This window comes from Allobosea sp. LjRoot90, from assembly GCF_964254315.1.
GTDB lineage: Bacteria > Pseudomonadota > Alphaproteobacteria > Rhizobiales > Beijerinckiaceae > Allobosea.
The window spans coordinates 277,726-385,875 of the sequence record NZ_CAXUTF020000003.1; the positions used below are offsets into that span (position 1 = coordinate 277,726).

Below are 108,150 nucleotides of genomic sequence, written 5' to 3' on the forward strand. Positions count from 1 at the left end.
CGACGCCGGCCATTCCGCCGATGACCCAGAGAAACTCGCGGCCGCGCTGGAGCGGGCTCGCCGCCGCCGCGACCACGGGTATGGTGGCGACGGCCGCGATCGCCAGCCAGGCGATGCCCCGCCGGCCTTTGTCAGCTCGACTTGCCGGCATTGCCCGCAGCGGGAGCGAGGACGAAGTCGACGGCCATGCTCTTGTCGTGGCGGCTGTTCAGCACCGGCCGCAGGAACAGGGTCGCAAAGCCGGGATCGTCATAGGCGATGTGGATGTGCGGTTGGCCGAACTGCGGAACGATCGGCGAGATGTCGAGCCGATAGCGGCCGTTCGCATCGGTCATGACGCTGCCGCGATTGCTCGGCTCGCGCTCGCCGCCACGGTCGGTCGCCGCCCAGATCTGGATGCGGACATTGCGCAGCGGCTCGCCGCTACCGGCTTTCCGGACGAGTCCGGAGGCGATGAAGCCGGTTCCGAGGTTTTCGACCAAAGGCGCGTTCGGGATGTAGTTGTTGGCGCCGCCGCGCATCGTCTCGGTCGGAGCGTGGCCACCGGTCTGCGCGCTCGCGGTCGCCAGATGGCGCGGCAGCAGGCCGACGACGCCGGCAGCCGCTGCGCCAAGGAGCAGGATCCTGCGGTTGGGATGGATGATCGTCACGGTCATGATCTGATCCTCGCCATTGCATCTGACATGAGGAAAGACTTTGGGCGGCTTGGCCCGGAGGCAACCACAGGCCCGCCCGACGCATCGTCTTGTCTGTCCCCATCTAAGGAGCGGCCAACGGCGAAGTCCATCGGCCGGGCCATCACCTTCCCGTCATGCCGGCGTGAGGTGGCCGCCGGCAGCGCATGAAAAACGCCGCCGCTCGATGGGAGCGGCGCTGTTATGAGCAGCGAGCTCTAACCATTGAGCTACCGGCCCGCCGCAGCCCTAGCATCCGTCCACCTCCGCGTGCAACGGCTTCGCAGTCACGCTCCACCGATCAGGATACCTGCCGCCAGCACCAGCGCGCCGCCGAGCACGACCTGGAAGGTCGCGCGGGCGAAGGGCGTTTCCATGTAGCGGTTCTGGATCCAGACGATCGCCCAGAGCTCGATGAAGACAACCACCAGCGCGATCGCCGTCGCGGTCCAGAAGGACGGGATCAGGTAGGGCAAGGCATGGCCGAGGCCGCCGAGCGCGGTCATCACGCCGGAGGCGAGCCCGCGTTTCCAGGGCGAGCCGCGGCCGGAGAGCTTGCCGTCATCATGCGCCGCCTCAGTGAAGCCCATCGAGATGCCGGCGCCGATCGAGGCGGAGAGGCCGACGAGGAAGGTCGTCCAGGGATTTTGCGTCGCGAAGGCGGTGGCGAAGATCGGCGCCAGCGTCGAGACCGAGCCGTCCATCAGCCCGGCGAGGCCCGGCTGCACCCAGGTCAGCAGGAATTGCCGGTGCGCAGCGGCATCCTCCGTCGAACCGGCCTCGCCCTTGAGATGGTCCTCGGCGAGTTCCTCCGCTTTGCTCTCGTGGCCGGCCTCCGCTCGCGCCAGGTCGCCGAGCAGTCTGCGCGTCTGCGCATCCGTGCTGCGGCCGGCGGCGGCGACATAGAAGTCGCGCGCCTGGCGCTCCATCGCTGCCGCCTCCTCGCGGATGCGCTCGAGCCCGAGCGTCTCGACCAGCCAGACCGGCCGGCGCTGGTAGAAATCGGCGACATGCTCGCGCCGGATCGGCACCACCACCTCGCCGAAACGGCGCCGATGATCCTCGAGCAGGCGACGGCGATGCTCGTCCTCCTCGCCCGCCATGCCGTCGAACACCGCCGCCGAAGCCGGATAGTCCTTGCGCAGCTTCTCGGCATATACGGCGTAGATACGGCCGTCCTCCTCTTCCGAGGCGATCGCCAGCGCCAGGATCTCGCGCTCGCTCAGGCTGTCGAAGCGACGCCGGCCACTGAGGCCGGCGGGCAGGAACGAGGATAGCATCGCGATTTCCTTTAGAATGATTCTAAAATAAAGGTCGCTCCACCCCACCGCAAGCCCTTCAAACGCAACGCCCCCCGCCTTGCGGCGGAGGGCGTCGAGATGTCGGGTCGTGGACTGCGCGCTGGCCGTCAGGCCGCCCGCGCCTGCTCGTGTTCGTGCTCGGCTGCCCCGCCCTCGCGGAAGCTGAAGCGCGAGATGTGCTCGGTGAGCGAGCGGGTCTGCTCATCGGTCAGCGCCAGCGCGGCGTTGGTCTCCTCGACCAGCGCGGCGTTCTGGTGCGCCATCGTGCCGATGCCGTCGATTTCCCGGTTGATCGTCGAGACATCGGTCGCCTGGCCACGGGCCGTCTGCGAGATGCCGTTCATCAGCGCCGAGAGATCGTTGACCGAGGTCACGATGCTGCTGAACACAGCCGAGCTCTGCTCGACCAGGCCGACGCCGACCTTGACGTCGCCATGGGCGGCCTCGACCAGTTTCTTGACGTCGTTCGAGGCGTCGGCAGAGCGCTTGGCGAGGCTGCGCACCTCGCTGGCGACGACGGCGAAGCCCTTGCCGGCGTCGCCGGCGCGAGCCGCCTCGACCGCGGCGTTGAGCGCCAACAGGTTGGTCTGGAAGGCGATCTCGTCGATCATCGAGATCACTTCCGAGATCTTGCTGGAGGAGACGCGGATGCGGTGCATCGCTTCCAGCGCCGATGCGACGACCTGCTCGCCCTGCTGGGCGCGCTCCTCGGCGCTCTGGGCCATGCCGACCGCCTGAGCAGCGTCCTTGGCGGTCTTCTGGACATTGCTGGCGAAGGCGCCGAGCTGGTTGGTCGCCACCGAGACGGCGTTGCTCTCCTCGCTGGTGCGCTCGGCGAGGTCGGTGACGCCGTCGAGGATCTCGCTGGTCGCGCTGCGCACGGCCGAGACGGTCTCCGACAGGCGCGCCAGCGTGCTTTCGAACTCGCCGGCGAGGCTGTTGGTGCCGTTCTTCAATTCGGCGAAAGCGCCCTGATAACGGCCCTCGACGCGGGCGACCAGACGGCCGTCGGACAGGTGGCCGAGGACTTCGCAGGTCTCGGACAGGCCGGTCTGGACGGTCTCGAGCAGCTCGTTCACCGAGCCTGCGAGCGCGTTGAGCTCGGCGTCGGCGAAGTTGGCGGCGACACGCCGGCTGAAATCGCCCTGAGCCGCCGCCGCGACGACCACGCCGAAGGCCTCGCCAAGCTCCGCCATCATCTGCTGGCGTTGCTCGCGGGCGCGCTCCTCGTCCTCGACCTTGGCGAGTTCGGCGGCGCGCAGCGCCACCGCATTGTCGCGGAAGAGCAGCACGCTCTTCGAGATGTCGGCGATCTCGTCATTGCCCTTCGTCTCGACCTGGGTATCGAGCTGACCATCGGCGATAGCACGGGTCGCGGCCCAGAGCCGGTTGAGGCGGCCGACGATCTGGCGCCGGACATAGAACAGCGCCAGCGCCAGCGCGACGATCAGAGAGCCGAGGCCGATCACGCCGAGCCAGAGCTTGCTCGTCTCGATCAGTGCCTGCGTCGAAACGACGGCGGCCTGCGCCTCGCCACGCGCGCCCTGCACCAGTGCATCGACCTCGCGGCGCAGTTGGGCGGCCGCCTGGTCGACCTCCTTCAGCCCGCGGGCGATGCCTTCGCGGGTAGTGATGTCACGGATGCGGATGTCGACCAGCCCATCGCTGCCCTCGCCGACCGCGATCAGGGCCTCGACCGTGCTGGCCCGCGCCTTGTTGCTGGTGATCTTCTCGGCGTCGGAGAGCAGCGTCCGCAGCCGGTAGGCGATGCCGTTGAAGCGCTCGCGGGCAAGACTGAGCTTCTCCTTGTCGTTGATCTGCGCGATCTCGCGGAGCACGCCGACCATCTCGTTGACATTGGCCTGCAGCGTCCGCGCCAGGTCGAAGATGGCAAAGTCGCGGTCCATCAGCGTCTTGACCGCGCCGGTCAGCGCTTCGCCGGAGAGCACGGCGAGATCGTCGAGCCCGAAGGTCACCGCGAACTTGGCCTGCTCGGCCTCGCCGCTCGCCGCCTTGACGAAGGCCTCGTAGGCCTTGCCGAGCTTCTCCAGCCCGGCTGCCGATTCCGAGGCGTTGCGCAGGCGCTCGCCGGTCAGGTCGTTGATGTCGTTGATCTGGCGCGAGAGGCCGTCGAGCGCGCTCTGGGCCTTCTTGTTGTCGACATTGCCCTGTTCGCCGATCTTGCGGACGAGGTCGAACTGGCGGGCCTCGACCTTGTCGAACTCACCGGTCAGGGCCGCGCGCTCGCGCACGGTCTGCACTTCCATGAAACGCGGCGCCAGCGCGGTCGAGGCGGTCGCCGCCTGCGACAGTTCGAGCGCCAGCTCGACCACCGGCATCTTGCGCTCGACCATGTCGGCGACCGTGCTGCCGACCCGGCCATAGGAGAACCATGCGACCAGCGAGGCTGCGATCGTCAACACCGTCAGGACGCCGAGCGCCGCATAGATGCGGGCGGCGATGCCGACACGCGACGCCTTCTGGCGCGCAGGCTTCTCAGTCTTCGACATTGACGCGGTACTCCTGAAGACAAGCCCGGCAGCGCGGCGCTGGCCGGTAGCGGATCACGGACGATAGGCGGCGGCCGACGATGGTCAGCCGTGAAATGGATGAGTTTGGAAAAATTCGGGGCAAAGGCTCGCCGGCTCGGTGCCGCCTGCAAGCGGCGGCGCGAGCCGGGCCACGCCGGCCGACATGCGACGGCGATCGATCATGCAGGACCTCCCAGCCCCAGGCCGACCGATCCCGATGGACCGATCGACGGCAGAATTGCGGAGGTTCGCTTAAAGAACGCTTAAGTTGCCGGATTCTTCTGAATCACTCGGCCTCTGGGCCGGTTCAGGTTCCGTTAGGATTTGGGGCGCCGGAATCAGCCCTCCGACGCCGGCGGCACCGGCCGCGGCCGGCCGTCATCGTCGATCGCGACGAAGGTGAAGCTCGCGTCGGTGACCTTCTCGTGGAGCGTGGTGCGGAAGCGCTTGGCCCAGGCCTCGACCTGGATCTTCATCGAGGTCCGGCCGACCGATTTGACCGAGGTGTAGACGCTGAGCACGTCGCCGACCTTGACCGGCCGGATGAAGGTCATCGCCTCGACCGCGACGGTGACCACGCGTCCCTGCGCCCGCTCGACGCCGGCGATGCCGCCGGCCTGGTCCATGCGCGACATCACCCAGCCGCCGAAGATGTCGCCATTGGCGTTGGTGTCCGCCGGCATGGCGATGGTGCGCACCGTCAGCGTGCCGCACGGCTCCTCGACAGGATCGACGCCAGGCTCAGTCATCGTTGCCCTTCCCTTCCTCGATATGGAAGGAGTGGAGCACACGATGCAGGATGGGCGCCAGCACGAAGCCGGTGGCGATCACCACAAACAGACCTGAGAAGAGTGCATAGGCTCCCGCGAAGAGCTTGCCGCCGGCGGTCTTGAGCTCGGCGACCGGCCCCATGCCCGACAGGATCATCGCCGCATTGACGAAGGCGTCGACCGCGCTCATGCCCTCGCTGGCGGCGTAGCCCGCCATGCCGATGGCGAGCCCGACCACGGTCAGCGCCAGCCAGAGCAGCACCGCCCGGCCCAGGCGCAGGGCGAAGCGCCGGATCGGAACCAGCCGTTCATGGCGGCGCTCGAACTGCATCAGGCGCGGCATCGTGATCCTTTCAGCCGCGGCCGAGCTCTCTGCGTACCAGGGCGGCTCCCGCCGCAAGCGCCGCCAACTTGCCATAGGCGACATCGAAGGGCATCGGCGCCAGGCCGCAATTCGTGCAGGGGTAGAGCTTCTCGGGAGCGACGAAGGCGAGTGCTGCGCGGATCGTCGCCGCCACCTCTTCCGGGGTTTCGATGGCGTTGCTGGCGACGTCGATCGCACCGGCCAGCACATCCTTGCCGTCAAGCAGCCTGATCAGCTCGAGCGGCACCTTCGAATTGCGGCATTCGAGCGAGACCTGGTCGATCGAGCTCCTGGCGATCACCGGAAAGGTCTCCTCATAGTGACGCCATTGCTCGCCGAGGGTCGCCTTCCAGTCGATATTGGCCTTGATGCCGTAGCCATAGCAGATATGGACCGCCGTGGTGACGGACAGCCCCTGCGCCGCCCGCTCCAGGCAGGCGATGCCCCACTCGGCCACCGCGCCCATATAGACGTTGAAGGCCGGCTCATCGAACTGGATCACGTCGACGCCGATCCCCTGAAGCTCCTTCGCCTCCTCGTTCAGGGCCGCGGCGAAGGCCATGGCGAGGTCCTCGCGCCGGCCATAGTGCTCGTCGGCGATGGTGTCGACGATCGTCATCGGCCCCGGCAGCGTGAATTTGAGCTTGCGCTTCGTGTGCGCCCGCGCCGCTACCGCCTCCATCCGGTGGACCGCGCCCTTGCGCCGGATCGGCCCGGTGACCGTCGGCACCTCCGCCTCGTAGCGGTTGTTGCGGATGCCCATGATCGTCTTCTTGGCGAAGTCGATGCCGTCGAGATTGGCGAGGAAGCCGTGGACGAAATGCACCCGCGCCTGCTCGCCATCACCGACGATGTCGAGTCCGGCATCCTCCTGCAGCTTGACCGAGAGGATGGTGGCGTCGCGTTTGCCGGCTTCCAGCGCCTCTCCGTCCAGCTTCCAGGGCGCCCAGAGCCGCTCGGGCTCGGCCAGCCAGAGCGGCTTCGGCAGGCTGCCGGCGAGCGTGGTCAGAAGCATGGCGTTTCCTTTGCCGTTGAGCCGACATCCGATAGGGGCCACTATCAGCCGAACACCACGGGGCCGGCAATGCAGGCGGATTGGGAACTGGTGCGGGCGCCGCCGCGGCCCGATCTGGCGGGCGCCGTGCTCGGCTATACCGGCTATCGCGAGCACCGCGCCGAACCGATCCTGCGCCGCGAAGTGCCCGGGCTGATCCTGCCGCTGATCATCAACTTCGCCGCCCCCTTCACGCTGTCCGTCGCTGGCGGCGAAAGCACCGCGCCGCAAGGCTTCACAGCCGGCCTGATCGACCGCCCCGTCCTGGTTTCCTCCACCGGCCTCGCCGCCTGCGTGCAGGTCGATTTCACCCCGGCCGGCGCTTATGGCTTCTTCCAGCTCGACCAGCGCGACATGGCCGGCCGCATCGTCGACCTCGACGATCTCGGCGAATTGCGCCATCTCGGTCCGCGCCTGCGCGAGTGCCGGTCCTGGGCTGCGTGCTTCGCTTTGCTCGATCGCGTCATCGGCCAAAGGCTGGCGCGCGGGCGCAGCCTGTCGCCGGAGGTCGCTGCCGGCCTCGCCTGGCTGACGGCGCGGCGCGGCAGGGGCCGCATGCGCGAGCTCGCAGCCGCAGCCGGCTGGAGCGAGCGCCACCTGACCCGGCGTTTCGTCAGCGAGACCGGCGTCGGGCCGAAGACCATCGCCCGCATCCAGCGCTTCGAGCATGCGCGCGAACTGGCGGCGCGCGACCGTCCCGGTGGCTGGGCCGCGATCGCCCAGGCCGCCGGCTATGCCGATCAGGCCCATATGACCCGCGAATTCACCGCTCTGGGCGGCCTGCCGCCAGCCGCTCTCGCCCGCAACGACGCCGGCGAGCACGGCATCCTGGAACCCGGCTGAAGTCCGTTTCGTTCAAGACCACGCGCGCCCGATCGGCTTTGCTGGCGCGACACGCAACCGGAGACCCCGCAAATGCCGCAACCCGCCGCCATCTATTTCAGCCTGCGCTACCGCGATGCGGTCAAGATGGTCGACTGGCTCGTCGAGGCCTTCGGCTTCGAGAAGCACGCCGTCTTCCTCTCGGATGACGGCAGCAAGGTCGTGCATGCCGAGCTGCGCCTCGGCGAGGGCATCGTGATGTTCGGCTCGAGCGAAGGCACCGACTTCGCCAAGCTCGTCCAGACACCCGCCGAGCTCGGCGGCACCACCGCCTCGCCCTATATCGCGACGACCGATATCGACGCGCTCTGTGAGCGCGCCCGCAAGGCCGGCGCCGAGATCTGCATGGAGCCGACCGACCAGACCTATGGCAGCCGCGACTTCATCTGCAAGGACCCGGAGGGGCACATTTGGTGCTTCGGCACCTACCGGCCGGGGGCCGCCTCGGCCTGACCGAGAGCCGGAACAAGTGGAGCCCTCATCCTGAGGAGCCGCGCAGCGGCGTCTCGAAGGATGCTCCAGGAGCCTCTGGAACCAGCTGGAGCATCCTTCGAGACGCAGGCTGACGTCTGCTCCTCAGGATGAGGGCTGGGGGCGTCACGCCACCGCCAGCTTCGGCCGCGCCTTCAGCATCAGCCAGCAGACGATCGAGAGGTTGATCAGGTTCCAGGCGAGGCCGTTGAGGAAGGCGAGCCGGTAGGACGAGGTCGCGTCGAAGATCAGTCCCGAGACCCAGCCGCCGAAGGCCATGCCGAAGATCGTCGCCGACATCACCACGCCGATGCGCGCCCCCGCTTCGCGCGGCGGCATGTAATCGCGGATCGCCACCGCATACATCGGCACGATCCCGCCCTGGAACAGGCCGAAGATGCCGGTGACGATGAAGAGCGAGCTGAGCCCGTCGAACCAGAGATAGAGGAAGAGCGCCATGCCCTGCATCAGCGAGGACAGAGCGAGCGTCGCGGTGCCGCCGATCTTGTCGGCGACGAAGCCGGAGCCGATCCGGCTGACGATGCCGAGCGCCATCATCACTGTCAGCATCTCGGCGCCGCGCGCCACGCCATAGCCGAGGTCGCTGCAATAGGCGACGATATGGACCTGCGGCATCGACATCGCGACGCAGCAGCAGAAGCCCGCCACGACCAGCAGCAGCTGCAGCTGGTTCGGCGAGAGCCCGAGGCTGCCGCGTGCACCGGCGCTGGTCACCTCGGCCGCTGCCAGGGTCGCCGCGTTCGGACGGCGCCGGAACAGCGGCGCCAGCGGCATCATCACCGCGAACGCCGCGATGCCGAGCCACAGATGCGTCGTGCGCAGGCCATGCGTCTCGACGCCCCAGTTGATCAGCTGCGGCCAGAACATGCCGGCGAGATAGCTGCCGGACGCACCGAAGACGACGGCGAGGCCGCGATAGCGCTTGAACCAGTGCGACAGGTCGGCGATCAGCGGCGAGAAGCCTGTCGCGGCGCCGAGCCCGATCAGGAAGCCATGCGCCAGCGTGAACTGCCAGAGCGTGCCGGATACGGATGCCAGCGCATAGCCGGCGGCCAGCAAACATGCGCCCAGCACGATCGGCCACATGATGCCGAACCGGTCGACCAGGCGGCCCATGACGATATTGCCGATGCCGAAGCCGATCATGGCGAAGGTGTAGGGTAGCGTGGCATCGGCGCGCATGACGCCGAATTCCTGCTGCACCGCCGTCACTACCACGACAGCCGACCAGGAGCCGACGCAAGCCACCGTCCCGATCAGCAGGGCAAGCGCCAGCCTGAACCAGGCATAGGGCGAATCCGGCGCATAGCGCGCGTCCTGGGCGTCCATGTTTCCTCGCGAGCGCGACGGAGAACGATCTTCTCTCTGCCCGAGCATTAGGCAGCGTTGAACGCCGCCACAAGCGCGCGGGCGCCGGGGCGATGCAGCGCGGATGTGGGTGCATCATGCCACTCTACCCGCAGCGCTTGCCATTGAAGCGGCCGGCTCGGCATGCTGTGCGCCTTGTCCCCGGGAGCGTGATGGCCAGGATCTGCATCTACGGCGCCGGCTCGATCGGTTGCTATCTCGGTGGACGGCTCGCCGCCGGGGGCGCCGAGATCGGGTTCATTGGCCGCCCCGGCATCGGCGCAGAACTGCAGGCGCATGGCCTGACGCTGACGCATTATGATGGCGGTAGCTGGCGCGTACCACCGGAGGCGATCGCATTCGGGGCCGAACCGAGCGCAGCCGCAGCTGCCGATCTCGTTCTGGTCACGGTGAAATCAGGCGCCACTGCGCAAGCCGCGGCCGAGCTTGCCGGCGTGGTCTCGCCCCATGCGGTCGTGATCAGCTTCCAGAACGGCATCGGCAATGCCGATACGCTACGCGCCGCCCTGCCCGGCCGCACCGTGCTCGCCGGCATGGTGCCGTTCAATGTCGTCAGGCGCGGCCCCGGCGCCTTTCATCAGGGCTCCGAGGGCGAACCCGAGGTCGAGGAGGCGACCGTGCTGGCGCCTTTTCTTGCCGATTTCACCCGTGCCGGCTTCGTCTTGCGCCGGCACCGAGACATGCTGCCGGTGCAATGGGCCAAGCTGCTCTTCAACCTCAACAACGCCGTCAACGCCCTCTCCGGCCTGCCATTGCAGCAGGAGCTGGCGCTGCGCGACTATCGCCGTTGCCTTGCCCTCGCCCAGGCCGAGGCGCTCGACTTATTGGCACAAGCCGGGATCGCGCCCGCCCGGCTGACGCCGCTGCCGGCGCGCTGGATCCCGGCGCTGCTGCGCCTGCCTGACGCGCTCTTCGCGCGGCTCGCCCGCAAGATGCTGGCGATCGACCCGTTGGCCCGCTCTTCCATGGCCGACGACCTTGCCGCAGGCCGCCCGACCGAGGTCGACTGGATCAATGGCGAGGTCGTGCGTCTCGCGCAGCAGCGTGGCCAGCGGGCGCCGGCGAACGAACGCCTGGTTTCATTGATCAAGGCGGCCGAAAGTGAGAAAGCGCGCTGGAGCGGAGAAGCCCTGCTGGCCGAATTGCGGATAGCCGCCGAGCGCGGCTAGTTCAGCCCTTGCGCCCGGTCAGGTCGGCATATTGCTCGGCCGGGAGCGGGCGGCCCAGCATATAGCCCTGCATGTAGTTGCAGCCCTCGTCGATCAGGAAGTCGAGCTGCTCGCGCGTCTCGACGCCTTCCGCCACCACCTCGATGTCGAGCGCATGACCGAGCGCGATGACCGCGCGCGTGATCGCCGCCGCCTCCGAGGCGACGCCGAGATTGGCGACGAAGCTGCGATCGATCTTCAGCGTCGAGAGCGGGAACATGTGCAGATAGGAGAGCGAGGAATAGCCCGTGCCGAAATCGTCGAGCGCGATGCGCACGCCAAGCGCCTTGATCCGGTGCAGCACCAGCATGGTCCGGTCGAAATCGGTGATCATCACCCCTTCGGTGATCTCGAGCTCGAGCCGCTCGGGCTCGAGGCCCGTCTCGACCAGGATTTCGTCGATCAGCGCCGGCAGATCGCCGTGACGGAACTGCAACGGCGAGACGTTGACGGCGATGCGCAGCGGCTTCTCCCAGCTCGCCGCCTCGGTGCAGGCCTGGCACAACAGTTCCCGCGCCAGCGGCAGGATCAGCCCGCTTTCCTCCGCCGCCGGAATGAAGTCGGAGGGAGGGACCACGCCGCGCTCGGGATGCACCCAGCGCGCCAGAGCCTCGAAGCCGGTCAGAACCCCCGCCGCCGAGAAGACCGGTTGGTAGTGCAAATGCAGCTGCTTCTGCGCGATCGCGGCCTCGAGGTCTTCGGCGAGATCATGCCGCTCGCTCGCAACACCGGGACCGGGCTGCGGCCCCGACGCGACGTCGACGAGCACATTGACCGCGCCGGTGAGTTTACCCGCGGCATCGTAGAGCGGCGTCGGCAGCGGCATGATGCGCACGCGGCTGCCATCGGGCCGCTCGGCCAGCGCCTCGACGCCCCGCACTTCGCGTTCTTCGCGCAACGCGATCGCCATTGGACAATCTTCGAGCGGCAAGGGCGAACCGTCGGCCCGAAACAGCTTGTGGCTTATGCACCAGCGATCGCGGCCGAGCTCCGGCTCGCGTCCGACGAGTTGGGCAGCTGCCCGATTGAAATAGGTCACACGCCCGTCGGCATCGGTCGTGTAGAGCGCGATCGGCAATCGCGCCACGAGCTCGCGAAACCAGCTATCGCTGCCGCAGCCGGGCCCCATATCCTGGGATTTGTCCGGTTTCTGGCTACCGGGGGGCTTCGGAGGCATGCAAGCGGTCTCGATCCGACAGGCGACATGACGGTATCAAAGCCGGAAAAACCGAATAAAGTTTTAAATGGCAGGAGCGCCCAGCGGCAGCGCAGCCAAAATACTTAACCGGGTTATCGAGAAACGCCTCATCGAAATGGTATAATTCAAGTCAAATTCTTTGAATGTCCCAAGGGCACAGCGATATTCACTTGAATATAAAAACTTTAATCGATTTACACGGATGTCCACGCGAAACATTTCTCTGAATGCGACAGAGATGATCGTAAACCCTTATTTGAACAGGCGTTCGTCTTGCTCGTCGATCAACTGCCTGGCTTTGACGATGGCGAAATCCGCGGCCTCATCGGCCCCCGGAAACCGATCGGCCCGGATGAAGCGATGGCTCTTCACCTCGCCGTCGATTTCTTTCTCGATCACGCCAGCGAGCTGCTGCTGCCCGCCCTCGGGGAACGGCGTCGCATGGATGGTGAAGCCTTTGTACTCGGCACTCTTCAGCGGCGCGGCAGGGCCGGCCGGCTTGGCTTCCTTGCGACCGAACAGGGATTTGAGAAAGGACATGGCGGGCTCCGTCTGACCCGCGCTGTATAGCGCAGATCGGGGCTGCTTGGCCAAGGGGCCAAGAAGCCAAGAAGCCAAGCCATCCCTCGCGGATCTGCAGAATGGCAATGGCGACCCGCAGCACGAGCTTGCGCGTCTGCTGCGGTACGGGCCACTGGCGAAACGGCGTCAGCATCACCATGTTTCTTGAAGACAGGGCGGAATAGAGGCCCGTCCACCTTTCGCGCTTTTCTTGGCCCGCTCTGTCGCAGGAGCAGCCATGACGCGCTTCTTCAAATCTCTTCTGCCGTTCTTGCTGGCATTGCCACTTCTATCCGGCAACGCCCGCGCGCAGGCTCCCGCCGGTCTTGCCTGTGCCGATCGCAGCCTGGCGACGACGCAACTGCATGAACTCTATGGCGAGCGCCGGATCGGCTACGGCCTCGCCGCGAACGGCAACGTGATCGAGCTCTTCGCCGCTCCGAACGGCTCCTTCACCCTGTTCGCGACCTTGCCGCATGGCGTGAGCTGCCTGATCGCCACCGGGCAGTCCTGGGAGCCGTCGCCTGAGTACGAGCACTATGCTGGGCGGTGAGAGCTCGGCAGGTTGCGCTGACAGATGGCGCAACGCTCCCAGCGTGAGCGGGACAGCCACCCTTTTCCCCACATCACCTCCCCGCTGACGGGGCGGTTGCGTTTCCCGTCAGAATAATACCATACTGGATGGTACTATTTAGGAGATCAGCATGAACATCTGGCTCGCCCTTGCCGCCGCCCTAGCGGCTGCTACCACGCTGATCCACTTCATACTCGGTGGCAGGCACGTCGCCGCACCGCTGCTGGCGACCGAGCGGCTGCACGCCGTGCCAAAGTTCACGATGTACTATTGCTGGCATCTGGTGACGATTGTGCTCGCCGCGCTGGCGCTCGCCTTCGGCCTCGCGGCGACCGGTCAGGGCAGCCGCGACCTCGCCCTCTTCGCCACGGCCGGCGCCGCGCTGTTTTGCCTCTGGAGCCTCGCCATGGTCGCCCTGTTCCGCTTGCGGATCGCGCATTTCCCGCAATGGGCGCTGTTCGCCGCGACCGCCGTCAGCGGCGCGATCGGCCTGTGGCAGTGACATCCCCTCCCCCGCCTCGCTTCCGCCGGAGCGACTGGCTCGCGCTCGGCCTAACCGCGCTCGCTGAGCAAGGACCGGCCGGGCTGACGATCGAGGCGCTCTGCCGGCGCGCCGGCAAGACCAAGGGCTCGTTCTACGCGCATTTTCCGGCGATCGAGGCCTATCTCTCCGCGCTCGCCGGGCATTGGCGCGAGACCTACACGCTTCGCCTGATGCAGGAGGCCGACAAGAGCGAAGTGGCGCAGGATCGGCTGATCGCGCTCGACCGGATGGCTCTTTCCCTCGACATGCGTGTCGAGCAGGGCATGCGCCGCCTCGCCCAACTCGATGCCGGGGTCGCCTCGATTTGTGCGGAGGTCGACCGCGAGCGCATCGGCTATCTGGTCCGGCTCCATGGCGAGAGCGGGCGCTTCACGTCCGAGGAAGTGCTTGCCCTCGCCCGCGTCGAATACGCCGCCTTCATCGGCTTCCAGCAGCTCGATCTCGGCCTGTCGCCGGACGAGCTGCACGAATGCTATCGCTCCTTCACGCGGCTGCTTGTCCGCTCCGCGAAGGACTGACGGCTCAGGCGAGATGCAGCACGACCTCGCGCCGATGCGGGCTGGTGCGGTGCTCGAACAGGTAGATCCCCTGCCAGGCGCCGAGCGCGAGCCGGCTGCCGCTCACCGGGATCGAGAGCGACACCGGCAGCACCGCCGCCTTGATATGGGCCGGCATGTCGTCCGGCCCCTCGGCGCGATGGGTCAGATAGGCCATCGACGGATCGTCCGCCGGCGGCACGAGCCGGGCGAAGAAAGCGGCAAGATCGCGCCTGACGTCCGGATCGGCATTCTCCTGGATCAGCAGCGAGCAGGAGGTATGACGCACGAACAGCGTCAGCAGGCCGGCATCGACCGCCGCCTCGCGCACGAAGCGGGCGACGGCGTCGGTGAATTCGTAAAGTCCCGCCCCACGCGTTTCGACGACGAGGCGGATCTGCTTGCCCGCCATCAGCGCTCGGTCAGGGCGAGCTTGGCGCCCAGCGCGACGAAGGCCGCCGCGAAGGTGCGCCTGAGCCAGGCCATGACCTTGGGCCGCGTCACCACCTTGTCGCGCATCGCTGCGGCGAACAGGCCGTAGAGCGCGAAGACGATGAAGGTCATCGCCATGAACACGCCCGAGAGCTCAAGCATGCGCGCCATCGGACTCGCCTCGTTGGCGGCGATGAACTGCGGCAGGAAGGCGACGAAGAAGATCGAGAGCTTGGGGTTCAGCACATTGATCGCGATGCCGTCGACCAGCACGCGCCAGGCCGAGCGCTTGTCGGCCTTGGTCTCGACGCTGAGCGCGCCCTGCTCCTTCAGCGTCTGCCAGGCCATCCAGAGCAGATAGGCGACACCCGCATATTTGACGATCTCGAAGGCGAGCGCGCTCGCATGCAGCAAGGCCGCGAGGCCCATCATCGCGGCGAGCAGATGCGGCACGATGCCGAGTGTGCAGGCGAAGGAGGCGAGCACGCTGGCCTTGGCCCCGCGTGTCAGCCCGGCGGCGATGGTGTAGATCGCGCCCGTCCCGGGCGAGGCGACGATGATTAGCGAGGTCAGCAGGAATTCGGGGGACATGCCTTGCTCCACTTCCTGCGAAGATGCCGGAGCCGCATCGATATCCCGGTCGCGGGCGCCTTGCTAGCCCAGCCCCTCGAAGATGCCCCCGATCACGGTGACGACCGCTTCGCCGGTCGCGACGACGACGGTGCCGACGCCTTCGACCACGGTCCCGACCGCAGCGCCGACCACCTCGCCGACACCCTCGAACATGACGTTGCCGGCGATGTCGGCGGCACTGCCGAGCGCATCGGCAACCGAACCCGACTGCTTCTGCGCTTCCTTCTCGACTTCCGCCTGCACCGCCACCTGGGCGGCTTCAATCTGGGCGGGATCAGGGATGCCGGTCATGCACGTTCCTCTCGAGCGAATATCACCATCCTCGCGGTGACCTTAGCAGAACTGTGGCGGACTGAGCAGATTCTGCTTGCCTCCGGCTTGCCGCCGACCTAGGTGAGCGCCGCGCGTCCCTTTGGGCGGCCGTAAGCGTCTCACGTCAGGCAACGCATCCACCCGGCTCAGCGCCGCCAGGATGCAATGTGGCCATGACGGCGCGGCCTGTTCTCACGGATGTTCCCATGACTCGTTCCCGCAAATTGCCCGCGCGCTATGGCGCGCTCGTCACCCCGTTGATCCTCTCCGGCCTGATGACCCTGATCGTCTCGGGCATCTCGACGCTGCGCGTGCTCGGGCCGACGCCAGCCTTCCTGCAGAGCTGGCCCGGTGCCTGGGGCCTGACCTGGCTGATCGCCTTCCCGGTGCTGCTGCTGGCGCTGCCGATGGCCCGCCGGCTCACCGCGATGCTCGTGGCGCCGGCAGGCTGAGCCGGGACGGAGCGAGCTCAACCCGTCCGCGCGATATCGTGGACCGCGGCGAGCAGGCGCTCGATGTCCTGCTCGTTCGTGAGATAGCTGACGGAGGCACGCACGATGCCGGCGAGCCCGCGTGCCTCCATGTCGAACGGTGTGTAGGCGGGCCCGTTCGCCCCGACCGAGATCCCGGCGCTCGCAAGCCGGTTCTTGACCGCGTTGACGTCGAGGTCATCGACGGTGAAGGAAACCAGCCCGGACCGTTGCTGCCCGAGATCACGGATGGCGACGCCGTCGATGGCGGCAAGCTCGGCCCGCAACTGCTTTGCGGTCAGGTCGATCTGGTCCCGGATCGCGGGCACGCCGAGCGCCAGCGCCTCATGGAGCGCGACGCCGAGCCCCAGCAGCAGGGCGACCGCGTGTTCGCTCGTCTCGAACATCCTCGCATCGCTGCGCGGCGCCGATCCCTCACCTGTCCAGGGCGCGGACAGGACGTCCGAGAACACAGGGTCGAGCCGCGCCTGGAAAGATCTGCGGACATAGAGGATCGCAGTCCCGCGCGGACCGCGCAGATGCTTGCGGCCCGCTCCCTTGAGCACGTCGCAGCCAATCGCTTCGACATCGACCGGAATCTGGCCGAGCGCCTGGCCGGCATCCACGAAATAGGGAATGCCCGCCGCACGCGTCACCCGGCCAATCGCCGCTGCATCGTTGATCAGGCCGCCATTGGCGGGCAGCCAGGTCAGCGCGACCAGGCGGACACGCTCGTCGATCATCGCTGCGAGCGCCTCCGGATCGACCGAACCATCGTCGCGGCAGGCGATGACGTCGATCTTCGCTCCGGCGCGAGCAGCCGCGCGCTGCATGGTGGCGAGATTGCCGCCCCATTCCTGCCGCCCGACCAGAATCCGATCACCAGCCTGCAGCGGCGGCAGAGCCGCAAAGGCGAGCCCCCAGCCGGCCGAGCCGCTCGAGGTGAAGGCAATTTCGCCAGCCGTGGCGTTCAGGAGCCGGGCCGCATCCGCCCGTGTCTGATCGAGCCTGCCCTGCACAGCGACGGCCGCCTCATGCGGGCCAAGCGTTGCCTCGCGCCGCAGTTGCTCGGTGATCGCAGCGAGCGTGGCAGCGGAGATCAGCGATGCGCCGGCGTGGTTGAAGTGGACACTGGTCGCGCAGCCCGGCGTCGCGGCACGCAGCATCTCGACATCGAGGCAACCCATCAGCCGATTTCCGTCGGCTGGGCGATCGCCCCGATCTCGAAGCTGGGGTCGCACAAGGACAGACAACCCCCTTCCCGCGTCGTAGACAGGTCGTTGGCAGCGGCAGGCGGAGTACGCCTCAGCATCCGCAGGCGTTCGGCGATCACCATGGTCGAAACCCTTTCGAGCTCGACGATGGCAGGGCTGCGTCCGCCCGACCAATTCGAACGGCGGCGCTCTGTGATCGATCTGGCTCATGAGTCTGGCTTCATGTAAGGCTTCGCATCCGATCGCTGGGGACCTCACGGCATGCGTTCCTCACCCGTCCTGCCACCGCTCCATGCGCTGCGCGCCTTCGAGGCTGTCGGCCGCCTCCTGAGCTTCCGTCGCGCCGGCGAGGAATTGCTGATCACGCAGAGTGCCGTCAGTCACCATATCCGGACGCTGGAAGAGGCTCTGGGAGCAGAGCTGTTCGAGCGCCGGGGCCGCAGCATCGCATTGACCGCAGCGGGCGCGCGCTATCTCGACAGCATCTCGCGGGCCTTCGCGCTGGTCGCCGACGGAACCCGCGACGTCCGCTCACAAGCGTCCCGCCAGACATTGAGGGTGAGCCTGCTACCATCCTTCGCCGCAAACTGGCTGGTCTCTCATCTCGCCCATTTCCGGGCCGCTTATCCGCAGATCGAGCTCGTCCTCGACCCCACGTTGAATCAGGCCAATCTCGCTGCGGGAGAGGCGGATATCGCCATTCGCTACGGCGTCGGCGAATGGCCGGGCCTGCGCTGCGAGCTGCTCGCCACCGAAAGGCTGATGCCGGTCTTGAGCCCGGAGCTGGCGGCGCGTCAGCCCCTCGCAAACCCAGCCGACATCCTCGGACATACCCTGCTCATCAGCCATCGCCCTACCGAATGGGAGGCCTGGTCCCGGCATGCCGCGCTCGACCTCGCCGCAGCCAGCCGGCTGCAGCTGACGGACTACAACATCGTCCTGCAGGCCGCCCTGGGCGGTCAGGGGGTTGCGATGGGCCGGAGCCTTCTGGTCGCCGATTATCTGCGTCGCGGTGCGCTGGTCGCGCCCTTGCCGGGTTTTGCGACCGCGCCAGGACTTGGCTACTGGGTGGTACTGCCGAACCGTGCCGAGATGAGTCTGGCAGCCATGGCGTTCACGGATTGGCTCAGGCAAGAAATCGCCGGACACTGAGAAGTCCGCAAGGCAGCGCTGCGATACCGGATTGCCGCAAACGGCCTCGGATCCCACCCCTATGCTTCGGAACGACGCGCATCCACGGCCAGCGACAGTGACCTGTCGCTAACGGCGGCGACGCCGATCCCGACAAGGTAAGCCGCGATATCGGCCCAGGCGAAGAAGCGGCCAAGGAGCAGAACGCCCAGGCGGGTTTGCCGAAATGCGTCCAGCCATGGCGCATGCCAGAGCTGGCTGGCCTCGACAGTCACCGCGACGCACGCTGCCAGCAATGCGATCCACGTCACGCGCCATTACGGACGCAGGAACGCAGCGAGGCAATAGACCATGGCGCCCCAGAGCGCGGAGCCGAGATACTTCGCGAGGATGGGCGGCCAACCCAGGCCCGGCAGGCGCGTCGTCAGGCCGATCGCGATGATGCCGATCGCAACGAGCGCAAGTACGACACGCCGCGATAGCCGGGTGTCCATCATGGCCGGTCGAGCGGTTGCGGGCGGTTGACCAGCGTCACCAGCGTGTAGCTGATGATCAGCAACAACGACCACGAGCCGAGCTTGGCGAACGAGACCATCGACCAGCCCTGCAATTGCGAGGGGTAGAGCCAGGTCCGTGTGAAGGTGCCGATGTTCTCCGAGAACCAGATGAACAGCGCGACAAGCAGCAGCCCGAGCAGGAGCGGCATCGAGCGATGCACGCGCCAGACCTTGAAATAGATTTTCGTCCGCGCAAACAGAACCCCGGCGAGCAGGAAGAGCCCGATACGGATATCGACCACATAGTGGTGCATGAAGAAATTGACATAGATCAGCACGCTGAGCGCGATCAGGGCCCAGCGCGGCGGATGGTTCGAGAAGCGGAAATCGAACAGCCGCCAGGCCCGACAGATATAGCTGCCGATGCACGCGTACATGAAGCCGGTGAACAGCGGCACGCCGCCGATCCGGAAGAAGCTCGGCTCCGGATAGATCCACGAGCCGACAGCCGTCTTGAAGATCTCCATCGCCGTGCCGACGACATGGTAGATCAGGATGACCTTGGCTTCCTCGGCCGTCTCGAGCCGCGTCAGGATCAGCCCGGCCTGGACCGCGACCATGCTGAGGAACAGGAAATCGTAGCGCGCCAACGCAGCGTCGCGCGGATAGACGAGATAGGTCGCGATCAGCAGGAAGACGACGATGCCGCCGAACAGGCAGGCCCAGGCCTGCTTCATGCCGAAGCGGATGAACTCGTAGAAGCCCGCCATGACCGGGCGGCCGGCCATGCGCTCGCCGAGGCGATCTTCGAGATCGATGAAACGAGCGAGCGGCGGCCAGATAGCGGCGGCGCTGGCCCCGGAGGCACGCATTCCGGGATTTTCCATGCGTGCCCCGAGGTCAAAAGCCGGGCGATCAGTTGTCCAGGAAGCTCCTGAGCTTCCGGCTGCGGCTCGGGTGCTTGAGCTTGCGCAGCGCCTTCGCCTCGATCTGCCGGATGCGCTCGCGGGTGACGCTGAACTGCTGGCCGACCTCTTCGAGGGTGTGGTCGGTGTTCATGCCGATGCCGAAGCGCATACGCAGCACGCGCTCCTCGCGCGGGGTGAGCGAGGCGAGCACGCGCGTGGTGGTCTCGCGCAGGTTCGACTGGATCGCCGCGTCGATCGGCAGGATCGCGTTCTTGTCCTCGATGAAGTCGCCGAGGTGCGAATCTTCCTCGTCGCCGATCGGGGTCTCCAGCGAGATCGGCTCCTTGGCGATCTTCAGGACCTTGCGGACCTTTTCCAGCGGCATGGCCAACTTCTCGGCCAGCTCCTCCGGGGTCGGCTCGCGGCCGATCTCGTGCAGCATCTGGCGCGAGGTCCGGACGATCTTGTTGATCGTCTCGATCATGTGCACCGGGATACGGATGGTGCGGGCCTGGTCGGCGATCGAGCGGGTGATCGCCTGCCGGATCCACCATGTCGCGTAGGTCGAGAACTTGTAGCCGCGGCGGTACTCGAACTTGTCGACCGCCTTCATCAGGCCGATGTTGCCTTCCTGGATCAGGTCGAGGAACTGCAGGCCGCGGTTCGTGTACTTCTTGGCGATCGAGATCACGAGACGCAGGTTCGCCTCGATCATCTCCTTCTTGGCCTGCCTGGCCTCGCGCTCGCCCTTCTGGACCATCAGCACGATCTTGCGGAACTCCTGGATCTCCAGGCCGGTCTCAGACGCCAGGGTATGGACGTCCTCGCGCAGCTCGCGGATGCGCTCCTTCTCCTGCGCGACGAATTCCTTCCAGCCGCGCGAGCCGAGCTTGGAGACGCGCAGCAGCCACTTCGGATCAAGCTCGGCGCCGATATGCTGCTTCAGGAAGTCCTCGCGGCCGACGCCATAGCTCTCGGCCAGGCGCAGCAGGCGGGTCTCGTGCGAGATCAAGCGCTTGTTGATGTCGTAGAGCTGCTCGACCAGCGCCTCGATGCGGTTGTTGTTGAGCGAGAGCGACTTCACCGCGGTGATGATGTCGTCCTTCAGCTTCTTGTATTTGCGGTCCTGCGACGGCGAGAGCTTGGTGTTCTCCAGCCGGTTGGCGATGTCCTGGTCCTGCAGGCGGCGCAGCTTGGTGTAGTTGCTGGCGATCGAGTCGAAGGTCTCGAGCACGCGCGGCTTCAGCTCGGCTTCCATGGCCGAGAGCGAGACATTGTTCTCGATGTCATCGTCGTCGCTATCCGGCGGCGGCTCGCCTTCGGCGCCGAAGGCAGGAGCCACTTCACCACCCTCGCCCTCTCCTTCGCCCTCACCCGGCAGCTGCTCCGGGTTCTTGCCGTCGGGGCCGGCATAGGTCGCTTCGAGGTCGATGATGTCGCGCAGGAGGACCTTGCCCTCCATCAATTCGTCGCGCCAGATGATGATCGCCTGGAAGGTCAGCGGGCTCTCGCAGAGCCCCGCGATCATCGCCTCGCGGCCGGCCTCGATGCGCTTGGCGATCGCGATTTCGCCCTCGCGCGAGAGCAGCTCGACCGAGCCCATCTCGCGCAGATACATCCGCACCGGATCGTCGGTGCGCTCGGTCGGCTCGAGATTGCGCTTGGTCTCGACCGGCAGCGCCGAGCGCTGGGTCTCGACGATGTCGCCGCCCTCGGGCTCGTCCTCTTCGCCTTCCTTGCCGCGGGCCGCCCGCTCCTCGCCGGCAGCTTCCGGGTCCTCGTTGTCGACGACGTTGATGCCCTGCTCGCTGAGCTGGCCGAGCACGTCCTCGATCTGCTCGGAGGAGAACTCCTCCGACGGCAGAACCTCGTTCAATTCGTCATAGGTGACATAGCCGCGCTTCTTGGCGAGCTTGATCATCCGCTTGACGGCCTGATCGGTGAGATCCAGCAGGGGGCTGTCCGTGCTCGGGGGCGCTTCGGGGGAACCCGCTTCGGACTTGTCCCGCTCGCTCACTTTGGTCGCCATAAATCAGCGCTCCGCCATCTTGCGCGTCGGATGCTGCCGCTCCGACGCAGAAAAGGGCGCCGCGGCTGCCGTTGCTGCCGCGCACCCCAACCTACTCATCCGTCACAGATAGCGCCGACCATCGTTGATGAATCGTGCACCATCTCGAAAGTCACCCCGGATCTGCCGACGAACGAGCAAAGCACCCAGCCTGGTCAGTCCTCGGGATTAGCCTCGGTCCCCTCGACTGCTTCGAGGCGGGCCTTGACGTCCTTCATCCAGGCGAAATTGGCTTCTGTTGGTTCGTCAGCCAATGCGCGTTCGGCTGCCTTCAGCTCGCTATGTAGCGTTCGTGCGCGATGATGCAAGACGAGAGCCTGACGAATCGAATCAAAAACCGATTCTAGATCAGCCGTTTGCAAGAGCTTCAGCCGCTCGGCCGGCTGGGTGACGGCGAGCAGCGCCGCCCTCGCCTCCGCCACCCGGGTCTGCTCCAACCTGCGCCCGAACGCCTCCTGGTCGAAGCTGCCGTCGAAGGCCGCTTCGAGCAGCGCCTGGCGGAAACGCTCGGCCGCCAACCCGTCGAGCGCGAGCTCGGCGATCTCGTCGACGCAGCGCATGACCAGATCCGCATGGCTCGCCAGCGCCAGCAGGATAAAGGCCTCGCGGGGATTTTCGCCATGCCGGCGCTGCATCAGCGGCGAGTTGGTGAGCTGCAGACTCGCGCGCACCTGCGACAGCGGCTGCCTCTCTGGGCCGCGCGGAAAACCGCGTCCGCCGCGCGCATTGCCGCCGAATCCGCCCTGCCGGCGCCCTTCGAAGCGCTCCTGCTGTGGTGGCGGGGCGAAGAGCTGACCGAGCCGCTCGTCGATCTCGCGGCGATAATGTCGGCGCGTCGCCTCGTCGCGGATCAGGCCGAGCGGCTCCTTCAGCCTGCGCTCGAAGGCGGCGCGCCGCTCGGGCGTATCGAGCTGGCTCGCCTCGAATTCGCGGGCCCAGAGCATGTCGACCAGCGGTTTCGCCGACCCGATCACCTCGGCGACCGCTGGCTTGCCGCCGGAGCGGGCGAGATCGTCGGGGTCCTGTCCCTCCGGCAGCAGCGCGAAGGAGAGCGAGCGTCCCGGCTCGAGCATTGGCAAGGCGAGGTCGATCGCCCGCCCCGCCGCCTTGCGGCCGGCCTTGTCGCCGTCGAGGCAGATCACCGGCTCGCCCGCCATGCGCCAGAGCAGCGCCAGCTGATCCTCGGTCAGCGCCGTGCCGAGCGGCGCCACCACCTGCGGGAAGCCGGCGAGCGTCATGGCGATGACGTCGACATAGCCCTCGACCACGATCACCTGGCCGGTGTCGTGCGCAGCTTTCCGGGCATTGTGATGATTGAACAGCAGCCCGCCCTTGTGGAAGAGCGGCGTCTCCGGCGAATTCAGATATTTCGCGGGGACATCGGCGCTCATCGCCCGGCCGCCGAAGGCGACGACGCGGCCGCGCGCATCGTGGATCGGGAACATGACCCGGTCGCGGAAGCGATCATAGGGCACAGCGATCTCCTCGCCATGCACCAGGAGCCCGGTCTCCATCATCGCATCCGCGCCGACGCCCTTGCCCGCGAGGTGGTCGCGCAGCGCGAATCGGTCGGGCGGCGCGTAGCCCATGCGGAAGAGCTGGCGCGCCGGCGCTTCCAGCCCGCGCCCCGACAGGTAGCGCCGCGCCAGCCCGCCGCGCTCGGATTGCAATTCGGCCTCGAAGAAGCGCGCCGCAAGCTCGACGACCTCGTGCAGCCCCTTGCGCTTCTCTTCCTGTACCTGCGCTTCGACGGAGACTTTCGGCAAGATAACGCCGGCTTCCGAAGCGAGCTTCTCGACCGCCTCCGGGAAGGAGAGCCCCTCGGTCTCCATCACGAACTTGAAGATGTCGCCGTTCTTGCCGGAGGAGAAATCGAAGAACGAGCCCTTCTGATCGTTGACGAAGAAGGACGGTGTCTTCTCGGCGTTGAAGGGCGAGAGCCCCTTCCATTCGCGGCCCGCCTTGGCGAGGCGCACACGTTTGCCCACGACCGCCGAGACTGGCAGCCGCGCCTTGATCTCCTCAAGGACGGAGGGCGGGAACTTCATGACTTCCTATCTGGCGATGCGGAGAGCTTGTGCCAATCGCCGATCGCAGCGCTCCCCCGATTATTGGCGCAATCCACAGCGCGTGATAGCCAGCCATGCTGGCGAAGCGAGGCAGGAGCGCGCCCGACTGTCGGAATGCGGCGGCAACGCCCAGGCTGCTCACGGACAGCGCAGCGGATCGTCCGCCAGGGCCGTCGCGACGCCCTCCGTCGGTAGCAGGACCGAGGCCTCGGCGGCGCGCAATTCAATCCGCTTCGCCTCGCGCAGGCTCGCCACCACCGGGCTCATCTGTGCGACACCAAAGCTGCCGTCAGGTGTCCAGGTCAGTTCGACCTCGTCGATGCCTGACTGGGCCTTGACCGGCACGCGCGTCGCCCTGCCGTCGGCTACGATCTCGATCGCCGACGGCAGGGCCTCCTTGAGCTGTGTCTTTGGCAGAACCGCCATCAGATAGGGGCCGCCGGCAATCGCCGGGTTGGCGCGAGCAGCCGCCGCATCCCCGCAATAGAAAGTGAGCCGCGTCCCGTCGGCGCCGCTCACCCCGGCATAGGACGTGCCCATCTGATAGCCGGTGCTCCAGCCCTGCGACTGAGCGAGGGCTGCCGGGCCTGGCAAGGCGAGGCCGAGCACCAGGACAACGATCACCTGTTTCGACATCGGAAGCCTCCTTTGCCGAAGCGCTGCCCCGTCGATATGGCGAAACTGCCGCCCGCTGGTCAGCCGCCCAGCAGCTGCTTTACCATAGGTGAGACCTTGGCGAAATCCATCTGACCGGCATAGGCGCCGCGGAGGGCGCCGATGACCTTGCCCATGTCCTTGACGGAAGCCGCGCCGGTTTCGGCAATGACCTCCTCGATCGCCCCCTTGATCTCCTCGTCGCTCATCTGCTTCGGCAGATAGGCGGAAATCACCGCGACCTCGGCGCGCTCGCCGTCGGCCAGTTCCGGCCGGCTGTTGGCGTCGTAGATCGCGATCGATTCCTGGCGCTGCTTGATCATCTTCTGCAGCAGCGCGAGAATCTCGTCCGGCGTCGCCTCGCCCTTGCCAGCCCCGCGCGCCTCGATGTCCTTGTCCTTCAGCGCCGCCTGGACCAGGCGGATGGTCGAGACCTTGCCCTTCTCGCCGGCCTTCATCGCGGTCTTCAGGTCGGCGGTGAACTGCTCACGCAGAGTGGACATGATGTTGCAAACCTTCTTCGTTCATTGACGGAGCGCGGGCGCCTGATTAAGGCTCGCGCTCCAGACCGGCAGCGCCGTTGCGCGCAGCCTTCACGCTTGCCGCAGCTTCCAGCGGCCTGGACGAGACATAGACATGACCGCTCATGAAGGAAACCCCGCCGCGCAAGGCTGGCAAGAGGGCTGGGTTGAACCGCGCGCGACCGCGGTGCTGGTGCTCGCCGACGGCACGGTGCTCGAAGGCTTCGGCCTCGGGGCCATCGCCCAGGCTCCCGGCGAGGTCTGCTTCAACACGGCGATGACCGGGTATCAGGAGATCCTGACCGACCCGTCCTATGCAGGGCAAATCATCACCTTCACCTTCCCGCATATCGGCAATGTCGGCGTCAACGAAGAGGACACCGAGACGGTCAATGCCGCCGCCTCCTCCGGCGTGCGCGGCATCGTGCTGCATGCCGAGGTGACGCAGCCCTCGAACTGGCGCGCGGCCAAGCATCTCGATGCCTGGCTCAAGGCCCGCAACATCGTCGGCATCTGCGGCGTCGACACCCGGGCACTGACCACGCTGATCCGCGAGAACGGCATGCCCAATGCGGTCATCGCCCATGACCCGGCCGGCAATTTCGAGATCGAGCGTCTGAAGAAAGAGGCCGCCGCCCTGCCCGACATGGCCGGGCTCGACCTCGTCCCGCTCGTCGCCGCGACCCAGCGCTATGACTGGGATGAGACGCCCTGGCAGTGGCCGCGCGGCTACGGCAAGCGCGAGAGCGCGGCGCATCGCGTCGTCGCCATCGACTACGGCGTCAAGCGCAACATCCTGCGTTTGCTGGCCAAGGCCGGCTGCGAGGTCGAGGTCGTGCCCTCGACCGCCAGCGCCAAGGACATCCTCGCGCTCAATCCCGACGGCGTCTTCCTGTCGAACGGCCCGGGCGACCCGGCCGCGACCGGCGAATACGCCGTGCCGGTGATCAGGGAGCTGCTGGACAGGAAGATCCCGACCTTCGGCATCTGCCTCGGCCATCAGATGCTGGCGCTCGCCATCGGCGGCCAGACCATGAAGATGAAGCAGGGCCATCACGGCGCCAATCATCCGGTCCAGGACAAGACTACCGGCAAGGTCGAGATCGTCTCGATGAACCACGGCTTCGCCGTCGACCCCGCCACGCTGCCGGCGAATGCGACCGAGACCCATGTCTCGCTCTTCGACGGTTCGAACTGCGGCATTGCGCTGACCGACCGACCGGCCTTCAGCGTCCAGCACCACCCGGAAGCCTCGCCCGGCCCGCAGGACAGCCACTACCTCTTCGCCCGCTTCGTCGAACTGATGGAAGCCGAGAAGGCGAAGAAGGCCGCCTGACAAAGGAGTTCGGCATGATCCACCAGTTGCGCATCAACGAAATCTTCGAGCGCAACAAGGCGGCGTTCCACGCCCGCTTCCGCGATCATGCCAGCCGGATCATGGCCCGCCACGGCTTCCGCATCCTGGCGATGTGGGAGACCAGGAGCGCCGGCCGCACCGAGTTCGCCTATCTCCTCGCCTGGCCCGACCTCGAGACCAAGACGGCGTGCTGGACGAGCTTCATGGCGGATCCGGAATGGCTCGAGATCAAGCGCATCAGCGTCATCGAGCATGGCGATCTCGTCGGCGCGATCGAGGATCGCGTGATGGTGCCGACCGACTATTCCCCGCCGCTGTGATTGACAGGCAGGCGCGCCAGCGCTCTAAGCGCGCCATGACTTTTGCCTGTCTGCTCGCCCGCAACTATTACGCGCCGTCCTCATAGAAGGCGGTCGCACTCCCATGCTCAACCGCCGCGCTGGCGGTTGAAATCAGGCAGTCACCCGGCATCGCGGCCCTCCCCGAGGACAACGCGATGCTTACCCCGAACAAGACCAATCCCTCCGTCGGCCTGATGGGCTTCGGCGCCTTCGGCCGCCTGATCGCCCGCCATCTCAGGCCGCATTGCCGCCTGCTCGCCTTCGACCCGGCGCTGCCCGCCGATACAGCCGCTGGCGGCATCATCGCCGCCGCACCGGCCGAGATCGCCGCCTGCGACATCGTCATTCTCGCCGTGCCGGTCGCGGCCCTCTCCGAGGCCATCGCGACATTAAGGCCGCATTTGCGCGCCGGGGCGATCGTCGTCGATGTCGGCTCGGTCAAGATCGGCCCGGCTGCGACCATGCTCGCCGAGTTGCCGGATCACGTCGAGATCGTCGGCACCCATCCGCTTTTCGGTCCCCAGAGCGGGCGCGACGGCATCGCCGGCCTCAAGATCGCGATCTGCCCGATCCGTGGCCCCAGCGCCTGGCGCATCGCCGCCTTCCTGCGCCGGACGCTCGGCCTCAAAGTCATCATAACGACACCGGAGGCGCATGATCGCGAGGCGGCGCTGGTCCAGGGCCTCACCCATCTCATCGCCAAGATCCTGGTCAGGATGGAGCCGCTGCCGCGGCGCATGACCACGGCGAGCTTCGACCTCCTGATGCGCGCCACCGAGATGGTGCGCCATGACAGTCCCGGCGTCTTCATGGCGATCGAACAAGCCAACCCGCATGCAAGGCCGGTGCGCGATCGCTTCTTCGCCCTGGCCGAGGAGATGCGGGCGCATCTCGACGACGACCGGCGGCAGGTGCGGGAGGAGGCGAGAAGCGAGGCGCTGCAGCCAGGCTAGAGCCTGCTGCTCAGCCGCGCCGCGCCGCCTCGATCGCGGCGACGTCGATCTTCGTCATGCCCATCATCGCCTCGAAGGCGCGCTTTGCCTCATTGCCGCCAGCCGCCAGCGCCTCGGTCAGCACGCGCGGCGTGATCTGCCAGGAGACGCCCCATTTGTCCTTGCACCAGCCGCACGCGCTCTCCTGGCCGCCATTGCCGACGATGGCGTTCCAGTAGCGGTCGGTCTCAGCCTGATCATCGGTGGCGATCTGGAACGAGAAGGCTTCGGTCTGCTTGAAGGCCGGACCGCCGTTGAGGCCGAGGCAAGCGACGCCGGCGACCGTGAAGTCGACCGTCAGCACGTCGCCCGCCTTGCCGGATGGATAGTCGCTGGGTGCGCGGTGGACGGCCGTCACCGCGCTGTCGGGAAAGATCTCGGCGTAGAAGCGGGCGGCAGCCTCCGCATCCTTGTCGTACCAGACGCAAATCGTGTTCTTTGCCATGGTTTTTCCCTTCGATCTTGAGCCGGATGCCAGTCCGATACCCCCAGCCATTGTCTGTCCATGTCAGGTAGCCGAGCGCATGTCCTCACCCGGGCCGACTCCCCTTCGCCCGCGGCGACGCGACTTCGGCGCGCCGGAGACCGATTTCAGCGCGCCTGGACTTCCCGAGCTTTGAGAAGAACCTGCCCTAAGCCGCCGCCTTGGCCTCCTGCCTGAGGAAGGTCGCGAGCTTGCCCACCGGCAGCTCGGCCTCCCCTGCAATGCGCGTCGCCAGCGCCACCGCCGCCGGGCGCGGCTGGCCCATCGGCCGGTCGAGCCAGTAGGAGACCGGGTTGAGCGCGGTACGGGCGTCGACCCTGGCGATCCGCCCGGCATCGACCTGCGCCTGCGCCAAGGGTGGACGTGCCAATGCGACGCCGAGTCCGGATGCGGCGGCGTCGAGCACGAGATTGTAGTCCTCGAAGCGCCGATCCTGCTGGCGCGGGCGGAAGTCGAGCCCCTGCGCATTGAACCAGGCGCGCCAGCCGGCAGCATCCGAATCATGGATCAGCGGCTGGTCGAGGAAGCGCTCAGGCTTGCCGTCGCCGATCGCCCTGGCCAGCTCCGGCGAGGCGATCGGGTAGCACCATTCCTCGAACAGCTGCACCGAGACCCGCCCCGGCGTGCCGCCGCGGCCGCAGCGAATGGCGAGGTCGATGCCCTCTTCTTCAAGGTCGACCTTGCGATGGTCGACCTGCAGCATGATCCGTACGGCGGGATCGCCGCTCTCGAGGCGCTGCCAGCGCGGCATCAGCCAGAGCGAGCAGACGGAAGGCGTCGCGCTGAAGCGCACCACCGCCGTCCCGCGCGGCTCGCTCCAGCGGTCGGATGAGTCGGCGAAGACGAGGAAGGCCTCCTGCGTGCGCTGGAACAGGCGCTGCCCCTCCGGCGTCAGCGCAACCCCGCGCGCCTGGCGCTCGAAGACGCGCAAGCCTAGCCAATGCTCCAGCTTGGCGACCTGCCGCGAGATCGCGCCATGGGTGAGGTTCAACGACTCGGCCGCGGCCGAGAAGCTGCCTGAGCGGGCAGCGGCCTCGAAGGCGCGCAGCGTGTCGAGCGGTGGAAGCGGCGAGCTGTGATCCATGCTCACAGCTCGCCATCGAATTACTCGTTTGTCAATCAGCTCCCCGGGGCGTCTATCGGGAGCGAACTGTCATTCGCCCCTGTGAGGCCACCATGACCACCGCCGCCCCCGCCGCGCCCACCCGGCCCGGCTCCACCCTCGATGCCATGCTGCTCTTCACCATCCCCTTCACCGTCATCGCCTGGGCCTCCTCCTTCCCAGCGATCCGGGCCGGCCTTGCCGGCTTCGGCGCGCTCGAACTCGCGGCACTGCGGTTCGCCATTGCCGGCGTGTTCGCAGCGCTCTTCCTGATCGTGATGCGTCCGAAGCTGCCCGAGCGCGCCGACATCTGGCGCTTCCTCACCGGCGGCATCGTCTTCATCGCGCTCTATGCGATTTTCCTCAATCTCGGCCAGCGCGTCGTCCCGGCGGGCGCCGCGAGCTTCATCATCAACACCAACCCGATCATGACGGCGGCGCTCGCCATGCTGGTCCTGAACGAGCGCTTCAGCCTGATCGCCTGGCTCGGCACAGCAATCGCCTTCGCCGGCATCGGCGTGATCGCGCTCGGCAACGGGCTCGACCTCAACATCGGCGTCAGCGTCCTGCTGATCCTCGGCGCTGCCCTGTGCAACTCGGTCTCGACCGTGGTGCAGAAGCCACTCTTCGCCCGTCACAAGCCGCTCACCGTCGCGGCCTGGAACATGGCGCTCGGCGGCCTCGCCCTCACGCCCTTCCTGCCCGCAGCGCTGGAGCAATTGCCGGCTGCTCCGGCACAGGCGATCTGGTCCGTGATCTGGCTTGCTTTGGTCTCGAGCGTCGTCGCCTACGGCACCTGGGCGATCACCCTCTCGCGCCTGCCGGCCGCCCGCGCCTCCAACTTCCAGTACTGCGTGCCGCCGGCCGCGATGCTGATCAGTTTCCTTTGGCTCGGCGAGATCCCAACGACGCTCGGCCTGATCGGCGGCGCGATGGCGCTGGCCGGCGTGGTGATCGTCAACCTGAAGCGCTGAGGCGCAAGCCCGCTCACCCGCTTTGCCGCACCCGGCTCTATGAAAAATAAAGAAGCAGACGATACTGCGAAACTTCACTGAACTCGGGTCTAAAATCTGGTCTTCATTCACTAAAAACCCGAGTTCAGACCCCGAATCCGACACGGTTGAAATGAAGAACAAGAGTGATGATTGACATCTCACCTCGAAAATCGTAGCGTGTTTTCGTCGATATTTGCTTGGACGGTCGGTTTTATTTTCGTGCTTCGGCGCGCTTCTGATGAACTCCCCCCTTTCGAAATCGTTCTGAATCCGCCGAGCAGTCGCATGGCGGACGACAGGTATTGCCAATAGGAGGGTTCTTCAATGGCCACCGGCACAGTGAAATGGTTCAATTCCACCAAGGGCTTCGGCTTCATTCAGCCTGACGACGGCAGCCAGGACGTCTTCGTCCACATCTCCGCTGTCGAGCGCGCTGGAATGCGCGATCTGCAGGAAGGCCAGAAGATCAGCTTCGAGGTCGCTCGCGACAACAAGTCGGGCAAGATGGCCGCCGAGCAGCTTCAGGCTGCGTGATCCGGACGTCATTCGTCGCGGTGACCATGGATGTACCGGCACCACTGACTGGAATGACTTCCAAGGGAAGGCCAAGCGTATGCTTGGCCTTTTTTTATGTGCCTGACCTGACCATCGAAACTAACGGGAGGCCATCTTGGCTGAACATTCAAAGCAGCGCACCAATGCCGACAACAATTTCCTGAAGGTCCAGACCCAGTCGCTCGCCCGCAACCGGATCATCTCCGAGGCTGACAGCATCGCCCAGGCCCGCGATGCGAACACCGCGAAGCTGCGGCAATTGCGGCTGCAGAAGGAAGCGCTGGAGCGCGAGGCGCAGGCCCTGGCGCCTGCCAAGCCCAAGGCACGCCGCAAGATCGTCCGCGCCTGACCGCAAGCCGGCCGCTCGCCCCGTGGCGAGTATCCCCGCTTTCAATGCTGCCGTCGCGCGGGCAGTGGCCAGTGGCGCTGCTTCGACAATTCGACATCGACATTCGGCACGCAGCCATCGACTGCGACGCCGCTTTAGCCCCGCGCCCTCCCTCGGACGGCGTTCTGCCTCAACCCCTCGCGGCGGTAAGCCGGCGAGGCTTGTGAGTGCGGCCGACCAATCGTTGCCGGGTTGAGCGGGTTTCCCTTCCCTACGGGGAAGAAGGCGACGCGAAGCGCTGACGGGCGAGGACGGCGCCACGGCGCCGCCCTCAGGATCGATCGGAGCGCGCGCCTGTCAGGACTGGAGGCGCCCGGCCTTGATGTATTCTACCATCTGGCTGACGACCGTTCCCCAGCCCTCGTGGAAGCCCATCTCTTCGTGCTGCTTGCGGCTGGCATCGCTGCCATGGATGGCCACGGCCCGATAATGCGTGCCGTTGCCGTCCCTGGCGAGGTCCAGGATGGCGGTGAAGAACGGGTTCGGCGAAGGCCGATAACCGCCGAGCAGCGTGTCGGTCATGACCAGCCGCTCCAGCGGCTTCACCTCGAGATAGCACTGGGTGTTGGCGAACTCCTGGCCCTCGGGCGAGCGCATGGTGAAGTTGATCGCGCCGCCGGGACGCAGGTCGAGGTCCAAGGCGGTGATCGCCCACGGCTTGGGCGCGAACCAGTTGCGCAGATGTTCCGGCGTCGTCCAGGCACGCCAGACGAGTTCGACCGGGACGTCGAGCTTGCGTTCGAGCAGCAGGTCTAGCTCGGGATTGATCGTGATCGCAGGCAAAGTCATTTGCTCTCCTCTTCCTTCAGGGTCATGACATAGGCGTCGAACCGGTCGAGGCGGCGCTCCCAGAGGTTGCGCTGGCGCCCGAGCCAATCCTCGGCGAGCTTCAACTGGTCAGTGGCCAGCTCGTAGGTCCTGACGCGCCCGGTCTTGTGCGAGCGCACGAGACCGCTCGTCTCGAGCACCTTCAGGTGCTCGACGAAGGACGGCAGGGCCATGGCATAGGGCGCGGCGAGCTCGCTCACCGAAGCCGGCCGCGCGGTCAGGCGCTCCAGCACATGCCGCCGCGTCGGATCGGACAAGGCCCGGAAGACCTGGTCCACGACGACGGGATGGGGCGCATGCTGCGTGCGGGCGCCGATTTGCGGTGTCACGGCCTTCCTCCCTGCCGACGGCTGCGCAGCAATCTGCGCGAGGCAGTGATAGGTGGACTCAATACTTAGGTCAATTCCTTAGTATTGGGGCATGGTTACCGCGACGGAAAACCCCTCTCCCGGATGGGAGAGGGGCAGGGGTGAGGGACCGCCGTTGATCATTGAAGCGCGACGGCACCGTTGCACTTTCTGCGGATAGTGCAGGCCCTCATCCCTGCCCTTCTCCCACACGGGAGAAGGGTTCCCGGCGCTCCTCCATCACGCGCAGCGCGTCGTCAGCGGGGATAACTCTCCAATCAATCCCCGCCCCCAAAACCTGACTTATGCTTCTCCCCGTCCCGCCCGAACCGAGGGGGCTTCGCGAGGCATCATGAGGCCGGGCGGGAGAGCGGTGTTTGTGGCGAAAGGGCCTTGCGAGCCTGAACGAGCATGCTCCGCAGAAGTGCGAACCACTTTTGCGACCAGAGTCTGCTCGTTCCACCACGGAGGGATTTCGTCGTTCGGGGCAGGCACCCCGGTCCAGCCGGACGCAACACACGGCGAGAACTCATAGAGAACCGCGCGCGGGGCTCGGGCAGTGGCCAGTGGCGCTGCCTCGACAATTCGACATCGACATTCGGCACGCAGCCGTCGACTGCAACGCCGCCTTAGCCCCGCGCCTCCCTCGGATGGCGTTCTCCTCAAACCCTCGCGGTGCAAGCCGGCGGGGTTTTGAGTGCGATCGACCAGCCGTTGCCGGGCTGAGCGAGCCTCTGCTACGCGGGAGAATGCTCCGTCCCCCGACCAAGCTCCAGCGCAGTGACATGGACGCGGTGGCTGCCGTGCACCGTGCGAGTTTCGATGATCGCCTGCCCTGGCTGGCGGGGCTGCATACGCCCGAGGAAGACCGCGCCTATTTCGGGAGCGTGGTCTTCGACGAATGCGAACTGTGGGGCACGTTCCACGGCCCGGCGCTGGCCGGCTTCATCGCCTTCCGCGATGGCTGGATCGACCAGCTCTATGTGCTGCCCGCCTATCAGGGCCGTGGTCTGGGCAGCGCCTTGCTGGAGATCGCGCGGGATCGCTACCGCGAGCTGAACCTCTGGACGTTTCAGCGCAACGCCATCGCCCGTCGCTTCTATGAACGACAGGGCTTCGTCGCGGTCGAGCTGACCGACGGATCGCGCAATGAAGAGCGCGAGCCTGACATTCGCTATGTCTGGCACAGGCGCTGACCAATCTCGTGATCGAGGCGTGATCTAAATCTCGGCGAACAGCCGTCGCTGCAGCTCATCCCACAGCTCCGGCGATTGCGCCGCCAGGATGCCGAAGCCCGGCTCGGCCGGCTTGTAGGGACGCCCGTCGAAGCGGGCCGCCCGGCCGCCGGCCTCTTCGAGGAAGAGCGTTCCCGGCGCATGGTCCCAGGGCAAGCCGCGCCAGAACACCACGAAGTGCTCCTCGCCGCGCACGATCGCGGGATATTCCTCGCCGGCGCAGTGCATGCCCGGCAGGATGGCGGCGAGATCCCGGCCATTGGCCTGCACGCGCGCCGTGATCTCGGCTGGCAGGAAGCGAGTGAGCACGCCGCCGCGCAGCGCAGCCCACCGTGGCGGTCGGCCCGCCCTGACACGCTCGCCATTGAGCCACGCGCCGGAGCCGCGCTCGGCGACATGCAGCGTGTCGGTCGCCGGGCTCAGCATCCAGGAGGCGACAGGCTCGCCCTCGCGCAGCAGCGCCACCATCATCGAGAAGCACGGGCTGCCCTTGATGAAATTGGCGGTGCCGTCGACGGGATCGACCACGAAGACCATGCCCTCGCCCAGCCCCTGCAGCAGCTCCGGCTGCGCCGAGACCGCCTCCTCCCCGATCACCCGCGACCCGGGCAGCAGCGCCGATAGCCCGGCGGTGAGGAGCCGCTCGGCTTCCTCGTCGGCGATAGTGACCTCCTCGCCGGGCGATTTCACCCGGACCTCGGCTTCCGCCAGCCGCTGGAAGCGCGGCATCACCGCCTGCACCGCGACCTCGCGCAGCAAGGTCGAGACCTGCTCGATCGGCGCATCTACGGTCATCGTCAAAGCCCTGCCCTGCCAGCGCGCAATCTCTTCCACGCAGTAGCCTTTACCCACCTATTGCGGAACAGGCATCAGCAGGCCAACTCTTACGCGGCCGAGGGAGAAGGTGGTGATCCGAAGCTTGATCTTACTCGCGCTGATCGCGTTCAGCTCGCCCGCCGCTGCTCGGGGCGCGAGTATCTGCAGTAGAGCCGTCGAATTGGGCGGCCCGCCTTGCGACTACGCCTGGTGGGTACCGCTTGCATGGGGAGCCGGCTTCTTCCTTCTTGCGATGCTGTGCTTTCTCGGCTGGATGCTTTGGATCTCGCGGCAGGCGCCAAAGCGCACGACGTTCCCGCTGGAACCACTGGATCACCCGAACAGGAGAGATGACGGCGCCGGCCGCGCGGACACCAATCCTAAAACCCTCGCGCCGCCAGCTCGGCTTCCGCCTGCGTGATGTAATCCCGGATCACCGGCACGGCGCTCTTGTGCGGGCCGAGCAGCAGCTGGAAGACCATGTCGCCACCGATGTCGAAGGAGATCGAGCAGGCGGAGAGGTAGAACTCCCACATCCGCGCGAAGCGCTCGCCCAGCATCGCGACCACCTCCGGCCGATGCGCCATGAAGCGCTCGCGCCAGGCTTCCAGCGTCCAGTGGTAGTGCCGGCGCCAGAACTCGCAGTCGGAATGCCAGAGCCCGGTCTGCTCGACCGCGGCGAAGACCTCCGACAGCGCCGGGGCATAGCCGCCGGGGAAGATGTATTTGTCGAAGAACGGGCCGGTGAAGCCAGGCGGGCCGACGCGGCCGATGCAGTGGACGAGCGCGATCCCGTCGGGGGTCAAGAGGTCGCGGATCTTCTCGAAATATTCGAGGTAATGCGCGACGCCGACATGCTCCATCATACCGACCGAGACGACGCGGTCGAACGTGCCGGTGAGCTCGCGATAGTCCTTGTTGATGAAGCTCACGGCATCGCCGACGCCGGCCGCCTCGGCACGCTTCTGCGCCGCTGCCATCTGGTCGGGCGAGACGTTGAGACCGGTGACCTTCGCCCCGCAGGCCTTGGCGAGATAGATCGAAAGCTCGCCCCAGCCCGAGCCGATGTCGAGAACGCGCATGCCCGGCTCGATCTTCAGCTTGGCGGCGAGGTGGCGGAGCTTGGCCTTCTGCGCGTTCTCCAAGCCGACCTCGGGACTGTGCCAGTAGGCGCAGGAATAGGTCATCGTCTCGTCGAGCCAGAGCCGATAGAAATCGGTCGGGATGTCGTAGTGGTGCTTGACCTTCTTGCCGGCGACGCCAAGCGGATTGTGCATCCGCCAGCGCCGGATCTTGAAGCGGATCTTGCGGATCGCCGCCTGCAGCGGATGCTTGCGCAGCTCGCTGCGCTGGATCCAGAACAGGGTCAGCAAATCGTGGATGGTCGAGCCGTCCTCGAACTCGATGCGCTCGTCCATATAGCCTTCGGCCAAAGCGAGCTCGGGATTGAGGAAGAGCTCGCGCTCGATCCGCGGATCCTTGAAGCGCACCGTCACCTCGCCGGCGACGACCGGCTTGCCGGCGAAGGTGAACTCAGTCCGGCCAGGCCCGAAGACATGCCGCTTTCCGTCCGGAGCGATGACGGTCAGGCGCCCCTTGCGGATCGAGCGCTTCAGGAGTTTCGGCAAAAGCAGCATGGTCGGCACGGCTCCGGTCGGTCGCGCGCAGGCTATTGGCTCGGCTGTGGCAGCACAAACGCTGCGCGCAATCAACCTGACTCCACAGTCGCCGCGGGCATGCTAGGGCTTAAGGCGAAGGCGCTTTCCGCGCCATCCTCCAAACGGGAACCCCGATGTCCTGGCGTGATTTCTGGAACGGCGAGCATGCGATCTACGTCTCGGATCGTCACAAGGCCCTGCATTATCGCCGCATTGCGCAGGATATCGCCGCCGCCGTGCCGTCCAAGGACGCAACCGTGCTCGACGTCGGCTGCGGCGAGGCGCTCTCGGCCGATCTCGTCGCCGCCGCCTGCGGCAAGCTGATCCTCTGCGAAGCGGCCCCGACCGTCCGCGACAAGCTGAGAGTCCGTTTCGACGCGCTCACCAATCTTTCGGTCGTCTCGCCGGAAGAGGTCGAGTCGCTGCCGGATGATTCGCTCGACCTCGTCGTCGCCAATTCGCTGATCCAGTATCTGAGCGAGGACGAATTGAAGCAGGCGCTGGCCACCTGGCTCGCCAAGCTGAAGCCGGGCGGCGAGCTCATCCTCGCCGACGTGATCCCGCCCGATCTCTCGCCCTTGACGGACGCGACCGAGCTGCTCGGGTTCGCCTGGCGCGGCGGCTTCCTTGTCGCGGCGCTCGGCGGGCTGGTCCGCACCGCCTTCTCTGACTACCGCAAGCTGCGCGCCCAATACGGTCTTTCGACCTATAGCGCCGTCGGCATCACCGCGCTGGTCGAAGCGGCCGGCTTCAAGGGCGTCACACGCCGTACGAATTTCGGCCATAACCCGTACCGCATGGCCTTTTCGGCTAGGAAGCAGCTCATACCGGAGGTTTGACGCCATGGCCTCGCTCGCGCTCGCTCTCACCTTCGTCGCGCTGGCCCTGGCCGGTGCCATGGCCGGCTTCTTCTACGCCTATTCGATGTCGGTGATGTGGGCGCTCGACGCGGTCGATCCCAAGGCCGCGATCGCGTCGATGCAGAGCATCAACATCGTCGTGCGCAACGCCATCTTCTTCCCGGCCTTCTTCGGCACCCCTGTGGTGGCGCTCATCGCCGCCGGGTTGTGGCGAGCACAGGGCCTGCACAATGTCGCCCTTCTGCTGGCGCTTGCGGCCATCGCCTATCTCGTCGGCACCTTCCTGGTCACGCTCGTGCTCAATGTCCCGATGAATGAAAGGCTCGCCCGGACGGTGATCCCGACTGAGATCGAAGCGGCTCGCACGATCTGGGAGAGCTACTCCATCCCCTGGACGCTGTGGAACCACATCCGCACGGTGTCGAGCGTCGCGACCCTCGGCCTCATCGGCTGGGCGCTCTACGCCGCCGGCAAGGCCTGATCACGCGAGGACGGATCCAATGCATATCGGCTTGATCGGGGGCATCGGCGTTGCGGCGACCGTGGTCTACTACCAGCGCCTGACGGCAGCTGCAGCGGCGCGGGGCGTGCCGAAACTCGAGCTCACGATCGTTCACGGCAAGATCCATGAACTGATCCGCAATAATCTCGCCGACCGCAGGACTGAACAGGCACAGGCGTTTCTGCCTCTCGTCACGCGCTTGCAGGATGCGGGCTGCGATTGCGCCGCCCTGTCGTCGCTCGGCGCGCATTTTTGCTTCGATGAATTGGCGGCCCTGTCGCCATTGCCGATCGTCTCCGCGGTCGCTCCGCTCGACGCCTATTTCGTCGACCAGGGCATCAAGCGGGTCGGGCTTCTCGGCACGCGGGTGGTGATGCGCACGCGTCTTTACAGCCAGCTCACTCGCACCGACGCCCTGGCGCTGGACGGCGAGATCGAGAGCCTCGGCCAGGCCTACCAGGACGTCGCCGTCACCGGCACCTGCTCAGGCTCGCAGCGAGAGCTGTTTCTCGATGCCGGACAGCGCATGATCGCCGCCGGGGCCGACGCCATCGTTCTCGCCGGAACCGATCTCAATCTGGCTTTCGATGGGCAGGACCCGGGATACAGGGTCATCGATGCCCTCGATGTCCATGTCGCGCTGCTTGCCGACCTCGCTGCGGGGCGCAAGACCTTGAGCGGTGTCCAGTCCTAGAAGCGGAGCAGCCTCTCACTCAGCCCGGTCGGCGAAGGAGAAGAATTTGTGCCCGGCGAAGGTGAAGATCATCACGATCAGCGTGGTGACCACTTGCATCGGCAGATAGGGCAAGCCGGCGACCTTGACGAAGAGGTGCATCAGCACGCCGGTCAGCAGGAAGCCGCCGAAGGCGATCAGGCCGAAGCGCCAGCTCGCCTCGCCATGGGTCCGGGTCGCCTCGAAGGTGAGCCAGCGGTTCAGCGTGTAGGAGACGACGGCACCGAGTGCAAAGCCCGCGAGCGAGGCCGGAACCGGATCGACCCCGGCGAGCTCGACCAGGCCGATCAGCAGCGCGTAATGCGCGACAGCCGTCACCCCGCCGGAGAAGGCGTAGGCGATGACCTGGCGACTATGGCGAGGAAGACGTTGCAGCATCCGGGATGCCTATACCCCGGATGCTGAACGGAAGCCTACGGGCAATCAGCCCGCATCGCTGCCGGCGAGATTGGCCGGCATGCCCTCGACCGGCAGGTCGAGCGCCTGCTTGAGCGTCTCGAGATTGTATTCGCGGATGCGGCCATTGGTCGGGTCGCTGACATAGGCGCTGCCGCCGACCACCGCGAGCGAGGGCGTGGGTGTCCTCGCGCCGTACTGGCAGTCGAAGGCCGGCACGGCGTCGAAGCTGGCGAGTTCCTTCCAGGCGGCGACGTCATAGACCCGGAGCTTGCCGTCCGGCGTCAGATTGGCGAGCCGCTTGCCATTGCCCGAGAGCTCGAACTGGCAGGCCGACTGGCCGCCGGGCACCGGCAGGACATCGCTTGCAGACAGCGACTTGGCGGTTGGGTCGACCCTGATCAGGCCGTCATAAGGCGAGGTCTTGCCGTAATTGGCGACCATGAACTTCGCGCCGACCCTGGCCTTGATCGCGCTGATCCGGCGCTCGTCGGGATAGGCGAGCTTGTGCGCGCTGAACTTGGCGCCGGCCTGCGACAGCACCAGCATGCCGCCGCCCTCGCCTTCGGCGCAGCCGAAGACATGGCGGCCATCGGCCGCGGCATGGCCGTGATAGAGCTTGCAGGAGGCATCGGCCTTGGCCGGATCGTTGAAGGAGGCGAGCTTGGCCCAGCTGCCTTTCGCCCGGTCGAGGATCTCGAAGCCATCGGGCCGCGATGAGGCGCTGCGGTCATCGCCTTTGACATAGGCTGGATTCGGCACCGACATCAGCCAGCGCCCCTCGCCCAACGGCACGACGATGCCGTGCTGCGGCCCCGGGCTCGGCCATTCCGTCAGCGCCGGCTTGTCCTTGGCGAGATCGTTGATCGCGACCAGCACCGCCTTCGCCGTGCTCTGGCCGTCCCAGGGGCGGATGCCGTCATAGAACAAAGCGAGCTGGCCATGGCCGGAGATGACATGGGCCGGCTTCTGGCCGGTCAGCGCGAGGTCGGTGAGCTTCACCGGCCCCTTCTCGACGTCGTTGTGGTCGCCATGCGATTCGATCGTCAGGCCGGTGTCGAGGAAGCGGATCGTGCCGGCATCATCGCCAGTCTTGATCACGACGAAGCGACCACCCTGCGCGGTGGCGAAACCGGGATTGGCCTTGGGCAGGTCGAAGCTGTGCGTGACCTCCCCGGTATCGAGATCGAGCACGCGCACGACCGGCTTCTCATGGTCGGCGAAGACCAGACGGCCGCGCAGCACGGCATGGTCATGGGCGAGCGCCGGCAGGCTCGAAAGCACGGCCGACATGGCGAGCGTGGACAACAGGGAAAGCGGACGCATGGCAGTCTCCAGGACGGGCAGTACGGGAATGGAGGAACGGATCGGATGAGGTTTCAGGCGGCATCGGCCCGGCGCCAGGCCGGGAACGGGTCGGGCAGGTCGCGATAGCGCTCGGGCTTGAAGGCGATGGTCGGCGTCTCGCCGAGGAGGCAGGCATCGAGTTCGGCGCGGATGGCGCGCTCGTCCATTGCGGAGCCGATGAAGACGAGCTCCTGCCGGCGGTCGCCCCAGACTGAGTGCCAGTGCCGGTTCAGGATGGCGCGCCATTCGGGATGGTCGGGCCAGCGCGGCCGTGGCACCGCGGCCCACCAGAAGCCCATCGCCTCGGTGCGGCAGATCGCGCCGGCGAGCGACATCTCGCCGACCCATTCGGGTCGCGTCGCCAGCCAGAAATGCCCCTTGGCCCGGATCAGCCCGGACCAGCTCTGGGCGAGAAAGGCGTTGAATTTTTCCGGATGGAAGGGCCGGCGCGCCCGGTAGACGAAGGAGGCGATGCCGTATTCCTCGGTCTCCGGCACATGGTCTTTGAAGCCGTAGAGCTCCTTGTGCCAGAGCGGGTGCTCCTGCGCCTTCTCATGGTCGAACAGGCCGGTGTCGAGGATCGCGTCCAGCGGCGCGCGGCCAAAATCGGCCTCGATCAGGCGCGCATCCGGATTTAGCGCCCGGATGACCAGCTTCGCCTGCGCTGTCGCCTCCGGTCCGGCATCGCTGACCTTGTTGAGCACGACGACATCGGCGAACTCGATCTGCTCGACCAGGAGATCGACCAGAGTGCGTTCATCGCCCTCGCCGGCCGTCTCGCCGCGCTCGCGCAGGAAGTCGCGCGAGCCGTAATCCCTGAGCAGGTTCACCGCATCGACCACCGTCACCATGGTGTCGAGCCGGGCGAGATCGGAGAGCGAGAAACCGTCCTCGTCGCGGAATTCGAAGGTCGCTGCGATCGGCAGCGGCTCGGCGATGCCGGTGCCCTCGATCAGCAGGTAGTCGAAGCGGCCGTCGCGGGCGAGCCGGCCGACCTCGGCCAGGAGGTCGTCGCGCAAGGTGCAGCAGATGCAGCCATTGCTCATCTCGACCAGCTTCTCGTCGGTGCGCGACAGGTCGCCGCCGCCGGAACGGACGAGGTCGGCATCGATATTGACCTCGCTCATGTCGTTGACAATGACCGCGACCTTGCGGCCCTCGCGGTTGTTAAGGACGTGGTTGAGCAGCGTCGTCTTGCCGGCGCCGAGAAAGCCGGAAAGCACGGTGACGGGAAGGCGGGCATCCATCTCGGATCTCATATTTTGTTACGTTGTAACATTTCATAGCGAGGGCAAATCGCCGACGCAAGGCTGCCGTGCAGGCGCGTCGCTGGCCTTCCACAGCACCCGCCCTAAGCTGCCCTCGCCATGCCGATGGAGGGGCCGCCATGATCGAGATCGACTTACTGGTCCGCGCCGAGTTCCTCTATCCGGTCAGCCCCGGCCTGCCGGTGATCCCGGATGGCGAGGTCGCGATCGCCGGTGGGCGCATCCTCCATGCCGGCCCGCGCCAGCCGGACGGACACTGGGCGCCGGCCCGCACGCTGGATGGCGCCGGGCGGGCCGTGCTGCCCGGCTTCGTCAACTGCCATTCGCACGCGGCCTCGCTGGTCTTCCGCAGCCAGACCGACGACCACGCCGCCAAGGCAGCCCTGCTCGAAGTTGCCTTCCGGATGGAGAGGGACATCAGCGAGAACGAGTGGGCGCTGCTGGCGGAAGCCGGCTGCGCCGACATGCTCCAGGCCGGCATCACCACCATCAACGACATCTGGTACGCGCCGCATCGGCTCGCCGAGACGGTCGAAGCCTGCGGCCTGCGCGCCCAGATCGCCCACAAGGTCTTCGATGTCCGCCTGCACGAGCTCTGGCGCGGCGACTACACGCATCACACCACGATCGGCGAGGAGCGCCTGCGCGATGGCGTCGCCTTCGCCGAGCGCTGGCATGGCGCCGCCGATGGCCGCATCACCGCGCGCATCGGCACCCATGCCACCGACACCTGCTCGGCGGATTTGCTCCGGACTGCCCGCGCCGAGGCGAGCCGGCTCGGCATCGGCATGCATATCCACGCCGCCCAGAGCGCCGCCGAGGTCGAGCAGATCAAGGCGGCCCATGGCTGCGGCCCGGTCGAGTTCCTCAGGGATGTCGGCATGCTCGGCCCGGATGTCGTACTCGCCCACCTCGTCTTCGCCGGGACGGGCGATCTCGACGCCGTCCAGGAGAGCGGCGCGGCGTACGCGCACTGCCCGACGATCTATCCGCGGCGCGGCCGCTATCCGCCGCTCGAGGACATCATGGCGCGCGGAATCCCGACGGGCTTCGCCACCGACTGGATGCTGAACGACCCGTTCGAAGGGATGCGCAACGCGCTCAACGCCATGCGTCTGCGCCTCGCCAGCCCGACCGCCCTCTCCTGCGCCCAGGCACTGGAACTGCACACGATCGGCGCCGCGCGCGTCATGGGCCTACAGGACGAGATCGGCTCGCTGGAGCCGGGCAAGAAGGCCGACCTGATCATGGTCGACATCAACCGCCCGCACCTCCAGCCCTATTACGGCGACTACGCCGCGCTGGTCTATTACGCTAGGGCGAGCGACGTGGTGACGAGCATCGTCGACGGGGCGATCGTGGTCGAGGATGGCCGCCCAACGCGTCTCGACCGCGACAGGACGATGGCGCTCATCAGGGAGCATGTCCCGAGTTGGCGCGGAAGGCTGGCGGCGCTTGGCAGCCGCGCCGTCTTCGGCCCGGGCTGCCCGTGCTGCGGCTGATTAGTCCCTCGCAGCCGCCGGCTCCGCGACCAGCCTGCGGACGACGTTGCTGGCGATGTCGAGCAGATCCCCGGCAGCGGGCGTTCGTGCTCCCGATGCCAGCAGGCGTACCTCGATCGGCGGCAGCTCCGGCAGGTTATACGCATCGGCGACATCGCGAACATTGCCGGGCAGGCGATGGCGGGTCCGTACCGAGACGCCGTGCCCCGCACCGAGTGCAGCCCATAACCCTGGAAGGCTCGGCGTCGTCAGCGCCATCCGCCAGCGCAGGCGCTGACGGTCGAGCGTCTGGAGCGCGGTCTGCCGGAACAGACAGGGATGATCGAACAGGACGAGCGGCAACTCGGCCGAGGCGAGCGGCGCGCTCTCCTGCGCAGCCAGCCAGAACAGCGGCAGCGTCGCGACATGCGCGCCGCTCGTCGACGACCCGGCCTTGAAAAAGGCAAGCGCGACATCGAGCCGGCCGGCCTGCACCTCTTCCTCCAACGCGTAATTGCGCCCGGCGCGCACCTCGACATGCGAATTCGGGCGCTGCTGCGAGAAAAGCCCCAGCACCTCAGGCATCACATCCTCGAAGAAGTCCTGCGGCAACCCGAGGCGCACTGTCGCCGCCCCTGCGCTGTTGCCGACGGCCGCTGCGGCCTCGTCGTTCAGCGCGATGATCTGCCTTGCATAGCTCAGCAGCGCCTCGCCGGCCTCGGTCGGCACCAGTCCGCGCCCATCCCGGCGGAAGAGCGGACGCCGCGCCTGCTCCTCCAACTTCTTGAGCTGCATGCTGATCGCCGATTGCGATCGGCCGAGCTGGGCGGCGGCGCGAGCGAAGCTGCCGAGCTCGACACCGACCACCATCGCCCGCAGCGCATCCATGTCGAAGTTGGCAACCATCGACCCGAAATCCTAAAGTGAAAGTTATAATCATTTCGTTATTCTGAATGATCTTGCATTGCTAGCGTCCTGTCCAGCGGGCTCGTCCAGCCCGACGCGAACCGCATATGGAGGACAGCGGATGAAGCCCGACCTGATCGCGCAACTGAAGACGCTCACGACGCCGCATCTGGCTGATGGCTGCCTGCGCACCGGCGTGCCGGTCCGTTTCGCTCCCGCGGGTCTGCAGCCGCTTACCCAGGACATGGAATGCCGCGGCAGGGCCCGCCCCGTGCGCCATGTCGGCAGCATCGACATCTTCTTCGAGCTGCTGGAGCATGCTGCGCCGGGCGAGGTGATCGTCATCGACAATGGCGGCCGCCTGGACGAAGCCTGCATCGGCGACATCGTCGCCATCGAGGCGAAGGCCGCCGGCATCGCCGGCTTCGTGATCTGGGGCCTGCATCGCGACAATCGCGAGCTCGCCGAGATCGGCCTGCCGGTCTTCAGCCTCGGCGCAGTGCCGACAGGGCCGCAGCGCCTGCATCCCCGGCCACATGATCACTTCCGCCAGGCATTGGTCGGCCAGCACGGCATCGCCGAGACGGACTACGTCGCCGCCGACAGCAATGGCGTCCTGTTCCTTCCTGAAAGCCATATCGAGGACATCGTCGCCGCCGCGATCGGCTATCGCGAGACCGAGGCGCGCCAGCTCGCGGCAATGCGCAACGGCCGCAGCTACCGCAGCCAGGCCCGCTTCGACCAGTACCTCGCGACGCGGGCGCAGAACCCGGCCTACGGCTTTCGCCAGCATCTGAAGGACATCGAGGCCGCCGGCGAGGTCTGAAACGCCCCGCCTCGCGCACCCCCGACGTTTCTACCTGCTCCATCACGAGACATCGCAATGACCAAACAAGTCCGCATCCACGAAAACGGCAGCCCTGACGTGCTGCGCTATGAAGATGCCGTCCTCGGCGACCCGGGACCGGGCCAGGTTCGTCTGCGCCAGACGGCCATCGGCCTCAACTTCATCGACGTTTATCAACGCACCGGCCTCTACCCGCTGCCACTGCCGAGCGGCATCGGCCTGGAGGCGGCGGGCGTCGTCGAAGCGGTTGGCGAGGGCGTGGGCCATTTGCAGCCCGGCGACCGCGTCGCCTATGCCGGCGGCCCGCCAGGCGCCTATGCCGCAGCGCGCATCATGCCGGCCGCGCCGCTGATCAAACTGCCCGATGCCATCAAGGACGAGCAGGCAGCGGCGATGATGCTGCAGGGCCTGACGGCCTATTACCTGATCCATCGGACCTATCGTGCGAAGCTCGGCGACACCGTGCTCTTCCACGCCGCGGCCGGCGGCGTCGGGCTGATCGCCTGCCAATGGCTGAGCGCGCTCGGCGTCACCGTGATCGGCACCGTCGGCAGCGAGGAGAAGGCGGCGCTGGCGCGCGCCCATGGCTGCACCCATACGATCCTCTATCGCGAGGAGAACATCGCCGAACGGGTGCGCGCGATCACCGATGGCGCTGGCGTTCCGGTCGTCTTCGATTCGGTCGGCAAGGACACCTGGGAGGCATCGCTCGACAGCCTGAGCCCACTCGGCCTGATGGTCAGCTACGGCAATGCCTCGGGAGCGGTTCCGCCTTTTGCCGTCGGCCAGCTTGCCAGCAAGGGCTCGCTGTTCGTGACGCGGCCGACGCTCGCGACCTACATGGCCAAGCGCGAGGATCTCGAAGCCGCCGCCAACGCATTGTTCGCCGTCGTCGCCGATGGCACGGTCAAGATCGCGGCGCGGCAAGCCTACCCGCTCGCCGAGGTCGCGGAGGCGCATCGCGATCTCGAGGCCCGCAAGACCTCCGGCTCGACCATCCTCATGCCGTAACGCCGCCCTTCCGGCCGGCCGCGCAGTCAGGTGATCAGCTTGGCGCGCGGCACCGAAGGATCGCGTCGCGCCGTCTCGATCACAGTGTCGAGCAGGCCTGGGAAACGCCGGTCGAATTCCTCGCGGCGGATACTGAGATAGCGCACCGTCCCCTCCGCCCGCGACCGCGTGATCCCGGCCTCGCGCAGCTTGGCGAAATGGTAGGAGAGCAGCGAAGGCGAGGCGAGCTCGGTGAAGGCTCCGCAGCGCGCCTTGTCGACCTCGTCGCAATCGGCGAGCGAGACCAGGATGCCGAGCCGGATCGGATCGCCCAGCGCCGCGAACACGTCGGCCGGCAGGACGTCCTCGATCTCCGGATGGAAGAGCTGCTGCTTCATGACCTCCGACTTAATTGACGGGGCGGCTCCTGACAAGTTTCAACGATCCTTGAAATTAAGATTGACTCACGATCGCCCGACGCTCATTAATTCAACGATCATTGAAATTGTCGGCAACTCCCCACGGAGCCCTCTGCCATGGATATCCGTCTCCTCCTGCTGGCCGGCGGCGCCTTCGCCATCGGCACCGGCAGCCTCGTCATCACCGGCATCCTGCCGAACCTCGCCGCCGCCTTCGGCGTCAGCGTCGATACGGCCGGCCTGCTGATCTCGATCTTCGCCATCGCCTACGCCATCGGCTCGCCGGTGCTCTCGACGCTGTTCGGCAACCTCGACCGCAAGCTCGTGCTCGTCGGTTCGCTCACGGTCTTCACGCTCGCCAATCTCGTCGCTGCCTTCACCCGCGATTTCTCCTCGCTGATGCTGGCGCGCATCGTCATGGCGCTCGCTTCGGGCGTGTTCATGCCGGCGGCCAACGCCGTCGCGGTCGCCCTGGTGCCGCCCGAGCGCCGGGCACGGGCAATCGCGCTGGTCACCGGCGGCATGACCGTCTCGCTGATTCTGGGCGTGCCGCTCGGCACCGCCGTCGCCACGCTCGGCTGGCATTTCGCGTTCCTGGTCGTGGCGCTCTTCGGCGCGCTCGCTCTGGCCGGCCTGTTGTTCAAGATGCCTGCCGGCCTGCCGCGCGGCGCAAACACGCTGGCCGAGCGGCTGCAGGTCGCACGTCGTGGCGACGTCCTGCTCGCGCTCGGCACCACCGCGCTTTGGACCACCGGCGCCTTCACGCTCTACACCTATGTCGCGCCCTTCCTCTCGGCCCATGCCGGCATTTCCGGCCATTGGCTCAGCGCGACGCTGGTCATCACCGGCATCGGCTCGGCGCTCGGCAACCAGTGGGGCGGCCAGGCCAGCGACCGCTTCGGCCCCGTGCCGACGCTGACCTTCGTGCTGACCCTGCTCGCAGCCTCGTTGGCCGCCGCTTCGCTCGTCGCGGTGACGCTGCCGCCCGCGGTCGCGATCTTCGTCCTGCCGGTGATCCTGATGGTCTGGAGCGGCGCCGGCTGGGCGGGCCATCCCTCGCAGATGTCGCGGCTCGCCGCGATGGCGCCGGATGCCGTCGTGGTCGCGCTCTCGCTCAATGCCTCGGCGCTCTATGTCGGCATCGCTGCCGGCGCCGCGCTCGGCCAGCAGGTACTGCGCCATGGCGCCTCCTGGGAGCTCGGCTTCGTCGGAGCCGCCTGCGAACTCGGTGCGCTTGCCCTGCTGCTGATCGCAACGCGGCGGCGCAAGGCGGCCATGCGTGATGCAGCTCGCGTCAGCGAAATCGCGATCGCCCCGCCGGTGCGCTGAACTGGACCACCCGGATAGACGCAAGCCCGCTCGCCTTCATGGCGGGCGGGTTTTGCTTGTCGCGAGCCGCCAGCGTCAGGCCCTGACCTCGAACACCATGTTGAACGGCGTTTCGGTGGCGCGGCGGAAGCGGGAGAAACCGGCGTCGAGCGCGACCTTGCGCAAACGGAACTCTCCGGCCTGCGCCCCAAGGCCGAGCCCAACCTCCTGCGATAGCGAGGCCGGTGTGCAGATCATCGTCGACGCCCCGTAGAAGATCCGGCCGACCGGGTTGATGTTCTGCTTCAGATTGTCATGGGCGAAGGGCTCGACGATCATCCAGGTGCCGTCTTCAGCCAGCGTCTCCCTGACATGGCGTCCGGCCCCGACCGGATCGCCCATATCGTGCAGACAGTCGAACATGGCGACGAGATCGTAGCTTGCTGCCGGGAAATCCTTGGCGCTGGCCCGCTCGAAGACGATGCGCTCGCCGACGCCGGCCTTGTCGGCCATCTCCCTCGCCTTCTCGATCGAAGGGCCGTGATAGTCGAAGGCGTAGAAGCGTGATTTCGGATAGGCCTGCGCCATCAGGATGGTCGAGGCGCCATGGCCGCAGCCGACATCGGCGACAACAGCCCCCTTCTCAAGCTTGGCTGCGACACCGTCCAGCGCCGGGATCCAGCTGCTGACGAGGTTGGTGTTGTAGCCCGGCCGGAAGAAGCGCTCGGTGCCGCGGAACAGGCAGTTGCTGTGCTCGTGCCAGCCGAGCCCGGCGCCGGTCCTGAAGGCCTCTTCGACCTTGGGCTCATCGACCCACATGGACTGGACGATCTCGAAGGCGCCGGCGAAGAAGGCCGGGCTGCCTTCCTCGGCGAAGGCCATCGCCTGCTCCGGAGACAGGCTGAAGCTGTCGGTCCCCTCGTCGTATTGAATGTATTCGGCCGCGGCCTGGGCCGAGAGCCATTCGCGGACATAGCGTTCCTTCAGGCCGGTCCTGCCGGCGAGTTCTGCCGCCGTCACGGATTCGCCATCGGCCATGGCCCGGTAGAGGCCAAGTTGGTCGCCGAGCACGATGAGGGAGCCGGTGACGCAGGCTCCAACGTCTCCGACGAGACGTCCGACAAGGGCATCGAGCTTTTGCGGATCGGATTGACGCATGGCCAAGCTCCTCTGGTTAGGGAGGGCGTGGCCGGAATCTGACGCGAACCGGCTCGACGCCATCGCGGAAGCAGATGCTATACCCCGCTCGCTACCGCTCAACTGCGCAAAGGGAGAAACGCGCTGCCTGTGCGCGCATGACAGGAAGGAGCGCTTTCCGCTTCCCCCCGCCGCCTCCCCCGTCTATAGCGAGCGCCTAGCATTCATCTTTGGGCGCTCGCTGGCCTCCGCTCCTTTAAGGTCGGACGGACCGTGCGCGCCCGCACGAAACCGGTCGAGACCATGCCCAAGCGCACAGACATCAAGACGATCCTGATCATCGGCGCGGGCCCCATCATCATCGGCCAGGCCTGCGAGTTCGATTATTCCGGTACCCAGGCCTGCAAGACGCTGAAGGCCGAGGGCTACCGCATCGTCCTGGTCAACTCGAACCCGGCGACGATCATGACCGATCCGGACCTCGCCGACGCGACCTATGTCGAGCCGATCACGCCCGAGATCGTCGCCAAGATCATCGAGAAGGAGCGCAACGTCCTGCCGGGCGGCTTTGCCCTGCTGCCGACCATGGGCGGCCAGACCGCGCTCAACTGCGCGCTGTCGTTGCAGAAGATGGGTGTGCTGGAGAAATTCGACATTGAGATGATCGGCGCCACCGCCGATGCGATCGACAAGGCCGAGGACCGCGAGCGCTTCCGCGAGGCGATGACCAAGATCGGCCTGTCGACCCCGCGCTCGCACCACGTCAAGACGCTCGGCGCCGCACTCGACGCGCTGGAGGATATCGGCCTGCCGGCGATCATCCGCCCATCCTTCACCATGGGCGGCACCGGCGGCGGCATCGCCTACAACAAGGGCGAGTTCATCGACATCGTCGAGCGCGGCATGGACGCCTCGCCGACCAGCGAGGTGCTGATCGAAGAGAGCGTGCTCGGCTGGAAGGAGTACGAGATGGAGGTCGTCCGCGATAAGGCGGACAACTGCATCATCGTCTGCTCGATCGAGAACATCGATCCGATGGGCGTCCACACCGGTGATTCGATCACCGTCGCCCCGGCGCTGACGCTGACCGACAAGGAATACCAGATCATGCGCGACGCCTCGCTGGCGGTGCTGCGCGAGATCGGCGTCGAGACCGGCGGCTCGAACGTTCAGTTCGCGGTCGATCCCGAGAGCGGCCGGATGATCGTCATCGAGATGAACCCGCGTGTCTCGCGCTCGTCCGCGCTGGCCTCGAAGGCGACCGGCTTCCCGATCGCCAAAGTGGCGGCCCGGCTTGCCGTCGGCTACACGCTCGACGAGATCGAGAACGACATCACCGGCGGCGCGACGCCGGCCTCCTTCGAGCCGACGATCGACTACGTCGTCACCAAGATCCCGCGCTTCGCCTTCGAGAAGTTCCCGGGCTCCGAGCCGACCCTGACCACTGCGATGAAGTCGGTCGGCGAAGCCATGGCGATCGGCCGGACCTTCCAGGAATCGCTGCAGAAGGCGCTGCGCTCGCTCGAGACCGGTCTCGACGGGCTCGACGAGATCGAGATCGAGGGCGTCGGCCACGGCGACGACAAGAACGCGATCAAGGCGGCGCTCTCGACACCGACCCCGGACCGCATCCTCCAGGTCGCCCAGGCGATGCGCGCCGGCTTCACCGACGAGCAGATCCATGAGAGCTGCAAGATCGATCCCTGGTTCCTCGAGCAGATGCGCGGCATCGTCGACGCCGAGGAAAAGGTCCGCAAGCACGGCCTGCCGCAGACGCCGATCGCGTTCCGCCAGCTCAAGGCGATGGGCTTCTCCGACAAGCGCCTCGCCGCCGTCGCCGGCAAGAGCGAGGACGAGGTTCGCACGCTCCGCCGCTCGCTGAAGGTGCGCCCGGTGTTCAAGCGCATCGACACCTGCGCCGCCGAGTTCGCCTCGCCGACGGCCTATATGTACTCGACCTACGCCATGCCATTCGCCGGCGTGCCGGCCGACGAGGCACAGCCCTCCTCCGCCAAGAAGGTCGTCATCCTCGGCGGCGGACCCAACCGCATCGGCCAGGGCATCGAGTTCGACTATTGCTGCTGCCATGCCTGCTACGCCCTGCGCGACGCCGGCTACGAGACCATCATGGTCAACTGCAATCCCGAGACGGTCTCGACCGACTACGACACCTCCGACCGGCTCTATTTCGAGCCGCTGACCGCCGAGGACGTGCTCGAGATCCTCGAGACCGAGAAGCAGAACGGCACGCTGCACGGCGTCATCGTCCAGTTCGGTGGCCAGACCCCGCTGAAGCTGGCGCATGCGCTGGAGCAGGCCGGTATCCCGATCCTCGGCACCTCGCCCGACATGATCGACCTTGCCGAGGACCGCGACCGCTTCAAGCGCCTGCTCGACAAGCTGCAGCTCAAGCAGCCGAAGAACGGCATCGCCTATTCGGTCGAGCAGTCGCGCATGATCGCGGCCGAGCTCGGCCTGCCCTTCGTGGTGCGCCCGTCCTACGTCCTCGGCGGCCGCGCCATGGCGATCATTCGCGACGAGGTGATGTTCGAGGACTACCTGCTCGGCACGCTGCCCTCGCTGATCCCCTCCGAGGTCAAGGCCAAGTACCCGAACGACAAGACCGGCCAGATCAACACCGTCCTCGGCAAGAACCCGCTGCTGTTCGACCGCTATCTCTCGGATGCGATCGAGGTCGACGTCGACTGTCTCTGCGATGGCAAGGACGCCTTCATCGCCGGCATCATGGAGCATATTGAGGAAGCCGGCATCCACTCCGGCGATTCGGCCTGCTCGTTGCCGCCGCGCTCGCTCAGCCCTGAGACCATCGCCGAACTGGAGCGCCAGACCCGCGCCATGGCATTGGCGCTCGACGTCGGCGGGCTGATGAACGTGCAGTACGCCATCAAGGACGGCGATATCTACGTGCTCGAGGTCAATCCGCGGGCATCGCGCACCGTGCCCTTCGTCGCCAAGGTCATCGGCAAGCCGATCGCCAAGATCGCCGCCCGGCTGATGGCCGGCGAAAAGCTCGCGAGCTTCAATCTGAAGCAGGAAAAGCTCGACCATGTCGGCGTGAAGGAGGCGGTGTTCCCCTTCGCCCGCTTCCCCGGCGTCGACGTCCTGCTCGGCCCGGAGATGCGCTCGACCGGCGAGGTCATCGGCCTCGACCGCTCCTTCGACGTCGCCTTCGCCAAGAGCCAGTTAGGGGCCGGCTCGAAGGTGCCGGTCAAGGGCACGGTCTTCGTCTCGGTCCGCGACGAGGACAAGCCGCGCATCCTGCCCTCGATGGCGATGCTGGCCGAGCTCGGCTTCCAGATCGTCGCCACCGGCGGCACCCTGCGCCTGCTGCAGGAGCACGGCATCCGCGCCAGCAAGATCAACAAGGTGCTGGAAGGCCGGCCGCACGTCGTCGACGCCATCAAGAACGGCGAGATCCAGCTGGTCTTCAACACCACCGACGGCCCGCAGGCGCTCGCGGACTCGCGCTCGCTGCGCCGCGCAGCCCTCTTGCACAAGGTGCCCTATTATACCACCTTGGCCGGAGCGATCGCCGCCGCGGAGGGCATCAAGGCCTACAGCAGTGGCGATCTCGAAGTGAGGTCGCTGCAATCCTATTTCGGCCGCGCCGCCTGATCGGCCGCGCGGCGAATTGGTTTTCTGACGATCGAAAGCGATGCGGACGCGCTGGCCATGGTCGGCGCGTGCGTAATCGCTTTTTGCAACTGGGACGGGACGATGGAAAAGGTTCCAATGACGGCGGGCGGCTTCGTCGCCCTCGAGGTCGAGTTGAAGCAGCGCCAGCAGGTCGACCGCCAGCGCATCATCCAGGCGATCGCCGAGGCGCGCGCGCTGGGCGATCTCTCGGAGAACGCCGAATACCATGCCGCCAAGGAGGCCCAATCGCTGAATGAAGGCCGCATCATGGAGCTCGAATCGCTGATCGGCCGCGCCGACATCATCGATATCAGCAAGCTCGGCGGCGACACCATCAAGTTCGGCGCCACCGTCAAGCTGATCGACGACGACACCGAGGAAGAGAAGCTCTACCAGATCGTCGGCGAGCCGGAGTCGGACGTGAAGTCCGGCAAGGTCTCGATCGGCTCGCCGATCGCGCGCGCCCTGATCGGCAAGAAGGTCGGCGACTCCGTCCACGTCAACACGCCTGGCGGCGGCAAGTCCTATGAGGTCGTCAGCGTCGCCTTTCGCTGACGGCACGGCTTGGCCAGCCCGGCGGCAGCCCCTACATTGAGGGCCTGACTGCCGCCGGAGACCGCCCCATGACCACGCGCCGCGCATTTCTCACCGGGTCCGCCGTGCTTGCCGCCGGCGGGCTCGCTTCGCTTCCGGCTCTGGCGCAGGGCATCGCCATCGGCGGAATCCGCGTCGATGCGCGCCGCCTTGGCCCGCAAGGCTGGGGCGAAAATGCCCCCCGGATCGCGCGCGCCATGGAGCAGGAACTCGCGCGCCAGCTCGCACCGTTGCGCCAGCGCGGCGGCCCCACACTTCATGTCACGGTGCAAGGCCTCTGGCTCGCCGGTTCGGCCGGCACCGGCGGCGCCGGCGATGCTGGCGACAACGACAATATGGACAGCATCGCCGAGGTGATCGACCGCGGGCGCGTGCTCTTCAGCCGCGATATTCGCTCGCACCTGCTCTCCTCCTCCGGCGGCGCCTGGTACCGGCCGGATGTCGACCAGCGCCGCGTCGTCGCGCTGCTTGAGAACAACGCCCAGTGGATCAAGCGCTATCTCGGCGCCTGAGAGAATGCTGTCGCGCCGCACAGCCCTGACGGGCTTCGTCGCCGTCTTGCTGGCGGGTTGCCAGACCACGGCTCAAACCGCTTCACCCGTCGCAATCCAGACCATTCGCGTTGACACTGCGCCTCTGGCAACCAAGGGGCAGAGCGCCACCGCGGCGCTGATCAAGCCGATGCTGGAACGCGAACTCGCCAGCGTTCGCACTGCAGGTGGACGCGGCGCGACCCTGCAGGTCACCGTCACCGGTCTCTATCTGACGAGCTATGCTGGCGGCCAGGCCGTCACGCTCGGCAACGACACGCTGGAAAGCGAAGCGCGCTTGATCGGCGCCGACGGTCGCGAGATCGCACGCTACCCGGTCCTCGCCATCATGGCGCCGAGCTATGGCGGCGCCTGGTATCGGCCGGACGTCAATCAGCGCCGGATCGAGGCACTGGTCGCCAGCAACGCCCAATGGATCAGGCGCGCGGTCGGCGGCTGAGCGAGCGTCTTAAAGCGGCGCGATCGGCTCGTCCTTGACCCGGTCGAGCGCCAGCGCCGTACGGACATTGCGAACGTTCGGCAGCGCCGTCAGGTCGGCGACGAAATCCTGGAAGGCCTTCAGATCGGTCGCGACGCATTTCAGGATGAAGTCGATGTCGCCCGACAGCGTCCAGCACTCGCGCACCAGCGACCATTCGCGGATCCGCTGCTGAAAGGCGGCAAGATCGGCCTCGGCCTGGCTGGCGAGGTGGACGAAGGCGAAGCAGACGACCTCGATGCCGAGCTTGCGTTCGTCGAGCAGCGCCCGATAGCCGGTGATGACGCCGGCCTCCTCCAGCGCGCGCACGCGCCTGAGACAGGGCGGCGGCGAGATGCCGACCCGGCTCGAGAGCTCGACATTGGTCATGCGCCCGTCGCTCTGCAGCTCCGTCAGGATACGGAGATCGATCTCGTCGAGTTTGGCGCGCACAAATCCTCCTGAAAATGGAACGCGCTGGTGTAGACGCGCCATCGACGCGATACAAGGCATCGACCACGCCAAACCCGGACCAGCCGACCGTGCCGCCAGAATCGACGCCTTCCCTCTGGGTGCTGACCGACGGCAAGGCCGGCGACGAGGTGCAATGCCTCGGCGTCGCCGAGCGCCTGGGCGTCGCTCCCGAGCTTCGCCGGATCAATCCGGGCCGGCCCTGGAGCTGGCTGATGCCGCGCGGGCCGATCGATCCGCGCGAGGCCCCCGACCGACCGGGCAGCCCGATCCGCCCGCCCTTCCCCGATATCGCCATCGCCTCCGGACGCCGCGCCGTCGCCTATCTACGCGCCGTCAAGAAGGCTTCGAACGGCGCAACCTTCACGGTTTTCCTGAAGGACCCGCGCATCGGCCCCGACGCCGCCGACCTGATCTGGGTTTCGGAGCACGACCGCCTGCGCGGCGAGAACGTGCTGGTGACGATCACCTCGCCGCACCGGCTCGCGCCGGAAGCTCTCGCTGCCGCCCGGACCGCGCCACCACCGGAGCTCGCCGCCCTGCCCTTCCCGCGCGCGGCCGTGCTCGCCGGCGGCGATAGTCGCCACCACCGCTTCCGGACGGACGACATCGAACGCTTCGCGCGCGAACTCGACGCGCTCGCTGCCTCCGGCGTCGCCCTGATGGGCTCGCGCTCGCGCCGGACCCCGCCGGCCCTCGATGCCGCCATCGCCGAGGTCTTCCGCCGCCATGGCGGCTGGTGGTGGGATGGCAGCGGCGTCAATCCTTACGTGCCGCTGCTCGCCAATGCCGACGCCATCGTCACGACCGCCGATTCGACCAATATGATCGGCGAGGCAGCGGCGACCGGCGCGCCCATCCTGGTCTTCGAGCCGCATGGCGGGCACGGCAAGCTGGCGAAGTTCCTGGAGGCGCTGAAACGCCACGGCGCTGTGCATCACTTCCAGGGCAAGCTTGAAGGCTCCCGCTACGAGCCGCTAGATTCGACCGGAACGATCGCCGCGGCCGTGCTCGAGGGCTGGCGGCGTCACAAGGCTGCAACGGGGCTGGACTGAAGCCACTCCGATACCGATATCTCCGGCTCGTGCCGGCTCAGGAACCAGATAAATGGCCCATACCCACGCCAAGGTGATGATCATAGGCTCCGGCCCGGCCGGCTACACCGCCGCGATCTATGCCGCCCGCGCCATGCTCGAGCCGGTCATGATCTCCGGCCTGCAGGCCGGCGGCCAGCTGATGATCACCACGGATGTCGAGAACTATCCCGGCTTCGCCGATGTGATCCAGGGCCCCTGGCTGATGGAGCAGATGCGCGCCCAGGCCGAGCATATGGGCACCAGGATGGTCTCCGACCACATCGCCCGCGTCGATCTCTCGCAGCGTCCCTTCCGTCTCTGGGGCGATGGCGGCGAGACCTATTCCTGCGACGCGCTGATCGTCGCGACCGGCGCCCAGGCGAAATGGCTCGGCCTGCCCTCCGAGCAGGCATTCCAGGGTTTCGGCGTCTCCGCCTGCGCCACCTGCGACGGCTTCTTCTTCCGCAACAAGGAGGTCGTCGTCGTCGGCGGCGGCAATACCGCGGTCGAGGAGGCGCTCTATCTCGCCAATCTCGCCAGCAAGGTCACCCTGGTGCACCGGCGCGATTCGCTGCGCGCCGAGAAGGTGATGCAGGAGCGCCTTTTCAAGCATCCCAAGATCGAGATGGTCTGGAATGCGGAGGTCGCCGAAATCCTCGGCGGCACGCAGCCGCCCTCCGTCACGCATGTCCGCCTGCGCGATCTGAAAAGCGGGGCGTTGCGCGATCTTGCAACGCACGGTGTCTTCATCGCCATCGGCCACAAGCCGGCGACCGAGCTCTTCGCCGGCCAACTCGCCATGCGCGATTCGGGCTATCTCGAGGTCACGCCCGGCACGACCCAGACCAATGTGCCCGGCGTCTTCGCCGCCGGCGACGTCACCGACGAGCATTACCGCCAGGCCGTGACGGCGGCCGGCCTCGGCTGCATGGCGGCGCTCGACGCCGAGCGTTGGCTGATGACGCAGGAACTGGGGATTCGCGAGGCAGCGGAATAGCCGGGGACCGCTCCCATCACTGAAATTGATCAGTTCCAGCACGATATTAACGGCTAAAATCAACCGTCCCGGCAAAGGAGTCGTTGACCGGACAACTCTATCCCCCCATCATGCGCTGAACGCATAACACGGGGGGAACGCGGTGGATTGGGACCGCATCCGAATCTTCTACACGGTCGCTGAATCGGGAAGTTTCACCAAAGCTGGCGACGGGCTGGGTCTCAGCCAGTCGGCCGTCAGTCGTCAGATCGGTGCATTGGAGCGCGAATTGCGCGCGCCGCTGTTCCATCGGCACACGCGTGGCCTCATTCTCACCGAGCAGGGCGAACTGCTCTGGCGCGCTGCGCGCGAGATGACGCAGCGCCTGGAGCGAACGCGCGCGCAGCTCTCGGAGACGCGCGAGCATCCCTCCGGCGAGCTCAAGGTCACCGCCACCCGCGGGCTCGGCGGCCACTGGCTAACGCCACGCCTCGCCGAGTTTCTCGATCTCTACCCCGACATCAAGGTCGAGCTGATCCTCACCGACGAGGAACTCGACCTGTCGATGCGCGAGGCCGACATCGCGATTCGCCTGCGTCAGCCGCAACAGCCAGACCTGATCCAGCGCCGGCTCTTCACCGTGCACTTCCACGTCTACGGCTCACCGGCCTACATCAAGCGTTTCGGCGAGCCGAAGAGCTATGAGGAACTCGACAACCACAGGCTGCTCTCCTTCGGCGCCTCCTCGCCCTCCTATCTGACGGCGGTGCACTGGCTCGGCACGCTCGGCCGCGACCAGCGCAATCCGCGGCCGATCCACCTCACCGTCAACAACATCACGGCGATGAAGCGTGCGGTCGATTCGGGCGCCGGCATCGCCATCCTGCCTGATTACCTGATCGAGGCCGGCTCGCCGCTCGTGCAGTTGATGCGCGAGACCGAGATGCCTCAGCTCGAGAGCTATCTGGTCTATCCGGAGGAGATGAAGTCGGTCGCGCGCGTGCAGGTCTTCCGCGATTTCCTGATCCAGAAGGCGCAGCGCTGGACGTACTGAACGACAGGCAGATGCTGCCGGAAAATCCGGCAGCACTGTGTCTTACGCCGGCTGCGCATGCGTGCCACGCGCGGTCTCCTGGCAATTGTGACGAATTCTAGTAATGGGTCATGTTGCCAGCGCATAACCGACCCGACCAATGCTGCATTGCGAAAAGGCAGGGTCTGCCCGATATTTGGCTCACGGTTGTTCGGAACGGGCTCCGCATCTCCTCCCGGCGTTGAGTTCGTTCCAGCCGTTCCCCTCTGAGATGTTTGGCGCTTTTGCGCTGGATGTTTCAAACTTTCAGGCCGGCTCCTTCGGGACGCCGGCCTTTTTTCTTTATTGGCCCTAGCCCGCGGTCGGATCGAAAAGCCACAGGCCTCGCTCGACATGCAGCGCCGCGCCTATCCGCCTTGACCATGGCCGCCCCCCCGGCCATCGTGCTTACAACGGATCCCCCTTCGCGAGGCCCATATGCGCCGCGTTTCACTCCTCTCCGCTCTCGTCGCCGGGCTGTGCCTGGCCGGTCTTTCTGCCCAGGCGGCAGGCGGGCGCTACGTCAACCCCGCCGATCGGGCGGAAGAACGAATCGTTCCGATGTACGGCAATCTGCCGGCCTGCGAGGATCCAGCCGTACTCGGCGAGATCACCAGCTGGTTCAATTCGCGCGAGGCCAAGTTCTGGGGGCCGTTGCAGGCGATCAGCTTCGACCGCGTCCGGCCCGTCGCCTGGCGTCCCTGGGGCAGCGACTTCATTCCGCGCCGTTTCTGCACCGCCCGCGTGCTGACCAATGACGGCGTGCTGCGCCGGGTCGACTATTCGGTCCGCGAGAATCTCGGGCTGTTCGGCTGGACCTGGAACGTCAACTGGTGCGTCTCCGGCCTCGACCGCCATCGCTCCTATGCGCCCGACTGCCAGATGGCGCGCCCCTGATCCAGCTGACCATGTTTCTGAAACGAGTCGCCCTCGGCCTTCTGGCCATTTGTACGCTGGCCGGCTCGGGCTTCGCGCAAGGCCGCTATGAGCGCGGCGGCTCGCCGGGCGATTTCGACTTCTACGTCCTCGCCCTGTCCTGGTCGCCGGGCTTCTGCGAACTCGATGGCGGCCGCGGACGCAACCGCGAGCAATGCGCTTCCGGCGCCAATCTCGGCTTTGTCGTGCACGGCCTCTGGCCGCAATATGAGCGTGGCTTCCCGAGCGATTGCGGCCCGTCGGGCCGAACACCCTCGCGAATCGCCATGGAACAGGCCGAGGGCCTGTTTCCGACCGAGAGCCTCGCCCGCTATCAATGGCGCAAGCACGGCAGTTGCTCAGGCTCGAGCCCGGCCGACTATTTCGCCGATGCCCGCCGCGCCCGCGACAAGGTCGTGATTCCACCCGCCTTGCAGAAGGGCGACAGCGAGCAGAGCTGGAACGCGCTCGATCTCGAACGCGCCTTTGTCGCTGCCAATCCCGGGCTGCGGACCGACATGATGTCGGTCTCCTGCCGGCGCGGCGTGCTGGAGGAAGTGCGCATCTGCTTCAGCAAGGACCTACGCAATTTCAGGACCTGCGAGGAGGTCGACCGCTCCGGTTGCCGCGCGCGGGATTTTCGCGTCAACGCGATTCGCTGATCCAGGATGAACTACCGCCACGGTTTCCATGCCGGCAATTTTGCCGATGTGCTCAAGCACGTCGTGCTGATGCGCATCCTCACGCATCTCAACGCCAAGGATAAGCCCTGGCGGGTCATCGACACGCATGCCGGCGCCGGTCGTTACGATCTCGGCTCCGAGGAGGCGCTGAAGACGCATGAATGGCGCGACGGCGTCGCCAGACTCGAGCAGGCGCCGCTAGCCCCGAAGGTCGAGGATCTGCTGAAGCCCTGGCGCGAGGCCCTCGCCGCCGCCCGTGCCCGCCATGGCGCCGAGACCTATCCCGGCTCGCCCTGGCTCTGCCGACATGCGATGCGAGCCGACGACCGCCTGATCGCGGCTGAGCTGCACGAGAATACCTTCCGCAAGCTCGCCCAGGCGCTCGCCCGCGACGAGCGCTGCAAGGCACTCGAGATCGACGGCTGGACGGCCTTACGCGCCAATGTCCCGCCGAAAGAGCGCCGCGGCCTCGTCCTGATCGACCCGCCCTTCGAGGAGAAGGACGAGTTTTCGACGTTGGCGGCCGAGTTCATCGCCGCGCACCGCAAATGGCCGACCGGGATCTACGCGCTCTGGTACCCGATCAAGGACGAACGCGCCGTGGAGCGCCTGCTCGAGGCGATTCTCGACGCCGGTATCGGCCGCCTGCTCCGGCTCGAGATCGATGTCGACCGGCCCGATGCCGCCGGTGGCCTGAGCGCGACGGGAATGCTCGTCGTCAATCCGCCCTGGCTGCTGGCAAAGGAAGCCGAGATTCTGCTGCCGGCCCTGTGCGAACGGCTCGCGCAGGGGCCGAGCCCGCGCTATCGCTGCGAAACGATCAGCCCCGACGGCTGAGCGTTCCTGTCCGCCAAGCCAAAGGCCATGACCGATGCTGATCCTGCGCTCCTCCCCGACCTCTCCATTCGGCCGCAAGATCAAGATCGCCATCGCCGAGCTCGGGCTGGACGATCGAATCGAGATCGTGCCGGCCGACACCAACGACCCCGCAGAATCGCTCCGGCGCCAGAACCCGCTCGGCAAGGTGCCGACTCTGGTCTTCGAGGATGGCACGACGCTGTTCGATTCGCGCGTGATCGCCGAGTATCTCGACCATCTCGCTGGCGGCGGCAGGCTGTTCCAGGCGGGCGACGCCCGCTTCGCGCAATTGCGCCTGCAGGCTGTCGCCGACGGCGTCTGCGACGCGGGCTTGCTACAGGTCTATGAGCTTCGCCTGCGCGCGGCCGAGATGCGCAATGCCGCCTGGGTCGAGAATCAGGCCGGCAAGGTTGCACGCGCCCTCGCCTCGCTCGAAGCTGCGCCCCCTGCCTATGACCGGCCGCGCATCGGCGAGATCGCGCTCGCCTGCGCTCTCGGCTATCTCGACCTGCGTTTCGAGGGAGCCTGGCGCGCCAGCCATCCAGCGCTGGTCGCCTGGCTCGACACGTTTGCCGCCAAGGTTCCCGCTTTCGAGGCCACGCGCTTCAAAGGCTAGGCATTTCTCAATCGGCCCCCGACTACCGGAGCCACCACTGCGAGAAGCGCAACGTTGACGCAATCCGGGGACGGCAGAGTTCCGTCTCGTTGGATTAGGTCGCTGCCTCCGCGAAGGCGGATACCCGGAGCTGCACACCCGAAATGACAGCTCGACGCGACAGCCAACAAAAAACCCGGTGGCCGAGGCCACCGGGTTCGCTCTGTCTCCGGAAGGAGAAATCAGAACTTGTAGCTGAGACGGGCGCGCACGACCGAGAAGTCGGTGCCGACCTTGGTGCCAGCGCCAGCAATGTTCTTCTCACCGAGGTCGACGTAGAGGTACTCGACGCCGGCGATGATGTTGTTGGTGAAGGCATACTCGACGCCGCCGCCGACAGCGAAGCCGCCGGTGTGGGTGCGGTCGGACGAGAAGGCCAGGGCCGGGATCGCGGTCTTGACGTTGCCGTAGGCCCAACCACCGGTGGCGTACACCATGAAGCGGTCGAAGGCGAAGCCAGCGCGAGCACGGACGGTGCCGAAGTACTCGGTCTTGACGTTGACCAGGCCGAGGTTGCTGCCGCTGCTGAGGTCAGCGCCCTGGAAGTCGGCTTCAGCGCCGAGGACGAGCTGGCCGATCTGGTAGTTGTAGCCGATCTGGCCGCCACCGATGAAACCGTCGAGATCGCCGACATTGGCGAAGCCGTTGGCATTCACGTTGCCGAAGCCGTAGCCGGCGTTAACACCGACGTAGAGGCCAGTCCAGGTGAACACCGGAGCGTAGACCGGGGCAACAACCGGGCCCTTGCGGCTCGGCAGGTCGGCAGCGGAGGCAGCGCCGGCAGCGAGGAGGCCGAGGGCCGCAACGCCCGAAAGCAGATACTTCTTCATGACAAACTCCTTAGTCATCGTATTTCCCGGCGCTGGCCGGCAGGTGATTTCAGTGACCCCGTTATAGGGTTTGTCGCGAGCCGTGTCTGTTGCGGCGAGAACACATCTGCTTGCCAGACCGAGGCGAAATTGCGGCACGATCCGGAACAAGCAAGGCATATTGGTCAATTCCGGTTAGTCTTTGTTAAGACAGTGTGAATGGCTAACCGATTACTAACGCAACGTCAGCGACTACGCACGGCCACGTCATAACCGCAACAGGCGGCTTTGGGTTCCATCGCCGGACGCAAATCTGCCATGCGCCCCTTGCTTGCAGCCCGCCCCTGCGCGTGCTTTAGCCGACTGGCCCTGCCCAGCCTTCGAGAACAGCGTGCCGCCGCTTTCAATCTTCATCATCGCGCGCGACGAAGCCGATCGCATCGGCCGCACCATAGCGGCGGTTCGCGCGCTCAGCGATGACATCGTCGTGATCGACTCCGGCTCGACTGACGGCACACAGGCAATCGCCACGAAGCTCGGCGCACGCGTGATCGAACGCGAATGGCCCGGTTACGGCCCGCAGAAGCGCTTTGCCGAAGAGCAGTGCCGCCATCCCTGGCTGCTCAACCTCGATGCCGACGAGGTGACGCCGCCAGAGCTCGCAGCTGAAATCGCCGCCCTCTTCGCCGAGGGCGAGCCAGCCCGTGACGCCTACCGCATCCGCATCGCCGAGATCTTTCCCGGCGAAGGAGCGCCCCATCGCTTCGCCTATGCCCTCTCGCCGGTCCGCCTCTACCGGATAGACAAGGGGCGCTACTCGCCCTCCCCGGTGCATGACCGCGTCGATCTCGCCCCGGGCGCCCGCATCGGCAAGCTCAAGGGCACGGTCCATCACTACTCGGTCCGCTCGCTCGGTGAGCAGATGGCCAAGCTCAACGCCTATAGCGACGCACAGGCCGACGATCTCGACGCCCGCGGCGAGACGCTCTCGGTCTTCCGGCTGGTTACCGAATTTCCGGCGAACTTCATCAAGGCTTATATCGGGCGGCGCCACATTCTGCGTGGCGTCTACGGCTTCATGACCGCGATGAACTACGCCTTCTATCGCTATCTGCGCGTCGCCAAGCACTGGGAGCGCCGGCTTCGACGCCGCGTTCCGCGCGCAAACGAAAACGGAAACGAGCATGGTGGCTGAGGTCGCCCTCGTCACCGGCGGTGCCAAGCGCATCGGCCGCGCCATCGCCTTGCGCCTTGCGGACGCCGGCTACGCGGTTGCCATCCATTGCAACACCTCGCGCGCCGAGGCCGAGGCTCTCGCCGCCGACCTCGCGGCTGCGGGTGCCCGGGCCTGTGTCATCGTCGCCGATCTCGCCGATCCGGCCGCCGTCGAGCGGATCGTGCCGGAAGCTGAAGCGCTACTCGGACCGGTCAGCCTGCTCGTCAACAGCGCTTCGAGCTTCCTGGTCGACGATCTGCTCGCGCTCGATGTCCCGACCTGGAATCGGCAGTTCTCGATCAATCTGCGCGCGCCCTCGATGCTCGCCGGCGCGATGGCCAATCGCCTGCCACCGGATAGGCAGGGCGCGATAGTCAACATCGTCGACCAACGCGTCTGGAAGCTGACGCCGCAATATTATTCCTACACCCTCACCAAGGCAGCGCTGCTGACCGCGACGACGACGATGGCGCAGGCGCTGGCTCCGCGCATTCGCGTCAACGCGGTCGGTCCCGGCCCGACCTTCGCCAACCCGCATAATGGCGAGGCGCTGCTCGCGGTCGAGGCTGGCGGCACGCCGCTTGGTTACAAGGTCGAGGCCGCCGACATTGCCGAGGCTGTACTCTATCTCGCGCGTGCCAAGGCGATCACCGGCCAGATGATCGCCGTCGATGCCGGCCAGCACATCGCCTGGCGCACGCCCGACATCGTCGACTGAGAGAAGCCGCTCAGGCCGTCGCGTCGTTACGATAGGCAGCCCTGCCACGGGCTAGCGCATCGGCAAGCAGGTCGAGCCGGTCCTGCCCCCAGAAGATCTCGTCATCCAGCACATAGCTCGGCGCACCGAACACGCCGGCCTCGACCGCCTCCGCGATCGCCGCCTTATAGGCTCGGCTGGTCGCCTCGCTCTCGGCCGCCTCGACCAGGCCGGCAGTATCGAGCCCGGACCGCTCGGCTGCAGCCAGAATCAGCTCCGGCTGTGACATGTTCTGCTCGCGGGCCCAGACATCGGCCAGCACCTCTCCGATAAAGCCGGCCGGATCCTCGCCACGCGCGATGACGGCGAGCACGATCCTGTCCCCCAGCGAGACGTCATAGGGGAAGAACTTCGGGAACAGGGTCAGCGGCAGGCCACGCCTGGCGCGCCAGCGCTGAAGTTCGAGCACGCGATAGCGCTGCCGCACCGGATGCCGCTTCGGCAACGGCAGGCCGCCGGTCTCGTCGAAGACCGAGCGCAGCGGCGTCGGCCGATAGCGAACCGAAAGCCCGTGCTGCCTCGCCAGCTCTATGAAGGTGCCGTGACCGAGATAGGTCCAGGGCGAGAGCAGCGTGAAATAATAGTCGATCTGGCGTGACATCAGGGTCCTCGGGCAAGCAAGAGCCGGACGATGCCCGCTGATGGCTGAACCGGGCAAGCTTGCCCGGTGTGAATTGTCGTGATCGCTCCGATCAACATGACAATGGCGCCGCCGCCGAAGCGGCGGCGCCATGATGAAAATGTCAGGCCGCCGCCTTGTTCTTGATGGCGCCGATGATCGCGGTGAGGATCGCGCCGCCGGCGCCGCCGCTGATCAGGTTGGTGATGATGCCACCAACGCTGAGATTGCCGCCCATTGCTGCGGCGGAGATCGCCGGCAGCAGGACCGGAATCAGCTGGCCGAGTACGCCGCCGCCGACCAGGCCCGCGATGGTATTGCCGATAGTACCGATATCGAAGGTCGGCGAAGCCTTGCCGGCCGCATTACCACCGATCGCGCCTGCGACCAGATTCATCAGGATTTGTTCCATGTTCAATCCCTCAGCCAAGGTGGATGGCGGAGGGAGGATGACTCTCCGTCACGACGCGCGCAACTCGGCATCGATGGAAACAGCGCCTGCAACGGCACGTTGCGCCGACTTACGAACCGAAATCACGAGCCAGTTGCGGCGCAAGCCGGGAGAAATGACCTCTAGCCCAGCGCGATCGCCGAAATCAGGCGACCGTAATCGGCTTCCTGCCGGTGAGTCGTGCGGCGATAGCTGTAGAAGCGCGCCTCGTCGCCATAGGTGCACAAGGCCAGATCATAGAAGCGACCGATCCCGGCCTCCTGGGCGCGATGGGCGATGAAAGCCGGCAAGTCGAACATCGCATGCGCCGGTCGCTCCGAAGCATGGAAGAAGCGGGCGAAGGTCGCGTTCTGCCCCTTGAAGCGCTCGATGAACTCCGGGCCGACCTCATAGGCCGCAGCGCTGATCGTCGGTCCGAGCACGGCGATGATGCGCTCACGCCGCGCGCCGAGCTTCTCCATCTCGGTCACGGTCGAACCGATCACGCCAGAGAAGGCGCCCTTCCAGCCGGCATGGGCTGCGCCGATCACACCGGCCTCGCTGTCCGCGAACAGGATCGGGCCGCAATCGGCAGTGGAGACCCCGAGCGCGACACCGTGGGCGATCGAGACCATCGCATCGGCTTTGGGCCGCTCCGCCGCCCAGGGGCCGGTGACCAAAGCCACATCCGGCGAATGCACCTGATGGACGCTGACCAGCCGGTCGCGCTCGACACCCATCTGCCCGGCCATGCGGGCGCGATTCTCGGCGATATGCGTCTGGTCGTCGTTCGAGCCGAGCCCACCGTTCAGCGAGGCGTAGATCCCGGCGGAGACGCCGCCCTCGCGGGTGAAGAAGGCATGGCGGATGCCCGGCTCATGGGCGAGGTCGGGCGAGGTGATGAACATGGCGGCGCATCCGTTTTAAAGGTCAGCCCTGCTCTGGCAGGCGATGAAGGTCAAATCCGGGCAGCAGCGGCAGCTTCGGGTCCGCGACCGCCAGCACCTTGAAGAGATCGCCCATCGCCGTCGGCCCGGTTTCGATCAGGCGTTCGGCGCCGCTCGCGAGCGCTTCGGCCTGTGCCGGCGTCGCACGTCGCGACAGCGCCTCGAGCCGCTGCTGCAGGCCGAGGGCCAGCAGGAAATCGCGCTGCGTCACCGTACCATGCGCGGCCGCCCCAGCAGCGAGCCCGGCCTGCGCCATCCGGGCGAAATCGACATGCACGGTGAGGTCGGCATCGCCCGGCTCGGCCAACACATCGACGAAGGCGTGGCGCTTGAGCGCCTGCAGCGTGTCGCCGAAGCCGGAGCGGGCCGGACCGTAATCGATGAACAGCCCCGCGCCGTCTTCAGCGGCGACATGACGCGCGACGGCCGCTACCGCTTCCAGTGCCGCCGCCGGCTGCTCCAGCACGGAGCCGGGCGCAGCAACGATGCCAAGGGAGCTGTCGGGCTCATTGGACAAGCCAAAGGCCAGGCGCCCTTCGCCATCGAGCCCAATCAGCCGCTCGCGCCAGCCATCCGGTGTGCGGACGAACTGGTCGAGCGGCAAAGCATCGAGGAACTCGTTGGCGACGACGATCGTCAGCCCTTCGAGCGCCTGGTCGATCCGCTCATGCCATTGCGGCTCCTTACCGCTTCCGGCCAGCGTCGCCCGCTGCCGCTCGCGCAACACCGGGCTGGTCTCGACGAGATGGATCGAGAGCGCTTCGTGGAAGCCGGGCAGCGCCCGCGCCGCCCGCAGCATGTCCCGCATCAGCGTGCCGCGCCCCGGCCCGAGCTCGACGAGGCGGATGGAGGAAGGCGCACCCATCGCCTGCCAGACGCTCGCGGCCCAGAGGCCGATCAGCTCCCCGAAGATCTGGCTGATCTCGGGCGCAGTAGTGAAATCCCCGTCCGCACCAAACGGGTCCTGCTTCATATAGTAGCCACGGCGCGGATGGCCCAAGCAGAGCGCCATGTAGCGGGAGATGCTGATCGGGCCCTCCTGGTGGATCAGTTCTACGATTTCCCGCGCCAGAAGGTTCACGCTTCAGCCGGCCCCTTCCGCCGAAGAACCAATACGAGGCCGGCCAGGAACAGCGGCACCGACAGCACCATGCCCATGGTCAGCCAGCCGGTCCCGAACAGGAAGCCAAGCTGGGGATCGGGTTCGCGGAAAAACTCGCAGGCGGTGCGGGCGATGCCATAGCCCATGCCGAACAGCCCGGCCGCGAGGCCCGGCCGCTTCAACCCGCCCACACGGACCACGATCATCAGGATCACCAGCAGGAAGAGCCCCTCGCTGAAGGCCTCGTAGAGCTGGCTCGGATGGCGCGGAACCGGGCCGCCATGCGGAAACACGATCGCCCAGGGCACGTCCGGCGCCGGCCGCCCCCAGAGCTCGCCATTCACGAAATTGGCGATGCGGCCGAGGAACAGGCCGATCGGCGCCACCACAGCCCCAAGATCGAGCGTCGAGAGCGGCGGATAGCCGCGCCGCCGGGCGAAGACCCATAGGCCCGCCGCGGCGCCGACGAGTCCGCCATGGAAGGACATGCCGCCCTTCCATACCGCGAAGATCTCGAGCGGATTGGCGAGATATTCGCCGAGATTATAGAACAGGACGAAGCCGAGCCGGCCGCCGATCACGACGCCGAGCGCGGCGAACAGCAGGAAATCGTCGAGCGAATCCGGGTCAGGCCGTGTCCGGCCGCCCCAGAGCCGTTCGGCACTGGCGAGCCGGCGCGCATACCACCAGCCGCCGAGCAGGCCGGCGACATAGGCAAGCCCGTACCATTTGATCGAGAGCGGCCCGAGCTGGAGCGCGACCGGATCGATCACCGGAAAGGGAATGGCGAAGACGGGCATGGCACGGGTCCGGGTTGCGCGCTGCGGTGATGCAGGCGGCACGGCGTCCGGGTCAAGAGGTCAGAGAGCCGCGCTCAAGTCCGCCCGCGCGCCCGTGCCTCCGCCAGCATCGGCGCGGCACCCAGTTCGGGTGAGGCCGGCGGCAGATCGGTCGGCAGATGCTGGTGGATCGTCGCCGCCAACTCGTCGAAGCCGTTGTCATAGGTCGAGATGCGCAAGCGCGGTCCCTCGAACGAGGAAATCCAGAGATAGCTGGTCCAGTCCACGCCGATCCGGGCGAGCTCGTACCAGCCCAGCGAGATTGTCCGGCCCAGAATCGTCCGACGCTCGATGCGCTGTTCGTTCCAGCGCACCTGTTCGATCAAGGCCTGAGCTGCAAGGAACATGGTGATGCCTGCGAACGCACTGGTGAAGAGCAGGCCCGAACTCCGCTCGACGCGCCCAGCTGCGACCACCAGCATCGCGACCGCGGTGATCAGCAGGCCGGCGAACAGGCCGAGCCAGAAATACGGGCCGGGCGTCAGATAGCGCCACTCGCCATGTTTCCGCGCCCGTCGCCGCTGCAGGCAGACGCAAAGCGCGGTCAGCGCCATGAAAGCCGGAACGAACAGGGCCGCCTTCATCAGGGCATCGGCAGACATGGCAGGCCTCGGGCCAAGAGGAGCCCGCTTCTACCGGTCCTTGCAGGAAACCCGAAGCGCAACCCGCTGGAATGGCAAAGAAGTCGTTGCCACTCGCTGCCGCTCTGGGGACCGGAATACTTCGGTCAGAACCGTAGCGTTCGTGCTCTCGTATCGTCGCGGTGCCTGTTAGCCTGCCGGCCTAGCCACGCAGGAGAGACCAATGAAGCGAGAAGTCATTCGTGTCGAGCCGTTCTCGGCCTGGGGCGAGCGCCTGAAAGTACCGTTCTCGCCGATGGTCCGCCATGGCGACACGCTGTACGTTTCCGGCATGCCGCCCTTCGACCCTGCGACTGGCGAGATCGTCCAGGCGCCGATCGAGCGCCAGACGGAGATCGTGCTGGAGCAGATGAAGCTCTGTCTCGAAACCGCCGGTTCGTCGCTGGCGAACGTGCTCAAATGCAATGTCTACTGCACCTCCCCCGATAAGTTCGCCGCCGTCAACACGGTCTATGCCCGCTATTTTCCCAAGGACCCGCCGGCCCGCATCTTTCTGTGCGTGCCGGTCTGGTTCGGGCCGTTCGACATCGAGATCGACTGCATCGCTGCAGCCTAGAGACAGCTCCGAAATCTCGGCAGCGCTCCTGACATGACGAAGCGCCTGCGGCATCCTACATGCAGGTCATGAATCGCGAACGCCAAGAGCCACCGGGGCAAGAGCTGCCGGACGAGGACTTCAAGGACGAGGAGGACATCCTTCCCCCGCCCGAAGCCGCGCTCGATCCTGGCGAGGCCGCGCCCGGCGCGCTCAAGGCCGGCATCGAGGTGATCGCCGACTTCGCCAAACACCTGCCGAACCGGCCCGGCGTCTACCGGATGTTCGATCGCGCTGGCGAGGTGCTCTATGTCGGCAAGGCCAAGAGCCTGAAGAACCGGGTCACGGCCTATGCCCGCGGCATGGCGCACACCAATGCTGTCGCGCGCATGATCGCCGAGACGGCGAACATGGAGTTCGTCACCACGGGCACCGAGACCGAGGCGCTGCTGCTCGAATCAAACCTGATCAAGCAGCTCAGGCCGCGCTACAACGTGCTGCTGCGCGACGACAAATCCTTCCCCTACATCTTCCTCTCGGGCGACCATCCGGCGCCGCAGATCGCCAAGCACCGCGGCTCGCGCCAGCGCAAGGGCGACTATTTCGGCCCGTTCGCCTCGGTCTGGGCGGTGGAGCGCACCATCGACGCGCTGCAGAAGGCCTTCCTGCTGCGCTCCTGCTCGGACAGCTATTACGAGAATCGCACCCGGCCCTGTCTGCTCTTCCAGATCAAGCGCTGCTCCGGCCCCTGCACCGGCGAAATCTCGCATGCCGACTATCAGGGCCTCGCCGACCAGGCGCGCGCCTTCTTGTCCGGCCGCTCCTCGGCGGTGAAAGAGCTGCTCTCCAAGCGCATGCAAGCCGCAGCCGAGGAACTCGAATTCGAGAAGGCGGCGCGCTATCGCGACCGGCTGGCGGCGCTCTCGGCCGTGCAGGCCGGGCAGGACATCAACACGCAAGGGGTGGAGGAAGCCGACGTCTTCGCCATCGACGAGCAGGCCGGGCAGTTCTGCGTCGAGATCTTCTTCTTCCGCAACAAGCAGAACTGGGGCAACCGCGCCCTCTTCCCGCGCGCCGACAAGAGCCTGACCCCGGCCGAGGTGCTGGCCTACGTCGTCACCCAGTTCTACGACGACAAGCCGCCGCCGAGGCTGGTCCTGCTCTCGCACGAGCTGGCCGAAGCCGACCTTATCGCGCAGGCCCTTTGCGAACGCGCCGGCCGCAAGGTCGAGCTCGCGACGCCCAAGCGCGGCGAGCGACGCGACCTCGTCGTTCATGCCCAGAAGAACGCGCATGAGGCGCTCGCTCGCAAGCTCGCCGACAATGCCGGCCAGCAGAGCCTGCTCGCCGCGCTCGGCGAAGCTTTCGGCATGGCGAAGGCACCGCGCCGCGTCGAGGTCTACGACAACTCGCACATCATGGGCACGAACGCTGTCGGCGGCATGGTCGTCGCCGGACGGGACGGCTTCATGAAGAGCCATTACCGCACCTTCAACATCTCGTCCGACACCATCGCCGGCGACGATTTCGGCATGATGCGCGAGGTGCTGAAGCGCAGGTTCTCGCGGCTGGCGAAGGAGAGTGGAGCAGCGTCAGCGCTTCCCAACGAAGGCGCTTTCCCTCCCCCTGGTGGGGAGGGGATAGGGGTGGGGGGCGAAAAGCCAGAGCAACCCGCCAGCCCTGCCAGCCTCCGGGTCGATGCCATCGAATCCATTCTGCCAGCGCTCGCCAAGCGGGACGCCCCCCACCCCATCCCCTCCCCACAAGGGGGAGGGGTTGAGCCCGAATCGGACATCTCAGAGCCCGACGACACCGCCTTCCCCTCCCGCCCCGACCTCGTCATCGTCGACGGCGGCAAGGGGCAGTTCGAGGCGGCGCGCAAGATCATGGCCGAATGCGGCATGACCGACATCGCGCTCGTCGCCATCGCCAAGGGCGAGGATCGCAACGCCATGCGCGAGACCTTCTTCATGGTCGGCCGCGAGCCATTCAAGCTGCCGCCGCGCGATCCCGCCCTGTTCTTCATCCAGCGCCTGCGCGACGAGGCGCATCGTTTCGCCATCGGCACGCACCGCGCCAAGCGCAAGCGCGACATCAAGACAAACCCGCTCGACGAGATTCCGGGCATCGGCCCGTCGCGCAAACGCGCGCTTTTGCTGCATTTCGGCACGGTGAAGGCGATCCAGCGCGCCAAGCTCGACGATTTGATGCGTACGCCCGGTGTCAACGCCGCCACGGCCAAGGCGGTCCACGCCCATTTCCATGAGCATTAGCGCGTTCATTCGGTCGAGATCAGCAGAGCAACGAGAATTCGCGCCAGCTCACAAATTTGAGCATGTTCTCGCCGCGAAGCTGCTGTCCTTGGTGCGGGACATGTGTGGCGAATGGCCGGGTCACACTCTTGCGTGTTGACGCTGTCATGAAGGGGCTGTTTTGGTGAGCGTCGTGACAAGTCTGAACGAAGCCATCCGCCGGCGCGGCCCCTGGTCCTTGCCGAACCTTCTGACCTACGGCCGCATCCTTGCGATTCCGGCGCTGGTCGCGCTGCTGTTTTGGCCCTGGGACGCCTGGGCGCGCTGGACGGCCCTGGCGATCTATGTCGTCGCCGCCGTCACCGACTATCTCGACGGCTGGCTCGCCCGCAGCTGGGGCCAGCAATCGGCGATCGGCCGCATGCTCGACCCGATCGCTGACAAGCTGCTGGTTTGCGCCCTGCTGCTGATGCTGGTCCATACCGAGACGATCAAGGGCTGGGCGATCTGGGCGGCGATCGTGATCCTCTGCCGCGAGATCCTGGTCTCCGGCCTGCGCGAGTTCCTGGCGGAGCTGCAGGTCAGCGTCCCCGTCAGCAAGGTCGCCAAATACAAGACCACCGCGCAATTGTTCGCGCTCGGCTTCCTTGTCGCCGGCCCCGCCGGCGACAAGGTGCTGCCCTACAACACCCAGATCGGCATCGTGATGCTGTGGATCGCGGCGCTGCTGACGATCTACACCGGCTGGGATTATCTCAATTCCGGCATCCGCCACCTCGTCCAGGAGGACGAGCGCACGTCATGAACACGGCCATCACCGAGCCTGCCAGCTTGCGCCTGGTCTATTTCGCCTGGGTGCGCGAGCGCATCGGCCTCACGGACGAGACCGTCACGCCACCCGCCGGCACCACGACCGTCGCCGACCTGGTACGCTGGCTGAAGACGCGCGGCGAAGGCTATGAACTCGCCTTCGAAAACGAGGCGATCGTGCGAGCCGCGATCGACCAGACCCATGCCAAGCCCGCGACATCGATCACCGGCGCGCGCGAGATCGCCTTCTTCCCGCCGATGACCGGCGGCTGAGCCGGCGCCATGACGCCGCTCGTCCGCATCCAGCGCGAGGATTTCGACATCGGCGCCGAGATCGCGGCACTGACGCGTGGCAACGCGAACATCGGCGCCGTCGTCAGCTTCGCCGGGCTCTGCCGCGACGAAAGCGGCCGCCTCGCCGCGCTCGAACTCGAGCACTATCCGGGCATGGCCGAGACCGAGATCGAGCGCGTCGCGGCAGAGGCCGCTGCGCGCTGGCCGCTCTCCGGCCTCGTCGCCATCCACCGCTTCGGGCTGATCAAGCCGGGCGAGCAGATCGTGCTGGTGATCGCGACCTCGAGCCATCGCCGCGAAGCCTTCGAGGCGGCCGACTTCCTGATGGACTATCTCAAGACCCGCGCCCCATTCTGGAAGCGCGAGCACCTCGCCGACGGCACGCTCGGCGGTTGGGTCGAGGCCAAGGCGGATGACGACGATGCGGCAAGACGCTGGGACTCGAACTGATGACCTCGCGTCGCCACGTCGCCGGTCTCTGCCTCGCGCTGGCCGCGAGCCTCGTTGCGGGTCAAGGAAGCGCTGGCGAGAGCAAGGTTTTTCGGGATTGGGTCGCCGGATGCGACAATCTCCGCAAGTGCACCGCTTTGTCTCTGCCGGGTGAAGCCGCCGACACGCTCTCCTATGTCAAGGTGGCGCGCGGCGGCGGCCCCGTCGATGCCGCGACGCTGTCCCTGCAGATCCGCGACACCAAGCTGAAAAAGTCCTTCGAGGCCCGGCTGACGATCGACGGAGCCGCGTTCCCGATAGCGGAGCGGACATTCGGCGGCACCTCGAGCGATGGCGAGGTCGGCGAAATCGATCTGCCGCAGCAGGATGGCGAAGCGCTGATTGTAGCCGCGCGCAAAGGCACGAAACTCGGAATCGCCTTCGACGACAAGACATTCTCCCTCTCGCTCGCCGGCGCTGTAGCGGCATTGCTCTTCGTCGATGAGCAGCAAGGCCGGCTCGGCACGGTGACAGCGCTGATCCGAAAGGGTGACAAGCCGGCCGCATCGCTGCCCGCTGCACCGGCTCTGCCGGTCGTGACGTCACAGGCGACGGCCAGCCTGCCCAAGCTGAGCGAGAAGGACGCCAAGGCGCTGCCCCGCGCGCTACGCGCCCATCTCAAGCGTGCCGCACCGGACAGTTGCGACGATGCGGAGGAGGGTTCCGAAAGCTATGACAGCGTCTGGACGATGGGCCCGCGCAGCTACCTCGTCGGTCTCGTCTGCTATCGCGGCGCCTACAATATCGGAACCGGCTACTGGCTGGTCGAGCAGGGCAAGGTGGCGAACTCGCGTCGCATCGCCTTCCCGACGCCGTCGGGCAAGCCGCAGGATGATCTGGTCAACAGCAGCTACGACCCTGCCTCGGGCCTGATGGATTTCTTCAGCAAAGGCCGAGGCCCGGCCGATTGCGGTTCATCCGGCATCTACGCCTGGACCGGCCGCGCCTTCGTTCTGGCGAGTTGGAACGAGATGAGTGTCTGCCGCGGCCTGCCGCCTGACGAATGGCTCAACCTGTTCCGCAGCGAGCACAAAGCGGTGAAATGAAAAATCCCGGGCGGCCAGGGCCACCCGGGACGGATTTGATCAGGACAACGCTAAGGCTCAGGCCGCGACCTTGGACTTCTGCCGGACCTCGTCCGAATAGTCCTCCATGATCACCTTGCCCATATTGCCGGTGATGAACTTGTAGGGCCCGATCTCGGAGACGAGCGTCACTTCGGCGGCCGAGCCGGTGATGAAGCACTCGCTGAAACCTTCGAGCTCCTCCGGCCGAATCCGGCGCTCGACCACCTCGAAGCCGCGCTTCCGGCAGAGATCGACCACCGACTGGCGGGTGATGCCGTTCAGGAAGCGATCGGCTAGCGGGGTGTGAACCACGCCGTCCTTGATGAAGAAGATGTTGGCGCCGGTGCACTCGGCGACATTGCCTTCCCAGTCGAGCATCATCGCGTCGGCATAGCCGCCGCGCTCCGCCTTGTGCTTGGAGAGCGAGCAGATCATGTAGAGACCGGCCGCCTTGGCATGGACCGGTGCGCAGGCCGGGTCGGGCCGGCGATATTCGGCAAGGTCAAGGCGCACGCCCTTCAGCTTCTGGGCCATGTCGAACATGCTCGGCCACTCCCACACCGCGATCGCCGTGTGGATAGTATTGTTCATGCCCGAGACCGCCATCATCTCCGAGCCGCGCCAGGCGACCGGACGCAGATAGGCGTCCTTCAGGCCGTTCTCCTTCAGGCAGAGATATTTGGCGGCGTCGATTTCGGCGACCGAGTACGGGATCGTGAAATCCATGATCTCGGCCGACTTGTGGAAGCGCTGCGAGTGCTCGGTGCACTTGTAGATCACGCCGTCATAGGAGCGTTCGCCCTCGAAGACGCAGGAGCCATAGTGCAGGCCGTGGGTGAGTACGTGCACCTTTGCCTCCTTCCACGGCACGAGCTTGCCGTCGAACCAGATGACGCCGTCGCGCTGATCGAAAGGAATGACAGACATGATACAGTCCTCCAGGTGCTTTTCTTGCAGGCACTCCGCCACAGGCTCAAAGTGCGTGCAAGCGCGGTATCAATGCTGCGCCAGAACCGGCGCCCGCGACATAATCGGTCGCCCCGCGTGCTTGACCGGTAATCTTCCGTCTGAGATATGTCAACAAGGCTGACATAAAAAATGAGCGTGATGGTGAGCACACCCGTATTGCATCCGGCGCCTGCCGCCTCGCCCGAGGCGCCGCATACCGACGTGCCCTACGATCTGATCGAGCTTTTCTTTTTCGCCTATCGCGACTTCGTCGGTGATCCCGACCGCATCCTCGCCGATTACGGCTTCGGCCGCGCCCATCACCGCGTGCTACATTTCGTCCAGCGCCGGCCGGGGCTGACCATCGCCGAGCTGCTCGACATCCTGCAGATCACCAAGCAGAGCCTGAACCGGGTGCTGAAGGAGCTGGTCGAGACCGGCTTCGTCGAGTCGCGCACCGGCACGCAGGACAAGCGTCAGCGCAATCTCCACGCCACCGCCACTGGCCGCGAGCTCGCCGTCAGGCTGGCGCAGTTGCAGGCCAGGCGCATCAACGGCGCGCTTGCCCTCATCGGACCCGAGGCGGGTGAGATCATTTCTCGCTATCTGGCGGGCATGATCGACCCATCCGAGCGCGAGAAGGTGCAGGACCTGCTCGCCGGGCCACGATGAGCGCGTTGCGCCCGGCTCAAGCGGTTGCAGAACGTTAGACAATGTTATCTGAGACTTGACCAAGCCCGGCCTTTGCCTGGAAGGCCTGTGCTACCCTGGGAGAACGAAGCGGTGCGCTCAGCCAGCGCCGAAGACGGGAAAGGTGCCCAGATGGCGGCCAGCGTGCTCAAGCCAGTGCCAGATGACGCCCCGCATGTTCTGGTGGTCGACGATGACCGCCGCTTGCGCGACCTCCTGGCGCGCTTTCTCGGCGACCATGGCTACCGCGTCACCACCGCCGCCAGCGCGGCCGATGCCGATTCCCGGCTGGGCCGTCTCGTCTTCGACGCCATGGTGCTCGATGTGATGATGCCGGGCGAGAACGGCTTCGACTTCGCCCGCCGCCTGCGCCAGAGCTCGCAGGTGCCGATCCTGATGCTGACCGCCCGTGCCGATCCGAACGACCGCATCAACGGCCTGGAGATCGGTGTCGACGACTACCTCGCCAAACCCTTCGAGCCGCGCGAGCTGATCCTGCGCCTCGGCAACGTCCTGAAGCGCACCGCCCAGCCCGAGGCGCCCGCTGCGCCGATGCGGCCCGACTATGTCCGCTTCGGACCCTTCGTCTTCGGCCTCGCCCGCGGTGAGCTCCGCCAGGGCGAGGAATCGATCCGCCTGACCGAACGCGAGCGCGAAATCCTGACTGCCCTGGCCGAGCGCGCTGGTGAGCATGTCCCACGCGAGCAGCTCGCCAACCAGGGCTCAGCCGCCAACGACCGCACCATCGACGTGCAGATCAACCGGCTGCGTCGCAAGATCGAGCGCGACCCGGCCGATCCGCTCTATCTCCAGACTGTGCGCGGCATCGGCTACCGCCTCGTCGTCGACAGGTCCTGACCGGCATGGCCGACGCTTCGCTCCGGCGCCGTCTCGTCCCGCTCGTCGCAAGGGCGGCAGCCGGGTTGCAGGCTGTCTGGAACAGGGCCGCGCCGGCACTCTCCGCCGTATTCAGGCCGCTGCGGCGCCTGCCGGACCGGTCGATGCGCCCGATCGCGCGCATCATGCCGAAGGGGCTCTATCCGCGCGCCCTTGTCATCGTCATCGCGCCGGTCGTGCTGCTTCAGTCGGTCGTTGCCTATGTCTTCATGGAGCGGCACTGGCAGACGGTGACGCAGCGGCTTTCCTCGGCGGTCGCCTCCGAGATATCGACCCTCATCGACGTCTATGAGAGCTACCCGCAGGACGATCAGGCGACCATCCTCGGCCGTATCGCGGAGGATCGGCTCGGCATGGATGTCGAGATCCTGCCCGACACCGACCTGCCGGCGCCCGGCCCCCGGCCCTTCTTCTCGCTGCTCGACAGCGCGCTCTCGGCCGAGCTCGCCCAGCAGGTCAAGCGCCCCTTCTGGCTCGACACGGTCGGGCGCTCCAGCCTGATCGAGATCCGCATCAAGCTCGGCAAGGACGTGATGCGGGTGCTGACCCGCCGCAGCCAGGCCTATGCCTCGAACAGCCACATCTTCCTGCTCTGGATGATCGGCACTTCGCTGATCCTGCTCACCATCGCGGTGCTGTTCCTGCGCAACCAGATCCGGCCGATCCTGCGCCTCGCCGACGCCGCCGAGGCCTTTGGCAAGGGCCGCGACGCCGATTTCCGGCCGCGCGGCGCGAGCGAGGTCCGCCGTGCCGGCAACGCCTTCATCGAGATGAAGCGCCGTGTCGAGCGCTCGATCGGCGAGCGCACTATGATGCTGAACGGCGTCAGCCACGACCTGCGCACCATCCTGACCCGCTTCAAGCTCTCCCTCGCTCTGCTCGAACGCTCGCCCGATCTCGAAGCGCTCGAGAAGGATGTCGACGAGATGAGCCGGATGCTCGAGGACTATCTCGCCTTCGCCCGTGGCGATGCCGGCGAGGCGCCGGTCGAGGCCGATATCCGCGCGCTGCTCGAGGCGCTCAAGGCCGACGCCGAGCGGCAGGGCCACCAGACCGAGCTCACCGTCATCGGCGACCCTCTGGTCGTGGTCCGGCCCGATGCGATCCGGCGCCTGCTCACCAATCTGGTCTCGAATGCCGCGCGCTTCGGCGACCGTATTGCCATCCGCGCCACCCATGACGCGCGCTATCTGATCGTCATGGTCGATGATGACGGCCCCGGCATCGCGCCGGAACTGCGCGAGGACGTGTTCAAGCCGTTCTTCCGGATAGATGAGGCGCGCAATGTCGATGGTGGCGGCACGGGCCTGGGTCTCGCCATCGCCCGCAACATCGCCCGCTCGCATGGCGGCGACATCATCCTCGGCGAGTCACCGCTGGGCGGCCTGCGCGCGACGGTCAGGCTGCCGGTCTGACAGGGCTGGCCCACGGAGCAGCGCCGTCTTTCCGGGGTTTTGCGCAGCTAAGAGCCCGGAACCCATGAACACGACGCTTCCCCAAAGGACGTAGCAATTGCCACGTCTTTGCGATGGAGGTCGGTGTTCATGGGTTCCGGGCCCACGCCTTCGGCGCGCCCCGGAATGACGGGCTGAGCTAGTGGTGCCACAGGGCCTTGCGAGCCGTGTCGTTCACCCGCTCGACGTCGCTCCGCGACAAGCCGATGTCGGAGAGCGCCTGATCGTCCATGCTGTAGAGCGTGCGTGCGCTGGCCCGCTGCGTGAGCCAGTCCTCGAAGCGCAGGAACAGGCCGGTGAGTCCGTGCGCAGCATGCTGCGTCGCGGAGAACGAAAGATTTTCTGTGGCGGTCATGGCCGACATGGCGGCCTCCTTTGACAAGTTCTATGCCCAAGAATTTGGGGGTTGCAGCGCTCTGAAGCAAATGAGAAGTTCTTTGCCTTAGCCCAAGCAGAACTTGGCCATGCCATGATCCGCCGCCACCTGCCGCCCCTGACCTCGCTGCGTGCCTTCGAGGCCGCGGCACGGCATCTCAACTACGAGCGCGCCGGCGATGAGCTCGCCGTCACCGCCAGCGCGGTCGGCCAGCAGATCAAGACTCTCGAAGCCTGGCTTCGCCGTCCGCTCTTCACGCGCTTGCCGAGCAAGGGTGTCGCGCTGACCGCGCTCGGCCAGCGCTATGCCGCTTCGATCTCGCTACTGCTCGACCAGCTCGACGAGGCTACGGCCCGGGCGCTGCGGCCCGACGCGGCCAATGTGATCACGGTCAGCACCATGCCGAGCTTCGCGCTGAGTTGGTTGATCCCGCGGCTCAGCTCGCTCAAGCAGCGTCACCCGGAGTTGGAAGTGCGCATCTCGGTCTCGCTGCACCTCACCGATTTCGCCCGCGAGGATGTCGATGTCGCAATCCGCTATGGGCGGGGTGCCTATGCCGGCCTGCTCTCGGAACTCTTGATGACCGAGACCTTCTTCCCCGTCTGCAACGCGTCGCTTCTCAGCGATCCCGAGCGACCGTTGCGCCAGCCCTCGGACCTGCGCCATCACACCTTGCTGCACGAACTGGCCGAAGGCATTCCGGAATATGTGACATGGCGGCAATGGCTCGCCTTCGCCGGCGTCGACGACATCGACGCGACGCATGGCCCGCGCTTCTCGCACACCTTTCTTGCCTTGCAGGCCGCCTCCTCCGGCCAGGGTGTCGCCTTGGCCACCAGCGCCCTGATCGGCGACTATCTCGAAGCCGGGCGTCTCGTCCGCCCCTTCCCGCAGCAGCTGCCCGGTGGCTCTCAGTACTATGTGGTCTGCCCCGAGGCAGTCGCGGAGCGGCCAGCGATCGCCGCCTTCCGCGGCTGGATCCATGAAGAGGCCGCCAAGTATGCGAACCTGCGCTGACCATTCAAACCCGCGATAAGGCGCTGCCCGGATGCGCTTGCCCCCAAATGGGGCTGGCGCGCGGGCGCTGCGCTCCTCATGATCGGAAACGACGCATCGGCCAGCCGATGGACAAGGGGGGAAGTCGATGATCGCGATGATGAGACGGTTGCTGCTTTCGGCGCTGTTGGCGCTGCTGCCTTGCGCCGCCACAGCGGAGGAAGTGGTCGAGCTCGGTGGCTTCTTCGGTGGCGGCAAGGCCCTGCTCAACAAGCCAGCCGGCAAGGCTCGCGCCGGGGTCGTGCTGTTGACCGGTGGCGACGGCTATATCGGCATCGGCGGCGACGGCAGCGTCGAGCGCAGTGGCAACTGGATCGTCCGGACCCGCGCCGCCTATGCCAGGAGCGGCATCGCCAGCATCACGCTCGATGGCGGCGCCGATCCGAACAAGGCGATCGAGCTGATGCGCACCATCGCGCCGCGCGTCGTCGTCGTCGCGATGAGCCGCGGCGCGCTGAAGGTGCCCGGCACGCTTTCGGCCCGGCCCGACGGAATCGTCTTCGCCTCGGCCATGCTCGATGCCGCCAAGCCTTCGCTCGGCGATCCCGCCGGCCTGCCGCCGACGCTGATCATCCAGCATCGCCAGGACAGCTGCCGCGTGACGCTGCCGGAGTCCGCTATCGCCTTCCAGCAATGGACCGGCAATCGCGCCCGCCTGCTCTGGATCGACGGCGGCACCTCCACAGGCGATCCCTGCCAGGCGCGCGCCTATCACGGCTTCATTGGCCGCGAGGGCGCCGTCGTCTCGGCGATCACCGGCTTCGTAGGGTCGCTGCGCTGACTTTCAGTGCTCGGGCCTGATGACTGGCAGCTGCTGCAGCCGGCTGGCGGCATAATCCAGGAAGGCACGCACCTTCGGCTGAAGGTGCTGCCCGCTCGGCACGACGAGCTGAACCGGTGCGGCCAGCGGCTCCCACTCCCGCATCACCCGCACCAGCGTGCCGGCCTCGAGATCCGGAGCGACCTGATAGGACAAAGCGCGAGCGATCCCGCGCCCGGAGCGCGCCGCGATCAACGCCGACTCGACCTCATTGACGATCAGGCGCGGCGTTACTGTCACAGTTGCGCTGCGCGCGCCGCCGGCGAAGCGCCAGAGCATGGTCTGGCCGGCAGCGATGCTGGCGATGGTGTCGTGGTCAACCAAATCGGCCGGCCGCATCGGCATGCCGCGGCGCTCCAGATAGGCCGGCGCGGCGACCAGAACGCGCCGGACCTCGCCGACCTTGCGCGCCACCAGTCGCGAACTCGGCAAGGCGCCGATCCGAACCGCGAGATGCAGGCCCTCCTCGATCAGGTCGAGATTGCGGTCGGCCAGCACCAGCTCGATCTGGATCTCCTGATGCAAGTCGAGGAAGTCGGCCACGACCGGCGTGACGTGGCGCCGCCCGAAGGCGAGCGGCGCGGTGATCCTGATCAGGCCGCGCATCGGCGCCGCGGTTACGCCCGAGAGGGAGGCGTCATACTCGGCGAGGATGTTGCGGGCCGAGGCTGCGAGCTCCCTGCCCGCCTCGGTCGCCATCAACTGCCGGGTGGTGCGCGCGATCAGCCTGACGCCGGCGCGTTCCTCCAGCGCTGCGAGGGCCCGCGTCACCGCCGGCCGCGAGCGCCGGAGCTGGCGCGCCGCGCCGGCGAGGCTGCCAGTGTCGATGATCGCCACGAAGATGGCGAGTTCGTCGAGACGATCCATGATCGTTCCATCAGAGGGAATTCTGATTTGCCAACCTATCAGCTATCGCTCGATTTCTGAAACAATCACAATCCACCTTGCTCAATAGCGAGGCCCTGATGACCCAAGCCAAGATTACGCTGCACGGCACCGCCCTGTCGGGCCATACCCATCGCGTCGAGCTCCTGCTGCGCGCGCTCGGTCTCGATTTCGACTTCGTTCCGGCCCCTGCCGAGGTCCGCCGTAGCGAGGCATTCCGGACGCTCAACCCGCTCGGCCAGATTCCAGTGCTGCAGGACGGTGATCTCACCTTGGCCGACAGCAATGCGATCCTGGTCTACCTGGCGAAGCGCTACGCACCACAGAGCGACTGGTTTCCGGCCGAGCCGGTCGCCGCCGCGCAGGTGCAGCGCTGGCTCTCGATCGCTGCGGGCGAGGTCATGCACGGTCCGTCGATCGCCCGGATGATCGCGCAGTTCGGCTTCCCCGACGATCCGGTGCGGGCCGAGCGTATCGCGGCCCGGCTGCTCGCCTTCATGGAAGAGCATCTCGCTGGCCGCAGTTACCTCGCCGCCGAACACCCCACGCTCGCCGACCTCGCCTGTTATTCCTATGTGGCGCACGCGCCGGAAGGCGGAATTCCGCTAGATCCCTATCCGGCAGTGCGGGCCTGGATCGCACGTATCGAGGCCCTGCCCTTCTTCAAGCCGATCCCGCCATCACCCATCCCCGTGAAAGGCTGACGTCATGGACGCCTCTCCGTTCCACGAAGGCGAGCTCGAGGCGCAGGCACGTGCCGGCGAGAGTTCGCGCGGGGCCGGCATCCGCGACTTCATGCCGGACCAGCACCGCGATTTCTTCGCGCTGCTGCCCTACCTCTTCGCGGCGGGACGCGATGCGCGGGGCAAGCCGATCGCGACGATCCTCACCGGGCCGGAAGGCTTCGTCACGAGCCCGGCGCCGAATGCGCTCGCCATCGCTGCCCTGCCCGGCCCTGACGATCCGGCCAATGCCGCGTTGAGCGCGGGGGCGCCGATCGGCCTGCTCGGGCTCGATTTGCGCACACGCCGTCGCAACCGGGCCAACGGCATCATCAGCGAGCGTGACGGCAACGCGCTCCGGATCGCCGTGACGCAGAGCTTCGGCAATTGCGCCAAGTACATCCAGCTCAGGCAGCATGCGTTCGCCCCCACCACAGCCGGCACTGCAGCCGAGGAACTCACCAGCCTGGATGGCGCGGCCCGCGACCTGATCCTGCGCTCGGACACGCTCTTCATCGCCAGCGGCTCGGAAAGCGGGCTCGACGTCTCGCATCGCGGCGGCAGGCCGGGCTTCGTCCGGGTCGAGGGCGGACGGCTGACCGTGCCGGACTTCGCCGGCAACAGCTATTTCAACACCTTCGGCAATCTGCTGCGCGAGCCGGCGACAGCCCTGCTCTTCATCGACTTTGCCAAGGGTGACCTGCTGCAGTTGCAGGGCACGGCCGAGATCGTCTGGGGCGGGCCGGAGCTGGCCGGGCTCGATGGCGCGAGACGTCTCATGCACATCGAGGTGACGCGCGCCTGGCGGCGCAAGGCGGCACTGCCCTTGCGCTGGGCCGAGCCCGAGCCGGCGCCGACCACATTGGCGACCGGGACCTGGCGGAGCCACGAGGCCGCCTGACGGGCGGCCTCAGTAGAGGCGCCCGCCCTTGGGCACGTCGAGCGAGGGGCCGATCAGCACGACCTCGCCATCCGCGTCCGGCACACCGAGGGTCAGCACCTCCGACATGAACTTGCCGATCTGGCGCGGCGGGAAGTTCACCACCGCCAGCACCTGCCGGCCCGGAAGGTCCTCGAGCCGGTAGTGCCTGGTGATCTGCGCCGATGATTTCTTGCGACCGATCGTGCCGCCGAAATCGATCACCAGCTTGATCGCCGGCTTGCGCGCTTCGAGAAAGGGAGCGGCCTCGACGATGGTGCCGACACGGATGTCGACCTTCAGGAAATCATCGAAGCCGATCTCTGCGGCGATCTCGGTAGGCTCGCTCAAAATTCCTCCCAGCCGCGATCGCCGCCATTGGCGACCTTGCGTGCGGCGCTGCCATGAGTCTGGACGGGCGCGGCGGCCCTCGCCGGGCGCGGCGCAGGCGCCGCAGCCTTTGCCATCTTGCCCGCCATCGTCTTCAACGCAACCACGTCACCGCTGAGCCGGAAGCGCCCGACCAGCGCCGCGAGCCTGTCGGCTTCCTGGGCGAGTGCCTGCGAGGCTGCGGTCGATTCCTCGGCCATGGCGGCATTCTGCTGGGTCGCCTGGTCCATCTCGTTGACCGCGGTGTTGACCTCCTGCAGCCCGGTCGCCTGCTCCTGGGCGGCCGAGGCGATCTCGGCGACCAGCGAGGTGACCCGGGTGATCTCGCCGGACATGCGGCCGAGCGCGCTGCCGGTCTGCCCGACCAGCGACACGCCCTTCTCGACCTCGATGGATGAGGCGGTGATCAGGCCCTTGATCTCCTTGGCCGCCTCGGCCGAACGCTGCGCCAGCGCCCGGACCTCGGAGGCGACCACCGCGAAGCCCTTGCCAGCGTCGCCGGCGCGTGCCGCCTCGACCGAAGCATTGAGCGCGAGCAGGTTGGTCTGGAAGGCGATCTCGTCGATGACGCCGACGATCTGCGAGATTTCCTCGGCCGATTTCTCGATACCGCCCATCGCTGCGACCGCATCGCGGACGATCTCGCCGGACTGCTCGGCCTCGCCCTTGACCTGGCTCGTGGCGAGGCTGGCCTGGCGCGCGCCCTCGGCGGTCTGGCGCACGGTCGCGGTCAACTGGTCAAGCGCGGTCGCGGTCTCCTCGACCGAGGAGGCCTGCTGCTCGGTGCGGCTGGCAAGGTCGTCGGCCGCCTGGCTGATCTCGCCAGCACCGGCCTTCATGCTCTCGGTGTTGGTCGCAATCTGGCGCATCGTCTCTTCGAGATGCACCATCGCCGCGTTGAAGTCGTTCTTGAGCTTGGCATATTCGGCGCTGAAGGAAGCCTCGATGCGGTAGGTCAGATCGCCCTCGGTCAGGCGCTCCAGCCCGGCGCCGAGTGCATCGACGACGACGGCCTGCTTCTTCGCCTCCTCGCCACGCTGCGCCTCATTGAGATTGCGCTGCGTATCGGCAGCCCGGCGCTGCTCGCCCGCATCGGCTTCGGCCTGGGCCTTCTCGGTCTCGACCTGCTGCTTCATCAGCGCCGCGTCACGGAAGACGACGAGCGCGCGAGCCATGCTGCCGACCTCGTCCTGGCGTTCCTGATAGGCGATCGGTGCCTTGAGGTCGCCGGCCGCCAGCGCGCTCATATTGCCGGCGATCGCACGCAGCATCCCGGAAGCGCGGCGGCTCAGCGCGACGACCAGACCGAGCAGCAGCAGTGCCAGCGGCACCAGCACGATCGCGACGTCCTTGATCAGGCCGTAGAAGGCCACGTCGACGGCGTGGACGTGCATGCCGGTGCCGATCGCCCACTGCCATTTCGGCACGCCGGCCACGTAAGAGATCTTCGGCGACGGGTCCTTGTCGCCGCCCTTCACCCACATGTAGTCGGCGAAACCGGCGCCCTTCAGCCGCGCCGTGTCGGTCAGTTCCTTGACGAAGAGCTTACCGGTCGGGTCCTTGAGCGCCGACATGTCGGTGCCGACCAGCTTCGCGTTCGCATGGGCGATATTGGTGCCGTCATAACGGATGACGAAGAAATAGTTGCCGTCGTCGAAGCGGGCATTGGCAATCGCGTCGAGCGCGAGCTTCTGCGCGTCGGCGTCCTTGAGTTCGCCCTTCTCCACCTTCGCCACGTAGGCGTTCACCGTGGAGGCTGCGGCCTCGACCGCATTCTTCACCTCGGCCCGCTTGAGGTCGAGCATGTCGATGCGTGCCTGCCGGAGCGTCACGGCAACGCTCGCGACCGTAACGACCGCAGCCAAGATCGCGACTAGCCCGAATGAGCGGCTGATCGACAGCGCAGTAAGCTTCTTCATCAACGACATAGCCGCCCCTTGCGAACGTGATTCTCGAAATTCGCAAGAAACGGCTAATGCCTGCTTAACGATGCCACGATTTTGCCACAATCACAAGTTGCCTATCGCAACCAGTGATTGCACTCAAATTGCCGGGGCGTAGTCGTCACCTTCCTCGCCGCGCATGCGCTCTCGCCGCGGCGTGCGCCGGACGCCCGAGCAAAGCGAACGGGCGAGCCCGCGCAGCGGCGCCGTCAGCCGGTGGACATCCTCGACGCGCGCCATGATCTGACCTGCCGTCTTCAACTCGCGGTCGAGCTTCGCCATTGTGCGTGACAGCTCGGGCTCGTCATCCTCCAGCCAGGTGTCGAGCACGCGCGCCATCAGCAGCGTCGCCCCCCTGACACGGACGGAGCCGAGATCGTCCTCGGTCGGGATTCCGGCCGAAGCCAGCAGATAGCGCCAGGAATTCGCGGAGTTGCGCCCGAGCGCGGCGAGCGCCAAGGGCTGGCGCCGCAGATGCGGCATCAGCGCCTTCAGGCCGGCCTTGTAGGGCGCCAGCGCGTCGAGCCGGCGCATCACAAGATCGAATACGCGCTCCTTATAGGATTCCTCGGCCAGGTCGTCGGAGCTGCCCGCCAGCACGGCGTCGTCGAGGATGCGGCCGAGGCCACCGAGGATCGCGAGCTTGGAGGGGAAGAGCCCACGCAATTCGCCCAGGCTGATTCCGGCTTCGCGGGCGATCGCCGGCAGTTCGATCTCGCCCCAGCTCTGCGTCGCGGCCAGCCGGAACAGGGCATCGACCACGGCGCGCCGCGGATCGGGCTTCGCGGCGGGTTTCTCGGCGTCCGGTGAAACGGGTTTGCGCGCCATCGGGGTCTCTCCTGTCGCGAACTGATAGGAGAGAAGCTAGGGCGTCACCCCGGCACTTGAAAGGCCGCCTCAGCCGGAAAGCTCTTCGGCGCGACGTTTGGCGGCAGCGACCGCGCGTCGCATCAGCGGCGCAAGGCCGTTGTCGGCCATCAACACTTCGAGCGCGGCAGCCGTCGTGCCACCGGGCGAGGTCACGTTCTGGCGCAATGTCGCCGGCGGCAGGGGCGATTGGAACAACATCTCGCCGGCGCCCTCGATCGTAGCGCGCGCCAGCCGCTCGGCGAGATCTGCCGGCAGGCCGGCGGCAGTCCCGGCCGCGGCGAGGCACTCGACCATGTTGAAGACATAGGCCGGCCCGGAGCCCGAGACGGCGGTGACGGCATCGATCAGCCCTTCATCCGAGAGCCACTCGACTTTGCCGACCCCGGCGAGCAGCGCATCCGCCAGCTGCCGCTGTACGTCGCTCACGCCCTTGCCCGCCGCAGCAGCTGTGACACCACGCCTGACCGAGGCAGGCAGGTTCGGCATGGCGCGGATGATCGCGCCGGCATTGGGCAGGCGGGCCGAGAGGTCGCCGAGCGTCTTGCCGGCGAGGATCGAGATCAGCAGTGTCTTCGGGCCGATCAGCGCCTGGACGGCCGGCGCGGCCGTGTCGAGCATCTGCGGCTTGGTCGCCAGCACCACGACCTCGGCAGGCGCCGCGGCGGCGGGATTGACGGCCATGCCCTCGGCAGCGGCGAGGGCTTGCATGTCATCCGAGATATGCGGGTCGATCAGCGTGATCCCCGCCCCTTTCACGCCAATGCGCAGCCAGCCCTCCAGCATGGCGCCGCCCATCTTGCCGGCACCGACGAGGGTGAGGGTTTGCGGAAGCGGGCTGGGCATGGCGTCTCTCCGGTCGATGCGCGGTTACGCACGGACCTGAACCGCCAAGCGCGGCCCGGGTCAAGCCCGGGCCCAGCCAGGATTCACGCTTCGCCGACCGTCTCCAGCAGCGCGCCTTCGAGCGCCTCGCGCGCGTTCTTGCCGGCCCAGACCACGAACTGGAAGGCCTGGTAATAGCGCTCGCAGGCGTCGATCGCCGCCTTGATCAGCCCGGCCGCCTGCTCCTCGGTCGGTTCAGCTCCACCCGAGAGCAGAAGCGCGTGGCGGTACATCACCACGTTCTCGCGACTCCAGAGGTCGAAATGCCCGAGCCAAAGCTGCTCGTTGACGAGGCTGACGAGGTTCATGACCTCGTTGCGGCGCCGGTCCGGCACCTTGAGGTCGAAGGCGCAGGCGATGTGGAGCGACTCCACTTCCGAGAGCCAGGTGATCGCGACGTGGTAGTCGGCCCAGCCGCCGGTGACAGAGACGGAGAGTTCGTCATCGCTGTCGCGATCGAAGCTCCAATCGTTCAGCGCGGCCAGGCGTTCGACGAGATCGAGGGGGTTAGAGGGGCGTTCGGTATCGGCGTCCAGGTCAAGGTCCATCATGCCCAAGGTCCAACAGCCGGCGTCTGACCTTCAAGGCAGGCGCGGCTTGTCTGAGAACGGGTACACGGCGACTGGAAAAGCGTAAGGCACACAACCCGACAAGAAAGCCGCTGGGCGGCCTTCACTCCGTCGAACCACCCCTTGAGGCAGGGCCGAGCGACGAATCACCTCTCTTCATCGACGATAGCGCAGGCCGGTTAACCCGCCCACAACGCGATGCAGACTCTGCGGATTCGGACGTCGGCTCAATCCCTTCGCGCGACTGTCCACAGCGCGCACCGGAATGGGCTCACTCTTTTGCCGCGCGCGCCTCGAGCGCCGCCAGCCGGGCAGCGAGCTTGTCGTTCTCCTCGCGCGCCAGCAGAGCCATCTCACGCACCGCCTCGAATTCCTCGCGCGTCACAACATCGAGATCGCGCAGCAGCCGCTCGATCTGCGTCTTGACCACGGTCTCGACCTCGCGGCGCACGCCCTGCGCCGCGCCGGCCGCATCGGTCGCCAGCCGGGCGATGTCATCGAGGATACGGTTGGACGTGCTGACCATCGAAGCTCTCCGGCGGGCGCCCCATGCGCCTCTGCCGGGAGATATGGCGAAGGAGCGTCCACAGCGCAATCACCGTGGCGCGACGGGCTCGTTCCGGCCCTCGCCTGCCCTATCTGGACCTGACCGATCGTTGCGCCTACAACGAGCGCCGCAGGGAAGACCAGCAATCCAAGCCCAAACAATGGGCGGGAGGCGTCATGTCGGTTCGTTCTTACGGCCTCGTTATGGGGCCGCTCGTCGCGCTTGCGCTCGCAGGCTGCCAGGAAACCACCACCGCCGCACGGCCGCGCGTCGACGCGCCGGGCGTCCCGGTCTCGGTGCAGAGCATCTCCGGCGCGCCCGACCAGGTGACGGCGCATTTCGCCGGCCTGCTCGGCGAGGCCGCGGCTGAGCGCAAGATGGAGATCGTTCCCGGCGACAAGCCGGCCCGGTTCCGGGTGCGCGGCTATCTTACCGCCCAGCCGACCGAGGACGGCCAGACCGCCCTCGCCTTCGTCTGGGACGTCTATGACGAGAGCAAGAAGCGCGCCCAACGCGTCCAGGGCGAGAGCCTCGGCCGCCGCGGCGGCAGTTCCGACCCCTGGGCCGGCATCGACCAGACCATCGTCGCCAAGGCCGCGTCCGAATCGGCCGACGCGATTGCCAGCTTCCTGACGACGGCGCCGGTGCCCGAGCCGAAGCCTGACGCAAAGAGCAAGACGCGCACGGCCCAGGCAGCTCCCGACAAGAAGCGCTAGAAGCCAGACCCTCGGCATAGGCACGCCCGCGGGGCGCGCATACCACGGAATATCCCGCGCAACGTGCATCACCTCGGTGCGGTGCAGCATTTGCGTGGGGAAGCCGCGCCTCTTTGGTCGACTCGACGTCATCACGCTGTTATGAGCCCTTCGAAACTGAGCCGCCCCCGCTCGGACGGCTCGCCTTGACCCGCGTTTCTGGTGCGCCCGGCATGCCCTCTACCTTCAAAGTCGTCGCCGGCAATTCCAACCGCGCCCTCGCCGAAGCCATCTGCGGCCATCTCGACGTCCCACTCGCCCGGGCCCAGGTCCGGCGCTTCGCGGACATGGAGATCTTCGTCGAGATCCAGGAGAACGTCCGCGGCCAGGATGTCTTCATCATCCAGTCGACCTCGTTCCCGACCAATGACCACCTGATGGAGCTGCTGATCATCACCGATGCGCTGCGCCGTTCCTCGGCCAGGCGCATCACGGCGGTGATCCCCTATTTCGGCTATGCGCGGCAGGATCGGCGCGCCTCGGGCCGCACTCCGATCTCGGCCAAGCTCGTCGCCAACCTGATCACCCATGCCGGCGTCGACCGCGTGCTGACGCTCGACCTGCATGCCGGCCAGATCCAGGGCTTCTTCGATATCCCGACCGACAACCTGTTCGGCGCGCCGCTGATGGCACGCGACATCAAGGACCGGCTCGACTGGAAGAACGCCATGGTCGTCTCGCCTGACGTTGGCGGCGTCGTCAGGGCGCGCGCGCTGGCCAAGCGCATCGATGCCCAGCTCGCCATCGTCGACAAACGCCGTGACCGGCCGGGCGAGTCGGAAGTGATGAACATCATCGGCTCGGTCGAAGGCCGCTCCTGCATCCTGCTCGACGATATCGTCGATTCCGGAGGCACCCTGGTGAACGCCGCCGAGGCCCTGCTCGATCAGGGCGCCAAGGAGGTCTACGCCTACATCACCCACGGCGTGCTCTCCGGTGGTGCGGTGGCGCGCATCGCCTCCTCCAAGCTGAAAGAGCTGGTGATCACCGACTCGATCATGCCGACCGAGGCGGTGAAGGTCGCACGCAACATCCGCGTCATCTCGATCGCCGGGCTGATGGGCGAGGCGATCGAGCGCACCGCGAGCGAATCGAGCGTCTCCAGCCTGTTCGACTGACGGGAGCAGCGTAATGACCGCCGCCACGGCCAGCGCGGACCGGGCTCTCGTCCTCTTCTCCGGCGGCCAGGATTCCACCGCCGCCCTGGCCTGGGCGCTGGCGCGCTTCGCCGCCGTCGAGACCGTCGGCTTCGACTACGGCCAGCGCCATCGCATCGAGCTTGCCTGCCGCGAAACGATCCGGACCCGGCTGCCTGGGCTATCGCCGACCTATGCCGAACGGCTGGGCGCGGATCATCTTCTCGATCTCAAGACGCTCGGCGCGATCTCGGACACTGCGCTCACCAGCGAGAGCGAGATCGCCTTCACCGATGCCGGCCTGCCGACGACCTTCGTCCCCGGCCGCAATCTGATCTTCCTGACCTTCGCCGCGGCGCTGGCCTATCGCCGCGACTGCAAGCACATCGTGCTTGGCGTCTGCGAGACCGATTATTCCGGCTATCCCGATTGCCGCGACGACACGATCAAAGCGATGCAGGTCGCGCTCGGTCTCGGGCTCGACCGCCGGTTCGTCCTGCACACGCCGCTGATGTGGCGCGACAAGGCGCAGACCTTCGCCCTGGCGAAAACGCTGGGCGGCGAGGCCTTGCTCGACCTTGTGGTCGAGGAGAGCCATAGCTGCTATCTCGGCGATCGAACGAAACGGCATGCTTGGGGCTATGGCTGCGGCCATTGCCCGGCCTGCGACTTGCGGGCAAGAGGCTTTGCGGCCTATGAGGCCGCGCCGAACGATAGCGGACCGAACCATGACGATTGATCGGCAACGCCGTACCGAGGGCCTGATTGCGCTGGCCCTCTTCACCCTCACCATCCCGCTCGCCAACTGGCTGATCGGCAATGCCGGCACGGTCTGCGTGCCGGATGGCCCCTGCCTCGTCCCGGTCGCTCCTGGGATCAAGGCACCGAGCGGCGTGCTGATGGTCGGCCTTGCACTCGTCCTGCGCGATATCGTTCAGCGGCGCCTCGGCCCTCTCGCTGGCCTCGGCGCGATCGCGATCGGCGCCCTGATCTCCGGGCTGCTGGCGCCGCCGGCCATCGTCCTGGCCTCGACGACGGCATTCCTGCTCTCCGAGCTGGCCGACTTTACGATCTATACCCCGCTCCAGCGCCGCAATTTCGTCGCCGCCGTCGCGGCCTCGAGCGTGTTCGGCCTCGTCGTCGACAGCTTCGTCTTCCTCTGGCTCGCCTTCGGCAGCCTCGACTTCCTGACCGGCCAGATCATCGGCAAGGCCTGGATGGTGCTGCTGGCGCTGCCGCTGATGCACCTGCTGCGTCGGCGTGACGAGCGGATCGGGCTCGCTCCCGCCTGAAGATCGCAAAAGCCGACAATTCGATTTAAGGGGGAAACCGCGGTTTCACGCCCCTGCGGCATGATGGCGCCTCCCGTCCGCCGAGTGCCACGATGCGCCGTCACGATTCCGTCGAGCGTCTGCAATCCCTGCAAAACGCCATCCTGGAATCGATCGCGCGCGGCGAGGAACTGGCGGCGATCATGACCACGCTCTGCGAGCAGGTTGAGGCGCTTGCGCCTGGCGTGGTCTGTTCCGTCGTGACTATCGACGACGAATTCCGGCTGCGCGCTCTTGCTGCCCCCAGCCTGCCGCGTTCCTATGGCGAGGCGATCAACGGCACGCCGATCGGCCCGCGCGTCGGCTCCTGTGGCACGGCGATCTATCGCAAGCACCCGGTCGAGGTGACCGACATCGCCACCGACGCACATTGGGAAGATTATCGCGAGCTCGCGCTACCGCTCGGCCTGCGCGCCTGCTGGTCGAGCCCGATCGCAGCGCGCGACGGCCGGGTCGTCGGCAGCTTCGCATTCTATTATCGCGAGCAGCGCGGCGCGACGCCCTTCGAGCGTCGGATCGTCGAGACCTGCGTCCATCTCTGCGCCATCGCGATCGAGCACGAGGAGGTCAACGCCCGCAATCACCGCCTCGCCTATTTCGATACGCTGACCGGGCTGCCGAACCGGGCCCGCTTCAATGAGGCGATCGCCCAGGCAACGAGCCGGTCCCGGTCCGGCTTCGGGCTGATGTTGATCGACATCGACCACCTCAAGGCAATCAACGATACGATGGGTCATGCCGTCGGCGACTTGCTGATCGAAGCCGTCGGCTCGCGGCTCGCTGCGGTGGCGCCAGATGGAACCGCATTCAGGATCGGCGGTGATGAATTTGCCGTCCTCCTGCCCGGCTGCGACAAGGCCGGGCAATTGCGCGGCGTGGCCAGCGCCATCCTCGCCGCAATGCAGGGGCCGCTCGATTGCGAGGGGACGACCATCGTCCCCAGCGTCACGATCGGCGGGGCCATCGCCGGGGAAGACGGCGCCGACAGCATCACCTTGCGGCAGAATGCCGACTTCGCGCTCTACCATGCCAAGGGAACCCGGCGCGGCGGCTATGTCCGTTTCAAGGGCGGCCTGCGCACCGCGATGACCCGCCGCATCCAGACGGTCCGAACCGTGGACGAGGCGCTGAGCGCGGGGCGCCTCATACCCTACTATCAGCCGATCATCCGGCTCGACACCGGCGAGATCGCCGGCATGGAAGCCCTGGCGCGACTGCGTCTGGACGACGGCCGCGTCGTGGCGGCCGGCGAATTCCAGGATGCCCTGCTCGACCCCAAGCTCGCTTATCGCATTTCGGGCCAGATGCTGGCGGCGATCACGGTCGACATGGCGCAATGGCTGCGCGAGGGCCTGCCCATTCGCTATATCGGCATCAACGTCACCTCCGCCGACTTTCAAAAGGGCGACCTTGTTCAACGCATCGTCAGGGCCTTCGAGCGGGTGCAGGTTCCACTGGAGCACCTGGTCGTCGAGATCACCGAGCAGGTGATCATGGGCGGACGCCGCGACGGCGTCGCGCGCACCATGGCAGGCCTTCGCGAGCGCGGCATCCTGGTCGCGCTCGACGACTTTGGCACCGGTTTCGCCTCGCTCACTCACCTGCTCGACTTCCCGGTCGACGCGATCAAGATCGACCGTTCCTTCGTTGGAAGCATCGATGGCGGAAAGAGAAGCGGCGCGATCGTCGAGGCGCTCATCGGCATCGCGGGCCGGCTCGGCATGCGGCTCGTGGCGGAAGGCATCGAGAGCGAGGGCCAGGCGCGGCGCCTGGCCGCGATGGGTTGCCCGCTCGGCCAAGGCTACCACTATTCGCGGCCAATGCCGGCCGAAGCAGTCGCCGCCTTCGTTCGCAGCTTCGCCCGGCCGACGCCTGTCGCCATGTCGCGCTCTGCCGCCACGGCCGCCTGAATCGGCCTGCGGGCTTGAGATTGTCCGCGGTTTCGCCTATGAGCCTGCTCGCGTCCCACTGACACCCTTGGAGGCAGGGACGCGAACCGCAATGGCCGCCCGCTGGCGGCCATCTCTTTTAAAAAGCTAAGGATCAAACACATGACCGCCGTGAAGCAGATTCAGGCTTCGGCGCGCGCCCAGGTCGGCAAGGGGGCCGCCCGGGAAGTTCGTCGCCAGGGCCTCACTCCCGCCGTGATCTATGGCGCGGGCGAAACGCCCCTGGCCATCGCGCTCGATGCCAACAAGACCCGCCAGATGATCTATGCTGGTCACTTCCTGACCACGCTGTTCGAGATCGACGTCGACGGCAAGAAGACGCGCGTCATCCCGCGCGACTACCAGCTCGACCCAGTCAAGGATTTCCCGATCCATGTCGACTTCCTGCGCATCGCTGCCGGCCAGACCATCAAGGTCGAGGTTCCCGTGCACGTCGTCGGCCAGGAGCAGTCGCCCGGCTTGAAGAGCGGCGGCGCCCTCCAGATCGTCGAGCACTCGCTCGAGATCGAAGTCGCCCCCGAGAGCATCCCTGAGTTCATCGAGGTCTCGGTTGCCGGCCTCGAGGTCGGTGATACGCTCCACAGCAACGCGCTCAAGCTGCCGGCGGGCGTCAGCCTGACCTCGACGAAGGATCGGACCCTGGTCACGATCATTCCGCCGACGGTCGAGGCCGAGGAGCCTGCCGCTGCCGAGGGCGAAGCCGAAGCCGCCAAGGCCTGAGCTTTACGTTCCCTGCGGAACGAACGCTTGCAGACGGCCGGGCATGCCCGGCCGTTTTGCTATGACAACCGGTGCGGGACCGAACCATGCTGATCTTCGCCGGCCTCGGCAATCCGGGCTCCCGCTACGCCCGCAACCGCCACAATATCGGCTTCATGGCAGTCGAGGCGATCGCTCGCGCTGCCCGTGCCGCGCCCTGGCGCGCCCGTTTTCAGAGCCATGCCTGCGAGGCGACGATCGGCGACGAGAAGGTGCTGCTGCTCATGCCGCAGACCTACATGAACGAATCCGGCCGTGCGATCGGCGAAGCCGCGCGCTTCTTCAAGGTCGCGCCGGCCGATGTCATCGTCTTCCATGACGAGCTCGATCTGCCGCCGGCCAAGCTGCGCGTGAAGCTCGGCGGCGGCAATGCCGGCCATAACGGCCTGCGCTCGACCACAGCCGCGATCGGCAACGAGTATCGCCGGGTCCGGATGGGCATCGGCCATCCCGGCGACAAGGCGCTCGTCCACCCCTATGTGCTGAACGATTTCGGCAAGGCTGAGGAGGCCTGGGTCGAGGATCTCTGCACCGCCTGCGCCGACAATGCCGCCCTGCTCGCCGCCCATGACGATGCCGGCTTCCAGAACAAGGTCCACCTGTTCATGGAAGCGCGCGGCCACGGCGCGGTAAAGCGCCTCGGCGAGAGGGCGGTGGACTAGACGTCATTCAATAGGCGGCCGGCCACTTAGTGTCGGGCATTGCCAGCCGCCCGAAACCTGTCGAGCGTCTGCATGGCGAGGTCGGCGAGCGCCGTCAGCCTTGCTTTCGGGATGTCGTCGCGAGCCTGCACAGAGAGCCCGTGCATCACGGCGGTCAGGTAGTCTCCTAATACCTGCGCATCGGTGTCCGGCGCGAGTTCGCCATGCCGCACCGCCCGTTGCAGGCGCTCGATGATCGATGCCGTCTGCTCGCGGCGGCGCTCGGCCAGCCAATCGCGCAGCACCTCATTCTCCGTTGCGCAATTCGTGGCCGCTGTCACGACCATGCAGCCTTGGGGCTTTCCGAGCCGCGTATAGGTTTCGATCGCCTCCTTGAGGATCCTGGCGATTGCCTCTCGCGCCGTTGGCTCGCCGGCGAGCGCGCGCGCGACGAAGCCGCCCTCATTCGCCTCGTAGAAGGCGATCGCCTCGCGAAACAGCGCCTCCTTCGAGCCGAACGCCGCATAGATTCGCGCCGAGGCAATGCCCAGGCAGGATACGAGGTCGGCCATCGAGGTGCCTTCATAGCCCCAGGTCCAGAAGGCGTCGCGCGCCTTCTCCAGCGCTTCAGCACGATCGAATTCGCGAGGTCGGGCCATTGGAATCTCAATTCTTGATCGATCAACAAATAATTCCGTTGACAGCCATGCGCAAGGCCTCATTCTTTGTCGATCAACAAAGAATCATTCATGGAGGTCATCTTGAGTGCATCGGACCAGGCTGCGGCGATCGGCGCGGCACGATCGGACGGAGGAAGCGGCGCGGGCAGAGCGGGCACATTGGCGCTACTCGCCTTCGCTCAGCTCATCATCGCGCTCGATCTCAACATCGTCTTCGTGGCGCTGCCGGAAATCGGCGCCGGACTCGGTTTCTCGAACCAGACGCTGCAATGGGTCGTCAGCGTCTACACGGTGTTTACCGGCGGCTTCCTGTTGTTTGGTGGCCGCGCAGCCGACCTCATCGGCCAGCGGCGCATGTTCATCTTCGCCCTGTGGCTCTATGCGCTGTCATCGCTGCTCGGCGGTCTGGCGTGGAGCCCGGAGGTCATCATCATCGCCCGTGCGGTCCAGGGCATCGGCGGGGCCTTCCTGTTCCCGGCGACCCTGTCGCTGGTCAATCGGTTGTTTGCCGAAGGCCCGGAACGCAACCGGGCGCTGGCCGTCTGGGGCGGCGCCGGCGCCAGCGGCCTGACCATCGGCTCGCTGGCCGGTGGCATTCTCACCGGTGCTTTCGGCTGGCCCTCGGTGTTCTACGTCAATGTCCTTCTCGCCGGGATTGCGATCCTGGCCGCCTTCTTCGTCATCCCGCGTGATCCGGCGCGGCACGAACACCGCAGCTTCGATCTAGCCGGCGCCCTGACGGTCACGGCGGGCGCGACGCTCCTTGTCTTCGCTCTCGTACAGGGGCCCGAATTCGGCTGGCGTTCGCCGAGCATCCTGTGGAGCCTCGCACTGTCCGCCATCTCCCTCCTCGCCTTCGTCGTCATCGAAGCCCGGAGCTCGGATCCGCTGATGCCGTTGCGCCTATTCCGCAACCGCAGCCTGGTCGCAGGCATGGCGATCACCTTTCTTTACATGGCGACGTTCGGCACGCTCCCCTACTTCCTGACGGTGCTGTTCCAGAACGTGCAGGGCTTCTCGGCCCTCCAGACCGGCCTGGCGTTCCTGCTGCCCTCGGTCGCGATCGCTGCCGGCACGCAGCTCGGCGCGCGCTGGTCAACGCGCTTCTCGACCCGCTCCAGCCTGATCGGTGGCATGATCATCGGAGCGATCGGAACTGCGCTGATGATACCGGCCACGACACCGGAGAGCAGCTATCTCGCACTCGTTCCGGGGTTGATCGTATCGGGCATCGGTCAAGGTATCGTCTGGACGGCGATGTGGATCGCCGCGGCCTCCGGAGTCCGGCACGAGGAGCAGGGCGTCGCCTCGGGCATGGCGTCGACGACGCTAAATGTCGGCAATGCGATCGGCCTTGCCGTACTGATCGCGGTCGCGAACCGTCAGGTCGGTGGACTGAGCGGGACCGCCCTGAACAACGCCGTCACGGAGGGCATGCAGCTCGCGTTCTGGCTTGCCGCCGCGGGGATCGTCTTCAGCATCCTGATCGCGCTGGTGTCGCAGCCAAAGGCCTCCGATCCGGAGCCATGACGCCGATGAGCGGCGCGGCCAAGACGAATCCGCGCCGCGAAGACTGGGCTGGGGGCAGACCGTCGAAATCTGCCCCGCCCGCAGCTAGGGCATCGACCCGCCGGCCTCCGTCCGCCCAAAGCCAAATCAGGCCCGCATTCGCGGCTTAGAGCGGCAACTGCACGCCCTGCTTGGCGATCGTGACACGGCTGCTGAGCAGGCTACCATCGGCCTGCCGGCTCGCCGTCATTGCCACCTGCGCCCCGGCGACGAGGTCACTCGCCTGTGCGGGTGCTGCCATGATGATGTTCGCCTCAGGCGGGACCGCGATCTTCTGCTCGCCGCCGGGATAGGTCAGCGTGACGCTGCCGCCTTCGACCTGCGAGACCGTCTCGGCCACCGTCGCGTTCGTCATCGTCGAATCCGGCAGGACGCCCCAGGGCTTGTGGCCCTCGCCCGTGCCCCGCATCGCCTCGGGAAAGATGAAGACCTGCACGGCCATGAGCGCGCCACCGGCCTGCGGACGGGCGCCGACGCCGATGAAGCTTCCCTTCTTGATCTCGGCCATCGAGGCCTTGACCACGGCACCGACCGAATAATTCGGCCCAAGCGCGACCGTCGTCACCGTGCCCTCCGGCGTCTTCACCGTCAGGGACTGGCCCTCGAGACGCTCGACCGTGCCGCGGATACGGCTCTGCGGTGTCTGCGCCTGCGCGCCAGCTGCGAAGACCGTGACGAGGCCGATGAGCACGAGGGAGGCGAGGCGCATGGAGCAACTCCGGTAGCCGATCTTTCTGTCGTGCTTCACTCGTGCCCGCTCGCACGTCGCGCTGCCACGCACGTTCGCGTGACACGCGCCCGTGTTCGCCATCTCATCCTTTGCCAAGATGGTGCGCCGCTGTCTCAGAAGCTGACCTTGAGCCGCGCCTGCCCGCCGATGCGCCTGGCGCTGTCCGAGAGCTCGCCATCGATATGAGCCCCCAGCGTCACCGACGGGCTGAGCCTGAAGTCGAGCCCTGCCGCCAGCAGCGCGCTGTTGCGCGGCGTCCTGGCTCCATCGATCGCAAAGCCAGAGCCCGTCAGGCCGGCGATCGAGGCGCTCAGGCTGACATCGCGCTGGTAATAATGTGCCCAGGCTGCGCGTAGATAGCCTGCAAGCGCCCGCCCGCCCAGCGCACTGGCGTAGTCGAGCTGCAAGCCGATCTCGCTGCGCGAGGTCACGTCGGTGCTCTTGCCCACAACAAGCGCCCCGGCATTGGCGCCTGCCCAGTTCGCTTCGATCCTGGCCGGGCTACGCGCCTGTACCGCCTGCACGGCCGCCAGCGGCGACATTGTGAAACCGCCCCAATCGGCAAGCGCTACGCTCGCCTGCAACCGGCCGCTCCACGCGGTCGCGCTGTAGGAGGAGGACAGCGCGCTGCCGAGCGGCGGGATGCTGCGCTTCACATCAGTATCGAGCACTCCATAGCCGACGGCCGCCGCGAGGTTGAGCGGGCCGAGCCGGCTCGTGCCATAGAGGCCGGCCTGGAAAACGTCGGCCTTGGCCTTGCCGAGCCCCCCTGCCAGCGACGCATTCGCGCTGCCGCCGGAAAGCGCGAAACCCACCACCGTGCCGGGCGCGATCCGCAGATCGGCGCCGACCGCCAGATGCGCATCGTCGAGATCGCGCCGCGCCGAACCGACCCGGGCTACCCCATCGGTACGCCCGGATGCGCCGAACGCCGCACCCCAGACCGTATAGGCCGGCGCTGGAGGTCGAGCGGCATCCTGCAGAGGCACGCCCTTACGTGCCGGAAGAGCGGAGAAGGCCGCAGCCCCCTGCGCCTGCCCTGGCGTCTCGCGTCCCGCCGCGAACGGATCGAGCATCGCCCGCAGGAACTGGTCGGCGGCGGAGAACGCCATCGCTGGAACGGCCGTATGGACTTCACCCGAGAGCTGGTTCACCGCAGCGGGAATCGATGCAGCCGGGAGGTTGTAGATCGCGAACAAGGCCGAAGGGTCTGCCCCGCCAGCCACCGCCCGGTCGAGGCCGCTGGCAACTGCATTCGCATTGGCTGGAGCCACGACCAGGCCGGCCAGCGGCTTGGGCGCGAGCGTCACCAGCAGGTCCGTCGGAGTGTAAGCAACGTTGGCGGCGATGCCGGCGCCGAAAGTGGACGAACCATCGACGGCGCCAAAGCGAGTTCCCCCGAGGCCGCCCTGAGCCGAGAGCAACGTGTAGGAAGACCCGAAGCTGTAGGCGCCAGGCAGGAAGGCCAGTTTCAGCGTCCCCGCCAGGGCTGCCGTGCCCGTGACATTGATTCGATCGGAAACCGCCCCCTGGATCTCGGCGAGATAGGTGGAATTCGTCCCCATCGTCAGGTTGCCGTTGACCGTCAGCACGCCCGGCGAGTTGCCAGGAGAGATCGTGCCCAAGACGGTCGTCGACGGCAGCTGCCCCGTACCGCCGATGGTTCCTCCCTCCCCAATGGTCACGCTGGAGAACGACGCCAGTGATCCCTCAGCCACCAACAGGCCGCCAGTAACCTGCATCGAGCCGGTAAAGCTGTTCGCGCCACGAAGCGTCGTCGTCCCGCTTTCATGGATGATCGTGCCCTTGCCGGTGATGCGAGCGGAGACGACGTAGTACGTATCGGTATGGTTGAAGACGAGCCGCCCTGTTCCAGCGCCGAACCGGATCTCGGACACGTCCAGAAACCCCGCGCCTCGGGCCTGAGCCCCCGACGCGGCGCCGATATTCACTGTGCCCGTCGAGCCCGCGAGGTTCGCGATAGACAGCAGCCCGGCCCCGTTATCGACGCGCGCAGTGCCGCCGCTATCGATCGTCAATTCGGCAACCCCGGCACCGCCAACGATCAGGAAGCTCGAGCCGAGCCATTGGGAGTTGGCGCCGGTCACACGCAGATCGCCGCGCGAGCCGGCCAAATAGCCGACAGCCCCCAGGGTCGTACGATATGTCGCGCCATTGGCAATGAGGAGACGGCCTTGACCGCTCCATCCGATGCCGGTGAAACCGGTGGCCGTCAGCGTCGAGCCGGCGCCGTCAAGGGTGAGCGATCCCTGCCCTCCGGCGAGAAATCCCACATAGACATTGTTGCCTACCGTCACTTTGCTGCCGCTTGTAACGACAGCATCGCCGCGGCCCGTTTGGCCGACCACCAGCGCGCCCCAGACGTCCCATTTCGAGGCGTCGATGGTGGCATTGCCGACCGCCCCCGCATTGTAGCCAAGGGTTATGGCACGGTCTGAGGCGCTGGCGCCGGCCAGGATCTGGTAGGTACCCTGGCCACTATCGCCGACGACATGACCCGTACCGTTGTTCCAGGTCGTTCCCGCCCCCGTGACGGTGATGGCACCGACCCCGGTGGCGAAGATGCCAGTCCGGACGAACTGGTTGAAATTCGCGCTCCCGCCGTTCGAGACGGCGAGCGCGCCGCTGCCTCTGAAGCCGACGTCGAGATGGGTACCGTTCCACGTGCCACGATCGACACGCGCCGACCCGATCTCGCCGACGGCATTGCCGATGGTCACGTAGTCGGTGGTGGTAAGCACGCCTCCCGCCCCCACCGTCAACGCCTGGCCCGCCCCGGCGGCCCCGATGTGGAGCGTCTTCGTAGTGGCGCCGGGCGCGGTGATGGATGGCGCGATCAGCGAGCCCGCCCCGATGACGACTGCGGTCGCTCCGGTCGGAAGGGCCCCGGTCGACCAATTCGTTGCCGTGTACCAGTCGGATGTGGCGCCTTGCCAATTCGTCTGCGCAAGACCGGGCGTGGCGGCGAGCGCAAATATGCTCGCTGTCGACATCGCCGCCGCCCTGACACCAAGCGCGGCACGACCTAGGGTAAGCATAGCTTGCTCTTAAATTTTTAGGAAAACTGAAGCGGCACAACCTAGCGTTACATTGTTAGCTAACCAAGCATTAACTCGGCGAGATTCCACTTAAATGTGAACAGCCGTACAAATCCGGCCAGCGCCACCCTATTGCGCCACCGCAAGAGAGGGAGATGGCGATTTTTCTTGAGACTTCCCTTTGGGAATCGTCAGGCTTCCTCGCAGGGCGGGATTCCGAGGGCCGCACCGGCCATGCGTGTCGCGTTGGCCGCTTGACCCTTCGCCATCTTGTGTTTTGACGCCCGGACGCCAATAAGGCCCGGAGCATTCGCATCATCATCTCGCCACCGCCCCTTTTGCGGCGGCAACGCAACGGACCAGCCATAATGGGCTTCAAATGCGGTATCGTCGGCCTGCCGAATGTCGGCAAGTCGACCCTCTTCAACGCGCTGACGCAGACGGCGGCCGCGCAGGCGGCGAACTATCCGTTCTGCACGATCGAGCCGAATGTCGGCGACGTCGCCGTGCCCGACGAGCGGCTGGAGAAGCTCGCCGCCATTGCTGGCTCGAAGGAGATCATCCCGACGCGGCTGACCTTCGTCGACATTGCCGGCCTCGTCCGCGGCGCCTCCCGCGGTGAGGGTCTCGGCAACCAGTTCCTCGCCAACATCCGCGAATGCGACGCCATCGCCCATGTCGTGCGCTGCTTCGAGGATGGCGACATCACCCATGTCGAAGGCAAGATCTCGCCGATCGACGATATCGAGACCATCGAGACCGAACTGATGCTCGCCGATCTCGACAGCCTCGAGAAGCGCGTCCTGCCGCTGGAGAAGAAGGCGAAGTCCGGCGACAAGGAAGCCAAGGAACTGGCCGACCTGATGAATCGCTGCCTCGTGCTGCTGCGAGAGGGCAAGCCGGCCCGCCTCGTCCAGGTCGCGGCCGACGAGCGCAAGGCCTTCGAACTGCTTGGCCTGCTCTCGTCCAAGCCCGTGCTCTACGTGTGCAATGTCGAGGAAGCCAGCGCCGACAAGGGCAACGCCTTCTCCGAGCAGGTCAAGGCCCGCGCTGCCGAGGAAGGCGCCGTCGCCGTCGTCGTCTCGGCCAAGATCGAGAGCGAGATCGCCGTGCTGCCGGCCGCGGAGCAGACCGATTATCTCGAAGCCGTCGGCCTCGAAGAGCCCGGCCTCAATCGGGTGATCCGCGCCGGCTACGCGCTGCTCCACCTCGTCACCTATTTCACCGTCGGCCCGAAGGAGGCCCGCGCCTGGACGATCGAGAAGGGCACCAAGGGACCCGCCGCCGCCGGCGTGATCCATACCGATTTCGAGAAGGGCTATATCCGCGCCGAGACGATCGCCTATGACGATTACATCGCCAATAAGGGCGAGAGCGGCGCGCGCGAGGCCGGCAAGTTCCGGCTCGAAGGCAAGGAATACGTGGTCGCCGATGGCGACGTGCTGCATTTCCGCTTCGCCAACTGAGCCAGCGCCGCCGGAGCGCATTTTGCTCCGGCGTTATGCGTGGTTGGCTTTCGGAGTTTGCGCGTTTTCCGCTCGATCATCAGCGATCCCACGAGCAGAATACTCGCCTGACCAGTGAGATGGGCTGCAGATGCTCTATTTCGAGGACTTCGTCGCCGGCTCCGTGACCGAGTATGGCGCGCTTCCCGTCTCACAGGACGACATCCTCGCTTATGCGAGCCGCTTCGATGCGCAGGACTTCCACATCGATCCGGACAAGGCCAAGGCGAGCTTCGTCGGCACGCTGATCGCCTCGGGCTGGCACAGCTGCGCTTTGTTGATGCGGCTGGCCGCCGAGGCCTTCTTCCTCGACTCGACCTCGATGGGCTCGCCCGGCGTCGAAGAGGTGAAGTGGCTGCGGCCGGTCAAGCCGGGCGATGTGCTCAAGCTGCGCTGGACGATCAGCGAGACCAAGGCGTCGCGCTCCAGGCCCGAAATGGGGCTGGTGAAGTTCCGCTTAGAGCTGCTGAACCAGCGCGGCGAGCCGGTGGTCGAACAGAACAACTGGGTGATGTTCGGCCGCCGTGGCTCCGGCTTCGAGGCGGCAGGCGGTGACTGGCTCGGGCATTCGGTGGGTTACGAGGCACCACACGCGACCGTCACTGTCGAGCCGCCCGCTCTGGCGACCGCCCCTCCTGGCTTCTTCGACGAACTCGTGATCGGCCAGACCTATGAGCTCGGCAGCCTGGTCTTCACGCCGGAGGAGATCGTCGCCTTCGCCCGCTCCTTCGATCCCCAGCCTTTCCACATGGACGAGGAGGCGGCGCGAAAGAGCTCCTTCGGCAGCCTCTGTGCCTCCGGCTGGCACACCGCTGCGGGCTGGATGGCGGCGATGGTCAGCCACCGCCGCCGGCAGGAGGCAGCGGTCGCGCCAGCAGCCGCGCCGCGCCTCGGCCCCTCGCCGGGCTTCAAGAATCTGCGCTGGCTGAAGCCGGTCTATGCCGGCGACCGCATCACCTACCACTCGGCCGTCGCGGACAAGCGCCCAAGCCTCTCGCGTCCAGACTGGGGCCTGTTCTTCCACCACAACACCGGGGTTAACCAGAACGGCGAGACGGTACTGAGCTTCGACGGCTGCGTCTTCATCGAGCGCAAACCGGCCTAGAGCCGGATCCGCCTCTCACATTGAGATGGAGCCCACGGCTGGCGCATGGCTATCGGCGCCGGGGGGCGTTGCCGCCGCCGCGACCTTACGTGATGCTTTCTCTCCAAAATGCGGGAACGGGAGCAGGCGATGGCCAAGGCAAGACAGCTCGGCTGGAAATCGAAGCTGGTTCACTCGGCCGCCAAGGCCCCCGACGGCTTCAGTTCGCTGATCACGCCGGTCTATCGCGGCTCGACGACGCTGTTCAAGGACGCGGCCTCGGTCGGCGATACCTGGCGGCAGGACGAGGCGGCCTACACCTACGGGCTCTACGGCACACCGACGACGCTGGAACTGGCGGCGCGCATCGCCGAGCTGGAGGGCGCGACGCATACCTTTCTGGCTCCCGGCGGCCAGGCAGCGCTCGCGCTGGTCAATCTCGCTTTCCTCGGCCCCGGCGACCACGTCTTGATACCGGAATCAATCTACGGGCCCCACCGCCTCGTCGGGGAAGGCTTGCTGCGCAAGTTCGGTATCGAGGTCGAGTATTACGACCCGCTGATCGGCGAAGGCATTGCCGGGCTGCTGCGCGACAACACAAGGGTGATCTGGTGCGAGAGCCCAGGCTCGGTGACGATGGAGGTGCAGGATCTGCCCGCGATCGCGCGCGCCGCAGGTGGCCGCGACATCACCATCGCGATCGACAACACCTATTCCGCCGGCGTGATGTTCGATGCCTTCCGCCATGGCGCGCATGTCACCTTGCAGGCGCTGACCAAATATCTCGGTGGCCATAGCGACATCCTGATGGGCTCGATCTCGGTCAGGGACGAGGCGCGCTATGCCAGGATCGGCGAGATGCACCAGATGCTCGGCATGGCGGTCTCGCCTGACGATTGCAGCCTGGTGCTGCGCGGGCTGCAGACATTGGGCGTTCGGCTGGAGAGGCTCGAAGCGTCCTGCCTCACGATCGCCAAATGGCTGGAGCAGCGCCCCGAGATCGCGCGCGTGCTGCATCCGGCCCTCCCCTCCTCGCCCGGGCATGCGACCTGGAAGCGCGACTTCACCGGCTCAGCCAGCGTGTTCTCGATCGTCTTCAAGGACGGCTATGCGGAGAAGGACTTGCTCGGCTTCATCGATGCGCTGACGCTCTTCAGGATCGGCTATAGCTGGGGCGGCGTCACCAGCCTGGCCGTGCCCTATTTTCATGTCCAGCGGCAGCACCGCGCCTACGGTTCTCGCCTCGTGCGGCTGAACATCGGGCTCGAAGAGGTTGAGGACCTCCTCGCCGATCTGGAGCACGCGCTGGAGACCCTTCCGAAAGCGCTTTAGACCCGCTCTACCCGGCGATGCGCCGCGAAGCCGCCGGAGGGCTTGCCATCTCGATGCGGTCGCGGCCATTGCGCTTGGCGGCATAGAGCGCCTCGTCGGCACGAGCGTGGAGGCTCGTGCCGTCCAACGGTCCCTCCCCCGCGCAAAGTCCGATCGAGACAGTCACCCCTGTCAGTTCGCCATGAAGCAGGCGCCACGGCACGCGCCGCAAGGCACGGCGGATGGCGGTCGCCGCCTCCCTGGCCGCCTCGATCGACGTGTCGCCGAGCAGGACACCGAACTCCTCGCCGCCGACCCGGGCAACCAGCGCCGAAGCCGATGTGATCTGAGCCGCGATGACTTCGGCGATGGCCTTGAGGCAGGCGTCGCCGACCAGATGGCCAAAACGGTCGTTGATCGTCTTGAAGTGATCGGCATCGATCATCAGCAGCGAGAGCGGCTCTGGTCGGGCTGACGCATCGGCCAGTCGCGCGACAAAGCGGCGGTGATTGGCAAGGCCGGTCAGCCCGTCTGTCTCGGCGAGTTCTGCCAGCGCCACATTGGCCCGGCGCAAGGCCTCCTGCGCTTCCAGCAGCTCCATCTGCTGGCGCTTGGCGGCTGTGATGTCGGCATGGGTGAAGAAGCTGACGCCGCCGGTGCTGTGCCGCGCGATCAGCCGGAGCCAGCGCTGGCCGGGCAACTCAATCTCAAAGGGCACGCCGTCATAGCGCAGGCCGTTGCTGATCGCCGCCCGCCAGGCGCCGGCCGGCGAGGCTTCGCGCCAGCACCAGGCGATGATCTCGTTCAGGGTGCGGCCGACCACCGGCGTGCCTTTGGGCAGATCGTAGAGTCGCCGGAACGCGTTGTTGGCGGCGATCACCCGCTCCTTCGCATCCAGAATGCTGGCGCCGTCCGGAATGAAGCGGAGCGCATCCATCACCGGCAGCACCAGCTCGGGGGCCGTTTCGGAATGGCTCTCGACATCCAGCCGCTGCCATAGCCGCACGCGGCCGCCATCCGGCGCCCGCAGCGAGGAGGCGCGCAGCCTGCGGCCGTTATGGATGAATTCGAAGGGTTGGGTCTGGTTCTCGTGGCGCGTCACACCTTCTGCGACGTGCCGCGCGATCTCCGGCATTTCCTCCAGCGAGAGGCGGCGCTGATAGAACCGCACCAGATTGTCCGCGTAGGGCTCGCCGACGTAGATTTCACCTTCGTCCTCAGGGAAGAGTTGCAGGAAGGTCTGGTTCCAGCACAGAGCCCTCATCTGATCATCGTATTCGCAAACGCCTATACCGAGGGCGTCGAGCGAATCGAGCAGATAGCGCGAGAGCTTCATCCCGCCGTCATTAGACGAGAGCCGTTAACAACCGGTGAGATCGGCCTTTAAGATCAACCGACCTTTCCGTAACCCGCGAACCTGGCCGAAACACGCTCCATCTCGGCCGCGTCGAGAATGACCGGCTCGAGCCCGGAGGCCAGCAGGTCGAGATACCGCCCGGCGAGATTCTCGACCTCCGCGACGATGGTGTGCGCACCGGTCAGGGTAGCGCCAAGCGCGATCACACCGTGATTGGCGAGCAGCACCGCCTTGCGTCCCTCCAGCGCTCGCACCGCGTTCGCCGCCAGCTCCGGCGAGCCGAAGGTCGCATAGTCGGCGCAGCGGACATCAGCACCGCCGCACAGCGCGATCATATAGTGGAAGGCCGGGATGCCGCGACGCGCGCAGGAGAGCGCCGTGGCCCGTGGCGAGTGCGTGTGGACGATCGCCTGCGCATCAGGTCGCGCCTTGTAGATCTCGACATGGAACGGCCATTCCGAGGACGGCTTGCGCTCGCCCGACTTGACCGTGCCATCGAGCGAGAGATGGATCAGGTCCTCTGCCTTCGTCTTCGCATAGGGCAGGCCCGATGGCGTGATCAGCAGCCCGCCTTCGAAACGGGCCGAGACATTGCCCGATTTCGACGGGCAGAAGCCGGCGCGGTCGATCGCCTGCGCGATCTCGACGATCTCGTGCCGCAACGCCTGCTCGTTCATGCCGCTTGTCCCTGCGCGAGATCTGGAAAGAGCCGGCGCAATCCCTCGGCGCTGGCCGGTGCGATGCCGCGCTCCGTGATCAGGCCGGTGACGAGCCGGGCCGGCGTGACGTCGAAGGCCGGATTGCCCGCCGGGCTGCCGGGCGCCGCAACCTGGAAGAAGCCGGTGCGGCCATCCTCGCTCTGGCCGAACAGATGCGTGACCTCGCGCTGGCTACGCTCCTCGATCGGGATCTCCTTCAACCCGTCCTGCAGCATCCAGTCAATCGTCGGCGAAGGCAGCGCCACATAGAACGGCACGCCGTTGTCCCTGGCCGCCAGCGCCTTGAGATAAGTGCCGATCTTGTTGGCGACATCGCCGGTCGCGGTGGTGCGGTCGGTGCCGACGATCACCATGTCGACCTCGCCGTGCTGCATCAGATGGCCGCCGGCATTGTCGACGATCACGGCATGCGGCACGCCATGGCTGCCGAGCTCATAGGCCGTGAGCGCCGCACCCTGGTTGCGCGGCCGCGTCTCGTCGACCCAGACATGGACGGGGATGCCGGCATCATGCGCGAGGTAAATCGGCGCCAGCGCCGTGCCCCAGTCGACTGTGGCGAGCCAGCCGGCGTTGCAATGGGTCAGGATATTGACCGGCTCGCCCGCCGGCTTGCGCGCCGCGATCTCGCGGATCACGCCGAGCCCGTGCTCGCCGATGGCGCGGCAGAGCGCGACATCCTCGTCGCAGATCGCCGCCGCTTCGGCATAGGCTGCTGCGACTCGCTCGGCTGCCGGCAGATCGATCAGGCGCCGTCGCATCCTGGCCAGCGCCCAGTGCAGGTTGACCGCGGTCGGCCGGGTCGCGCCAAGCAGTGCCAGTGCCTGCTCCAAAGCGGCGTCGGAGGCATCGACCCGCAATGCCAGCGCCACGCCATAGGCCGCAGTCGCGCCGATCAGCGGTGCGCCGCGCACCGTCATATGGCGGATCGCATGGGCCGCCTCCTCGGTGGTCGCGAGCCTCACCGTCTCGAAATGGAAGGGCAGCCGCGTCTGGTCGATGACGCGTACGCCCCAGCCGTCTTCGTCGAGCCAGATGGTGCGGTAGTGCCGCCCGTGGATCTTCATGGCGTCAATGTCCGGCGAAGGAGACCAGCGTGCGCACCGGCACGCCGAGCCGCCTGATCTTGTCGGCGCCGCCGAGATCCGGCAGGTCGATGATGAAGCAGGCAGCGACCACCTCCGCGCCGAGCGAAGAGAGCAGCTTCACAGCCGCCTCCGCCGTGCCGCCGGTGGCGACGAGATCGTCGACCAGCAGAACGCGTTCGCCGCGCGAGACCGCATCCTTGTGCACCTCGATCTCGTCGGAGCCGTATTCGAGCGAATAGGGCATGCCGACCGTCTCATGCGGCAGCTTGCCCTTCTTGCGCACCGGTACGAAGCCGGCCGAGAGCTGATGCGCCACGGCGCCGCCGAGGATGAAGCCCCGCGCCTCGATGCCGGCGATCTTGGCGATCTTCAGCCCGGCGAAGGGCTGTACCAGCTCGTCCACCGCGCGGCGGAACGCACGAGCATCGCCGAGCAGCGTGGTGATGTCGCGGAACAGGATTCCCGGCGCCGGATAATCGGGAATCGTCCGGATCGCGTTCTTCAGATCGGCAAGGGCGCTGCGGTCCATCATCTCGTCCATCGGCTGCGGCGCCCCCTCTTAAAGCATGCCGGATCGTTCAAGGAATACCCGTGATTGCGAGGAGGCGTCAGCCGACGAAGCAATCGAGGGGGCGGAAGAACTCTACGATACTGGATTGCTTCGCTTCGCTCGCAATGACGACAACCCACAGACAACCTCTAGCCGGCAGCCTTCAGCACCCGCCCGGCCACCGCATCGAGCTTTGCGACGAGCTTGGGATCGCGGAACTCCGGCGCCGTGACGATCGCGAATTCGAGGGCGTTATGGGAGCCGGCCGGGCAAGGCTCGCGCTCGCGTGGAAAATCGGCGGCGAGCCGTGCCACCAGCTGGCGCGCCTTGTCGGCATTGGCGTGCAGCACGGCGATCACCGAGGCGACGTCGACCGCACCATGCTCCTCATGCCAGCAGTCGTAATCGGTCACCATCGCGACGGTGGCGTAGGTGATCTCGGCCTCGCGCGCGAGCTTGGCCTCGGGCATCGCCGTCATGCCGATCAGGTCGTAGCCGAGGCCCTTGTAGGTCAACGATTCGGCCAGAGTCGAGAATTGCGGGCCTTCCATGGTGACGAGCGTGCCGCCCTGCACAAAAGTAAGGTCCTCCGCTGTGGCCGCAGCCACGATCCGCTCCTGCAATCGGGGCCCGACCGGATGCGCCACCGAGACATGGGCGACGCAGCCCTTGCCGAAGAAGGAGCTGGCGCGGCCGGACGTGCGATCGATGAACTGGTCGACCAGCACGAACAGGCCGGGGTAGAGCTCTGCCTTGTAGGAGCCACAGGCCGAGAGCGAGACGAGGTCGGTCACCCCTGCCCGCTTCAGCACGTCGATATTGGCGCGGTAGTTGATCTCGGAAGGGGGAATCGCATGACCGCGGCCATGGCGCGGCAGGAAGACGATTCTGGTCTCCCCCATCCGGCCGATCCGCAGCACGTCGGAGGGCTC

The 108,150-nt window shown here is 66.6% G+C and carries 117 protein-coding genes (2 of these 117 cut by a window edge); 59 read left to right on the top strand and 58 right to left on the bottom strand.

Going from position 1 to position 108,150, the window contains the following annotated elements:
- From ACSQ3M_RS13360 to ACSQ3M_RS13390, 7 genes are all read right to left on the bottom strand, one after another.
- Window positions 1-151, bottom strand: the 5' portion of a protein-coding gene (locus tag ACSQ3M_RS13360) for a ferric reductase-like transmembrane domain-containing protein (RefSeq protein WP_436150567.1). The gene continues 488 nt to the left of window position 1, outside the view; 151 of the gene's 639 nt are visible here — the first part of the coding sequence; it begins with the start codon at window positions 149-151; its stop codon lies off the left edge, out of view.
- Window positions 132-656, bottom strand: coding sequence for a twin-arginine translocation pathway signal (locus tag ACSQ3M_RS13365; RefSeq protein WP_436150568.1), 525 nt, complete (start codon window positions 654-656; stop codon window positions 132-134). Before ACSQ3M_RS13365 ends, ACSQ3M_RS13360 begins: the two co-directional genes overlap by 20 nt.
- A gap of 305 nt (window positions 657-961) precedes the next feature.
- On the bottom strand, window positions 962-1,954 hold the full coding sequence (mbfA, locus tag ACSQ3M_RS13370) for an iron exporter MbfA (RefSeq protein ID WP_436150569.1): 993 nt from the start codon (window positions 1,952-1,954) through the stop codon (window positions 962-964).
- 128 nt (window positions 1,955-2,082) lie between these two features.
- Window positions 2,083-4,485 (bottom strand): methyl-accepting chemotaxis protein, encoded by a 2,403-nt coding sequence (locus ACSQ3M_RS13375; RefSeq protein WP_436150570.1) that lies wholly within the window; start codon window positions 4,483-4,485, stop codon window positions 2,083-2,085.
- A gap of 359 nt (window positions 4,486-4,844) precedes the next feature.
- Entirely contained in the window at window positions 4,845-5,255 is a 411-nt protein-coding gene (locus ACSQ3M_RS13380) for an acyl-CoA thioesterase (RefSeq protein ID WP_436150571.1), read from the bottom strand.
- A complete protein-coding gene (locus ACSQ3M_RS13385; protein WP_436150572.1) occupies window positions 5,248-5,619 on the bottom strand; it encodes a hypothetical protein in 372 nt (123 codons plus the stop codon). The genes ACSQ3M_RS13380 and ACSQ3M_RS13385 overlap by 8 nt, the downstream gene beginning before the upstream one ends.
- A 10-nt stretch (window positions 5,620-5,629) precedes the next feature.
- A complete protein-coding gene (locus ACSQ3M_RS13390) occupies window positions 5,630-6,655 on the bottom strand; it encodes a methionine synthase (protein ID WP_436150573.1) in 1,026 nt (341 codons plus the stop codon).
- Window positions 6,656-6,724: 69 nt separating this feature from the next.
- On the opposite strand from ACSQ3M_RS13390, the gene ACSQ3M_RS13395 reads away from it, so the two are divergent.
- Both ACSQ3M_RS13395 and ACSQ3M_RS13400 read left to right on the top strand, forming a co-directional pair.
- Window positions 6,725-7,537 carry a helix-turn-helix domain-containing protein gene (locus tag ACSQ3M_RS13395; protein ID WP_436150574.1) on the top strand — a complete coding sequence of 271 codons (813 nt, stop codon included), beginning with the start codon at window positions 6,725-6,727 and terminating at the stop codon, window positions 7,535-7,537.
- Between the two features lie 72 nt (window positions 7,538-7,609).
- Entirely contained in the window at window positions 7,610-8,029 is a 420-nt protein-coding gene (locus ACSQ3M_RS13400) for a VOC family protein (protein ID WP_436150575.1), read from the top strand.
- 144 nt (window positions 8,030-8,173) lie between these two features.
- Here the strand turns inward: ACSQ3M_RS13400 and ACSQ3M_RS13405 are convergent, their stop codons facing one another.
- A complete protein-coding gene (locus ACSQ3M_RS13405) occupies window positions 8,174-9,397 on the bottom strand; it encodes an MFS transporter (protein WP_436150576.1) in 1,224 nt (407 codons plus the stop codon).
- 191 nt (window positions 9,398-9,588) lie between these two features.
- On the opposite strand from ACSQ3M_RS13405, the gene ACSQ3M_RS13410 reads away from it, so the two are divergent.
- Entirely contained in the window at window positions 9,589-10,605 is a 1,017-nt protein-coding gene (locus ACSQ3M_RS13410) for a 2-dehydropantoate 2-reductase (protein ID WP_436150577.1), read from the top strand.
- A gap of 1 nt (window position 10,606) precedes the next feature.
- Here the strand turns inward: ACSQ3M_RS13410 and ACSQ3M_RS13415 are convergent, their stop codons facing one another.
- Entirely contained in the window at window positions 10,607-11,821 is a 1,215-nt protein-coding gene (locus ACSQ3M_RS13415) for an EAL domain-containing protein (RefSeq protein ID WP_436150578.1), read from the bottom strand.
- Window positions 11,822-12,094: 273 nt separating this feature from the next.
- The gene (locus ACSQ3M_RS13420) at window positions 12,095-12,382 is read right to left on the bottom strand and encodes an HlyU family transcriptional regulator (protein WP_436150961.1); all 288 of its coding nucleotides are present in this window, start codon (window positions 12,380-12,382) and stop codon (window positions 12,095-12,097) included.
- Between the two features lie 259 nt (window positions 12,383-12,641).
- Here ACSQ3M_RS13420 and ACSQ3M_RS13425 point away from each other — a divergent pair, with 259 nt between their 5' ends.
- From ACSQ3M_RS13425 to ACSQ3M_RS13435, 3 genes are all read left to right on the top strand, one after another.
- A complete protein-coding gene (locus ACSQ3M_RS13425; protein ID WP_436150579.1) occupies window positions 12,642-12,956 on the top strand; it encodes a hypothetical protein in 315 nt (104 codons plus the stop codon).
- Window positions 12,957-13,107: 151 nt separating this feature from the next.
- Complete coding sequence (locus ACSQ3M_RS13430; RefSeq protein WP_436150580.1) at window positions 13,108-13,479, top strand: hypothetical protein; 372 nt, start codon at window positions 13,108-13,110, stop codon at window positions 13,477-13,479.
- Entirely contained in the window at window positions 13,476-14,039 is a 564-nt protein-coding gene (locus tag ACSQ3M_RS13435; protein ID WP_436150581.1) for a TetR/AcrR family transcriptional regulator, read from the top strand. The genes ACSQ3M_RS13430 and ACSQ3M_RS13435 overlap by 4 nt, the downstream gene beginning before the upstream one ends.
- Window positions 14,040-14,043: 4 nt before the next feature.
- On the opposite strand, the gene ACSQ3M_RS13440 is transcribed toward ACSQ3M_RS13435, so the two are convergent.
- The 3 genes from ACSQ3M_RS13440 to ACSQ3M_RS13450 all read right to left on the bottom strand — a co-directional run bounded on the left by ACSQ3M_RS13440 (window position 14,044) and on the right by ACSQ3M_RS13450 (window position 15,413).
- Entirely contained in the window at window positions 14,044-14,469 is a 426-nt protein-coding gene (locus ACSQ3M_RS13440; RefSeq protein ID WP_436150582.1) for a secondary thiamine-phosphate synthase enzyme YjbQ, read from the bottom strand.
- On the bottom strand, window positions 14,469-15,080 hold the full coding sequence (locus ACSQ3M_RS13445; RefSeq protein WP_436150583.1) for a LysE family translocator: 612 nt from the start codon (window positions 15,078-15,080) through the stop codon (window positions 14,469-14,471). Before ACSQ3M_RS13445 ends, ACSQ3M_RS13440 begins: the two co-directional genes overlap by 1 nt.
- Window positions 15,081-15,143: 63 nt before the next feature.
- The gene (locus ACSQ3M_RS13450) at window positions 15,144-15,413 is read right to left on the bottom strand and encodes a hypothetical protein (protein WP_436150584.1); all 270 of its coding nucleotides are present in this window, start codon (window positions 15,411-15,413) and stop codon (window positions 15,144-15,146) included.
- A 227-nt stretch (window positions 15,414-15,640) separates the two neighbouring features.
- Here ACSQ3M_RS13450 and ACSQ3M_RS13455 point away from each other — a divergent pair, with 227 nt between their 5' ends.
- Window positions 15,641-15,886, top strand: coding sequence for a DUF2798 domain-containing protein (locus tag ACSQ3M_RS13455; protein ID WP_436150585.1), 246 nt, complete (start codon window positions 15,641-15,643; stop codon window positions 15,884-15,886).
- A 17-nt stretch (window positions 15,887-15,903) separates the two neighbouring features.
- On the opposite strand, the gene ACSQ3M_RS13460 is transcribed toward ACSQ3M_RS13455, so the two are convergent.
- Window positions 15,904-17,091, bottom strand: a complete 1,188-nt coding sequence (locus ACSQ3M_RS13460; RefSeq protein ID WP_436150586.1) for an aminotransferase class V-fold PLP-dependent enzyme — start codon at window positions 17,089-17,091, stop codon at window positions 15,904-15,906.
- A gap of 288 nt (window positions 17,092-17,379) precedes the next feature.
- On the opposite strand from ACSQ3M_RS13460, the gene gcvA reads away from it, so the two are divergent.
- Window positions 17,380-18,270: a transcriptional regulator GcvA gene (gene gcvA, locus ACSQ3M_RS13465; protein WP_436150587.1), complete on the top strand. Its 891-nt coding sequence runs from the start codon at window positions 17,380-17,382 to the stop codon at window positions 18,268-18,270.
- Window positions 18,271-18,329: 59 nt separating this feature from the next.
- Here gcvA and ACSQ3M_RS13470 read toward each other — a convergent pair whose 3' ends face one another.
- The 7 genes from ACSQ3M_RS13470 to ACSQ3M_RS13500 all read right to left on the bottom strand — a co-directional run bounded on the left by ACSQ3M_RS13470 (window position 18,330) and on the right by ACSQ3M_RS13500 (window position 24,948).
- Complete coding sequence (locus ACSQ3M_RS13470; protein WP_436150588.1) at window positions 18,330-18,560, bottom strand: DUF2809 domain-containing protein; 231 nt, start codon at window positions 18,558-18,560, stop codon at window positions 18,330-18,332.
- A 6-nt stretch (window positions 18,561-18,566) separates the two neighbouring features.
- Window positions 18,567-18,743 carry a hypothetical protein gene (locus ACSQ3M_RS13475; protein WP_436150589.1) on the bottom strand — a complete coding sequence of 59 codons (177 nt, stop codon included), beginning with the start codon at window positions 18,741-18,743 and terminating at the stop codon, window positions 18,567-18,569.
- Complete coding sequence (locus tag ACSQ3M_RS13480) at window positions 18,743-19,618, bottom strand: DUF817 domain-containing protein (RefSeq protein WP_436150590.1); 876 nt, start codon at window positions 19,616-19,618, stop codon at window positions 18,743-18,745. Before ACSQ3M_RS13480 ends, ACSQ3M_RS13475 begins: the two co-directional genes overlap by 1 nt.
- Before the next feature lie 43 nt (window positions 19,619-19,661).
- Window positions 19,662-21,683 carry an RNA polymerase sigma factor RpoD gene (rpoD, locus tag ACSQ3M_RS13485; protein WP_436150591.1) on the bottom strand — a complete coding sequence of 674 codons (2,022 nt, stop codon included), beginning with the start codon at window positions 21,681-21,683 and terminating at the stop codon, window positions 19,662-19,664.
- A 194-nt stretch (window positions 21,684-21,877) separates the two neighbouring features.
- Complete coding sequence (gene dnaG, locus ACSQ3M_RS13490) at window positions 21,878-23,770, bottom strand: DNA primase (RefSeq protein ID WP_436150592.1); 1,893 nt, start codon at window positions 23,768-23,770, stop codon at window positions 21,878-21,880.
- A 159-nt stretch (window positions 23,771-23,929) separates the two neighbouring features.
- Complete coding sequence (locus ACSQ3M_RS13495; RefSeq protein WP_436150593.1) at window positions 23,930-24,427, bottom strand: hypothetical protein; 498 nt, start codon at window positions 24,425-24,427, stop codon at window positions 23,930-23,932.
- A gap of 59 nt (window positions 24,428-24,486) precedes the next feature.
- On the bottom strand, window positions 24,487-24,948 hold the full coding sequence (locus tag ACSQ3M_RS13500; RefSeq protein WP_436150594.1) for a GatB/YqeY domain-containing protein: 462 nt from the start codon (window positions 24,946-24,948) through the stop codon (window positions 24,487-24,489).
- A gap of 133 nt (window positions 24,949-25,081) precedes the next feature.
- On the opposite strand from ACSQ3M_RS13500, the gene carA reads away from it, so the two are divergent.
- The 3 genes from carA to ACSQ3M_RS13515 all read left to right on the top strand — a co-directional run bounded on the left by carA (window position 25,082) and on the right by ACSQ3M_RS13515 (window position 27,617).
- The gene (gene carA / locus ACSQ3M_RS13505) at window positions 25,082-26,302 is read left to right on the top strand and encodes a glutamine-hydrolyzing carbamoyl-phosphate synthase small subunit (RefSeq protein WP_436150595.1); all 1,221 of its coding nucleotides are present in this window, start codon (window positions 25,082-25,084) and stop codon (window positions 26,300-26,302) included.
- Between the two features lie 14 nt (window positions 26,303-26,316).
- Window positions 26,317-26,643: an NIPSNAP family protein gene (locus tag ACSQ3M_RS13510; RefSeq protein ID WP_436150596.1), complete on the top strand. Its 327-nt coding sequence runs from the start codon at window positions 26,317-26,319 to the stop codon at window positions 26,641-26,643.
- A gap of 176 nt (window positions 26,644-26,819) precedes the next feature.
- The gene (locus ACSQ3M_RS13515; protein WP_436150597.1) at window positions 26,820-27,617 is read left to right on the top strand and encodes a prephenate dehydrogenase/arogenate dehydrogenase family protein; all 798 of its coding nucleotides are present in this window, start codon (window positions 26,820-26,822) and stop codon (window positions 27,615-27,617) included.
- A 10-nt stretch (window positions 27,618-27,627) separates the two neighbouring features.
- Here the strand turns inward: ACSQ3M_RS13515 and ACSQ3M_RS13520 are convergent, their stop codons facing one another.
- Together ACSQ3M_RS13520 and ACSQ3M_RS13525 are read right to left on the bottom strand one after the other, a co-directional pair.
- Window positions 27,628-28,101, bottom strand: coding sequence for a VOC family protein (locus ACSQ3M_RS13520; RefSeq protein ID WP_436150598.1), 474 nt, complete (start codon window positions 28,099-28,101; stop codon window positions 27,628-27,630).
- Window positions 28,102-28,288: 187 nt separating this feature from the next.
- Window positions 28,289-29,224: a LysR substrate-binding domain-containing protein gene (locus ACSQ3M_RS13525; RefSeq protein ID WP_436150599.1), complete on the bottom strand. Its 936-nt coding sequence runs from the start codon at window positions 29,222-29,224 to the stop codon at window positions 28,289-28,291.
- Between the two features lie 92 nt (window positions 29,225-29,316).
- Here ACSQ3M_RS13525 and ACSQ3M_RS13530 point away from each other — a divergent pair, with 92 nt between their 5' ends.
- The 3 genes from ACSQ3M_RS13530 (at window position 29,317) to ACSQ3M_RS13540 (ending at window position 31,141) form a co-directional block, all read left to right on the top strand.
- On the top strand, window positions 29,317-30,216 hold the full coding sequence (locus ACSQ3M_RS13530) for a DMT family transporter (protein ID WP_436150600.1): 900 nt from the start codon (window positions 29,317-29,319) through the stop codon (window positions 30,214-30,216).
- Between the two features lie 345 nt (window positions 30,217-30,561).
- Window positions 30,562-30,771, top strand: a complete 210-nt coding sequence (locus ACSQ3M_RS13535) for a cold-shock protein (protein WP_057190805.1) — start codon at window positions 30,562-30,564, stop codon at window positions 30,769-30,771.
- Between the two features lie 136 nt (window positions 30,772-30,907).
- Window positions 30,908-31,141 carry a hypothetical protein gene (locus ACSQ3M_RS13540; RefSeq protein WP_436150601.1) on the top strand — a complete coding sequence of 78 codons (234 nt, stop codon included), beginning with the start codon at window positions 30,908-30,910 and terminating at the stop codon, window positions 31,139-31,141.
- A gap of 336 nt (window positions 31,142-31,477) precedes the next feature.
- Here the strand turns inward: ACSQ3M_RS13540 and ACSQ3M_RS13545 are convergent, their stop codons facing one another.
- A complete protein-coding gene (locus ACSQ3M_RS13545) occupies window positions 31,478-31,969 on the bottom strand; it encodes an SRPBCC family protein (RefSeq protein ID WP_436150602.1) in 492 nt (163 codons plus the stop codon).
- A complete protein-coding gene (locus tag ACSQ3M_RS13550) occupies window positions 31,966-32,337 on the bottom strand; it encodes an ArsR/SmtB family transcription factor (protein ID WP_436150603.1) in 372 nt (123 codons plus the stop codon). Before ACSQ3M_RS13550 ends, ACSQ3M_RS13545 begins: the two co-directional genes overlap by 4 nt.
- Window positions 32,338-33,104: 767 nt before the next feature.
- Between ACSQ3M_RS13550 and ACSQ3M_RS13555 the strand changes: the two genes are divergently transcribed.
- Window positions 33,105-33,551 (top strand): GNAT family N-acetyltransferase, encoded by a 447-nt coding sequence (locus ACSQ3M_RS13555; protein WP_436150604.1) that lies wholly within the window; start codon window positions 33,105-33,107, stop codon window positions 33,549-33,551.
- Window positions 33,552-33,575: 24 nt separating this feature from the next.
- Here ACSQ3M_RS13555 and ACSQ3M_RS13560 read toward each other — a convergent pair whose 3' ends face one another.
- Window positions 33,576-34,385, bottom strand: a complete 810-nt coding sequence (locus ACSQ3M_RS13560) for an inositol monophosphatase family protein (protein WP_436150605.1) — start codon at window positions 34,383-34,385, stop codon at window positions 33,576-33,578.
- Between the two features lie 401 nt (window positions 34,386-34,786).
- Window positions 34,787-36,043: a class I SAM-dependent methyltransferase gene (locus tag ACSQ3M_RS13565; RefSeq protein ID WP_436150606.1), complete on the bottom strand. Its 1,257-nt coding sequence runs from the start codon at window positions 36,041-36,043 to the stop codon at window positions 34,787-34,789.
- Window positions 36,044-36,198: 155 nt separating this feature from the next.
- Here ACSQ3M_RS13565 and ACSQ3M_RS13570 point away from each other — a divergent pair, with 155 nt between their 5' ends.
- Genes ACSQ3M_RS13570 through ACSQ3M_RS13580 form a run of 3 tightly spaced genes read left to right on the top strand, consistent with a single transcriptional unit; the run spans window position 36,199 to window position 38,120 of the window.
- Window positions 36,199-36,903 carry a class I SAM-dependent methyltransferase gene (locus ACSQ3M_RS13570; RefSeq protein WP_436150607.1) on the top strand — a complete coding sequence of 235 codons (705 nt, stop codon included), beginning with the start codon at window positions 36,199-36,201 and terminating at the stop codon, window positions 36,901-36,903.
- Window positions 36,904-36,907: 4 nt separating this feature from the next.
- Window positions 36,908-37,405 carry a DUF1772 domain-containing protein gene (locus ACSQ3M_RS13575; RefSeq protein WP_436150608.1) on the top strand — a complete coding sequence of 166 codons (498 nt, stop codon included), beginning with the start codon at window positions 36,908-36,910 and terminating at the stop codon, window positions 37,403-37,405.
- Window positions 37,406-37,424: 19 nt separating this feature from the next.
- On the top strand, window positions 37,425-38,120 hold the full coding sequence (locus ACSQ3M_RS13580) for an aspartate/glutamate racemase family protein (RefSeq protein WP_436150609.1): 696 nt from the start codon (window positions 37,425-37,427) through the stop codon (window positions 38,118-38,120).
- A gap of 15 nt (window positions 38,121-38,135) precedes the next feature.
- Here ACSQ3M_RS13580 and ACSQ3M_RS13585 read toward each other — a convergent pair whose 3' ends face one another.
- Genes ACSQ3M_RS13585 through zigA form a run of 3 tightly spaced genes read right to left on the bottom strand, consistent with a single transcriptional unit; the run spans window position 38,136 to window position 41,149 of the window.
- Window positions 38,136-38,537 carry a GtrA family protein gene (locus ACSQ3M_RS13585; protein ID WP_436150610.1) on the bottom strand — a complete coding sequence of 134 codons (402 nt, stop codon included), beginning with the start codon at window positions 38,535-38,537 and terminating at the stop codon, window positions 38,136-38,138.
- Window positions 38,538-38,582: 45 nt separating this feature from the next.
- Complete coding sequence (locus tag ACSQ3M_RS13590; protein ID WP_436150611.1) at window positions 38,583-39,881, bottom strand: YncE family protein; 1,299 nt, start codon at window positions 39,879-39,881, stop codon at window positions 38,583-38,585.
- A 53-nt stretch (window positions 39,882-39,934) separates the two neighbouring features.
- Window positions 39,935-41,149 (bottom strand): zinc metallochaperone GTPase ZigA, encoded by a 1,215-nt coding sequence (gene zigA / locus ACSQ3M_RS13595; protein ID WP_436150612.1) that lies wholly within the window; start codon window positions 41,147-41,149, stop codon window positions 39,935-39,937.
- A 140-nt stretch (window positions 41,150-41,289) separates the two neighbouring features.
- On the opposite strand from zigA, the gene ACSQ3M_RS13600 reads away from it, so the two are divergent.
- Window positions 41,290-42,672, top strand: coding sequence for an amidohydrolase family protein (locus ACSQ3M_RS13600; protein ID WP_436150613.1), 1,383 nt, complete (start codon window positions 41,290-41,292; stop codon window positions 42,670-42,672).
- On the opposite strand, the gene ACSQ3M_RS13605 is transcribed toward ACSQ3M_RS13600, so the two are convergent.
- Window positions 42,673-43,557, bottom strand: coding sequence for a LysR family transcriptional regulator (locus tag ACSQ3M_RS13605; RefSeq protein WP_436150614.1), 885 nt, complete (start codon window positions 43,555-43,557; stop codon window positions 42,673-42,675). It lies immediately after the preceding gene.
- 121 nt (window positions 43,558-43,678) lie between these two features.
- Between ACSQ3M_RS13605 and ACSQ3M_RS13610 the strand changes: the two genes are divergently transcribed.
- Together ACSQ3M_RS13610 and ACSQ3M_RS13615 are read left to right on the top strand one after the other, a co-directional pair.
- Window positions 43,679-44,383, top strand: coding sequence for an RraA family protein (locus ACSQ3M_RS13610; protein WP_436150615.1), 705 nt, complete (start codon window positions 43,679-43,681; stop codon window positions 44,381-44,383).
- A gap of 57 nt (window positions 44,384-44,440) precedes the next feature.
- Window positions 44,441-45,415: a quinone oxidoreductase family protein gene (locus ACSQ3M_RS13615; protein ID WP_436150616.1), complete on the top strand. Its 975-nt coding sequence runs from the start codon at window positions 44,441-44,443 to the stop codon at window positions 45,413-45,415.
- 26 nt (window positions 45,416-45,441) lie between these two features.
- On the opposite strand, the gene ACSQ3M_RS13620 is transcribed toward ACSQ3M_RS13615, so the two are convergent.
- Window positions 45,442-45,792, bottom strand: coding sequence for an ArsR/SmtB family transcription factor (locus ACSQ3M_RS13620; protein ID WP_436150617.1), 351 nt, complete (start codon window positions 45,790-45,792; stop codon window positions 45,442-45,444).
- Window positions 45,793-45,930: 138 nt separating this feature from the next.
- Here ACSQ3M_RS13620 and ACSQ3M_RS13625 point away from each other — a divergent pair, with 138 nt between their 5' ends.
- Entirely contained in the window at window positions 45,931-47,142 is a 1,212-nt protein-coding gene (locus tag ACSQ3M_RS13625; RefSeq protein WP_436150618.1) for an MFS transporter, read from the top strand.
- 75 nt (window positions 47,143-47,217) lie between these two features.
- Here ACSQ3M_RS13625 and ACSQ3M_RS13630 read toward each other — a convergent pair whose 3' ends face one another.
- On the bottom strand, window positions 47,218-48,279 hold the full coding sequence (locus tag ACSQ3M_RS13630) for a class I SAM-dependent methyltransferase (protein WP_436150619.1): 1,062 nt from the start codon (window positions 48,277-48,279) through the stop codon (window positions 47,218-47,220).
- A 282-nt stretch (window positions 48,280-48,561) separates the two neighbouring features.
- On the opposite strand from ACSQ3M_RS13630, the gene carB reads away from it, so the two are divergent.
- From carB to ACSQ3M_RS13650, 4 genes are all read left to right on the top strand, one after another.
- Window positions 48,562-51,894, top strand: coding sequence for a carbamoyl-phosphate synthase large subunit (carB, locus tag ACSQ3M_RS13635; RefSeq protein ID WP_436150962.1), 3,333 nt, complete (start codon window positions 48,562-48,564; stop codon window positions 51,892-51,894).
- A gap of 102 nt (window positions 51,895-51,996) precedes the next feature.
- Complete coding sequence (gene greA / locus ACSQ3M_RS13640) at window positions 51,997-52,470, top strand: transcription elongation factor GreA (RefSeq protein ID WP_436150620.1); 474 nt, start codon at window positions 51,997-51,999, stop codon at window positions 52,468-52,470.
- 68 nt (window positions 52,471-52,538) lie between these two features.
- A complete protein-coding gene (locus tag ACSQ3M_RS13645) occupies window positions 52,539-53,021 on the top strand; it encodes a hypothetical protein (RefSeq protein WP_436150621.1) in 483 nt (160 codons plus the stop codon).
- Window positions 53,022-53,025: 4 nt separating this feature from the next.
- Entirely contained in the window at window positions 53,026-53,499 is a 474-nt protein-coding gene (locus ACSQ3M_RS13650; RefSeq protein ID WP_436150622.1) for a hypothetical protein, read from the top strand.
- Window positions 53,500-53,508: 9 nt separating this feature from the next.
- Here ACSQ3M_RS13650 and ACSQ3M_RS13655 read toward each other — a convergent pair whose 3' ends face one another.
- A complete protein-coding gene (locus ACSQ3M_RS13655) occupies window positions 53,509-53,970 on the bottom strand; it encodes an Lrp/AsnC family transcriptional regulator (RefSeq protein ID WP_436150623.1) in 462 nt (153 codons plus the stop codon).
- Between the two features lie 89 nt (window positions 53,971-54,059).
- On the opposite strand from ACSQ3M_RS13655, the gene ACSQ3M_RS13660 reads away from it, so the two are divergent.
- From ACSQ3M_RS13660 to ACSQ3M_RS13690, 7 genes are all read left to right on the top strand, one after another.
- Window positions 54,060-55,043, top strand: coding sequence for a mitochondrial fission ELM1 family protein (locus ACSQ3M_RS13660; protein WP_436150624.1), 984 nt, complete (start codon window positions 54,060-54,062; stop codon window positions 55,041-55,043).
- Window positions 55,044-55,095: 52 nt separating this feature from the next.
- Window positions 55,096-56,061: a thioredoxin-disulfide reductase gene (trxB, locus tag ACSQ3M_RS13665; protein WP_436150625.1), complete on the top strand. Its 966-nt coding sequence runs from the start codon at window positions 55,096-55,098 to the stop codon at window positions 56,059-56,061.
- 142 nt (window positions 56,062-56,203) lie between these two features.
- Window positions 56,204-57,094: a LysR family transcriptional regulator gene (locus ACSQ3M_RS13670; protein WP_110488827.1), complete on the top strand. Its 891-nt coding sequence runs from the start codon at window positions 56,204-56,206 to the stop codon at window positions 57,092-57,094.
- 456 nt (window positions 57,095-57,550) lie between these two features.
- Window positions 57,551-58,009 carry a hypothetical protein gene (locus ACSQ3M_RS13675; protein WP_436150626.1) on the top strand — a complete coding sequence of 153 codons (459 nt, stop codon included), beginning with the start codon at window positions 57,551-57,553 and terminating at the stop codon, window positions 58,007-58,009.
- An 11-nt stretch (window positions 58,010-58,020) separates the two neighbouring features.
- Window positions 58,021-58,689, top strand: a complete 669-nt coding sequence (locus ACSQ3M_RS13680; RefSeq protein WP_436150627.1) for a ribonuclease T2 family protein — start codon at window positions 58,021-58,023, stop codon at window positions 58,687-58,689.
- A 6-nt stretch (window positions 58,690-58,695) separates the two neighbouring features.
- Window positions 58,696-59,547 carry a 23S rRNA (adenine(2030)-N(6))-methyltransferase RlmJ gene (locus ACSQ3M_RS13685; RefSeq protein ID WP_436150628.1) on the top strand — a complete coding sequence of 284 codons (852 nt, stop codon included), beginning with the start codon at window positions 58,696-58,698 and terminating at the stop codon, window positions 59,545-59,547.
- A 34-nt stretch (window positions 59,548-59,581) separates the two neighbouring features.
- Window positions 59,582-60,184: a glutathione S-transferase family protein gene (locus ACSQ3M_RS13690; RefSeq protein WP_436150629.1), complete on the top strand. Its 603-nt coding sequence runs from the start codon at window positions 59,582-59,584 to the stop codon at window positions 60,182-60,184.
- Window positions 60,185-60,405: 221 nt separating this feature from the next.
- On the opposite strand, the gene ACSQ3M_RS13695 is transcribed toward ACSQ3M_RS13690, so the two are convergent.
- Complete coding sequence (locus ACSQ3M_RS13695; RefSeq protein WP_110488823.1) at window positions 60,406-61,053, bottom strand: outer membrane protein; 648 nt, start codon at window positions 61,051-61,053, stop codon at window positions 60,406-60,408.
- Window positions 61,054-61,423: 370 nt separating this feature from the next.
- On the opposite strand from ACSQ3M_RS13695, the gene ACSQ3M_RS13700 reads away from it, so the two are divergent.
- Both ACSQ3M_RS13700 and ACSQ3M_RS13705 read left to right on the top strand, forming a co-directional pair.
- The gene (locus ACSQ3M_RS13700) at window positions 61,424-62,227 is read left to right on the top strand and encodes a glycosyltransferase family 2 protein (protein ID WP_436150630.1); all 804 of its coding nucleotides are present in this window, start codon (window positions 61,424-61,426) and stop codon (window positions 62,225-62,227) included.
- Window positions 62,217-62,966, top strand: coding sequence for an SDR family oxidoreductase (locus ACSQ3M_RS13705; protein WP_436150631.1), 750 nt, complete (start codon window positions 62,217-62,219; stop codon window positions 62,964-62,966). The genes ACSQ3M_RS13700 and ACSQ3M_RS13705 overlap by 11 nt, the downstream gene beginning before the upstream one ends.
- A 10-nt stretch (window positions 62,967-62,976) precedes the next feature.
- Here the strand turns inward: ACSQ3M_RS13705 and ACSQ3M_RS13710 are convergent, their stop codons facing one another.
- From ACSQ3M_RS13710 to ACSQ3M_RS13735, 6 genes are all read right to left on the bottom strand, one after another.
- On the bottom strand, window positions 62,977-63,606 hold the full coding sequence (locus ACSQ3M_RS13710; protein ID WP_436150632.1) for a 2-hydroxychromene-2-carboxylate isomerase: 630 nt from the start codon (window positions 63,604-63,606) through the stop codon (window positions 62,977-62,979).
- Window positions 63,607-63,748: 142 nt separating this feature from the next.
- Window positions 63,749-64,036, bottom strand: a complete 288-nt coding sequence (locus ACSQ3M_RS13715; protein WP_284171218.1) for a hypothetical protein — start codon at window positions 64,034-64,036, stop codon at window positions 63,749-63,751.
- Window positions 64,037-64,197: 161 nt separating this feature from the next.
- Window positions 64,198-64,962 (bottom strand): peptidoglycan editing factor PgeF, encoded by a 765-nt coding sequence (gene pgeF, locus ACSQ3M_RS13720; protein ID WP_436150633.1) that lies wholly within the window; start codon window positions 64,960-64,962, stop codon window positions 64,198-64,200.
- Window positions 64,963-64,984: 22 nt separating this feature from the next.
- A complete protein-coding gene (locus ACSQ3M_RS13725) occupies window positions 64,985-66,082 on the bottom strand; it encodes a class I SAM-dependent methyltransferase (RefSeq protein ID WP_436150634.1) in 1,098 nt (365 codons plus the stop codon).
- Window positions 66,079-66,903 carry a prolipoprotein diacylglyceryl transferase gene (gene lgt / locus ACSQ3M_RS13730; protein WP_436150635.1) on the bottom strand — a complete coding sequence of 275 codons (825 nt, stop codon included), beginning with the start codon at window positions 66,901-66,903 and terminating at the stop codon, window positions 66,079-66,081. The genes ACSQ3M_RS13725 and lgt overlap by 4 nt, the downstream gene beginning before the upstream one ends.
- A gap of 74 nt (window positions 66,904-66,977) precedes the next feature.
- Complete coding sequence (locus tag ACSQ3M_RS13735; protein ID WP_436150636.1) at window positions 66,978-67,544, bottom strand: hypothetical protein; 567 nt, start codon at window positions 67,542-67,544, stop codon at window positions 66,978-66,980.
- Between the two features lie 202 nt (window positions 67,545-67,746).
- On the opposite strand from ACSQ3M_RS13735, the gene ACSQ3M_RS13740 reads away from it, so the two are divergent.
- From ACSQ3M_RS13740 to ACSQ3M_RS13765, 6 genes are all read left to right on the top strand, one after another.
- Window positions 67,747-68,139, top strand: coding sequence for a RidA family protein (locus ACSQ3M_RS13740; protein ID WP_436150637.1), 393 nt, complete (start codon window positions 67,747-67,749; stop codon window positions 68,137-68,139).
- 68 nt (window positions 68,140-68,207) lie between these two features.
- Window positions 68,208-70,391 (top strand): excinuclease ABC subunit UvrC, encoded by a 2,184-nt coding sequence (gene uvrC, locus ACSQ3M_RS13745; RefSeq protein ID WP_436150963.1) that lies wholly within the window; start codon window positions 68,208-68,210, stop codon window positions 70,389-70,391.
- A gap of 160 nt (window positions 70,392-70,551) precedes the next feature.
- On the top strand, window positions 70,552-71,175 hold the full coding sequence (pgsA, locus tag ACSQ3M_RS13750; RefSeq protein WP_436150638.1) for a CDP-diacylglycerol--glycerol-3-phosphate 3-phosphatidyltransferase: 624 nt from the start codon (window positions 70,552-70,554) through the stop codon (window positions 71,173-71,175).
- Window positions 71,176-71,201: 26 nt separating this feature from the next.
- Window positions 71,202-71,453 carry a molybdopterin converting factor subunit 1 gene (gene moaD / locus ACSQ3M_RS13755; RefSeq protein ID WP_436150964.1) on the top strand — a complete coding sequence of 84 codons (252 nt, stop codon included), beginning with the start codon at window positions 71,202-71,204 and terminating at the stop codon, window positions 71,451-71,453.
- A 9-nt stretch (window positions 71,454-71,462) separates the two neighbouring features.
- Window positions 71,463-71,924 carry a molybdenum cofactor biosynthesis protein MoaE gene (locus ACSQ3M_RS13760; RefSeq protein WP_436150639.1) on the top strand — a complete coding sequence of 154 codons (462 nt, stop codon included), beginning with the start codon at window positions 71,463-71,465 and terminating at the stop codon, window positions 71,922-71,924.
- The gene (locus ACSQ3M_RS13765; RefSeq protein WP_436150640.1) at window positions 71,924-73,009 is read left to right on the top strand and encodes a DUF1176 domain-containing protein; all 1,086 of its coding nucleotides are present in this window, start codon (window positions 71,924-71,926) and stop codon (window positions 73,007-73,009) included. The genes ACSQ3M_RS13760 and ACSQ3M_RS13765 overlap by 1 nt, the downstream gene beginning before the upstream one ends.
- 57 nt (window positions 73,010-73,066) lie before the next feature.
- Here the strand turns inward: ACSQ3M_RS13765 and ACSQ3M_RS13770 are convergent, their stop codons facing one another.
- Window positions 73,067-73,957 carry a branched-chain amino acid aminotransferase gene (locus tag ACSQ3M_RS13770; protein WP_436150641.1) on the bottom strand — a complete coding sequence of 297 codons (891 nt, stop codon included), beginning with the start codon at window positions 73,955-73,957 and terminating at the stop codon, window positions 73,067-73,069.
- Window positions 73,958-74,140: 183 nt separating this feature from the next.
- Between ACSQ3M_RS13770 and ACSQ3M_RS13775 the strand changes: the two genes are divergently transcribed.
- The 3 genes from ACSQ3M_RS13775 (at window position 74,141) to ACSQ3M_RS13785 (ending at window position 76,980) form a co-directional block, all read left to right on the top strand.
- A complete protein-coding gene (locus tag ACSQ3M_RS13775) occupies window positions 74,141-74,650 on the top strand; it encodes a MarR family winged helix-turn-helix transcriptional regulator (protein ID WP_436150642.1) in 510 nt (169 codons plus the stop codon).
- Between the two features lie 150 nt (window positions 74,651-74,800).
- Window positions 74,801-75,526, top strand: coding sequence for a response regulator (locus tag ACSQ3M_RS13780; RefSeq protein ID WP_436150965.1), 726 nt, complete (start codon window positions 74,801-74,803; stop codon window positions 75,524-75,526).
- Window positions 75,527-75,669: 143 nt separating this feature from the next.
- Window positions 75,670-76,980 carry an ATP-binding protein gene (locus tag ACSQ3M_RS13785; RefSeq protein WP_436150643.1) on the top strand — a complete coding sequence of 437 codons (1,311 nt, stop codon included), beginning with the start codon at window positions 75,670-75,672 and terminating at the stop codon, window positions 76,978-76,980.
- Window positions 76,981-77,158: 178 nt separating this feature from the next.
- Here the strand turns inward: ACSQ3M_RS13785 and ACSQ3M_RS13790 are convergent, their stop codons facing one another.
- Window positions 77,159-77,383 carry a DUF1127 domain-containing protein gene (locus tag ACSQ3M_RS13790; protein WP_436150644.1) on the bottom strand — a complete coding sequence of 75 codons (225 nt, stop codon included), beginning with the start codon at window positions 77,381-77,383 and terminating at the stop codon, window positions 77,159-77,161.
- Between the two features lie 105 nt (window positions 77,384-77,488).
- Here ACSQ3M_RS13790 and ACSQ3M_RS13795 point away from each other — a divergent pair, with 105 nt between their 5' ends.
- Window positions 77,489-78,412, top strand: coding sequence for a transcriptional regulator GcvA (locus ACSQ3M_RS13795; protein WP_436150645.1), 924 nt, complete (start codon window positions 77,489-77,491; stop codon window positions 78,410-78,412).
- 127 nt (window positions 78,413-78,539) lie between these two features.
- A complete protein-coding gene (locus ACSQ3M_RS13800; RefSeq protein ID WP_436150646.1) occupies window positions 78,540-79,232 on the top strand; it encodes an alpha/beta hydrolase in 693 nt (230 codons plus the stop codon).
- A 3-nt stretch (window positions 79,233-79,235) separates the two neighbouring features.
- On the opposite strand, the gene ACSQ3M_RS13805 is transcribed toward ACSQ3M_RS13800, so the two are convergent.
- Entirely contained in the window at window positions 79,236-80,138 is a 903-nt protein-coding gene (locus ACSQ3M_RS13805) for a LysR family transcriptional regulator (RefSeq protein WP_436150647.1), read from the bottom strand.
- A 98-nt stretch (window positions 80,139-80,236) separates the two neighbouring features.
- Between ACSQ3M_RS13805 and ACSQ3M_RS13810 the strand changes: the two genes are divergently transcribed.
- Together ACSQ3M_RS13810 and ACSQ3M_RS13815 are read left to right on the top strand one after the other, a co-directional pair.
- The gene (locus tag ACSQ3M_RS13810) at window positions 80,237-80,860 is read left to right on the top strand and encodes a glutathione S-transferase family protein (RefSeq protein WP_436150648.1); all 624 of its coding nucleotides are present in this window, start codon (window positions 80,237-80,239) and stop codon (window positions 80,858-80,860) included.
- A 4-nt stretch (window positions 80,861-80,864) separates the two neighbouring features.
- Window positions 80,865-81,779, top strand: a complete 915-nt coding sequence (locus ACSQ3M_RS13815) for a pyridoxamine 5'-phosphate oxidase family protein (RefSeq protein ID WP_436150649.1) — start codon at window positions 80,865-80,867, stop codon at window positions 81,777-81,779.
- A 9-nt stretch (window positions 81,780-81,788) separates the two neighbouring features.
- Here the strand turns inward: ACSQ3M_RS13815 and ACSQ3M_RS13820 are convergent, their stop codons facing one another.
- The 6 genes from ACSQ3M_RS13820 to ACSQ3M_RS13845 form a co-directional block, all read right to left on the bottom strand.
- A complete protein-coding gene (locus tag ACSQ3M_RS13820; protein WP_436150966.1) occupies window positions 81,789-82,151 on the bottom strand; it encodes a tRNA-binding protein in 363 nt (120 codons plus the stop codon).
- On the bottom strand, window positions 82,145-84,106 hold the full coding sequence (locus ACSQ3M_RS13825) for a methyl-accepting chemotaxis protein (RefSeq protein ID WP_436150650.1): 1,962 nt from the start codon (window positions 84,104-84,106) through the stop codon (window positions 82,145-82,147). The genes ACSQ3M_RS13820 and ACSQ3M_RS13825 overlap by 7 nt, the downstream gene beginning before the upstream one ends.
- Before the next feature lie 123 nt (window positions 84,107-84,229).
- Complete coding sequence (locus ACSQ3M_RS13830; RefSeq protein ID WP_436150651.1) at window positions 84,230-84,958, bottom strand: TetR/AcrR family transcriptional regulator; 729 nt, start codon at window positions 84,956-84,958, stop codon at window positions 84,230-84,232.
- 69 nt (window positions 84,959-85,027) lie between these two features.
- Window positions 85,028-85,843: a pyrroline-5-carboxylate reductase gene (proC, locus tag ACSQ3M_RS13835; RefSeq protein ID WP_436150652.1), complete on the bottom strand. Its 816-nt coding sequence runs from the start codon at window positions 85,841-85,843 to the stop codon at window positions 85,028-85,030.
- Window positions 85,844-85,926: 83 nt separating this feature from the next.
- Complete coding sequence (locus ACSQ3M_RS13840) at window positions 85,927-86,433, bottom strand: YbjN domain-containing protein (RefSeq protein ID WP_436150653.1); 507 nt, start codon at window positions 86,431-86,433, stop codon at window positions 85,927-85,929.
- 289 nt (window positions 86,434-86,722) lie between these two features.
- On the bottom strand, window positions 86,723-86,977 hold the full coding sequence (locus ACSQ3M_RS13845; RefSeq protein ID WP_436093783.1) for an accessory factor UbiK family protein: 255 nt from the start codon (window positions 86,975-86,977) through the stop codon (window positions 86,723-86,725).
- A 197-nt stretch (window positions 86,978-87,174) separates the two neighbouring features.
- Between ACSQ3M_RS13845 and ACSQ3M_RS13850 the strand changes: the two genes are divergently transcribed.
- From ACSQ3M_RS13850 to pth, 7 genes are all read left to right on the top strand, one after another.
- Entirely contained in the window at window positions 87,175-87,714 is a 540-nt protein-coding gene (locus ACSQ3M_RS13850) for a hypothetical protein (protein WP_436150654.1), read from the top strand.
- Between the two features lie 212 nt (window positions 87,715-87,926).
- A complete protein-coding gene (locus ACSQ3M_RS13855) occupies window positions 87,927-88,871 on the top strand; it encodes a ribose-phosphate pyrophosphokinase (RefSeq protein WP_284172832.1) in 945 nt (314 codons plus the stop codon).
- A 13-nt stretch (window positions 88,872-88,884) separates the two neighbouring features.
- Window positions 88,885-89,628, top strand: a complete 744-nt coding sequence (gene queC, locus ACSQ3M_RS13860) for a 7-cyano-7-deazaguanine synthase QueC (protein ID WP_436150655.1) — start codon at window positions 88,885-88,887, stop codon at window positions 89,626-89,628.
- On the top strand, window positions 89,618-90,181 hold the full coding sequence (locus ACSQ3M_RS13865) for a VUT family protein (RefSeq protein WP_436150656.1): 564 nt from the start codon (window positions 89,618-89,620) through the stop codon (window positions 90,179-90,181). Before queC ends, ACSQ3M_RS13865 begins: the two co-directional genes overlap by 11 nt.
- A gap of 92 nt (window positions 90,182-90,273) precedes the next feature.
- Window positions 90,274-92,130 (top strand): putative bifunctional diguanylate cyclase/phosphodiesterase, encoded by a 1,857-nt coding sequence (locus ACSQ3M_RS13870; protein WP_436150657.1) that lies wholly within the window; start codon window positions 90,274-90,276, stop codon window positions 92,128-92,130.
- 141 nt (window positions 92,131-92,271) lie between these two features.
- On the top strand, window positions 92,272-92,889 hold the full coding sequence (locus tag ACSQ3M_RS13875; protein ID WP_436150658.1) for a 50S ribosomal protein L25/general stress protein Ctc: 618 nt from the start codon (window positions 92,272-92,274) through the stop codon (window positions 92,887-92,889).
- 86 nt (window positions 92,890-92,975) lie between these two features.
- Window positions 92,976-93,590 (top strand): aminoacyl-tRNA hydrolase, encoded by a 615-nt coding sequence (pth, locus tag ACSQ3M_RS13880; protein ID WP_436150659.1) that lies wholly within the window; start codon window positions 92,976-92,978, stop codon window positions 93,588-93,590.
- Window positions 93,591-93,616: 26 nt separating this feature from the next.
- Here pth and ACSQ3M_RS13885 read toward each other — a convergent pair whose 3' ends face one another.
- Complete coding sequence (locus ACSQ3M_RS13885; RefSeq protein WP_436150660.1) at window positions 93,617-94,228, bottom strand: TetR/AcrR family transcriptional regulator; 612 nt, start codon at window positions 94,226-94,228, stop codon at window positions 93,617-93,619.
- Window positions 94,229-94,330: 102 nt separating this feature from the next.
- Between ACSQ3M_RS13885 and ACSQ3M_RS13890 the strand changes: the two genes are divergently transcribed.
- A complete protein-coding gene (locus ACSQ3M_RS13890) occupies window positions 94,331-95,779 on the top strand; it encodes an MFS transporter (protein ID WP_436150661.1) in 1,449 nt (482 codons plus the stop codon).
- A 145-nt stretch (window positions 95,780-95,924) separates the two neighbouring features.
- On the opposite strand, the gene ACSQ3M_RS13895 is transcribed toward ACSQ3M_RS13890, so the two are convergent.
- Window positions 95,925-96,527 carry a hypothetical protein gene (locus ACSQ3M_RS13895; RefSeq protein ID WP_436150662.1) on the bottom strand — a complete coding sequence of 201 codons (603 nt, stop codon included), beginning with the start codon at window positions 96,525-96,527 and terminating at the stop codon, window positions 95,925-95,927.
- Between the two features lie 134 nt (window positions 96,528-96,661).
- A complete protein-coding gene (locus ACSQ3M_RS13900; RefSeq protein ID WP_436150663.1) occupies window positions 96,662-99,562 on the bottom strand; it encodes an autotransporter outer membrane beta-barrel domain-containing protein in 2,901 nt (966 codons plus the stop codon).
- Window positions 99,563-99,975: 413 nt separating this feature from the next.
- On the opposite strand from ACSQ3M_RS13900, the gene ychF reads away from it, so the two are divergent.
- The 3 genes from ychF (at window position 99,976) to ACSQ3M_RS13915 (ending at window position 103,528) form a co-directional block, all read left to right on the top strand.
- Window positions 99,976-101,073: a redox-regulated ATPase YchF gene (ychF, locus tag ACSQ3M_RS13905; RefSeq protein WP_436150664.1), complete on the top strand. Its 1,098-nt coding sequence runs from the start codon at window positions 99,976-99,978 to the stop codon at window positions 101,071-101,073.
- A 130-nt stretch (window positions 101,074-101,203) separates the two neighbouring features.
- Window positions 101,204-102,217 carry a MaoC family dehydratase gene (locus tag ACSQ3M_RS13910; RefSeq protein WP_436150665.1) on the top strand — a complete coding sequence of 338 codons (1,014 nt, stop codon included), beginning with the start codon at window positions 101,204-101,206 and terminating at the stop codon, window positions 102,215-102,217.
- 129 nt (window positions 102,218-102,346) lie between these two features.
- A complete protein-coding gene (locus ACSQ3M_RS13915) occupies window positions 102,347-103,528 on the top strand; it encodes a cystathionine beta-lyase (RefSeq protein ID WP_436150666.1) in 1,182 nt (393 codons plus the stop codon).
- A gap of 7 nt (window positions 103,529-103,535) precedes the next feature.
- On the opposite strand, the gene ACSQ3M_RS13920 is transcribed toward ACSQ3M_RS13915, so the two are convergent.
- The 5 genes from ACSQ3M_RS13920 to ACSQ3M_RS13940 form a co-directional block, all read right to left on the bottom strand.
- Window positions 103,536-104,843, bottom strand: a complete 1,308-nt coding sequence (locus ACSQ3M_RS13920) for a diguanylate cyclase domain-containing protein (RefSeq protein WP_436150667.1) — start codon at window positions 104,841-104,843, stop codon at window positions 103,536-103,538.
- 53 nt (window positions 104,844-104,896) lie between these two features.
- Window positions 104,897-105,541 carry a class II aldolase/adducin family protein gene (locus ACSQ3M_RS13925; protein ID WP_436150668.1) on the bottom strand — a complete coding sequence of 215 codons (645 nt, stop codon included), beginning with the start codon at window positions 105,539-105,541 and terminating at the stop codon, window positions 104,897-104,899.
- Window positions 105,538-106,647: an S-methyl-5-thioribose-1-phosphate isomerase gene (mtnA, locus tag ACSQ3M_RS13930; RefSeq protein ID WP_436150669.1), complete on the bottom strand. Its 1,110-nt coding sequence runs from the start codon at window positions 106,645-106,647 to the stop codon at window positions 105,538-105,540. The genes ACSQ3M_RS13925 and mtnA overlap by 4 nt, the downstream gene beginning before the upstream one ends.
- Window positions 106,648-106,651: 4 nt before the next feature.
- Window positions 106,652-107,197, bottom strand: a complete 546-nt coding sequence (locus ACSQ3M_RS13935; protein ID WP_436150967.1) for an adenine phosphoribosyltransferase — start codon at window positions 107,195-107,197, stop codon at window positions 106,652-106,654.
- A 170-nt stretch (window positions 107,198-107,367) separates the two neighbouring features.
- Window positions 107,368-108,150: the 3' portion of an S-methyl-5'-thioadenosine phosphorylase gene (locus tag ACSQ3M_RS13940; protein ID WP_436150670.1), read on the bottom strand. It continues 99 nt past the right edge of the window; only the last 783 of its 882 coding nucleotides appear in the window; its start codon lies beyond the right edge, outside the window; it ends in the stop codon at window positions 107,368-107,370.

Coding starts and splice junctions, on each gene's coding strand:
- ACSQ3M_RS13840 (WP_436150653.1), bottom strand. CDS start 86,433: ATGATGGACCTTGACCTGGACGCCGATACCGAACGCCCCTCTAACCCC.
- greA (WP_436150620.1), top strand. CDS start 51,997: ATGGAAAAGGTTCCAATGACGGCGGGCGGCTTCGTCGCCCTCGAGGTC.
- ACSQ3M_RS13795 (WP_436150645.1), top strand. CDS start 77,489: ATGATCCGCCGCCACCTGCCGCCCCTGACCTCGCTGCGTGCCTTCGAG.
- dnaG (WP_436150592.1), bottom strand. CDS start 23,770: ATGAAGTTCCCGCCCTCCGTCCTTGAGGAGATCAAGGCGCGGCTGCCA.
- ACSQ3M_RS13445 (WP_436150583.1), bottom strand. CDS start 15,080: ATGTCCCCCGAATTCCTGCTGACCTCGCTAATCATCGTCGCCTCGCCC.
- ACSQ3M_RS13680 (WP_436150627.1), top strand. CDS start 58,021: ATGTTTCTGAAACGAGTCGCCCTCGGCCTTCTGGCCATTTGTACGCTG.
- ychF (WP_436150664.1), top strand. CDS start 99,976: ATGGGCTTCAAATGCGGTATCGTCGGCCTGCCGAATGTCGGCAAGTCG.
- ACSQ3M_RS13530 (WP_436150600.1), top strand. CDS start 29,317: ATGACCACCGCCGCCCCCGCCGCGCCCACCCGGCCCGGCTCCACCCTC.
- ACSQ3M_RS13935 (WP_436150967.1), bottom strand. CDS start 107,197: ATGGACCGCAGCGCCCTTGCCGATCTGAAGAACGCGATCCGGACGATT.
- ACSQ3M_RS13800 (WP_436150646.1), top strand. CDS start 78,540: ATGATCGCGATGATGAGACGGTTGCTGCTTTCGGCGCTGTTGGCGCTG.
- ACSQ3M_RS13520 (WP_436150598.1), bottom strand. CDS start 28,101: ATGGCAAAGAACACGATTTGCGTCTGGTACGACAAGGATGCGGAGGCT.
- ACSQ3M_RS13770 (WP_436150641.1), bottom strand. CDS start 73,957: ATGTCTGTCATTCCTTTCGATCAGCGCGACGGCGTCATCTGGTTCGAC.
- ACSQ3M_RS13790 (WP_436150644.1), bottom strand. CDS start 77,383: ATGTCGGCCATGACCGCCACAGAAAATCTTTCGTTCTCCGCGACGCAG.
- gcvA (WP_436150587.1), top strand. CDS start 17,380: ATGCGTTCCTCACCCGTCCTGCCACCGCTCCATGCGCTGCGCGCCTTC.
- ACSQ3M_RS13830 (WP_436150651.1), bottom strand. CDS start 84,958: ATGGCGCGCAAACCCGTTTCACCGGACGCCGAGAAACCCGCCGCGAAG.
- ACSQ3M_RS13855 (WP_284172832.1), top strand. CDS start 87,927: ATGCCCTCTACCTTCAAAGTCGTCGCCGGCAATTCCAACCGCGCCCTC.
- rpoD (WP_436150591.1), bottom strand. CDS start 21,683: ATGGCGACCAAAGTGAGCGAGCGGGACAAGTCCGAAGCGGGTTCCCCC.
- ACSQ3M_RS13715 (WP_284171218.1), bottom strand. CDS start 64,036: ATGGAACAAATCCTGATGAATCTGGTCGCAGGCGCGATCGGTGGTAAT.
- ACSQ3M_RS13460 (WP_436150586.1), bottom strand. CDS start 17,091: ATGGGTTGCCTCGATGTCGAGATGCTGCGTGCCGCGACGCCGGGCTGC.
- ACSQ3M_RS13430 (WP_436150580.1), top strand. CDS start 13,108: ATGAACATCTGGCTCGCCCTTGCCGCCGCCCTAGCGGCTGCTACCACG.
- queC (WP_436150655.1), top strand. CDS start 88,885: ATGACCGCCGCCACGGCCAGCGCGGACCGGGCTCTCGTCCTCTTCTCC.
- ACSQ3M_RS13865 (WP_436150656.1), top strand. CDS start 89,618: ATGACGATTGATCGGCAACGCCGTACCGAGGGCCTGATTGCGCTGGCC.
- mbfA (WP_436150569.1), bottom strand. CDS start 1,954: ATGCTATCCTCGTTCCTGCCCGCCGGCCTCAGTGGCCGGCGTCGCTTC.
- ACSQ3M_RS13845 (WP_436093783.1), bottom strand. CDS start 86,977: ATGGTCAGCACGTCCAACCGTATCCTCGATGACATCGCCCGGCTGGCG.
- ACSQ3M_RS13590 (WP_436150611.1), bottom strand. CDS start 39,881: ATGCGTCCGCTTTCCCTGTTGTCCACGCTCGCCATGTCGGCCGTGCTT.
- ACSQ3M_RS13735 (WP_436150636.1), bottom strand. CDS start 67,544: ATGTCTGCCGATGCCCTGATGAAGGCGGCCCTGTTCGTTCCGGCTTTC.
- ACSQ3M_RS13535 (WP_057190805.1), top strand. CDS start 30,562: ATGGCCACCGGCACAGTGAAATGGTTCAATTCCACCAAGGGCTTCGGC.
- ACSQ3M_RS13600 (WP_436150613.1), top strand. CDS start 41,290: ATGATCGAGATCGACTTACTGGTCCGCGCCGAGTTCCTCTATCCGGTC.
- ACSQ3M_RS13415 (WP_436150578.1), bottom strand. CDS start 11,821: ATGCCTCCGAAGCCCCCCGGTAGCCAGAAACCGGACAAATCCCAGGAT.
- ACSQ3M_RS13705 (WP_436150631.1), top strand. CDS start 62,217: ATGGTGGCTGAGGTCGCCCTCGTCACCGGCGGTGCCAAGCGCATCGGC.
- ACSQ3M_RS13545 (WP_436150602.1), bottom strand. CDS start 31,969: ATGACTTTGCCTGCGATCACGATCAATCCCGAGCTAGACCTGCTGCTC.
- ACSQ3M_RS13380 (WP_436150571.1), bottom strand. CDS start 5,255: ATGACTGAGCCTGGCGTCGATCCTGTCGAGGAGCCGTGCGGCACGCTG.
- mtnA (WP_436150669.1), bottom strand. CDS start 106,647: ATGAAGATCCACGGGCGGCACTACCGCACCATCTGGCTCGACGAAGAC.
- carA (WP_436150595.1), top strand. CDS start 25,082: ATGACCGCTCATGAAGGAAACCCCGCCGCGCAAGGCTGGCAAGAGGGC.
- proC (WP_436150652.1), bottom strand. CDS start 85,843: ATGCCCAGCCCGCTTCCGCAAACCCTCACCCTCGTCGGTGCCGGCAAG.
- ACSQ3M_RS13695 (WP_110488823.1), bottom strand. CDS start 61,053: ATGAAGAAGTATCTGCTTTCGGGCGTTGCGGCCCTCGGCCTCCTCGCT.
- ACSQ3M_RS13615 (WP_436150616.1), top strand. CDS start 44,441: ATGACCAAACAAGTCCGCATCCACGAAAACGGCAGCCCTGACGTGCTG.
- ACSQ3M_RS13910 (WP_436150665.1), top strand. CDS start 101,204: ATGCTCTATTTCGAGGACTTCGTCGCCGGCTCCGTGACCGAGTATGGC.
- ACSQ3M_RS13450 (WP_436150584.1), bottom strand. CDS start 15,413: ATGACCGGCATCCCTGATCCCGCCCAGATTGAAGCCGCCCAGGTGGCG.
- ACSQ3M_RS13500 (WP_436150594.1), bottom strand. CDS start 24,948: ATGTCCACTCTGCGTGAGCAGTTCACCGCCGACCTGAAGACCGCGATG.
- ACSQ3M_RS13420 (WP_436150961.1), bottom strand. CDS start 12,382: ATGTCCTTTCTCAAATCCCTGTTCGGTCGCAAGGAAGCCAAGCCGGCC.
- ACSQ3M_RS13570 (WP_436150607.1), top strand. CDS start 36,199: ATGTCCTGGCGTGATTTCTGGAACGGCGAGCATGCGATCTACGTCTCG.
- ACSQ3M_RS13625 (WP_436150618.1), top strand. CDS start 45,931: ATGGATATCCGTCTCCTCCTGCTGGCCGGCGGCGCCTTCGCCATCGGC.
- ACSQ3M_RS13580 (WP_436150609.1), top strand. CDS start 37,425: ATGCATATCGGCTTGATCGGGGGCATCGGCGTTGCGGCGACCGTGGTC.
- ACSQ3M_RS13440 (WP_436150582.1), bottom strand. CDS start 14,469: ATGGCGGGCAAGCAGATCCGCCTCGTCGTCGAAACGCGTGGGGCGGGA.
- ACSQ3M_RS13480 (WP_436150590.1), bottom strand. CDS start 19,618: ATGCGTGCCTCCGGGGCCAGCGCCGCCGCTATCTGGCCGCCGCTCGCT.
- lgt (WP_436150635.1), bottom strand. CDS start 66,903: ATGCCCGTCTTCGCCATTCCCTTTCCGGTGATCGATCCGGTCGCGCTC.
- ACSQ3M_RS13825 (WP_436150650.1), bottom strand. CDS start 84,106: ATGAAGAAGCTTACTGCGCTGTCGATCAGCCGCTCATTCGGGCTAGTC.
- ACSQ3M_RS13875 (WP_436150658.1), top strand. CDS start 92,272: ATGACCGCCGTGAAGCAGATTCAGGCTTCGGCGCGCGCCCAGGTCGGC.
- ACSQ3M_RS13885 (WP_436150660.1), bottom strand. CDS start 94,228: ATGGCCCGACCTCGCGAATTCGATCGTGCTGAAGCGCTGGAGAAGGCG.
- ACSQ3M_RS13515 (WP_436150597.1), top strand. CDS start 26,820: ATGCTTACCCCGAACAAGACCAATCCCTCCGTCGGCCTGATGGGCTTC.
- ACSQ3M_RS13675 (WP_436150626.1), top strand. CDS start 57,551: ATGCGCCGCGTTTCACTCCTCTCCGCTCTCGTCGCCGGGCTGTGCCTG.
- ACSQ3M_RS13690 (WP_436150629.1), top strand. CDS start 59,582: ATGCTGATCCTGCGCTCCTCCCCGACCTCTCCATTCGGCCGCAAGATC.
- pgeF (WP_436150633.1), bottom strand. CDS start 64,962: ATGTTCATCACCTCGCCCGACCTCGCCCATGAGCCGGGCATCCGCCAT.
- ACSQ3M_RS13365 (WP_436150568.1), bottom strand. CDS start 656: ATGACCGTGACGATCATCCATCCCAACCGCAGGATCCTGCTCCTTGGC.
- ACSQ3M_RS13385 (WP_436150572.1), bottom strand. CDS start 5,619: ATGCCGCGCCTGATGCAGTTCGAGCGCCGCCATGAACGGCTGGTTCCG.
- ACSQ3M_RS13685 (WP_436150628.1), top strand. CDS start 58,696: ATGAACTACCGCCACGGTTTCCATGCCGGCAATTTTGCCGATGTGCTC.
- ACSQ3M_RS13805 (WP_436150647.1), bottom strand. CDS start 80,138: ATGGATCGTCTCGACGAACTCGCCATCTTCGTGGCGATCATCGACACT.
- ACSQ3M_RS13400 (WP_436150575.1), top strand. CDS start 7,610: ATGCCGCAACCCGCCGCCATCTATTTCAGCCTGCGCTACCGCGATGCG.
- ACSQ3M_RS13390 (WP_436150573.1), bottom strand. CDS start 6,655: ATGCTTCTGACCACGCTCGCCGGCAGCCTGCCGAAGCCGCTCTGGCTG.
- ACSQ3M_RS13475 (WP_436150589.1), bottom strand. CDS start 18,743: ATGGACACCCGGCTATCGCGGCGTGTCGTACTTGCGCTCGTTGCGATC.
- ACSQ3M_RS13555 (WP_436150604.1), top strand. CDS start 33,105: ATGCTCCGTCCCCCGACCAAGCTCCAGCGCAGTGACATGGACGCGGTG.
- ACSQ3M_RS13525 (WP_436150599.1), bottom strand. CDS start 29,224: ATGGATCACAGCTCGCCGCTTCCACCGCTCGACACGCTGCGCGCCTTC.
- ACSQ3M_RS13920 (WP_436150667.1), bottom strand. CDS start 104,843: ATGAAGCTCTCGCGCTATCTGCTCGATTCGCTCGACGCCCTCGGTATA.
- trxB (WP_436150625.1), top strand. CDS start 55,096: ATGGCCCATACCCACGCCAAGGTGATGATCATAGGCTCCGGCCCGGCC.
- ACSQ3M_RS13560 (WP_436150605.1), bottom strand. CDS start 34,385: ATGACCGTAGATGCGCCGATCGAGCAGGTCTCGACCTTGCTGCGCGAG.
- zigA (WP_436150612.1), bottom strand. CDS start 41,149: ATGGATGCCCGCCTTCCCGTCACCGTGCTTTCCGGCTTTCTCGGCGCC.
- ACSQ3M_RS13395 (WP_436150574.1), top strand. CDS start 6,725: ATGCAGGCGGATTGGGAACTGGTGCGGGCGCCGCCGCGGCCCGATCTG.
- ACSQ3M_RS13565 (WP_436150606.1), bottom strand. CDS start 36,043: ATGCTGCTTTTGCCGAAACTCCTGAAGCGCTCGATCCGCAAGGGGCGC.
- ACSQ3M_RS13915 (WP_436150666.1), top strand. CDS start 102,347: ATGGCCAAGGCAAGACAGCTCGGCTGGAAATCGAAGCTGGTTCACTCG.
- ACSQ3M_RS13740 (WP_436150637.1), top strand. CDS start 67,747: ATGAAGCGAGAAGTCATTCGTGTCGAGCCGTTCTCGGCCTGGGGCGAG.
- ACSQ3M_RS13405 (WP_436150576.1), bottom strand. CDS start 9,397: ATGGACGCCCAGGACGCGCGCTATGCGCCGGATTCGCCCTATGCCTGG.
- uvrC (WP_436150963.1), top strand. CDS start 68,208: ATGAATCGCGAACGCCAAGAGCCACCGGGGCAAGAGCTGCCGGACGAG.
- ACSQ3M_RS13925 (WP_436150668.1), bottom strand. CDS start 105,541: ATGAACGAGCAGGCGTTGCGGCACGAGATCGTCGAGATCGCGCAGGCG.
- ACSQ3M_RS13605 (WP_436150614.1), bottom strand. CDS start 43,557: ATGGTTGCCAACTTCGACATGGATGCGCTGCGGGCGATGGTGGTCGGT.
- ACSQ3M_RS13575 (WP_436150608.1), top strand. CDS start 36,908: ATGGCCTCGCTCGCGCTCGCTCTCACCTTCGTCGCGCTGGCCCTGGCC.
- ACSQ3M_RS13585 (WP_436150610.1), bottom strand. CDS start 38,537: ATGCTGCAACGTCTTCCTCGCCATAGTCGCCAGGTCATCGCCTACGCC.
- ACSQ3M_RS13895 (WP_436150662.1), bottom strand. CDS start 96,527: ATGCGCCTCGCCTCCCTCGTGCTCATCGGCCTCGTCACGGTCTTCGCA.
- ACSQ3M_RS13425 (WP_436150579.1), top strand. CDS start 12,642: ATGACGCGCTTCTTCAAATCTCTTCTGCCGTTCTTGCTGGCATTGCCA.
- ACSQ3M_RS13510 (WP_436150596.1), top strand. CDS start 26,317: ATGATCCACCAGTTGCGCATCAACGAAATCTTCGAGCGCAACAAGGCG.
- ACSQ3M_RS13785 (WP_436150643.1), top strand. CDS start 75,670: ATGCGCCCGATCGCGCGCATCATGCCGAAGGGGCTCTATCCGCGCGCC.
- ACSQ3M_RS13870 (WP_436150657.1), top strand. CDS start 90,274: ATGCGCCGTCACGATTCCGTCGAGCGTCTGCAATCCCTGCAAAACGCC.
- carB (WP_436150962.1), top strand. CDS start 48,562: ATGCCCAAGCGCACAGACATCAAGACGATCCTGATCATCGGCGCGGGC.
- ACSQ3M_RS13455 (WP_436150585.1), top strand. CDS start 15,641: ATGACTCGTTCCCGCAAATTGCCCGCGCGCTATGGCGCGCTCGTCACC.
- pth (WP_436150659.1), top strand. CDS start 92,976: ATGCTGATCTTCGCCGGCCTCGGCAATCCGGGCTCCCGCTACGCCCGC.
- ACSQ3M_RS13620 (WP_436150617.1), bottom strand. CDS start 45,792: ATGAAGCAGCAGCTCTTCCATCCGGAGATCGAGGACGTCCTGCCGGCC.
- ACSQ3M_RS13610 (WP_436150615.1), top strand. CDS start 43,679: ATGAAGCCCGACCTGATCGCGCAACTGAAGACGCTCACGACGCCGCAT.
- ACSQ3M_RS13645 (WP_436150621.1), top strand. CDS start 52,539: ATGACCACGCGCCGCGCATTTCTCACCGGGTCCGCCGTGCTTGCCGCC.
- ACSQ3M_RS13650 (WP_436150622.1), top strand. CDS start 53,026: ATGCTGTCGCGCCGCACAGCCCTGACGGGCTTCGTCGCCGTCTTGCTG.
- ACSQ3M_RS13375 (WP_436150570.1), bottom strand. CDS start 4,485: ATGTCGAAGACTGAGAAGCCTGCGCGCCAGAAGGCGTCGCGTGTCGGC.
- ACSQ3M_RS13760 (WP_436150639.1), top strand. CDS start 71,463: ATGACGCCGCTCGTCCGCATCCAGCGCGAGGATTTCGACATCGGCGCC.
- ACSQ3M_RS13780 (WP_436150965.1), top strand. CDS start 74,801: ATGGCGGCCAGCGTGCTCAAGCCAGTGCCAGATGACGCCCCGCATGTT.
- ACSQ3M_RS13900 (WP_436150663.1), bottom strand. CDS start 99,562: ATGTCGACAGCGAGCATATTTGCGCTCGCCGCCACGCCCGGTCTTGCG.
- ACSQ3M_RS13630 (WP_436150619.1), bottom strand. CDS start 48,279: ATGCGTCAATCCGATCCGCAAAAGCTCGATGCCCTTGTCGGACGTCTC.
- ACSQ3M_RS13710 (WP_436150632.1), bottom strand. CDS start 63,606: ATGTCACGCCAGATCGACTATTATTTCACGCTGCTCTCGCCCTGGACC.
- ACSQ3M_RS13765 (WP_436150640.1), top strand. CDS start 71,924: ATGACCTCGCGTCGCCACGTCGCCGGTCTCTGCCTCGCGCTGGCCGCG.
- ACSQ3M_RS13810 (WP_436150648.1), top strand. CDS start 80,237: ATGACCCAAGCCAAGATTACGCTGCACGGCACCGCCCTGTCGGGCCAT.
- ACSQ3M_RS13495 (WP_436150593.1), bottom strand. CDS start 24,427: ATGTCGAAACAGGTGATCGTTGTCCTGGTGCTCGGCCTCGCCTTGCCA.
- ACSQ3M_RS13850 (WP_436150654.1), top strand. CDS start 87,175: ATGTCGGTTCGTTCTTACGGCCTCGTTATGGGGCCGCTCGTCGCGCTT.
- ACSQ3M_RS13815 (WP_436150649.1), top strand. CDS start 80,865: ATGGACGCCTCTCCGTTCCACGAAGGCGAGCTCGAGGCGCAGGCACGT.
- ACSQ3M_RS13410 (WP_436150577.1), top strand. CDS start 9,589: ATGGCCAGGATCTGCATCTACGGCGCCGGCTCGATCGGTTGCTATCTC.